Raw genomic sequence first — 111,210 nt, 5'->3', positions numbered from 1 at the left:
CACCCAGCGTTGTTCGGACGGCCTCCGCACCACCCCATGTTGCGCTCATTTCCGCGCGTTGTAGCGTGTGCAGAATCGGGTGTGTCTGGGCGCGAATCGCCTTGGACACAAAATAAGGCGACATCGTCCGCGCGCCGCCCTCGACCCCCAGTTCCATCTCCGTGAGCGACGCGCCTTGAGTGAACGCCTGGACCGTCGTACCAATCGCTGAAGGCTGGAGCGCCGTGTCGGCCTTCGCCCCCTGCGCCGCCGTCGCTGCGCCAATGTCGGCAGGCGTCAAGGCGTCCGAGCCGCCCGTGGCGTGGGTGGACTTATGCGCCGTGGGCGTGCGCGCGTTCGACAAACGGCTGTCGTCGCCCTGACAGAAGGTGCCTGACGTCGTACCGAACGACCCGGCCTGCACAGTCCCACCCGTGCCCGTAATCAGCGGCTTGCCCGACACCGCGCCGACCTTGCCGTCGTTGGTCAGATTGCCGTGGATATGGGATGTCGGTGTGCGGGCATCCGACAAACGCGGGTCCGTCTGCGCGCACACCGTCGTACCGATGTCGGTGGGTTGGAGGAACGCCTCCAACGACCCCGCCGTTGCACGCAGCTCAACCCGTGTAGCCACGCCCCATGAGCGCGCCGGGGTGCCCTCCTGCGCCCGCTCGATGAGCCAGACGTTCCCCGTCATCACCTCGACGACCTTCACAATCTCCCAGGCCGTCTCGTTGCCGTTTTCATCACGCTCGATCAACGTGACCAGGAAATATTCCCCCGCTCCCAGCACTGGGAACGCCGCGCCGGACGCCACAACCAGGGACGTGCCCCCCGCGCTCAGTGCTTGGGCCAACGTCGTCGCCGCGTTATTCGAGAACCGCTGTGTCACCTCAGACCTCCTTAACGCGAACGACCAATTCATCCTCCCAGAGCTCGTTGGCTACGGTTCGAGTCTGAACGGTCACTTTGTAAACCACCCCGTCTTGCCCTTCGGAGATGAACAAGCGCACGCGATCGTCCTCGGGGAGGGTCGCCACCGCGGAAAGCCCCTCGGGTTCAACGGCCACAGAGTCCACCGCGCTGAGGCGATCCCCAGGGTCTAAGGCTTCGCTGTAGTCGATCGAGTACCACTTACGCTCGGCCGGTTGCTGCGTGATAGTGCCCACCCGCATTTAGATCACCTTTCGGAAATGCCGCACGTCCGCGGGTCGAGCAAACTCACGCTGATCGACTGGACGTGTGAATACGTGGAAATCGGCGCCCGCCAACCGTAGGAAAGCGCGCCGATCAGGCGGGCGTAGGAATGTTTGGCTGTCGACATCGGCTGATGCGATGTTGAGGAACCCTGAAGACTCCGTGTGAAGCTCCAGGACCACGTCCCCGGAAAGACCCCGTCGAACCGCCCCGTCCCCGCGCAGAATCGTGGTCGCCACGGGCAGTGGAGGAAGCGAGACCAGCCAACGAATCGCCCCCACGCTCGCATCCAGTTCAAGTACCGCCTCAGCCGCCTGAAGGAGCTGACGAATCCTGAACCCCGTGCCCTCAGCCCGCAGATCAACGACCGCGGCCCCTTCACCACGGACATGCACTTCACCAGCGCCGTCTCCCTCCAGAACGACGGCCGCCGCCCCGGAGAGCATCCGCTGAGCCTGAGCCGTGAGTGTCGTGTGCAGCCCAAGGAGGGCCGCTCCGGCGCCTTCAACGACCCCCTCGCGAATGATCGTGGTACCGAGCTCGTAGAACTCGAGGGCGAGCGTCGCAACCCCTTGCCCGGTACGACGCCGCGTCCCGACAGCCGGTAGAGCAATGACCCCGAAGACCGCGCTCCCTGAACCCCGGCGATGTCGTTGACCGACACCCTCCAGGCCAAGGGCGACCACCACGTCACCCGTTGTGCGCCGCTCCACACGCCCGCGCAGGCTCGATACCGTCTGGATCACAGCCGGTTGGGATACCCCATACCGACGTGCGGAAGCCCCAAGCTCCCCACCCAGCACCAGGGGCAAGTACCCTGCGCCAGTGCGGTGGACCTGGGGAGTCAGGTCGAAAAAGGTTTGTATGGCCCCCAAGCCGGACGCGCGGCGAATGACCCGAGACGAGAGCGGATCGAGATGGACGATCGACAGATCCAGCTCGCCTCCCGCGAGGCGAAGCCGAACCGCATCGAGCGAGGCGCCCAACGGCATCGTCGCCGTGCCCGTACCCGAGCGCGCCACCTGCGGCTGCAACTGCGCGCCCACAGCCAGGGGCGCCGTCCCCTCCAACCGGACTTCGATGTGCGCAGCGCACTCAGCCTGAAGGCTCAGCGCCGCCGCGGCATCCGCATAGATCGGCAACCGGCGCGAGCCGTTGACGACCTGGGCATTGAGCCGACCGCCGTTGAGCATCATCGGGGGCGGCTACACGATCAACGGCTGATCAGCCGCAGCGACCCTGGAATCGCGCTGAAGATGTCCGACGGATCGATGGTCTTGATGGCCACCAACGGGGCGTGCGCCCACATATTGCCGCCCGTGGCCGCGTCCCAGATCGAGAAGTGCGTCACCGAGACCGAACCGGCGCCGTCATTGGCCGGGAAGTTCAGCGTGTTGGCGTTGGTGATCTGCTTGCCGCCACCGGCCTCATCGACGCTCGCCGTCCAAGCACTCGACAGCGGTGTGCCTACAGACTGGCGTTCATAAGAGGGCCAAGCGCCCGTCGACACTTCTGAGCCTGCAAGAGCCGCATCCGTCGGGTCGGACGTGTGCAACGCGATGAAAAAGTTCGGCGGCAACGGGAGCGGCGTCCCCCGGAAGTGCTCCAGGAGCGCAGACTCAAGAAAATCGCTGGCTGCGGCCATGCGTTACCTCACTTTGGGTAGGTTGTGAAACCGGGGTTCTTCGGGTCGACGGCGAGGTCGGTCTGGGTTTTGACCCCGAGCGCCGTGGCCATCGCCTGATAGTGGTTCGCTGCCCGCTGCGCATTGGCGGCGTATTCGGCGTCCTTGGTGTAGGCGCGATAGAGGATGTAATCGAGCATCGCATTGGCGTAGGAATCGACGATATGAATCGTCGCCGTCGAGCCATCCTCAGCGTCTTCGACCGGATGAGCCAAGGGCACAGACGAGAACACCACCTCAAGCTGCGCCGTCGGCGCCGCGGGCGGGTAGACGAGAAATGAGCGCGGGAGCCGGGAATCGAACATGAAGTGCTCGATGTTGACCGACGGGGTATCCGCGTGCCATCCGCGCCGCTGGTCATCCAGAATCTGACGGTCGATGTGCCGAATCGCCCGCTTGGACGACGTTGGGGCCACATTGCGCACGATGTCTAGCAGGCGCAGCGCGTTCGGGAAGCCCCCGTCCGACTTGGCAAGCTCCTGGCGCGTGCCCTCCGAGCAAGTGAACGTGCCCGTCTCCGAGTTGGCGTCCGGGCGAGCCAAGATGATTTCGCGATAGCTGTCATTGAGCCAGCCGACCAGCTCCTCGACCGGCCAGCGCGTGCTGGTCGTGTCCTGGAGGATGGTCTGGGCGCGCGTGATGAGATCGCGGACGAGAACGCTTGCCATATTTCAAACCTCAAAGCCCGCCATAGCGCACCCGGCGAGCCAGTCCGACATGATTGCCGTCGACCGCGTGGCTGCGTGCGCCGTAGCACAGATGCTCGAACTCCGGCCAAGAACCGCCGCCCAAAGAGGCCGCAGCCCCTCGCAAGAGCAACCGCTCATAGGGCCAGGCATAGTCATCAGCCAGTCGCGGGCCTTCGCGCGTCGGGGCCAGGGCCACGCGCGGGATGACCGCCTCTGTCTGAGTGGATGCCGGCACGGGGTACACCGTGATCCGGTTCTCCCCAGTCGGCGCAAACACATCCGGCGTCCCCTGACGCGAGCGCCAGCGGGCATCCTGACGGTGAAGCTGTTGAATCGTGGTGGGAGTAAGGCGACCGAGCTCCAGAATCTGGACGATGCGCGTGTTGGCGGGAGGGAACAGCTCGTACTCTGCCATCCCCTCCTCCCAATCGAGCGGATCGAGGTCTACCCGCCACACCAGCCCGATCCGGCACAGCGTCCGCGCGGCGATGTTCAGCGCGCGGTCGAAAGCCAGCCAGGGCGTGTTTGGGAAGAGCTGCGAGAGCTCCGGGTAGAAGTGCTCGGTGTCCACCGGCTTAGCCGCCCTTTACCAGCAGCATGGCTTCAGCGATCTCTTCCGAGGTCACGGAGTCATCGAACACCCGGCGCACAGCGGCAACCCGCGGAACGCCCGTGGCAGTGAAGTCAGCCGGATCGTTGTTCTCGATCAGCTTGGTGACCGCCTCGCGAATCTGGACCAGCCGATCGGAGGGCTTCTCGACAGGCGGCTCAACGGCTGCGCTCAAAGCGCTTGGCGCCCTCGGCTCGGTGGCAGGGCCAGACTGGTTCACAAGGACACAGCCACGCGACAGCGCCTCGGGAACCAGCACATCAGGAACGAACGACCCCTCGGGTGTCACAACCACGACATGCCCCGCCCGGCTGGCAATGCGCACCGGTGCAAGGCTCTTCATTTGCGGCATGGGTAGTCCTCTTGGCACGAGGCCGGGTTACCCCGGCCCCTTGGATCAACCTTGGTTTTCCTGCGACCGATCCTCGCGGATGTAGGTCACAATCAAGTATCCCGCGCCCTGGGTCGGGGCTGCGCCTACGCCCGTCCAGGTCAGGGTGATGTCCGTGGTGCTTGGGGTCAGGTAGCCAGTGGGGACCAGCGCCGTCGCGCCTGTAGCCTGGCCATCGACGCCAGCGACATAGCGATCCGGGCCACCCGCGTCACCCACGATCAGGGTGTCGGAGGTCGCCGAGTCAAACGCCGTCTCGATGACCAGCATTCCGCCGGTGACCACAGCACCAGGCGGCAGCTCCACGATCGGCGCGGCCACACCTGAAGTCAGGTCAGCGAAAGTGAACGGGGTCATCACGCTCAGCGGGTACTGGCGATCGGAAATCTTCAGGGTCATAGTAGTCTCCGGTATGGTTCGAGAAGAGCGCCCGTCTCGGGCGCTCGCAACATCAGATCGCGGTATCGATCACCATCAGCCCGAAGTCTTCCTTGCTGCCGGAAGCCTGGCTGTGGAAGACCGGCTTCAGCAGACCCATCATCTTGCCGACCGAAATACCCTGCGCGTTGCCGTAGTCGAAATACTCCTCGTTCCAGTACGGATTACCGAGATCCGCCATACCCAGCGCCTGAGCACCGCAGAACAACGCGCGTTGACCATGCACCGCCCCCAGCGCGCCCCAACGATCGCCTGAAGGTGCCGCCGTGGTGTTGAACACATAGCGGAACTCATGGATCACCAGACCGTCCTGAGTCACCACGGAACCGCTGAAAATCGGGCTGTCAGTGCCTCGGGGACCGGCGTGACGCAAGTTCGCCAGGTAGTCCGGGTCGAGCTTCAGCTTGGCCAGCGCCAGCGGGTGCATGAAGACGTGGTAATACTCCTCGTTGCCCTTGCCGCGAATGCCTCGGATGTACTGGGTCTTGGCGTAGGCTTTGGCCTGCACCAACATGGCGTAGGATGGAGTATCAGCCTCGGTGATCGCCGCCGTGTTCCCGGCTTCCAGGCCCGTGGTCTTGCTCCAGCGCAGATGGCGATTGAGCGACGGCGCGGTCACATCGCCCGCGAACTCCAGCTCCTTGAGCTGGCTGTTGTTCGGGCGCCGGACACCGTTGTTGGTGAACTCATAGCCGACACCGGACAGGGTCAGGAACGCCATCTGGTCGATGCGGTCACCGATCCAGTAGCCCAGGGTGTCTTTGGCGGTCGAGCGGAAGTTGACGATCGAGCGCTGGTCAGCCATGCGCCCCTTGTGCCGGGTACCGTGACGGAGCTGGTCGATCTGGATCGCCAGATCGAACGCCTTCCCGGCCTCCTCGTTACCCTCCAGTTGGTTATCTCCGACGACACCGTCGCCTTCCAGATCCGCCACGAGCGTGATGACCGCCCGCGCCCCTTTTTCGCTCTTAGTCAGCTCGGTGATGCGCTGGATCATCGAGTTCGGGCCGGTCCCGGTGAAGCGGGACACGAACGAGTTGTTGCGCGCGGCCTTCCAAAGGTCGCGACTCCAGACGGTCAACTGCTCGTCGGTGAGAGCCGCAAAATTGGTCACTGCCATTGGGTGGTTCCCATCAGTTGTTCAAGAATTCAGCGGTGTAAGCCTTACGCTGCTTGAGCGACCCAATGCGCACCAGAAGACGGGGTGCGAACCGTACCGACATCTCGCTGTCGGTTCGCGTCATGATGTGTAAAACTATGAGTTTTGTGTGTGGGGCTGCAACAAAAAGGAAGGGGTCGCCAGACGCGACCCCTTCAAAGCCCACCCCACAAGGAGTTCTTACACCAGATCGCCGCGCAGCTCGGCCTTCTTGCTCTCGGGCAGCGCGTCAAATTCTTCTTCCGACATCGTGCGGATGCTGGGGCCAGAGGGAATCCCCGGCGCACCGCTTTGAGGAATCGAAGGCTGCGCCGCCGCAATCGCCGCCTTCTTCTTGGCATCCGCGACCGGCTTGGACGGAGCCGCTGGTGGTTCAGTCGTCGGTGACGGAGCTTGCGGGACGACCACCCCATACTTGAGCGCAATCAGCTCCGCCGCTGCGCGCAGACTGTCCGAGGGCGTCGGGTACTTGCCCATCTGCATGTAGGCGTTGTGCAGCTCCAGCACCTCGTTGGTGGCGTCCTCGTCGAAGGTCTCAGCACGGCTGTTGAACGCCGGATACTTCGCCTCCAGCTCGACCACCGTGTTCTTGAAATCCAACTCGATCTGAGTCTGGGTCACCGCCTCAGTCTTGACCTTTGCCGCTTCAGCCCGTAGCGCTTCCTGCTCGGCACGCCGGATCTCAGCACGAATCGCCTTGGCCTTGGCGAACTCCCCATCGACCACGGCGGCCATGTACTCCTCTTCCTTGGCATCGAAGTCGAAGCTCTCCGCCGACGCCGGGTTCTTCAGCCGCGCCAGCTCCTCCTCAAGCTGCTGAAGCCGAGCCTCAGCCGCTTTGCGCTTGAGGTTGACCTCATCGAACCGGGCCTTCGGAATCTTGTGGTCGGGCTTGAGCCCTTCCGGCACCGCCGCTTCTCCGGTCGGTGCCTCCTCCGGGGCTTGAGTCTCAGCGCTTGGCTCTGGAGCTTCAGACTCGGCGCTTGGTACCTCTTCCGGCGCTTCGGGCTCAGCGTTCGGTGCGGGGGCTTCGGGCTCAGTGCTCGGTTCGAGCGTGTCGCCCCGATCCAACGTGCTCAAGTCGTCCTCTTCGATCGGATCGCCACCAACGTACAAATTCTCAGACATGCCTCACCTTATCGGGCCTTACTCTTGGACGGGGGAGTGGACTTCTCGCGTGCCGCCTGAAGTTGCATAGCGGTCTTCTGAAGGTCCGTACGCTGACGCATTTCCTCAGTGGTCTGCTTGGCCACCGTGGTGTAGCGCGTCAGATCGGACTTGATACCGGCATGAACACCGGCCAGTTGGAGCTTGTTCTCGAGATTCGCTTGGAGCTCAGCCCAGCGCTGTTCGAGCTTGCGCAGCTCCAGCTCGATGTGGCTCTGAAGCTCCAGTGCCTGGATCTGAGCACCGCCTTCCAGCTCTTGGGCCTTGGCCTGGGCCTGTTGCGCCTGGGCCTGGAGCAGCATCGCCTTGGCCTTGTTGGTCGCGAGCTCCGCCAGCACCATCTCCATCTGGATCTGCTGCTGCATCTGGAGCATCTGCTGCTCTTCCGGCGTCGGTTCCGCGAAGCCTTGCATCTTGCGCAGCAGCTCCGAGAGCTCGTGGCGATGCAGCAGATGGCTGTTCTCCACCACCGCATAGTCCGGGATCATGACCCCCGCCTCGCGCAACTGGAGCGCCTCCTGGAACTGCGCCTCCTGGACGTTGTCGTGCGACGGGCCGACACTCACCCGAATGGCGTACTCACCGATCGTCACATCGTTCAGGATCGTCCCGTCGAACTGCTGCTTGTTGATCTCGACCGGGACGATCGGCGCCCCTGGCTGGTTGAAGTCGGCGACGTGGTACACCCGCTCCTCGGTGTAATACTCACGGATCAGCCCGTACAGCATCTCGCCGACGATCTGGCGGGTACGGTTGAGGTTGTCGAACGGCACCTGCATCTGCACCGTCCCGCGCTGGATGCGGGCTTCCAGCGCCTTGCCGCTGACCTCGCGCCCGGCATCCCCGAGCATGGCGTCATAGATCCCCGAGATCGCCTTGATAGCCCCTGACGCCTTGCTCGCGACGTTACTGATCCCGGTCGGGACATGATTAGGCAGGATCTTGGTCGGGGGCTGCGCGCCCTGTCGCACGACCATCACGAGCCCGGTCTCAGCGCCCCGCGCTTCGAGCTCGTCTTCGGTCATGTTGAGGAGCGATCCGGCCTCGATGATCCAGCCACTGTTGGCCGTGGTATTGATGATGTGCAGCTCCTGGCTCTCGGCCTTGTTGAGCTGCCGCTGCGGGCTGATGAGGTTCTGGACCACCCCGAACGGACGGCCCCGCATGAAGTACGGGAAATACCCCACGATCGTGAAGTGCGGATACGGCGACCAGATGTCCTTGATCACATGCGTCCCGCAAGTCACCGTCCACCGCACGCGCGGTCGCACCCGGCGAATGATCGACATACCGAGTTGCTGGGCCAACGCCGCCGCCCGCTCATCTGGAATATCCTCGGGGATCTCACGCATGTCTCCCGTGGCGTTGTCCACATAGAACCGAGCCGGAGCCACTTGCTTGAACTGCCGCTCGATCACCCGCACGCGCGAGATGTCCTCCGTCGAATGGCGCTCGGCCACGACAGCGTCCGGGTCTCCAAACGAGTGGTCCTTGATCGCCCACTCGATGCAATCGTGCTCGTACGCCCCCAACGAGTCGCTGGTCAGCGCGAACGCCTCGACCTTCTTGCGATGCTCCTTGCCGTACTCCGCCTCGATCTCATGCAGCGTCATCCAGCGCGTGGTGATCACTTCGCGCCAGTCACGGGTGTCATAGCTCTTGGCATAGGGGTCCGGGATCACCGTCATCGGGTCGACAACCGAGATCCGGGCCTCACCGCGCAAGTCCTCATCGAAGTTCATCCGAATATCGAGGTACCCACGCCCAGTGATGAGCCCGTCCTGGAACATCTCCCCTTCCAGGTAATGGAACTGATTGTCCTCCTGGATGTGCCGCACCAACGGCGTCAACACCGCCTCAGCCAGTTGCGCCGTGCCGCCACGCATCGGTTGAAAGCGAATCTCGGCGCGCTGATTGATGCGCTCGCCCAGCATCGCATTGACGGTGCTCAGGATCAGGTTCACCTCCAGCACGGGCTTCCCTTCCGACTCCAGACGCTGGCGATCCGCCTCATCCCACTGCTGCCCGCCCCCGGCGTAGAAGCGTTCAGCCTCGTGGGCCTTCTTGACCCATTGCTCGTGCCCAGCGTCACGCGCTCGCACATAAGCATCCCAAGCATCACGCGCCACATCGCGCTCAGTCTTTTTCATCGTCATGCACTCATGGGAGTTCTTGGAGCCCGCGCGGACGGGACGAATTGCCTGAGCTTGTCGCGCCAGGAGCGACGCGCCTTGCTCTTAGCGCTTGGGACGTGGGGCGTGGTCATCTCGCTCAGGAGCTGCCCCAGATAGGCCAGCGCGTCGACCTGGTCGTCGTGGCGCCCGTCCGGAAACGCCAGCATCTCGCTCATCAGGGGGTCGAGCCATTCAGCCTGTTGGGGGAATTTGACCTTGCCTTGGCGCATCCGCCCCTGGATCGCCCGCGCTCGCGAGAGCTTGTCGCGGCGTCCGGGCGGCAGATCCTTGATGTTGGTCTCGTAGAGCTTCTCTTCGGCGATGCGCTTGTCGAGGTACGGCCCGATGGCCATCGAGATGTGGCCCTTCTCCAGGCCGATCATGACGGGCTTCCACACCCGCTGGACCTGGAGGATCTCCTCGACGATCCGATGCGAGTCCCAGCGACCGCGCACGATGTCCAAGACCCAGATGTCATCGTTGGCGTCCACCCCGATCACTGCGCCCACGGTGAAGTCGTTGCGGTCGTTCTTGCCGATCGCCAGATCGAACGCCGCGTAGACCGCGAGCCTTGGCGGCGCGGGCGGCGTGTAGAACTTGAACATATCCCGGCTGAAGTATTGCCCGCCGTCGGCCTGGGGATCTTGCTGATACAGTGCCGCCCACACGCGCGGGCCGACCGCCTGCTTGATGCGCAGCGACTCTTGCAGATCCCGGCGCTCGGGATGCAGCGCCTCGCCCTTCCTCCGGTAGGTCTCGTCCTCGATCGCGATCATGGGGTAGCGCACGATCTCGAACGTGTCGCCCTGCCCCTGGCGCATCTCATCCTCAAGCCAGCCGCTTAGGTCGTCCGTGTGCCAGCGCGTCTGAATGATCAGCACCCCGCCACCCGGCGCCAGGCGCGTGTAGGCCGTGGACTGGTACCACGCCTTGATCGACTCGCGGATGGTTTCGCTCTCGGCTTCCTCCGAATTCTTGATCGGGTCGTCGATGATCAGGATGTGCGCGCCCTTACCGGTGATCGCGCCACCAACACCCGCTGGTAGGAATCCGCCACGTCGCGTCGTGCGCCAGCCCTCGGCGTTCTGGTTCTCCTCGTCGAGCTTGCACTCCGGGAACACCACCTTGAAGGCGTCTTCACGGAGCATCGCTCGCACCTTGCGCGAGAACTCCATCGCCAGCGAGGCCGAGTACGAACAGGTGATGACCTCGAACTCAGGGCGACGGCCCAGCGCCCAGGCCGGGAACATATGCGAGGCCAGCGTCGACTTGCCCAGTCGCGGCGGCATCTGGATCATGAGGCGCGGCGAACGCTTGTTGACCACATCCTCCAGGAACCGCTCCAGCCGCTCGGCGATGTCCTTGTGGACCCATCCGGGCTGATAGTCCGACTGCATCCGCACCACGAACGCCATGAGCTTGCGCGAGGCCAACTCGCGCGCCACCAGCTCCCGGCGCACGAGGTCGATCGGCCCTTGCGTGGCCTTGACCGAGTGCTCATCGCGCATCGTCTGGGTCTTGACCGCAATCGCTTGCTCGATGAGCCCCTGGTCTTGGCGCTCCTGGCATCGGCAGCAGCGCTTCTCCTGCGCCTTCAGCGGCACGAAGTCCTCGCCGCAATCCACGCAGGGCTTGGGCTTACGAGGCTTGGTCGGGGATGGGATCTTGGCCGCGCACAGGTCACAGACCTCTCGGTGGCGATGCTCACTGCCTCTAGGAACGAAGAACGTCCCTCCGCACTCCGGGCACGTCCGATGCTGTTTGGGATGCTTCTTGATCGCCCGCTCGACCATTGCCTTGCGCTTGGCTGGGACAGCAGGCATCCCGTCAATCAGTGGGATGCCGTCATCGGCGGCGCCACGCTTACGCTTCGACATCCCGATACTCGGCCTCCTCGATCTCAGCGCCGAGCGCTTGGAGCGGAGTGGGAGGCGCCAGCGCCTCGCGAAGTAGCGCGTAGTCTTGGCGCGCGGGATCGTCCTCGGCGTCCACGACATAGACCCCATCGACCTGGGTCATCTTCAGCAGCTCATGGGTCGACATCGATGAGAGCCGCTGCGGATCGAGATCCGCCACCGTCACGGTGACGTCGACCTTCTCCGGCTCATAGGCCCCGATCAACCGTCCGATCTCGCGCCACGCCTGGGTCAGATCCGCCGAGCTTCCGGCCGAATCCACCGCATCCAGGAGTCCGTGGATGACGTCCTCGCGCGTGAGCATGGTTCTTCGCACCGCGCGCCGGGTGGCGACCTGCATGTACCGCTTGATCAGCGGGTTGGTCGACATCTGCTTGCCCATCGACAGAGACCAGCCGAGGCGCTTGGATGCCTCATCGATCGTCATGCCCGCCAACCGGTGCGTCAGAAACTGCTGCTGCTTGACCGACAGGCGCGCCCACAGGGCGCCCAGCTCATCGGCCTCGCGCTCGGTGCTGAGCGCTTCGAGCTCGGTATCGGAAAACGTATCGACGGGGACGGGTTTCTTCGCCATCCGCGCATTGTAGGGAGTGCTTGGTACGGGGCTGCAAGGCGTGTAGGCGGCGGAAAATTTTTGAAAAATTTTTTGGGCTCCGTCCGCCTCTGCGTTTCCTACCCAGGGTGGATTTTTCGGGCGTGTCACCCAGAACTCACGCGCCAGCGCGGACTTCCGAATCCGGGAACGGCCTGACTGGACCCTAGTTTCCTGCGACCTCGCGCCTCGCCCCTCGCGCCGGGCGCCGCGCGCTCAGCGCCGGGCTCTGGCGGCTCAGCGCCTAGCGATGGCGCGTCTTCTTGTTTCTGTCTTCAAGCGTCTTCCCTGTCATGTCCTCGTCCCTAGCGCCTCGTGCTTGGTGCTTGGTGCTGGGTGCTGGGTTCGTCGCGCTTCGCTCATTGGCTCGGTTCGTGTCGCTCGGAATGGTCCGGGCGGCGTTCAACCAGTCTGGAGGCTTAGTGCCATGAACTTTGACGACATCCGCCTGTTTGCGCGCCTCAGCGGGATGACCGCCGAGCACATCACCCAGCTCCTCGATGCCGGTGCGATCGAGGTCGACGAGGCCGACGCGCTCATCGGCGACCTCAACGACGCCGTCGAGCTTCGCCCTGAGCCCGAGGACCAGGAGCTCGCCGTGGCCGCTGAGCGCTTGGTGCTCGGCTTCGGTGACCTGTTCATCGAGGAGGACGCGGCATGAACCTGCCACGCACAGAGCGGTACGCCTACAAGGCCCAGCGCTTCGAGAGCCCAGAGGCCCAGTACAAGCGCGCTTGGCTGCTGCGCAAGACCCACAGGCCGGACGCTGAACCCGCCTGGGTGCGCCTGGTGCTCGGACCTAGGGACTTGTCGCCCAGCGCTCGGTACTAGGCGCTCGGTGCCAGGTGCCTGGAGCGAGGCGCCTGGTTCGAGGGGCTTGGAGCTTGGAGCTTGGCGCGCGGGTGTAGGTGCAATGTACATACGCCCGCGCAGGCAAATAGGTATTACAAACGCGCCGAATCGTAATCATCGGCGCGATCAATCAACTGGAGTTAGAGCAATGTCGAACGAAATCAGCACCAAAGCCGCCGCGCTGGACAGCCTGATGACTCGGATGGAGGCGATGGCCGAAGGGCGCAGCATGATGGAGGCCGAGCGCCAGAGCAGCGACCTGGCCCAGAAGGCGCTTATCAGGGCGTGCGAGGCCGAGGACGACGTAAAGCAGCTCACGGGCTTTGCGCTCATGGCGAAGGTCAACGGGCGCGTCGTCCGCTTCTCCATGCGACTGGCCAGCAAGTTGCGCCAGGAGCAGGAGCTGGCGTCCAAGGGCGTCGACGGCCTCAATGACCTGATGACGTCGCTTCAGGCCGAGGCCGATGAGCTCGAAGCGCTGGAGGCGTTTGGGCTGGAGCAGGAGGAAGCGCCCGAGGTCAGTCTGGGGAAATGGCTGACCGTCCGCAACCTGCTGGCCCAGCACGGGTACAAGCCGCAACCGCTCAAGGACACCTTCACGTCCATGCTGACGTCTGAGCAGGGCAAGCAGCAGGCCGACGACACGACGCTCAAGACGATGGCGAGCGTCAGCGGTCTGCCCGAGGCGACGGTGAAGAGCCTGCTGGCCCAGAGCGCAACCCGCAACCTCCAGCGCACGGCGGAGACGATCCGGCTGGCGATGCAGGTCGTCGCCCGCCACCTGCCCAGCGCCGAGATCGGGAGCGACACCAGCCCATACGACGTCGACGCGCCGCAGGACTTCGCGGAGCTCTACCAGGGCGCGATCGACTCGGCCAAGAAGTCAGCGCTGCGGATCGCCCGCGACCCCATCAGCGCCCTCGCCCAGCTCGCCACCCTGAGAGCTGAGGAGGATTGGACCTAACCGCCCCCCAGAACCCCGCCATCGTGCGGGGTTTTGGCGTTTCAGACCCCAGGCTCCAAGCGCTCCGAGCCAGGCGCTCGGCGAATGGGGTGGCTACCAGCCGTCTTCGTCGTCGCCGAAGGGGTTCAACGGCGGCGAGTTGGCCTCCCTCCAGGCGTCTTCATTCTGACGCTGCCGCTCAAACACCTCGTCGAGATAGCGGGTGTATAAGTGCATAGCGCGGTCCCCACACGCGAAGCGTCAACGTCAACGCCGCCCTGTTTCGGTGTTACGTTTTTTCCGAGGTTTCGCTTCCGTATTTATATTTTTTGTTTTTTTGCATTTTTTTGCTACCCCGCGAACCCTTAAAAATACAAACCTTGTTTCACAGCTCAATCTAAAAAAAGTGTAACAATGAAACAAACAAAATAAGACCAATAAAAAACAACAACTTAGGCCGTTACGCTCTTCGTGACAGCTCCAGTCAAGTCCGTAACATCCGTAACGCAACTCTTACCAAAACAGTAGGATACTGAGGTGGAAAGCGTTACGCCTGTTACGCCCCAGTAACAGTCCGCGTAACGCTCCAATCGCCGTCGACACCTGCGAACTGTGGAAAACCCGCACGGTCACCATCTCAGCCTTCAGCGCTTTGCCCTAAACCCCAAGACCCCGGAGTCAAGCCAATGACCGGAAAGATCAGCCTGCCAACAGCACGCATCCTCATCCAGACTTGGTGGATGCACGAGACCCAGAACGAGACCGAAGCCATTCGGCTGACCGAAGAGTCCTTAGCCGCTGGCTACTGCGAGCTCGGCGCAAGCGCTACGCTCAAGCTCGTTGACGGGGACTGGTACCTCTCAGACCCCCAGGAGAACCGCGCATGACCCCGATCTCAGCGCTCACCGCCCGTACCTTGATCCACAACGCCTGTCTCGAAAGCTACCCCGACCGTGAGCTCGCAGCCGTCGCTACGAGCCGGGCACTCGATCTCGGCACCTTCGACCTGGAAGATGCCACCCTGACCTTCTCCCGAGATACCTGGTTCATCGATAAACCGGACACGCTCGTCGTCCAGGCGCTTGGCGCCTAGCGCACAGCACTACCCTCCCCGCCCGAGGAGTCAAACCGGGCAACACCGTCGCAACGTACCAAGTGCAACGTCACACTGTCGCAACGTCCAAAGGCCCACACCTGCTCCAGGGACGGAGCACCAAGCGCCGAGAGCTATGCACTTTGCGCTTAGGGTCAAGCGGGCAAGGCTTAACAGATTTGTTATACTCCCCCCGTGACCTACACCATCGACTACTACAGCGATGCCGTTGCGGCCGAGATCCTGGCGCTGCCGCCGACGTTGCAGGCGCGCTATATCAGCTATTCCCAGCGGATGCGGGAGAACGGCCCCAATCTGGGCGAGCCGCACACCAAAGCCTTCGGCGATGGCTTGTTTGAACTGCGGATGAAGGGCGCCGAAGGCATCGCTCGCGTGTTCTATTGCACCCTGATCGGTCGGCGCATCGTGATGCTGCACAGCTTCGTAAAGAAGTCGGAGAAGACCCCGCCGCGCGAGCGCCGGATTGCTGAAGCCCGTTTGAAGGAGGTGAAACGTGAATCCTGAGCGCACCCCACCGACCATGACGCACGATGAAATGATCGCGAAAATGTTGAGCGACCCCGAGGTTCGCGCCGAATACGAGCGCCTGGAACGCGAAGAGTTCTTCTGGCTGGACATCGTCCTCAATGCCCGCCGCGCCGCTGGCCTGACCCAGGCGCAGGTGGCTGAGCGCATGGGCACCCAGGCACCCGCCGTGGCCCGCCTGGAGCGCGCGCTTGCCACCGGCAAGCCTTCGCCATCGCTAGCCACACTGCGCAAGTACGTCAACGCCTGCGGTAAGGAGTTGGTAGTGACGTGCCGCTGAAGGCCCGGCGCCGCCACGACTCGCTCAGGTTTTACTCGCGCTTGAGCCGCTCCATCTCCGCGCCGCGCTCGACGCCAGCGGACTGGCGAGCGGAGCGTTGAGGTGAGGCGCGGAGGGTCAGCATCAAGGATGCCCCCGCCCCAAGCGCCGAGAGCTAAGCGCTATGCACGTCGCAGACAAGAAGGGGTTTGAGTATGACGAGAATGCATAATCCGCCGCATCCTGGCGAGACGTTGCGTGAGGATGTCTTACCGGCGCTTGGGTTGACCGTGACGCAGGCGGCTCAGGAGTTGGGTATCAATCGCGTGACGCTTTCGAGAGTTTTGAATGGGAAAGCGGCGATCAGTGTTGATCTGGCGTTACGGCTGGAAGCCTGGTTGGATGGACCGAGCGCTGAAAGTTGGCTCAAGGGACAGTTGGCATATGATCTCTGGCAGGCCGAGCAGCGTCCGCGTCCTAGTCCGGTGATTCGGCATGTGGCGGCGTGAAACCCGAATACTAGACTTGGACTTCTTCCGTACATCCGGTGGGCTGGCGTTTGAACAGGGGTTTGTAGGGATCAGCGATATGACCGTCTTCAGTCATGATACCAGCCTCTTTCAAGGCTTGGCGGGCGGCTTCGGGTGAGGCTGTGACCTCGCGCCGAAATCGACGCATCTCCCAGATGTTTTGGGCGGCTTCTGAGCGGTTCATGGTGAGCCTCGCGCGTGTTAGGGATGGCACGCGACAGTCGCGGCACGGTCTCCGTAGTACGTTGCTAATCGGGAATGCACTAGATGTAGTGGTTTCCGACTTGACAACGGTTGTTCTTTTTGTTTAACCCAAAGGTTAGGTTCAGAGCGGCTGTAAAGCAAGCTGAGCGCGAACCGTCATCGGCCCGCCTAAGCGCCAAGATCCAAGCACCGAGAGCTAAGCGCCATGCACGAAGACCAAGTCGAACGCCGCTGCTGGCATTGTGGCCAGGGCACCTTCCATCTCGCTCGCGGGACCGACTACCAGTGGGTCTGTGACCACTGCGGGTACTGCGGATATCTTCGAGTCACCAAGCGCCGAGAACCAAGCCCCAAGCACCATGCGCCAAGACCCACGCCTCTTCGCCCCCTGGTGGTCGCTCCAGGACATCTGGATCGACGACCCGGACCTCTATGAATGGTGGCTGGCCCTATGCACCCAGCCCTAAGCCCCGAGAACCAAGCGCCATGAACCAAGCACCGAGCGCCAAGTACCGCTGCCCCCAGTGCGGCTCGACCAACCTGCGCGTTGATTGCGAGGTCACCTGCACGCTCCATCAGACCGAGGACGGGCTGGAGACCGAACCCGTCAAAGGCGAGGAGTGGCACTGGAATGACACCTCCTGGATGCGCTGCGCCGACTGCGAGTACGACGACGAAGCCTGGGAGTTCAAGCTAAGCACACAGCGCTGAGATCGATGATCTTCGCGCTTGGGGCTTGAGTGTGCTCGAACACGCCTAGCGCTGGTGGCAAAATCTGGATGTTCGCAACGTTTGATCGTAATATGAAAATCCGCGCCCTATAGGCGTGGTCAGATAACCCCACCTTTGGGGTTAATCCACGCCCACCCGCTCTGCGGGTGGATTCTTTAATGAAGTAGGTAGAAAATGATCCCTGGTCCTTACGCGATATGCCATATTGATTTCCCTGAAAATAGCGATGCAGCTATCTTCAAAACACTTCGATTCGGATACGATTCCGCAGAAGCCGCATACCGTGAACTTGAAAAAGTAGCCGCTGAAGAGAAGTTAGATGTCAGCGAATGTGGGGTAATTCGAGAAATAGACCGAGAAGAAGCGGAAGATTTCAAAAGTTAAACATACAGGTAAATTCAGTCGATGCGCCAAAAGCGCACGACTGAAGCTGGCGTTAGAGCAAAAGGATTGCCGCTACTCCACAACCGCCAACACCGGCAACACCCAGCTCGCCGAACGCGACCCCTAGTCCAAAGCGCCGAGATCGATGATCTAAGATCCTGGCTCGTGGACGTCCCCGAACACGCCTAGCACTGCGTGCTGGGAACTAGGCGCCGCCACTGTTTGCCCTAACCACGTTGCGTAGCTGTTGTGGCAAAATCCGGATGTTCGGCTATCCTTTCCGTGGACGTGGCACGAGGTACTGCATCGACGGAAGAAGCGGGCCAGCCTGGCAAGCGTCCACGTTGGGCTGATTTCGGGCGAGGACGGCGAGTCCATCCATCAGCTACTAGCTTTTTATAGCAATGGGTTTAAACGGACTACAGTATAGACCTGAGAATTCTAATTAATTTTAAATTCATTGTTAAGCAAAAAGGAATATAGAGTGACAGATATAGCTAGAACTCTCAAATCAAAGTTTTCAGAAAAAAACAGATATAAAAACTTTGGGCACTGTTTGCGGAAACTGGACATTGAGGGCTTTCGTGGAATAGATAATTTAAGCTTCGAAATAGAATTTCCGATAACTGCAATTACCGGCTTAAACGGCGCAGGAAAAAGCACGATCGGGCAAGTTTCAATTTGTGGTTACAAAAAACCACAAACATCAGTGCAATATAAAAGACTATATATAAAAGATTTTTTTCCAATATCTCCGGCTGATCCAAAGCCAATTTCAGATAGCGCAAAAATTATCTATACATACGAAACAGACGACTATAGAAAGCCGCAGGAAGTTACTATAACGCGAGCGAGTTCTGCTTGGTCTGGTTATAAACGACAGCCAGAGCGCTACTGTTTTTACGTGGGATTTACAGTTTACATCCCAAAGGTTGAACGGCGAGATTTAAGTATTTATGGCGGAATCAATATCAAAATAACTGAAAAAAGAGAGTTAGATAATGATGTCGTAACAAAAATGGCGCGAATCATAGGCCACAAATATGATAGCGTAAATTTTCAGGGCGTCTCACACAGAGGGAAAGAGCTAGAGATTGGAATTGCATCTAGACTTGGAAATTCGTATTCTGAAAATAATATGGGATTCGGAGAAGGTAGAATACTTTACACAGTTGATTTGCTTGAAACGTCTCCGGAACAAAGCCTTTTTGTCTTAGAAGAACCTGAAACGTCACTTCACGAAAGTGCGCAACACGAATTTGCAAAATATTTATTAGATGTTTGCAACAGACGGCATCATCAAATTGTTTTATCAACCCATTCAAGCGTAATTATAGAAGCATTACCGCCAGAAGCTAGAAAACTGCTGTTGCGGGATGAAAATGGAGTTGAAATTAGAAACAGAATATCTTCATGTCAAGTCCGATCAGTCCTTTCTGACGGTTATGTTAGGCAGCTAGATGTTTGCGTCGAAGACATATTTGCTAAAGTTTTACTAACAGAAGTGATCAGAATAAAAAACAAGGCATTATTAAAAGCAATTGCTGTACACGATATCGGCGACAAAGATGCTGTGAGGGAAGCCGTCAAGGTTTTATTGAGAACGGGCAAAAAGGCAATCGCGATTAGAGATGCAGACATTGGTCAAAAAAAAGAAGAACACCTGTATTCTTTTCCGGGATGCCTGCCGCCAGAAAAGGAGGTTTTTACAAACGACAGCGTAAAAAAGCTGATCAAAGAAAAATATGGCATTGACTTCGACTGGTTGATAGAGAAAGAAGAAGTAAAGAATCATCACAAATACGCTTCATGTATTGCAAAGGAGGCGGAAACTGATGAGAGCGTCATTCGCACGGTTGCCATTGAGAAATATATTCTTGAAGTTAATTCAGAATTTGACCAACTAATTTCAGACATTGAAGTTGAAATAAATGCCTAACAAAAAATCAAAGACGACCCATAAATCTACGTCATTTTATGAACTCGAATTTTGCCATTTTTCCTGACCAGCAACTCATTTTTGATCAGTAACTTACAAGGCGCAAGAAAAATAGCGAGGGGTCAAAATCCGGCGTTCGTGCGTCCAGACCCCCTCTAATTTTCCACCCCTACGAAGTTTCAAGCACTTAGCTGGCTGTGGGAGTCCAAAAATGGCCAAAGTCGAGATAGAAGAATCTAACCTTATTCGTTAGCTTTGCAAGAATTAGGAGTTCAAAATGACTGAGCTACAAAAACATGGGAGATTGGATTGTCGTGATTGCTTCAACTCGCCTGACGCTACTATAAAACCACATCCAAAATGGAAGCTGAGAAACGATCCCGGCTCTTGGGGAAGCAGAAATCCGAGAATAATGGTTGTTGGTTTTTCGAAAGGCTCTACTCAGTCAGATATCTATCAAAGCGGCAATTTTGATGACGTCGCATTTGGCGGCCAGGAAACCCGAAGAAACCTTACTGATATTCTGCGTCGAGTTAAACTACTATCTCCATTAGAAACATCTGACCAAAAAATCAAAGAAACAGAACAAGAATTTTATTTTACATCGCTTGTTCGTTGCAGTTGCGCAAGAATAGACGAAAAGGAATCGCTAGAAAAAGGCAGAGAAGTCTACAAAACCTCTGGCGAATTAATGGTTAAATCTTTTAAAGAAATCCCATGGATCATTTCCAACTGCACACAAAAATATCTTTCCAGTATTCCTTCATCGGTCGACCTAGTGTGCTTGCTTGGTGTGACAGACCCTTACATACGGCAATGTAGGAATTTATTTCGCTTTTTATACCCTGATGGGTTTAAAGAGATTGATGCTGTTACATACAGGACAAAAAACTTTTTATGCGTTCACCTTACACACCCATCCAAGGGTAACGGAACCATTAAAGCATGGCTTAACGCTGATACCCGCAACCCATCGGAGTCTAGCAGGAAAAAGGCATCTGCCATAAAACGCGAAATGGCGATAAATTCCATCACAACTAACGGTTTGGCAAGAATCTAACAGCGGTTAGAGAGGAGTGCAAAGAGGCTAGGGTCGAATTATTGTGCAAGTTCGGTCAGCCGCAACGTCAGCTAGACGACCTCCAAAAAACCCAGCAACAGCGCTTGCGTCAGCGGCACGATGCCCGCCTGAAGCGGACGAGCACGCCGCCACTGAAGACGCGCCTCACCTCAGCCTGCCCCGTCGCCGGGTTGAACATAGCGGCGAGGTTAGCGGTGACAGGAACCGCCACGTCCGGTCCTTAACGTGTCGCCCGGCCCGAAAGGCTGCCTGCCCTATCTTCGGGGTGGCTTCTGCCCCCGCTGGTCCATTGATCCTCACAGCTTACACGCCACCCCTAGTGCCTAGCCGTGGACGTACCGTTGTTGTACTATCGCGGCACGACAAGCGAAACCGGACCGCGCACCATTATGTCAGCCCGCAAGACCGAGACCCTGACTATCCGCCTCTGTCCCGAGACCAAGGCCGCGTTGCGCCAAGCTGCCGAGCGCGAGCATCGCAGTCTGTCGAACATGCTGGAGATCATGATTCGCGATTATCCCGGTCTGGATCCGCTGCAACGGGCACCCAATCGCGTCGAGGTTCAGATCCCTCTCTGTCGCGATCAGCCGCTTTAACCACAATTCCGAAGCCCCTGACTTCAGCGGCGGCAAGATGTGCTGTGCCGCCGTAGGCCGAGAAACGCTTAGCCAAGGAGAGAACATCGGATGACCCTGAAAGAAAGCGCCATCGAACAGCGGCTGATCGACAAGCTCCAGGAACTCAAGTACACCTATCGCCCCGACATCCGCGACAAGGCCGCGCTAGAGCAGAATTTTCGCGCCAAGTTCGAGGCGCTCAACGGCGTCACGCTCAACGATTCCGAGTTCGCACGCCTCCGCGATGAGATCATCACCGCCGATGTCTTCCAGGCCGCCAAGCGACTGCGCGAATACGGCTACTTTCAGCGCGAGGACGGCACCTCACTGCATTACATGCTGGTCAACCTCAAGGACTGGTGCAAGAACGACTTCGAGGTCATTCACCAACTGCGCATCAACACCGACAACAGCCACCACCGCTATGACGTCATCCTGCTGATCAACGGTCTACCGCTGGTGCAGGCCGAACTGAAGACGTTGGGCATCAACCCGCGCCGCGCGATGGAACAGATCGTCGAGTATCGCAACGATCCCGGCAACGGCTACACCAACACGCTGCTCTGCTTCATGCAACTCTTTATCGTCAGCAACCGCGATCAGACCTTCTACTTCGCCAACAACCAAAGCCAGCATTTCGCCTTCAACGCCGACGAGCGTTTTCTACCGATCTACCAATGGGCCGATGTCGAGAATCGCAAGATCACCCATCTCGACGAGTTCGCGGAGCAGTTTCTAGCGAAGTGCACCCTCGGCCAGATGATGAGCCAGTACATGGTTCTGGTCGCCAGTGAGCAGCGGCTACTGATCATGCGCCCCTACCAGATCTATGCCGTCAAGGCCATCGTTGCCTGCATCCACGAGTGTCTGGGCAATGGTTATATCTGGCACACCACCGGCAGCGGCAAGACGCTCACCTCGTTCAAGGCCGCGACCCTGCTCAAGGACAACCCCGACATCGAGAAATGCCTGTTCGTGGTGGATCGCAAGGATCTCGACCGCCAGACCCGTATCGAATTCAACAAGTTTCAGGAAGGCTGTGTCGAGGAGAACACCAACACCGAGACTCTGGTTCGCCGCTTACTCTCGGAAGACTATGCCGACAAGGTGATCGTCACCACCATTCAGAAGCTCGGCTTGGCGCTGGATGAGAACAGCAAGAAGGCCCGGCAGCATAAGGACAAGGGCCAGTTGACCTACAAGGAACGGCTCGCCCCGCTGCGCGACAAGCGCCTGGTCATCATCTTCGACGAATGCCACCGCTCGCAGTTTGGCGACAACCATCAGGCCATCAAAGGGTTTTTCCCCAAGGCGCAACTGTTCGGTTTTACCGGCACGCCCATCTTCAATGATAACGCCAGTTACGAGAAGATCGACGGCACGGTCGGCTCCTACAAGACGACCAAGGACATCTTCGAGAAGCAACTGCACGCCTACACCATCACCCACGCCATTGATGATCGCAACGTGCTGCGGTTTCATGTCGATTACTTCAAAGCCGAGGGCAAGCCCAAAGCGCCGAGTGATGCAGACGCCCAGCCGGCTCCGGCTCCAGCCCCAACCAAGCCCAACAGCGTCAAGCCCGGCCCGGTCGTCGCGCAATCGGCTGTCGTCGAGGCCATCCTCGCTAAACACGATGCCGCGACCAACCAGCGCCGCTTCAACGCCCTGCTGGCTACCGCCTCCATCAACGAGGCCATCGCCTATTACGAGCGCTTCAAGCAGGTGCAGGCTGAACGTCAGGCGACCGCCCCGGACTTTCGCCCGCTCAACATTGCCTGCGTGTTCTCCCCGCCCGCCGAGGGCAATGCGGATGTCAAGCAGTTGCAGCAAGACCTACCGCAGGAAAAGGCCGACAACCAGCAGGAGCCTGAGAAGAAGAAAGCCGCCCTACAGCAGATCATCGCCGACTACAACGCCCGCTATGGCACCAACCACACGTTGAGTGAGTTCGATCTGTACTATCAGGATGTGCAGCAACGCATCAAAGATCAGAAGTACCCCAACAGCGACTACCCGCACAAGCACAAGATCGACATTACAATTGTGGTCGATATGTTGCTGACCGGCTTCGACTCTCAGTACCTCAACACCCTCTATGTCGATAAGCCCCTCAAGCATCACGGTCTGATTCAAGCCTTCTCGCGCACCAACCGCGTGCTCAACGACACCAAGCCTTACGGCAACATCCTCGATTTCCGCGCCCAGCAAAAGGCTGTGGATGAGGCCATCGCGCTCTTCTCCGGCGAGGACAGTCGTCGCGCCCGCAAAATCTGGCTGGTTGATCCGGCCCCGACGGTCATCGAAAAGCTCGATGCCGCTGTGCAGCAACTGGAAACCTTCATGGCCAAGCAGGGGCAGCCCTGCACGCCGGAGGCGGTCAACAATCTCAAGGGCGATGCAGCGCGGGTTGCGTTCGTCAATCACTTCAAGGAGATTCAGCGGCTCAAGACGCAGCTTGACCAGTACACCGACCTGAACGACGCGCAACGTGAGCAGATCGAACAGCACTTGCCGGAAGAGACCTTGCGCGGCTTCAAGGGGATGTATCTGGAGACCGCCCAGCGGCTCAAGGCGCAGCAGGGCACGGGCGGCAACGGCGACGACATCCAGAAGACCATCGAGCAGCTTGATTTCGAGTTCGTGCTCTTTTCCTCAGCGACGATCGACTATGACTACATCATGGATCTGGTTGCGCGCTTCAGTCAGGAGCCGCCCGGCAAGCAGACCATGAGCCGCGATCAGCTCATCAGTCTGCTGCACGCCAACAGCAACCTGATGGACGAGCGCGAAGACATCGTGGCCTACATCAACGCCCTGGAAGCCGGAAAGGGCTTGAGCGAGCAGGCCATCCGTGAGGGCTACCAGACCTTTAAAGCGCAGAAAACGGAGGACGAACTGAGCGCCCTGGCGGATCGGCACGGGTTGGCGCGGGAGGCGCTGCAAGGCTTTGTGACCGGGGTTCTGGATCGCCTGATCTTCGACGGCGAGCAACTCCGTGAGCTATTCGCGCCGCTGGGTCTCGGCTGGAAAGCGCGTGGTCAGGCGGAACGGGCATTGATGGAAGAGTTGACGCCTCTGCTCAAGAAGCAGGCGGGTGGGCGTGAGATTTCAGGATTGGCGGCGTATGAGTGAAGATAGTATGAGCGACGAAAAGACGGGGCTGGTACCGAGGTTGCGGTTTCCTGAGTTTCAGGATGCGGGGGAGTGGGAATTAAGAAAACTCGATGAAATATCTGCCTTAATAAACGAGAGAGCAGGGCACAAGAAACTTACCCCAATGAGCATAACCGCTGGCGTTGGTTTAGTTTCTCAATTAGAAAAATTCGGCAAAGTAATCGCAGGCGCACAGTATCGCAATTATATTGTTATTCAAGACCAAGATTTTGCATATAACAAAAGTGCTACTAAAAATTACCCAGAAGGCTTTATTGATATGTATTCAGGAGCTACGCCGGTAGCAGTTCCAAATAGCGTATTTACATGCTTTAGAGTAGACCGTAAAAGCGCACTTCCTCAATTTCTTTATTTTCAATTCCTGAACAATCTACATGGAAAATGGCTGAAAAATTTCATCACCATAGGTGCACGCGCTCATGGTTCATTGAACATCGATAACCGAGATTTCTTAGCTACGCCGGTCCCCTTGCCAAAAGGCAAGTCTTCTTTACTCGAACAACAAAAAATCGCCTCTTGTCTCTCTTCCCTAGATGCCCTGATCGCCGCGCAAGCTGACAAACTCGATGCCTTGAAAGCCTACAAGTTCGGGCTGATGCAACAGCTTTTCCCCCGTGAGGGCGAAACCGTGCCACGACTGCGCTTCCCCGAGTTTCAGGAGGCTGGTGAGTGGGAGGAACAAAGTCTTGAAGATATGGCTAAAAGAGGTTCAGGGCATACGCCAAACAAGAAAATAGCGAATTATTACAATGGAGGAATACGTTGGGTTTCGCTGGCTGATTCAGATAAATTAGATAATGGATACATCTTTAACACTAAAGTCGAAATATCCGAAGACGGCATCAAAAATTCATCAGCAGTTCTTCATCCTGCGGGCACTGTAATTTTGAGCCGCGACGCAGGAGTTGGGAAAAGCGCTGTTCTTCACTCTCCAATGGCAGTGAGTCAACATTTCATGGCTTGGCAGTGTCATGAATCAAAACTGTCGAATTGGTTTTTTTACTATGCCCTGCAAAAAATGAAGCCATACTTTGAGGCAATAGCGGTCGGCAATACTATAAAAACTATTGGCGCTTCATTCTTCAAAGAAATGACCCTAGTTGCCCCGGCTTTACGAGAACAACAAAAAATCGCCGCCTGTCTTTCCTTTTTCGATATCCTCATCGCAGCCCAGACGGAAAAACTCGACGCTCTCAAAACGCATAAAAAAGGGCTGATGCAACAGCTTTTTCCAAAGTCTCAATCCTAATCAAGAGCCAGCGCCATGCATCACATCGCCATCAACATCAAAGACGACCAACTCGCGGAAAAAGTGTTGTGGTTACTCGAACACTTCAAGCATGACGGTGCCGAAATCGTCTCCATCGAAGACCTTGAAGACTTAAAGGCGCTCCACGCAACACGCGATGAATCATCAATCCCATTCGAGGACTATCTCGCTCATGCGGATTGAACTGCGAAAAAGCGCGATCAAGGACTTGCAACACATCGACACACCTCAAAAACAACGCCTGCACGCGGCAATTAAAACATTAGCCGCCTTTCCAGACGTCCCCAATATAAAAAACTGACGAATTTCGAACCGGCCTATCGGCTGCGTGTCGGCGATTATCGGATTTTGTTCGATGTCGTCGGCGAGACGATCCTCATTGGCCGGGTTCTCCATCGGAGAGAAAGCTACAGATGACCAAAGAACAACTCAGCCAACTCGGTAAAACACTCTGGGGCATCGCCGACCAGCTACGCGGCGCGATGAACGCGGACGACTTCCGCGACTACATGCTCTCGTTCCTGTTCTTGCGCTACCTCTCCGACAACTACGAGACCGCCGCCCAGCGCGAACTTGGCCCCGACTACCCCAAAACGCGCCTCGATGACCGCCGCCCGCCGCTCGCCTTCTGGTACGCCGACAATGCCGCCGACGCGCCCGAATTCGAAAAGCAGATGCGCCGCACCGTGCATTATGTCATTCATCCCGATTATCTCTGGAGCAGCCTCTACGAACGCGCCCGCACCCAAGACACTGAGCTATTGCAAACGCTGGAGCGGTGCTTCGATTACATCGAAAACGAATCCTTTGAAGCGGCGTTCAAAGGACTCTTTTCCGAGATCAATCTCAACTCCGAAAAACTCGGTCGCACCCCCGCCGAGCGCAACAAAAAGCTCTGCACCATCATCACCAAGATCGCCGAAGGCATCGCGCAATTCTCCACCGCCAGCGACATCCTCGGCGACGCCTACGAATACCTGATCGGCCAATTCGCCGCTGGTTCGGGCAAAAAAGCCGGAGAGTTCTACACCCCGCAAACCCTCTCGACCATCCTCTCGCGGATCGTCACCCTCGACAGCCAAGAACCGGCCACCGGCAAAAAGAAGCAACTGAAATCCGTGCTCGACTTCGCCTGCGGCTCCGGCTCGCTCCTGCTCAACGTCCGCCACGAGATGGGCGCAAACGGCATCGGCAAAATCTACGGGCAGGAGAAGAACATCACCACCTACAACCTCGCACGCATGAACATGCTGCTGCACGGGTTGAAAGACACCGAATTTGAGATTTATCACGGCGATTCACTCACCAATGACTGGCCGCTGTTCAACGAGATGAACCCGGCCAAAAAGCTCAAGTGCGATGCTGTCGTTGCCAATCCGCCCTTCAGCTACAAATGGGAGCCGACCGAGGCGCTGGGCGAGGATTTCCGCTTCAAGAGCCACGGCCTGGCCCCGAAATCCGCCGCTGACTTTGCCTTTCTGTTGCATGGTTTCAACTTCCTCAGCGACGAAGGCACGATGGCGATCATCTTGCCTCACGGCGTGCTGTTTCGTGGTGGCGTCGAAGCCCGCATCCGCACCAAGCTCCTGAAAGACGGCCATATCGACACCGTGATCGGCCTTCCGGCCAACCTGTTCTTCTCAACCGGTATCCCCGTCTGCATCTTGGTGCTCAAGAAGTGCAAGAAGCCCGATGATGTGCTGTTCATCAACGCCGCCGAGCACTTCGAGAAAGGCAAGCGCCAGAATGTTCTCAACCCCGAGCACATCGACAAGATCGTCGAGACCTATCAGTATCGCCGGGAAGCGGATCGCTATTCCCGCCGCGTGCCGATGGACGAGATCGAGCGCAACGACTACAACCTGAACATTTCGCGCTATGTCAGCACGGCCGAAGCCGAGGAAGAGATTGATCTTGACGCGATACATCGGCAGTTGGTCGCGGTGGAAGCGACCATCAAAACCGCCCAAGCGCAGCACAACACCTTCCTCAAGGAATTGGGCTTGCCGCTGCTGCCTGATGTGGTCGATGATGCAGAAACGTGCGCTGGGTTCGCGGCTGACTGATTCGACCTGCCATGCTCGCCGCATCCGCGACCATCTGAGCCCTTTCCCTCACAATCTCCATCTTTGGCGCGCGGTTTCGGTGGGGCAATGCGCGAGCATGAACCTCTACACACTCCACTCCACCTAACCCAACTGGTTCGTCCGCCCTAAGCCCCAAGAACCCCGCCCCCGAGCGGGGTTTCTCGTTTCTGGGGCAGCCCCACTCCCCCGCCCCGCACACTCCCCCGCTCCGATCCACCTCGCAACGATAGAGGTCAACCATGCGCGAACTCTGCGTCGACCTGGAGACGCACTACGCCTCCGACTACAGCTTGAAGACGCTCTCCAGCGTCGAATACGTCCGAGATCCCCGCTTCTTGATCCACGGCATGGCCGTGCTCGACGACGGCAAAGCTCCGTTCTGGGTGCCAGGCGCTCAGCTCCAGGACTTCGTCGCCAAGATCGACTGGGCCGACACCCGGCTCATCAGCCATACCTACTTCGACTCGCTGGTTCTCTGCGACCGGTTCGGCGTGCGACCGGCTGAGTTCGTCGACACCGCGGGCCTCGCACGAGCGCTCATCGGCGGAGACGCTGACCTCGCCCGCTTGATGCCGCTCCTGGATCTTGGCGAGAAGGGCGACGACCTCAAGGAGACCAAGGGGCTGCGCCAGCTCCCCATGCATCTCTACGACCGTCTGGCCTCCTACGCCCTAAACGACGTCATGGGTTGCTGGGGCATCTACCGCCTGCTCTACCCCATGCTCCCGGACGTCGAGAAGAAGCTCTTGAGTCTGACCGGCCGAATCTCCTCGATCGGAGTGCTGAGAATCAACCACGAGGTTATCAGCGCCGGGCTCCAAGAGCTGGAAGCTGAGCAGCAGCGCGTGATCGACGCCTCTGGCGTACCGGCCTCGGTGCTGAGATCCAACCAGCAGTTCTCGGCCTATGTGCGAGACACCCTGGGCCTGGAGCCGCCCACCAAGCTCAATGAGAAAGGCCAGGAGATCGGGGCGTTCTCGAAGAACGACATCGAGTTCAACCGGTTCAGAGCCCAGCACCCGGAGCTTGAGCACGTCTGGAAGGCCAAGCTCGCGGCTATGTCGAACTCCGACATCAAGCGAGCCCAGCGCTTCAAGAACATCTCCAAGCTCGGAGATGGAACGCTCCCCATGCTTCAGAACTACTGGGGCGCTCATACCGGGCGGGCGAGTGGCGGCGGCGGCTTGAACGTCCAGAACCTGGTGCGAGGCTCGGCCACCCGGCTCTGCCTCGAAGCCCCGCCTGGGTACCAAGTCCTGGTCGCCGACAGCTCGAACATTGAGCTGCGCGTGAACGCCTGGTTCGCCGGACAGGAAGACGTGCTCCAGGTGCTCAGAGACGGCGGCGACGTCTACTCACACGTTGCCAGCGCTCACTTCGGGTACAAGGTGACGAAGAAGACGCACCCGGACGAACGTCAGTTCGGGAAACTCCTCTCCCTGGGTCTCGGGTTCTCGATGGGCTGGAAGAAGTTCCAGACCGTCTGCGCGCTGGGCTTCATGGGTGCCCCACCCGTCCGCATGACCGACGAGGAAGCCTACCAGACCGTCATGACCTGGCGGCGCAACAACCACGCCATCGTGGCCATGTGGAAGACCCTCGGCGAGCTGATTCCGACCATGCTCGACGAGAACAACCACACGGTCCTTGGCCCCGTGGTGCTCAAGCACGAGTGCGTCGAGATGCCCAACGGCACGCACCTCCTCTACACCGGGCTCAAGTGGGACCACGAGACGGAGTCCTGGCGCTACATGGGGCACCACAAGCTGACCCCTGGGCTCTTCGACGAGAACATCGTGCAGTCCCTTGCTCGGCACATCGTCTTCGAGCAGAAGCTCCAGATCGACGCCCTGGACGGCGTGACCGTCGTCGGCAGTACCCACGACGAGGTCATCGCCATCGCCCCCACGGACCGAGCGCCAAGCGCTATGGACGAGATGCTCGCCATCATGCGCCAGCCACCGAGCTGGGCACCTGACCTGCCGCTCGATGCCGAGGGCGGTTGGGCACAGAACTACTCTAAATGACCCTACTGGCCACGGACGGCCTCGGAGATCCCCATGACCCCCGATGAATGTCTCGACCACTACCGGGAGACCGGTTGTGTGGAGTTCTACGCGCCGATCCCTGAGCACTACACGCAGAGCAACCGAACCGTCAGTGCCTACATCACGATCCTGGAGCGGTTCCTCAGCGCCGAGTGCCAAGCGCTGAGAATCGACCCTGAGGAACTTGACTGGTTCCCGTATTAGGGCAGCCCCAAGCGCCGAGCACGCAGCATAAGCGCCGAGTTCCGCAACCTTTGCACGACGACCATGAATCGACATTCGCCTCATGACATGACCACGCGCCCGATCTACACCCGAAGCCCTAAAGAAGCCGCTCGCGATTACGTCCCTACCTACCCTGTCTTCTACGACCCAAGCGCCTGGCGCCCGCGCATAGAAAACGCGCCCTTGGGGATGCCCACGCGCGACCCCCGAGATCATGGCGCGTTGCCCACCAACCTGGAGATTGGCCAATGAGCTACCGCTACCTCCAAAGCGTCGACCGGATGCGCGAGGAGATCGAGGAAACCTGGGAGGTACGGGATCTCGTCAACGCGATCTCGCGCAAACCGAAGCTCCGGTACAACCTCGATCTGATCATTCACGAGCTGGCTACCCACATCTGCCACGACCGTCGACGCGACATCCAGGAGTACCACGCCGAATGCCGGACCCAATGACCAAGCCCTCGTGCCAGGAGCTGAGATCCGCGCTCCTGGAGCTGCTCGACGGGATCGTCAACGCCGATGAGCTGATGTTTGTCACCGGTCTCGATCGCCAGACGTGCGAAGGCATCCTGCAACTACGCGAGCACCTGTTATGCACCAGCCCGGAGTAATGGTCGACATCGAGACGATGGGCACCAGCCCACGCGCCGCCGTGCTCTCGATCGGCGCCTGCTTCTTCGATCTAGGCGCTGAGCCCGGAGAGGTCGTCTCGACCTTCGCCGCCAATATCAGCTTGGAGAGTAACCATCGCGCCGGTCGCGCGATCGAGCCGAGCACCGTGCTCTGGTGGCTGAGTCAGTCGAAAGACGCGCAGAACGCTTTCCTCGCGGGGCCGCACGAGGCGCTCAGAGCTGCGCTCACGCGGTTCAACGCCTGGCACCAGGCGCTCAGCCCGGTGCCGCATCGCGTCTGGGCCAAAGATCCTGACTTCGACGTCGTGATCCTGCGCGATGCCTTCCACCAGGAGAACATCGTGTTCCCCTTCAAATACTTCATGTCGCGGTCAGTGAGGACGATCCTCGATCTCGCCTTCGGCGACGAGATCCCAGCGCCTCCCAACCCAGGCGTGGCGCATAGCGCGACAGACGACGCCGTCAAGCAGGCGGCGCTGGTGCAGATGGCGTACAGACAGCTCGGCGTCGACTGAGTGTGGCTGTTACGAATTCACCCTGGCATCTGCTCCCCATAAAACAATTTTTTGAAATCACAAAAGAGGTACTTCACAACTAAACAGAAAATAAATGTAACAAGTGTTTCTCAAAGCAAACCAAGCACTTAGCCGTTACGAAGTTACGCCAAGCCCCAAGCGCGAAGTCCAAGCCCCTCGACGCTCAGCTCCAAACCCTCAATTCTCAGCGAGAGCCGTAACATGCCCAGCTTCACCAAGACCGCCTACTACTCCGACTACGAGACGACCGTCAGCCTCGACGTCGAGTTCGACGAGACCTTCGAGATCGACCCGACCGAGTATGTCGAGTCCTGCACCAAGCGCGAGTGCGGCGAGCTGCTCGACGCCATCGTCAGCGAGAACAACCTCCACGATGTCTTCCAGCACGCCGACGAGGACACGCTCAGCACCTTGGCCGAAGCGCTCAGCGTCACGCGCCAAGCGCCCCCGCCGAGCGTACCGATTCCTGACCTCAACCTGAGCAGTTCCGACATCGCCCGCATCCCAGGGCACATGCTGGCCGACAACATCACCTGGCAACAGCTCCTCGCGATCCTGCTCACGCTCCCGTACGGACGCCGAGCCGCCCTCGAAGAAGCCTGGGATAAGCTGGCCCCCTACAACAAGAACGAACTGGCGACCGCGCTCGGCCTCTCGACCGCACCCCCGCGCACTGAGCCCGTCGACGATGCCCTGGAGCTGCTCTCTGACGTCGACCGCAACCGCCTGCTCGGACTGCCGGACACCACGCTCGACCACCTGCGCACGCTTCTGACCGAAGCCTAAGCAGCCCCACTCCCCCGTTCTTCACACTCAGCGCCGAGCCCCAAGAGCTCGGCGTTCGTTTTCGTGCGCCCTGCAAAACGCACAGCACTCAGCACCAAGAGCCAAGCACCATGAAGCAACCCTGCACGATCCAGCCCTGCACCTGTAAGCACCCCCAGCAGGACGCCCTCCACGGGCCTCAGATGCGCGTTCACAACCCCACGCGCAAAGCCACCAAGCCTGAACAGCCTCCGGTCGTCCGCTGCTCGGTCTGCGGTACCGAGCGCAACGCCGTCAGCCACTGACCCTCAACGCCCCATCCATAGCCCGTCAACACAGGAGACACACCCATGTCCGCGATGTTCGTAAAGGTCGTTCGAGTCCCAGGCGCCGTGTCCGAAGTCTGCCTGCCTGAAGGCGCCACCGTCGAAGACGCCCTGACCGCCGCCTCGATCACTCCGTCCAGCTCGGAAGAGATTTCCGTGAACGGTCATCCGGTCGTCGTTGGCCACCCACTCAACGACGGCGACCGTCTGATCCTCGCCAAGCAAGCTAAGAGCGCGAGCTAAGCCCCACGCGCCAAGCCCCGAGCCCCGAGCGCTCGGGGCATCCACCACCCACCCAGCACCCACAACAAAGAGAGAAAACACCATGACCATGTTCGTCAAGATCGTTCGCGTTCCGGGTTCGGTTTCTGAGATCGCTCTGAACGACGGCGCCACCGTCGCCGACGCCCTGGCAGCGGCCGACATCACCCCGTCATCGAACGAAGAGCTGACCGTCAACGGTCACGCCTCGGCCCAGGACGCCACCCTGAGCGACGGCGCGCGGATCGTGCTCGCCAAGGCCGCGAAGAGCGCCGCCTAAGCCCACAGCGCCAAGCCCCAGGACTGAGCGCCTGGGGCGCCCACTCACCCGGAGAACCTTGATGGACTACATCGGCCACTACTTCATCGACACCTTCCTCGCCAAAAACCTCCCACCGGCTGATCGCGACTTCGCCGTGTGCAAGATCGTGGCAGTCCACTGTGACGATGGAGCCAGCCTCATCGCCGAGAACCCTGAGACGGACCAGCTCTGGCTCACCGAGCGCTCGTTCCTCGAACCCATCACTGAGGACGAGGCTGACGAAGCCTGTTTGCGACTGGCTCAAGGATCTGCGGAGACCCTGGAATGAAAGCCCAGCTCATCCTCACCGTCGAGTACGCCCCAGGCACCACGCCTGCGTCCCAGCTCCTCGACCTGCTTGAAGCCATCGCTCAGCGCGCGGCGGGCGAAGGGCTCTTCACTGGCGAGACCGACGCCGAGGTCGACCACTGGGTCGCTCATGCACGGGTGCCGCCGCCCGACTCCCGCTGGGCCGACGCCCCGGACTGGGCGCACTGGTTGGCAATGGACATGGACGGTGACTGGTTCTGGTATGCGCACCGCCCCGAGCCCATTGGCGGCGAATGGATCAGAACCCAAGGCCCAGTGCTTCGAGCCCCTAGACCCCGGCACCCGATCCATTGGACTCACACCCTCGAACCCAGACCCAAGAACCCAGCATGACCGAAGAAGAACTGCGCGAACACGTCAAGGCACTCGCCCAGAACACCGGAGGCTACGCCAAGCTCGTCGAGCAACTCAGCCTCCCCTACCACCCGACCCACATCGGCTCGATCGCTCGCGGCCAGCGCCAAGCCCCTCGCGCCTTGCTCCGAGCGCTTGGCCTCAAGCGCGTCGTCCGATACCAGCCCATCGAGGAGACCACTCCATGCTCGTATTCCTGACCATGCTCATCACCTTCCTGACGGGCGTCGGGATGTCGCTGGCGATGGCCGACAAGGACGGAGGCCACGCGCTGATCTATCTCACCGTGCTCGTCGCCTACATCGCCCAAGTCATCTACGCCGACGTTCGCTAGGAGACCCCCAATGCCCGCCGAACTCTACGTCGACATCACCGCCGAGGTGACCCTCCGCGAGCTCAGTCTCGCCTTCTGGGAGCTCTCTCGGGATGAGCAACTGGAAGTGTTCCAAGAGCTCGTCAAAAACAGCCACTACACCCTCGAAGAACTCGTGGAGGAGCTCCGTGGATGAAAACTTCTACCAAGGACTGCTCGATGAGGGCATCGCGCTGCAACAGATCCTGCGCGACTTCAACCCGAACCTCGGCCCGGCGCTCCCGCTGCTGATCCGCGCCGCCGACTACATCGACGTCCTGGAACGCCAACTCACGTTCCACATGCCCGTTCACAAGCGCCGCTTCCAGATCATCGGAGCCGCGCTCGACGATGCACACCGTCTCTGCGAACACGTCACCGAGCTCTCAGAACTATGTACCCGACTCCAAGACAAGCTGCACAGTCTCGACCCGCCTATCCGTTGATTCAAACCGCTCGGATCGCCGAGCTCAGCGACTACCCCTACCTGGCCTGGTACGCCCTCGAAGGCGTGCATGTCTCAATCCAGGACGGGCGCGTCCACCGGGTTCGGGACGGGCAGCCGGTCGGCAACAAGACCATCCACAAGCGCTTCGGGCTCGAAGCGCTGCACCAGATGGACGGCATCCTCACCGTGCGCAGCGGCAAGGACATCGACGTCCTCGACATCGAGGCCATGCTCGACCAGTACATGCACCCGCTGACACCGGTCAGCAACCTCTTCGTGCTCGACAACGAGAACTGCCTCTTTCTCGAACCGCGACTCAACAGCGTCCGCCGCGCCGTGCAGCGCGTCGGCGCCCAGCGCGTCAAGCCCGCGCACGGCTTCATCCACCACGACCCCGAATCCGTGCAACGCCACCTCGAACGCGCCCACTACAACGACTACCGGGGGCTCTACCTGCGCCCTGAAACCGATACCGACACACTGATCCTCGTTACCGAGTAACCGCCATGCTCAGCACACTGCGCCATCAGGAAATCTTCAACCCTCGCGACCACGACACCGGCATCACCATCGTCGGCGCCGGGGCGGTCGGCTCCCGCGTCTTCGCCACCCTGGTCGAGCTCGGGCTGACCCGGATCAAGGTCTTCGACCCCGATCGCGTCGAGGAGCACAACCTGGCCAATCAGCTTTTCATGCACCGTGACATCGGTATCCCCAAGACCGAAGGACTCTTCGACTGGGCCGTGCGCAAACTCGGCTGCTCGCCGACTCATGTACCCAAGGGGATGGTCTTCCGGCCCGTCGCCGTCACCCCCGAGTCTATCCACGAGCTCGACGGCACCGTCTTTCTGCTGGTCGATAGCCTCGAAACCCGGCGCCAGCTCGTCGAAGCCCTCCCCACGCCCTGCTTCGACATCCCGCGTGTCATCGACACGCGCATGGCCGCGACGCATGGCGTGATCTACACCTTCAACCCCTCGGACGAGGAGCAACGCGCTCAGTACCTCGCCACCCTGGGCGCGGACGAGGACGCCGAGGTATCGGCCTGCGGCTCACCCTTCAGTGTGGCCCCAACCGCCGCGCTGATCGCCAATCTCGCCGTGTGGCAGTTCATCAACGCCAAGACCAACCCTGAAGGCGCCAGCGCCATCATCAAGGCGTATTTCAAGCCGCTCATCGTCACCACGGCTGAGTGGTCGCGCTAAGCCCCTAGCCCCAGGCGCCGAGTCCCGGCGCCTCATTCCTGGAGCCCAACATGCCCAAGATCGCTTTCCAGAACTCCAACGTGCCCGCCGTCACGCCCTTGTACCCAGCGCCAAGCGCTGAACCCCCGATGGTGCTCTTCACGATCGAGGCCGAGCTCACCGTGCGCCATCTCGTGCGCGCGATGGACGTCGAGGTGGCCTGGTTCGGCCTCGTGCGCTACGAGGAAGACCTGGACGCCTATGTCGTCTACAAGATCCTGATCCCCGAGCAGGAAGTCACCGCCGCGACCGTCGACATCACCGCCAACGCCATCGCGCAACTCACCGGGGAGATCCTGGACGCCGGGGATGACCCGAGCCACCTGCGCTACCACGGGCACAGCCACGTCAACATGCCCGCCTCGCCCTCGCCCACCGACCAGGAGCACCTGAGCGACTACCTCGAACACACCGACTGGTTCATCCGCGAGATCCGCAACAAGAAGGGCGACTACAAGCTCGACGTCTTCGACAAGCGCCAGGGCGTCGTCTTCCAGTGTGTCCATCGGGACGTCTACGAACATCTGCGCGACATCGACTTCTTCGACGCCCTCGATGAGCTGATCGATGCGCGCGTCATTGAGCGTCGCGCCAAGCCCCCGGTCTTCAATGCCCGGAACTTCACGATCAGCTCCAAGCGCCAGGAGCCCCGGCTCGACGAGATCATCACCTACGACGACCTCGAAGATCGCTTTTACGCCCAACTCAGCGACCCGTTTTTCGTGAAAGGAAACTAACCCATGCCATTTGCCTACGAACTTGCCTGGACCGATCCGAACTACCAGCGTTTGAAGAACAGCGTCGAAGCCTACGAGCGCTCCTACGCGGAGACCCATGCGCTCGTGGCCCGGCACGAGGCCCAAATCCAAGACTTTCAGTCCTGGCATCAGCTCCTCGATAACACCCTAAACCAGCACATCCCCGACGACACCGAAAACCACCACGGACAGCAGTTCATCGCCAACGTGCGCGGCACCCTTAACAACCTGGTCGAGAACGCCATAGGGCAGCACCGTCGCACCAAGTACCACTTAGGGCAAGTCATCGTCGAACTGACGAACACTCGGGAACAACTGCGCCGCTACCCGTCCGGCTTCCAGGGCGAGCAGCGTGTCACCAAAGCGGATCTCACCAGAGCCCTCACGGGACTCCCGAACCTCAAGCCGGGGAGTATCGCCACAGGGTACGCCCCTTATGGCGTCCCCTTCGTCCGCTGGGTGTTCACGGGTCTGCTCATGCGGCCAGACCGTAACCCGTACGCCTGGCTCCGAGGACTCGGCGCGGGGAGCATCCCATCGTTCCCACTCCAGGACGTCCAAGTCAGTCTCCGCCTGACGGATGGCACCGTTCACCTGGCTCCAGTGCGCGGCCAGCGGGACCAAGCGCCGTTCTCCTGGGACAACCAGAACCGGGTCCACCCGCATATCCTCGGCAACGACGAACCCTGTCTTGGGGACTTTGCAGGCCCGTTCCGCGAGGCACTCCATGAACTCGAATGGGTGTCGGTCTACACCTACCTGCGCCTGTTCCTTGAACGGGCCATCGTGGACGACACGGCCGGGGCCAAGTGGATTCGCCCGTTTGAGAGCACGCTTTCAGCGCGCAACCTCGCCTACACCGCAGACAGCGCCTACAGCTTTGACGAGCCCTCCCACGGGTACTTCATCGTCGAGACCACCCCCGGTTGCTTCGAGCTCCATGTCCGGGACTCCCTGAACTTCTTCGCCGGAAACCTCCTCAGCACCACGCCCCTGGAGCTGAGAGGCCGTCGCTTCCAGGAAGCCGCGACGATCTAAGCCCCGCAGCCCCTGAAGCTCCATTGGTAGGCTGATCGCCCGCCTACCTTTGGAGTGCTTCATGCTGCTGTCTCACACCGAGCTGCTCGATCTCGTCGATCAGCGCGTCATCCAGAACACCACCCATGACAACGTCAACGGCGCCTCCATCGACGTGCGTCTTGGCGCCACGCTCCTGATCGAGCGCCTGTACCCAAGCGACCAGCGCCCAATCGTCAATCTTGCCGCCCGCGAGTCCCCTGTGCTCATCCCCAAGCCGCTCGACCTCTACAACGGCTGGGTACTCGAGCCCGGTGACTTCGTACTCGCCGCCACCGTCGAGACCTTCCACCTCCCTAACGACCTCTGCTGCGAGTTCAAGCTCAAGTCCAGCGTCGCGCGCTCCGGCATCGAGCACTCGCTGGCCGGTTGGGGCGACCCCGGCTGGAGCGACGCCACCCTGACCCTGGAGCTCAGAAACACGCTCCAGCACCAGGCGCTGCGCCTGGAACCCGGCATGAAGATCGGCCAGGTCATCTTCTGGCGTCTCAACACCCCGGTCCCCGACAACGCCTCGTACTCAAAGCGCGGTCAATACAATGGGCAAAAACTCCCGCAACCCAGCAAGGGCATCCGCTGACCCTGAGCGTGAACTGCGTCGACTCCGCCGCGATAACGAACAGCTACGCGCCCGTTTGAGCTGTGCGATCGACAAAGAAATCACCCTCCTTGATCGGCTGATTCAGTACAAGCAGACCCTCAAAAAACACGGATTGGAGGTTCCATGACCGCCCTCGCCACCCACGCTAAAACCCGCGCGCCCTATCGAATCATTGCCCACGCTGTCGACTGCACCAATGCCCGCGACGGGACGCCGGTCATCATCTACTGCAACTACGACGGCGAGCTCTTCGTCCGCGAAGCCCGTGAGTTCCACGAGAAATTCACGACCATCGACGAAGCGAACTCCACCCGCGACTGGCCCGACGCGCTGGAGGTTTGCTGATGTCCCTGGAATGCAACACCCCAACCGCCGAAACCGACCCGCATGGCCGCGACCCCCACGCGCCAGGCGCCAAGCTCGACGCGCACAAGCCCCGTACCGGACTCGTGCTGCTCGGGTTCAACCGTGCCCTGACCGAGGTCGCGCGCGTCGGTACCTTCGGCGCGAACAAGTACACCGACCACGGCTGGCTCTCGGTTCCCAACGGACGCGAGCGCTACACCGACGCGCTCCTGCGCCACCTGCTCACCGACGAGTCCCACGATCCCGACTCAGGACTCTTGCACGCGGCGCACGCTGCCTGGAATGCACTCGCCAGACTTGAGCTCCAGCTTCGCCAATAACGGGAGAGCCCTCGTGTTCATCGATTTTCTCTACGCCCAAGGTCCGATCACCAAGGAGTACCGCGCGGATGCCTTCGGTGTGCAGGAAATCCCTTACCCGATGATCAAGGACTTCCGCAGCGATCGGCGTCCCGTCCCCGATATCGACGCCTTCTTTGCGGAAGTCCAACGCGCCGCCGACCAGCAAGGCGTCCTCCTCAAGGGACTCCTCGATCGGCCGCTCAACAACGAGTCGCGTGCGGGTCACACCAACCCGCACTCACCGACCCAGTGGATCTGCCTGGACTTCGACTTCTCCGAAGGCTTCGAGTCGGTCGACCATGCGCTCAACGCCCTCGACCCGGCGCTGAGCCATGTGTCCTACGTCTTCCAGCACAGCGCCTCGGCGGGGATCACCCGTCCCGAGGGCTTGCGCGGGCATGTCTTCATCCTGCTCGACAAGCCCGTGCTGCCCAGCATCATCAAGGAATGGACGAAGTCCCGGAACCTCACCGTCCCAGGGCTCAAAGACCAGCTCAGCCTCACCGCCAACGGGCTCAGCCTCAAGTACCCGCTCGATGTCACCACCAACCAGAACGACAAGCTGCTCTACATCGCGCCGCCCATCGTTCACGGGCTGGAAGATCCGCTCGCCGGTCGCCGGATTCGGCTGGTCACCAAGACCCACGCCGTCGCTTCGCTCAAGTTCCACGTCGACGCCGCCGCCACCGGCGCGCGCATCACCGAACACGTCAACGCGCTACGCAAAGCGGCCGGGCTTCGCAAGCGCACGGCGCGCACCAAGTTCGTCAACGACTACGAGATCCTGACCAACCCCGAACGGGCGCTCGTCACCGGGGTTCAGGAAGCTCGCGGCTTCGTCTATCTCAACCTCAACCACGGCGACTCCTGGGCGTACTACTTCCCCAAGGACAACCCCGAGATCCTGCGCAACTTCAAGGACGAGCCCTTCGTCCGGCTCAAGGACATCGCCCCCGATGTCTATGCGCAGTACACCCGAAGCGCCTCGGCCCAAGATCCGAGCTCCGGCACCACGCTTCCGCTCGTCTTCCGCGATCGGGAGACCGACACCTACTTCACCGCGGCCTATGACACCGAGGCCAACACCATCGAGCTTTGGCCGGTCAGCAACGTCCAGAAGTGTCAGCACTACATGGCCCAGCGGGGCGCCGAAGCCCCCGAGATCATTGAGGACTGGGACGTTCGATTCGATCCGACCGACCCGCGCGTCATCGACGTCGATGAGCGCTGGGTCAACGTCTTCAAACCCACGCGCTACCTCACGGAGAACTATGACCCCGTTGACGACATCCCGCCGACCATCGACCGCGTGCTCAACTCCCTGCTCTCAGAGCCGGACGCCAAGCAGCATTTCCTGAACTGGCTGGCCTTCATCTTCCAGTACCGCGAGAAAACCCAGACCGCTTGGGTCTTCTTCGGCACCACGGGCACCGGCAAGGGTTTGCTGTTCGAGCGCATTTTGCGGCCCCTTTTCGGGGACGAGTATGTTGTGCCCGTGCTCACGCCCAATATCGAGGAGCACTACAACGGCTACCTGGAGAAGGCGCTCATCAACTGGCTGGATGAGTTCAAACTCTCCGAAAGCGCGCACTCCGACAAGATCATGGACAAGCTCAAGAACATGATCACGGAAACCCGTACCTCAATTCGCAAAATGCGAGCCAATGCGGTCACGCGCAAGCTCTACAACAACGTCATCATCGCCACCAATCACAATGACCCGCTCCCGATCGAATCCAATGACCGACGATTCAATGTCGCGCCACCTCAACGCCGGGCACTGCTGATCTCAGTCGATGAGGTCGAGCGCATTGACTCCGAGCTCGATGACTTTGCCGCGTTCCTCGCCAACTATCGTGTCGACCGGCAAGCCGTCACTCGACCCCTTGAAAACCAGCACCGCAAAGACGTCATCCGCCATGCGCAGAACAGCAGTCACGCCTTCTTCCATGCCCTCAAGATCGGCGATCTCGACTACTTCCTGCAATTCATCGATGGCGACTCCAAGACCCGCCAGGGGCTCCCGGATCTCGCCTACAAGGAATACTTCTCGATCGTCAGTGATTGGGCCAAGTCCCCGGAACCGATCGATCGCATTCCCCGTGATGACCTGAACAAACTCTACAACTACCTCCAGGGCAAGAACTTCTCACCCGCGAAGTTCACCCGGATGCTGACCATCCACGACCTCGAAGTGAAACCGGCCCGCTTCAACGGCCAGCTCATGAGAGGACTGATCCTCGAAAAACCACTCATCAGCACGCAGAGAAACTATGAACCAAGTAGCCACGCAAACATCGTCCGACTCGGAGATTCTCGACCCAGACCGGGCGTCGCTGCTGACCATAGCCTCGCTCGATGCGCTGATGACGATGCTCAAGAATCCGGGACTTGACCCCCGCTGCGATGATCTCGGGGAGCTCGCCGCCCGGCATGTGCGCCGGGTCTTCGAGCTCACCCACAGCGCTCAGCCCTACGACGACGACCCGCACGCCCCGGCCATCTACCACTGAACGATACGGCATCGCCCAGCGGGAGGTGGCGTCAATAACGCCCGCCGTCCAAGCCGTAGCACTCCAGCTTCATGCACCTCCGCACGGTGATTGGACCGAATGGCGCACGTCACGCGCCGTCCCACACTACTCCGGTACACCGCCATGACACCACGCATCTACGTCGCCTCGCTCTCCGATTACAACAACGGCGTCCTCCACGGCACCTGGATCGATGCCGATCAGGACGCTGACATGATCCAGGACGAGATCAACGACATGCTGGCCGAATCCCCCACGGCCGAGAAATACGGCGAGCCTGCCGAGGAATGGGCAATCCATGACTACGAAGGCTTCCCCAGTCTCCACGAATACGAATCCATCGCAACCGTCGCCGCCTATGGACAAGCGCTCGAAGAGCACGGCGACGCCATGCGCGCGTTCCTCGGAATCTACGAAGGTGATGCCGACGACCTCGTCGACAGCTTCCAAGACCGCTACCGGGGCCAATACAACTCGCACGAAGACTTCGTCTACGACTACCTCGAAGAGACCGGGATGTGGGCTGAAATCCCCGAATGGGCGCAGCCCTACTTCGACTGCGAGCACTATTGGAACGGCGACCTGCGCTTCTCGGTCACCGAAATCGACGGCCACTACTTCTGGGACAACTGACCATGACGCCTGCGCAATTCCCTGAGTCCGAATGCCTCAAGACCTGCTCCTTCTCCGCGCTCAAGCTCTATGAGCAGTGCCCCTATGCCGCACACCTGAAATACATCCGCCGCCTGCCCACGCCTGAGCCCCTGGAATCGAGCCCGTTGATCCGGGGACAGCGCGTTCACGAGTACGCCGAGAACTACATCCGCGGCACCACAGAGACCCTGCACAAGAGCCTGGAGCAACTCAGCCAGCGCTTTGAACTCCTGCGCGAGTTCTATGGCGAGGGCAAAGTCCTGGTCGAGGAAGAATGGGCGCTGACACGAGAACTGGAGCCGTGCGCCTGGAACGCCGACACCGTCTGGCTGCGCTGCAAGGCCGACGCCGTGATCCTGCACGACCCGCTCACCGCCACCGTCATCGACTTCAAGACCGGGCGGCGCTTCGGCAACGAGATCAAGCACAACCAGCAAGCCCAGCTCTACGCGGCGCTAGCGTTCTTCCTGTTCCCGTCGCTCACCGACATCACCACTCAGCTCTGGTACACCGACGAGAAAGGGCTTGTGGCCGAGAAGCACATCCAGCGCATCAAGGGTCAGGAGCTTTTCAACAAGTTCATCGACAAGTTCCGCGCCATGACCAGCGCCACGCGCTTCCCGCCGCGTCCTAACGTCATGAACTGCAAGTGGTGCGACTACGGAACCCAGAAAGGCACCGGAGACTGCACCTTCGCCGTGGAGCCCCTGTAATGTTCGGAATCCCCATTCCCCCGCCCTACGAACACCAGCGCGCCACCACCGACTTCATCCTGGACAAGCGCCGGGTGTTCGTGGCCTCAGACCCTGGGACCGGCAAGACCCGTGCTGTGCTCGAAGCGCTGAGCGCTTGGCGCCGGGCGCCTGGTGCTGGTACCGCGCTCATCCTGGCCCCGAAATCCATCCTGGAAGCCGCCTGGGGCGCTGACTGCAAGCGCTTCACCCCAGAACTGCGCTACTCCGTGGCCTACGCCCATAACCGCGTCAAGGCGTTCCAGCGCGAAGCCGACATCTACCTGACCAATCACGATGCCGCGTCCTGGCTGCTCAAGAACATCGATCTGCTCAAGGAGGCCGACATCAAAGCCGTGATCGTCGACGAGTCGACCGCCTTCAAACACCACACCAGCGCCCGGAGCAAAGCGCTGCGCAAGCTGATCGAGGCGCTCGACCCCGAGATCCGCCTGATGATGACGGGCACCCCGAACACCAACGACCCGCTCCACATCTGGCACCAGATCCTGCTGATCGACGACGGCGAGCGCCTGGGCCGCAGCTACTTCAAATTCCGGCAGGCGCTCTGCACCCCGGTGCCGATCGGCCGCACCAGCCACTTCAACTGGGAGCCCAAGCCGGAAGCCAACGAGGTGATCGCCGACATGATCGACGACATCACCATCCGCTACCGCTTCGAGGACTGCATCGACATCCCGCCCAACGTCGAGCACACCGTCCCCTACCAGCTCACGCCGACCGTGCGCGACGCCTACGAGGCCCTGCGCAAGGACGCGATCCTGGAGCTGGAGACCGGCACCGTGACCGCGATCAACGCCGCCGTGCTCCACAACAAGCTCATGCAGGCCAGCGCTGGAGCGGTCTATTACGAGTCCGACCAGGCGCATTACCTCGACCAGGACCGCTACGAACTCGTCCGCGAACTCATCGAGCAGCGCCAGCAATGTGTCGTGGCCTTCTGGTGGGCGCACCAGCGCAACCAGCTCAAGCACACCCTCGACACCGCCAAGATCCCCTACGCCGTGATCGACGGCTCGGTCAACGACGCCGAGCGCTTGCACGCCGCTGAACGCTTCAACGCCGGAGAGATCCGAGTGATCCTCGCGCACCCGCAATCCGCCGCCCACGGCCTGACGCTGACAGCCGGAACCACGACCATCTGGCCGAGTCCGATCGCCAACGCGGAACTCTACCTGCAATTCAACCGGCGCATTTACCGCGCGGGGCAGACGAAGAAAACGGAGACCCTCGTCGTCATTGCCGACGACACCATCGAACAGGCGACGTTCCTGCGCTGCCAGGATCGACTCGCTGCCCAACAATCCATCCTCGAAATGCTCAAGGAGTCCCTATGACCCTCGGCCAACTCATCGACGACCTCAAGATCCGTCGTGATCAAATTCGCATTCTTCAGAAAACCATCGACGCCGCCAAGGAGGAATACGAGCACCTGGAACGCGACATTATGACCAAGCTCAACGAGCAAGGGCTGACCAATTCACGTTCAAATCTGGCGATTGCCACCATCACTGAACAAACCGTGGCGAACGTGAATGATTGGGATGCCTTCATGGACTACGTCTTCACGAACGACGCCCGACATCTGCTTCAGCGCCGAATTGCCTCCCGCGCAGCCCTCGAAGAAATTGAAGACAATGGCGAAGCGATCCCCGGACTCGCCCTGACCAAGCTCACCAAACTTGGTCTTCGTTCCCTCTAACTCCCCGTCACTCCCCATGAACATACTCAACACACAGAGACCTGTTATCCATGAGCACTGCACTGGCTACTATCAAAGAACGCATCAAAGCCGAACTCGAAACCGCCAAGAAGTCTTTCGAGGTTCCGGCCCGCCCGAAAATCAGCCTCCAGAACAAGAAATTCACGCTGCCCAACGGCATCGCCAGTGCCCAGCCGATCAACGTCGTCATCGTCGACTGGCGCAACACCCGCACCCTCTACACCGGTCCGTTCAACCCCAACAACCCGCAGACACCGAAGTGCTTCGCCATCGCCAAAGCACTCACTGACCTCGCGCCTCACGAGCAGTGCCTAGACCCGCAAGCGGCCTCTTGCGCCGAGTGCCCGCACGACCAGTGGGGCTCAGACCCCGCTGGCGGCAAAGGCAAAGCCTGCAAGAATTCCGTGCGCCTGGCCGTCGTCCCAGCCTCGACGCTGGATGGGGAGAGCGCCCAGATGTACGCGCTGGATATCCCGCGCACGAGCATCCGCAACTGGGAAAGCCTCGTCTCACGCCTGAGCGACAACGGCCAGCTACCGATCGAGTACATCGTGGAGATCGCCTTCAGCGCCGATGCCGCGTACCCGACGCTGGTGTTCAACGAAAGCACCCAGCACGAGCAGCTCGAACAACTCTGGCCGCTCTATGAGCAAGCCCAGCATTTCCTCAAAGTCCACCCGTCCGAGCGCTAATAGGATCAAGGGTCTAGCGCCCTAAACAGCCCCACGCGCCTGGACAGTACCCTATTGGCCATGCGCGAATCCACGTTTACAGCTAAAATCCACGAGCTACTTCCAAAGCACGTTCACGCTTGGAAGATCAGCGACCGCTTCCACGCCGGAGTACCAGACGCCTGGTACTCCGGACCCACTGGAGATGTCTGGATCGAATACAAGTTCTACCAGACGCTCCCCAACCGGTTCACGCCCAAGCTCTCGCCCGCCCAAAAGCGATGGCTCCGTGACCGTTATCACGAAGGACGCCGTGTTCTGGTCATCGTTGGTGACCAAAAGCACGCTGTCATCCTGGAAAACCTAGACTGGGAGCACCCTGTCACACCAACCCAGCGCCTGACCCATAAAGAGACGGCGGCTTGGATTGCCACTTCCCTAACCACTTCGGTTGAGTAATGACTACCGCGATTATCATCAAGCATGGCACTAGCTATGAGCGTACCGTATTGCGCGCAATAGCCACTGCCAAACAAATCAACACCGAATTGATTGGTACTGAGGATTCAGAGCCGATTGAAATTCACGCGCGCGACATTCTGATACGCGGCTTCAATCCCTGCGTCCTCTACCTGGAGAACAAATACCCTTACCCGAACCTCCTCTTCGGAGAACCTGAAAGCCAAGCGGCCATGCTGATGCTCCTGAACGAGCTCAAAGAGCCGGCTCAGGAAAAATTCACACCGCTAATAGACCTTATCGACCAAGCCAAGGACGCCAACCCATTCATGCTGGGAACTCAGCTCAGCCTCGTTGACATTGCCGCCTCCCCATATTGGAAGGTAATGCCAGCCAATTACAAACAGACGCTAACCAAAGCCTTACATCTGCGCCCATGAACCGACCGCTTCCTGGCCTGTGGTACGAAGCCGCCCGCAAACGCTGGCGTGTGCGGCTCTATAAGAATCGACACCTCTATCATCTCTCTTACCATGCGGACTATCACGAAGCGCTCAATACCTTGCACGATGCACGCAGAAAACGGCCCAAAGCCATCATGAACACCGCCCCGTTTGCCGACAAGCCACCCACAACGCGCAACCTCATCACCGGACTTCGACAATCCCTGAACAAGCGATGAGCAGCCTGTACCAACCACTTCAGATCAAGACGCTCGAAGTCTGTGGTCTTGCGCACGCGCTTCGCGCCATGCGCAACCCGATGATGAGTCACGAACGCGCTTCCCCAGACGCGGATCTGAAGCTCGCGGCTAAGCTCGTGCGCGCCGGAGATGAGCACGCCAAAGCCATCCGTGGCGTCATCGCTTACTTCGAGCTCCAGATGCAGATCGGCTGGATGGTCGAATGGGACACCTACCGCGTCGGCGTTGAAGTGCTGTCCACCAGCAGCACCATGCACACGGATCTGAAAGGGATGAAAGGCATTGAGCTGGCCGAAGCCAAGCAAGCCAATCTCCCCAACGTGGTCTACACGCAGACAGCGATGGCTTCGTACCAGGCGCTACGCCGGATCTACTTCCAGCGGAGACACCACCGCCACCCGGATTGGCAGTGCTTCTGCCGCTGGATCGAATCGCTACCCAACTTTCACTACCTGATTGTCCCGGAGACAAGCGAATGGCCGATCAACTCCTAACGATACCCGAGTGGATCAACCGCACCTACGCCGAGAATTCGCGCCCGGCGCTTCGCACTGTGCGCCAGTGGATTCGTAACGGGCTGCTCGCCGCCGAGCGCCACGGCCGCACCTACTACCTGAAGCCGGACACCTTGCCGAGGCAGCCGTACCGGATCTGATCCCTCAATGGGTATTCCACCGACATAACCACCAATGGGGAGGCTGACAACCTCCCCATTTCTTTGCCTACCTCCACAACTACGAGGCACTCATGACCGATGACACCGAGCAGAGTGCGCACCGCAGACGTGCCGCTCCCCGCTTCTGAGCAACAAGCGCTTTCGCTACATCAAAGAACCCGTGACCTTGCAATAACCTTCCCTCGCCCACCGCGCGCGGATAGCCATGCACTAACCGCTCCTCTGCTCTCCCGGAAAACCCATGCGCCCTCGCAACCCTGCCAACCGAGCCCTACCCGTCAATCTCTACAAGAACGGACGCTACTACCAGTACCGGCACCCGCAGACAGGGCGCTACCACGGCATGGGCACGGATCGCGCCGCCGCCATCCGCGCCGCGCACCAGCTCAACGCCCAGCTCATCGAGCCTATCTCGCTGACCGAGCGCGTGCTCGGCACCAAGCGCCAGGCGCCAAGCACTGAGCCAACGCTCCTGTTCTCCGACTGGCTCGACACCTACGCCACCCTGCTCGATGAGCGCGGTTTATCCTCACTCTCCCGCTACAACCGCCAACGGCAAGTTGAGCGCATCCGCGCCGCGCTCGGAGCCCTAGACCTGAGCACCATCACCACGCGCCGCATCGCCGAGTTTCTCGACGCCCAGACTCCGCGCCAAGCCAATGCCTACCGCTCTGTCCTCAATGACTGTTTCAACGAAGCCATCGCCAAAGGGCACATCACTACCAATCCAGTCACTGTGACCAAAAACAAGCGAGTGGCTACTCAGCGCCAACGCCTGACGCTGGAAGATTTCCAGCGCATCCATGCCGCCAGCCCGATTCACTTGCAGAACGCTCTTGACCTCGGGCTCATCACCTTGCAACGGCGCGAAGACCTGGTGTCCTTATCCTGGTCTGATCTCCGCGACGGTGTGCTCGAACTGCAACAGCATAAGACCGGCACCCGCCTGCGCATCACCGTCACCAAGCCCCTGGCCCGCGTACTCGACACCTGCCGCTCGAACCTCGACTCTCCGTGGATAATCCACTACCGTCGCGGCAGCCCACACACTCGTGCAGGTGACCCGATCGCAAAGCAGCAGCTCTCCTCTATGTTCCGAGCCGTGCGCGACTCTCTCGGGCTCTACGCGGAGCTCCCGATCCGGCAGCGACCCTCCTTCCACGAGATCCGGTCGCTCGGCGCTCGGCTCTACGAAGCGCGTGGCATGGACCCGCAAACGCTCCTCGGACACAAGAGCCGACAGATGACTGAGGTTTATCTGGACAGCCGCCGCGAGGAGTGGTTGGTGGCCTCTCCTGCGGTCGACATTTTGGAAAACTTTCGGGAAAGTTTTGACAAGCCTAGCTAACCGATTGATCTACTTACCGGCTGCTCAAACGACCAGATTGAGCAGCTTGCCCGGCACCAGGATCGCCTTGCGGATCGGTTTGCCGTCGATGAACTTGGCGATCGGCTCGCTGGCCAGCGCGGCGGCCTGGACCGTCGCCTGATCGGCGTCGGCGGGTACCTTGACGCTGCCGCGTACCTTGCCGTTGACCTGGACCACGTAGTCGAGGCTGTCCTGCTTGAGTGCGTCCTCGTCGACCCGAGGCCAGTCGGCGTTCAGGATGTCCTCACCGAAACCCAGCTCGCGCCACAGATGATGGGTCACATGGGGCGCGATGGGCGCGAGCAGCCGCAGCACGATGCCGACGCCCTCGCGGATCACCGCCGCCCGCGCGGTCGAGGACTCCAGCCGGTAGAGTGTGTTGACCATGGTCATGCAACCCGAGACCACGGTGTTGAACTGCTGGCGTTCATAGTCGTAGAGCGCCTTCTTGAGCGCGCCGTGGATCTCGCGGCGGGCGGTCTGGGCCGGTTCGTCCAGATCTACCAACGTGGACGCGGCACGGATCGCCTCGGCTTCACTGACCGCCAAGGCCCACAGCCGACGGATGAAGCGGAATGCCCCCTCGACCCCTTCGTCGTTCCATTCGAGCGACTGATCCGGCGGCGAGGTGAACATGGTGTAGAGCCGCACTGTGTCGGCGCCGTAGCGCTCGGTCAACGCCTGCGGATCGACGCCGTTGTTCTTGGACTTGGACATCTTCTCGATGCCGCCGAACCGTACCGGCTGACCGTCGGACTTGAGCCGGCCGCCGATCAGCTTGCCCTTCTCGTCGCGCTCGACCTCGACGTCCGCCGGGTTGAACCACTGCTTGCGGCCCTCGGCGTCCTCGCGATACCAGGTCTCGGCGACCACCATGCCCTGAGTGAGCAGATTGGTGAAGGGCTCGTCACAGTCGACCAGCCCCTCGTCGCGCATCAGCTTGTGGAAGAAGCGCGCATAGAGCAGATGCAGGATGGCGTGCTCGATGCCGCCGATGTACTGATCGACCGGCAGCCAGTATTTGGCGCGCTCGTCGAGCATGGCCGTGTCGCAGTCGGGCGAGCAGTAGCGCGCGTAATACCAGCTCGACTCGAAGAAGGTGTCGAAGGTGTCGGTCTCGCGTGTCTCGCCGCCGGCGAGCTGGTAGAACTCGGGCATCTTCTTGAGCGGTGAGCCGGAACCGTCGACGACGACATCCTCGGGCAGCCGCACCGGCAGCTCGGTCTCGGGACGGATGCCGCTGTCAGCCGTCTGCACCATCGGGATCGGACAGCCCCAGTAGCGCTGACGCGACACGCCCCAGTCGCGCAGCCGGAAGTTGATGGTCTTCTCGCCCTTGCCGTGCTCGGCGAGCCAGTCGGCGATGGCGTCGAAGGCTTGCTCTGACGTCAGGCCATCGAAGGGACCGGAATCGAAGAGCACGCCCTTCTCGGTGTAGGCCGCCTGCTCGATGCCGCACGGGCTGCCGTCGGTCGAGCGGATGACGGCTTTCCTGGTGATGCCGTAACGCTCGGCGAACTCCCAGTCGCGCTGATCGTGCGCCGGCACGGCCATCACCGCGCCCGTGCCATAGCCCATGAGCACGAAGTTGGCGGCATAGATGGGCACGGCCTCGCCGGTGATCGGATGGATGGCGTCGAGACCGAGCGGATGGCCCTTCTTCTCCATCGTTTCCAGTTCGGCCTCAGTGGTGCCGCCTTTGCGACACTCATCGATGAAGGCCGCAAGCGACGGATTGTTCTCTGCCGCGCGGTGCGCGAGCGGATGCTCGGCGGCCACCGCGACATAGGTCACGCCCATGACGGTATCGGGTCGCGTGGTGTAGATGCCGAGCGTCTCGTCGGAGCCGGCCACGCCGAACTCCATGTGCACGCCCTCGGAGCGACCGATCCAGTTGCGCTGCATCGTGCGCACGCGCTCCGGCCAGCCGTCCAGCCCGTCGAGCGCGTCCAGCAGTTCCTGTGCGTAATCGGTGATGCGCACCGACCACTGTTCGATCTCGCGCTTCTCGACCAGCGCGCCCGAGCGCCAGCCGCGTCCGTCGATGACCTGCTCGTTGGCCAGCACCGTCTGATCGATGGGATCCCAGTTGACCGTCGCCTTGGCGCGATAGGCCAGCCCTTTCTCGACCATGCGCGTGAACAGCCACTGCTCCCAGCGGTAGTAATCCGGGTCACAGGTCGCCAGTTCGCGCTCCCAGTCGTAGCCGAAGCCCAGGCTCTTGAGCTGGCCCTTCATGTATTCGATGTTGGAGCGCGTCCACTGCGAGGGCGGGATGCCGTGCTGGATGGCCGCGTTCTCGGCCGGCAGACCGAAGGCGTCCCAGCCCATCGGCTGGAGCACGTTCTTGCCGAGCATGCGCTGATAGCGCGCGATCACGTCCCCGATGGTGTAGTTGCGCACGTGCCCCATGTGCAGCCGACCCGAGGGATAGGGGAACATGGAGAGACAGTAGAACTTCTCGCGGGACGGATCCTCGACGGCCTTGAAGGATCGATGGTCTTCCCAATAGCCTTGGGCCGCCGCCTCGATGGCGCGCGGATCATAGTCGGTCTGCATGGGTGCTGATGGTCCTGACGAAGAGGGTGAAGGTTCGAAGCCAAAGGTTGGAATCGCCGGGACGCCCAGCGCCCCGCGGATTCGATCGCGCAAGGATACCGCATGGGCTTTTGCTATCCTAATTCCGAGCACGTCAACATTCCCCAAGCCAACGAAGAGCGACGCCATGAGCGAAGAACACAAGCACGACACCACCGACAAGCTGGTCGACGCCTATGAGCGCATGCTCAAGCAGACCCACGAGGCGATCGAGAAGGCGCAGCAGGAATCGGCCCCCCTGTTTCGCGAGATCGTCGACAAGACGCGCGAGCGCATGGTCGAGCTCGGCGAGCTGACGCGCGAGGAGGCCGAGAAGGTTTCGGACTACGTCAAGCGCGACATCGAGGACGCAGCCAAGTACATCGCCGACACCGGGCAGGACATCCGCGACTGGTGGCGCTTCGATCTGGAGCTGATGGAAAAGCGCATGCTCGACATGTTCAAGCTGGTCGCCGACCAGACCAGCCTGCAACTGGCCCAGTGGGCCGAGACCGCGCGTCAGATGAGCCTCTATCAGGCCGGCGAGATCACCGGCCCAGGCACCCTGGTCTGCGACCAGTGCGGCGCCGAGACCCATTTCGTCAAGGCCGGACGCATCCCGCCCTGCGCCGACTGCGGCAATACCCGGTTTCGCCGCCGCACCGAGGACAAGAGCTGACGGCGCGCGCGGCCTTGAGTGACGCTGACCGGACCCGCTCCGCCAGGGCGAATCGCCTCGCGGGACGACTGGTAATCCGGCCGGCTCGCGCTTATAGTGCCGGCTTCGTGTCATGTCCCGTGGGAGAGACCGGCCGCCCGGCCGGCGCCGAAGGCGCAACACCGCCCGGAATCGCTCAGGCAGAAGGACCGCGGGAATAACGACCGACTCTGGAGAGCGGCGCGGATCGAAATCCGCGCCCACCGACGGGGCCGCCCGGATGTCACACATCCGCGCGCAAACTCTCAGGTCTAGGACAGAGGGGCGACGAGCGGGGATCACACATTCTCGCCGTTGTCGTGTTGCCTGTGCCGTCTGGCCAAGGCAGCCCCTGCATTCCACGAGGAGAGCCGTATGGCCCTGCGTACCCCACTCTATGCCGAGCATGCGCGTCTTGGCGCGCGGCTCGTGCCCTTCGGCGGCTGGGACATGCCGCTGCACTATGGCTCCCAGATCGAGGAACACGACGCCGTGCGCGAGCACGCCGGGATGTTCGACGTCTCGCACATGTGCCCGGTCGACATCGAGGGACCGGACGCCCAAGCCTTTCTGCGCCGCCTGCTCGCCAACGACGTCGCCAAACTCAAGACCGTCGGCAAGGCGCTCTATTCCTGCATGCTCAACGACTCGGGCGGCGTGGTCGACGATCTCATCGTCTATCTGCGCGGTCCGGCCGGGCACTATCGGCTGGTGGTCAACGCCGGCACGGCCGACAAGGATCTGAGCTGGCTGGAGAGCCATCGCACCGGCTTCGACGTCGAGATCCGCCGCCGCGACGATCTGGCCATGATCGCGGTGCAAGGCCCTCAGGCGCGTGAGCTGACCGCGACCTGTCTGCCGCGCGAAATGGCCGACTCCGCCCTGGAACTGGCGCTCTTCCACGCCACCGAATGCGGCGGCTGGTTCATCGCCCGCACCGGCTATACCGGCGAGGACGGCTTCGAAATCCTGCTGCCCGCCGATCATGCCGTCGATCTCTGGTCGGTGCTGCTGGACGCCGGTGTCCGGCCCTGCGGTCTGGGCGCGCGCGACACCCTGCGTCTGGAGGCCGGAATGAATCTCTATGGCCAGGACATGGGCGAGGACGTCGGCCCGCTCGAATCCGGCCTGGAGTGGACCATCGCCTGGGAGCCGGCCGAACGTGAGTTCATCGGCCGCGCCGCGCTGGACGAGTTGCGCGCGAGTCCCGAGCGGCGCGAATTCGTCGGTCTGCTGCTGACCGGGCGCGGCGTGATCCGCGCTCACCAGACCGTGCTCAGCAACGGGCGCGAAGTCGGCGAAATCACCTCCGGCGGCTTCTCGCCGACACTGCAACGCTCGATCGCGCTGGCGCGCGTGGCGCCCGGCCTCGGCGAAACCTGCGAGGTCGAGATCCGTGGCAAGCCCGTACCGGCGCGGATCGTCAAGCCGCCGTTCGTCCGGCATGGCCGCATTCTGATCGAACCCTGAACCTGATCCATCCTGCATTCGAGGACGTCTTCCATGAGCAACCTGCCCGCTGACCTGAAATACACCAAGACCCACGAATGGGTGCGCGACAACGGCGACGGCACCGTCACCGTCGGCATCACCGACCACGCTCAGGACGCGCTCGGCGACATCGTGTTCGTCGAGGCGCCCGAGAGCGGTCGCACCGTCGCCGCCGAGGACGCCTGCGCCGTGGTCGAGTCGGTCAAGGCCGCCTCCGACATCTACTCGCCCATCGCCGGCGAGATCGTCGAGGGCAACGCGGCGCTGGCCGACACGCCGGACGCCATCAACACCAGCCCCTACGGGGACGGCTGGATCTTCCGTCTGACCCCGGCCGACATGGGCGCGCTCGATGGTCTGCTGGATGCCGCCGCTTACGAGCAGGTCGTCGCCGACGAGTCCTGATCCCGGCCCCAACCGCCCTCAGCGTCCAACCCAAGCGGTCGAACTCGCATGCCTTTCATTCCTCACACGCCAGACGACATCGCCGCGATGCTCGCGACCATCGGGGTCGACTCCATCGAGGCCCTCTTCGACGAGATCCCGCCGGAACTGCGCGTCGGCGCGCAGGCGCTCGACGCCATTCCGGAGACGCTCTCGGAAATGGAGATCACGCGCCTGATGCAGTCGCGCGCGTGCGCCGACGGTCAGCCGCTGTGCTTCATCGGCGCCGGCGCCTATGAGCATCACATCCCGGCTGCCGTCTGGCAGATCGCCACTCGCGGCGAGTTCTACAGCGCCTATACGCCCTATCAGGCCGAGGCCAGCCAGGGCACGCTCCAGTTGCTCTATGAGTTCCAGTCGATGATGACGGCGCTCACCGGGCTGGACGTCTCCAATGCCTCGCTCTACGACGGTGCCTCGGCGCTGGCCGAAGCGGTGCTGATGGCGGTGCGCGCCAATCGTCAGACCAAGTCACAGCGCGTCCTGGTGCCGCGCGCGCTGCATCCGGCCTATCGGCGCACGCTGCGCGCGATCGTCGAGCCGCAGGGCATCGAACTGGTGGAGGTGGATTTCGACGCGCGCGGCGGACACACGCCGGTCGAGCGGCTGGAGGCGGCGGCCGGTGACGAGGAGTGCGCCGCCGTCGTCATCAATCAGCCAAACTTCTTCGGTATCCTGGAAACCGTCGATGAACTGACCGACTGGGCGCACGCTCACAAGGCGTTGGCGATCGCCGTGGTCAATCCGGTCGCACTCGCCCTGCTCTCCCCTCCCGGCGAGTGGGGTGCGAAGGGCGCCGACATCGCCTGTGGCGAGGCCCAGCCGCTGGGGATGCCGCTGTCCTCGGGCGGTCCCTATGCCGGTTTCCTGTGCTGCAAGCAGGAGCATGTGCGCCAGCTCCCCGGCCGCATCGTCGGACGCACCCTGGATCTGGACGGCAAGCCCGGCTTCACGCTCACGCTCCAGGCGCGCGAGCAGCACATCCGGCGCGGCAAGGCGACCTCTAACATCTGCACCAACCAGGGACTGCTGGTGACGGCGGCGACCATCCACATGGCTTTGCTGGGGGCCGAGGGACTGGAGCGGGTGGCGGCGAGCTGTCATGCCAACACGCGCCGGCTGGGCGAGTTGCTCGGCGCCATCTCCGGAGTCGAGCCGCTGTTCGAGCGTCCGGTCTTCCATGAGCTGGCGCTGCGTCTGCCGGCACCGACGGCCGATCTGCTGCGTTCGCTGGCCGCCGAGGATATTCTGGGCGGCTTCGATCTCGGGCCGGACTATCCGGAACTCGCCCCGGCGCTGCTGGTCTGCGCGACCGAAGTGCGTACCGAGGACGAACTGCGCCGCTATGCCGATACCCTGGCACGGCTCATCGCCACGCCGGCCAACTGAGATTTTGGCCAACCGCCACGACAGACGACCTCATCCACACACCTGGAGACCCAAGAGATGGCTCAAACCGCACTGCAAGGCAATCCCGTCACCCTCAGCGGCGAACTGCCGGCCGTCGGCAGCGTTGCGCCCGACTTCCAGCTCGTCGACAAGGATCTGGCCGATCGCTCGCTGGCCGATTTCGCCGGTAAGAAGAAACTGCTCAACATCGTCCCGAGCCTGGACACCCCGGTCTGCGCGACCTCGACCAAGACGTTCAACGCCGCCATGGCGGCCAAGTCCGATGCCGTGGCCCTGGTCGTCTCGGCCGATCTGCCCTTCGCCATGGGGCGCTTCTGCGGCGCCGAAGGCATCGACAACGTCATCGGTCTGTCCATGATGCGCTCGCGTCACTTCGCCAAGGACTATGGCGTCCTGATCGAGGACGGCCCGCTGGCCGGCATCACCGCGCGTGCGGTCGTGGTGCTCGACGCCGACAACACGGTGGTCTACACCCAGCTCGTCCCCGAGATCACCGAAGAACCCGATTACGAGGCCGCTCTGGCCGCCCTCTGAGTCCCGTCCGTCCCCCGAGCACCTCGGGGGACTCACCCCAGCCCATTCAAGATCGCCTCGCCATGCTGATCCAAGAGCAATCCAGAACCGGCCGCCGCGCCACGGCGCAAGCGCCACTCCAGGCACCCGAGGTCGCCGACATCCCCGAGGGACTGCGCCGCCGCGCCCGGCCCGCGTTGCCGGAGGTCTCCGAGATGCAGGCGGTGCGCCACTACACGCGGCTGTCGCAGCAGAACTTCTCGATCGACACCCATTTCTATCCCCTGGGTTCCTGTACCATGAAGTACAACCCCAGGGCCTGTAACAGCCTGGCGATGCTGCCCGGCTTCCTGGGGCGTCATCCGCTGGCGCCGGCCAGCCACGGTCAGGGCATCCTGGCCTGTCTGTTCGAGCTGCAAGAGATCCTCAAGGCCGTGACCGGCATGCACGCCGTCTCGCTCGCGCCCTCGGCCGGCGCGCAGGGCGAGTTCGCCGGCGTGGCCATGATCCGCGCCTATCATCAGGCGCGCGGCGATCACGCCCGCACCGAGATCCTGGTCCCGGACGCCGCGCACGGCACCAACCCGGCCTCGGCGGTGATGTGCGGCTTCAAGGTGCGCGAGATCCCGACCGGTCCCGATGGCGACGTCGACCTCGACGCCCTGCGCGCGGCGGTCGGCCCGCAGACGGCCGGCATCATGCTCACCAACCCGAGCACGGTCGGCGTCTTCGATCGCAACATCCAGGCGATCGCCCAGGCGGTGCACGAGGCCGGCGGTCTGCTCTATTACGATGGAGCCAACCTCAACGCCATCCTCGGCCAGGTGCGCCCCGGCGACATGGGCTTCGACGTCATCCACATGAACCTGCACAAGACCTTCTCGACCCCGCACGGCGGCGGCGGTCCAGGCGCGGGTCCGGTGGGCGTCTCCAAGCGTCTGGAGCCCTATCTGCCGGTGCCGCTGGTCGCATGCGAGGGCGAGGAATACCGCTGGCTGACCGAATCCGACCGCCCCGAGAGCATCGGCCGACTGACGGCCTTCGGCGGCAACATGGGCATCCTGCTGCGCGCCTATGTCTATGCGCGGCTGATCGGACGCGAGGGCATGGGTCGGGTGGCCGAGTTCGCCACGCTCAACGCCAACTATCTGCTGGCGCGGCTCCAGGAAGCCGGATTCGAGGCCGCCTATCCCGAGCGCCGCGCCAGTCATGAGTTCATCGTCACCCTCAAGCGCGAAGCGCGCGAGTTCGGCGTGAACACCATGGATTTCGCCAAGCGGTTGCTCGACTACGGCTATCACGCCCCGACCACCTATTTCCCGCTGCTGGTGCCCGAGTGTCTGCTGATCGAGCCGACCGAGACTGAGAGCAAGGAGGACTTGGACGGCTTCGTCGCGGCCATGACCGCCATTCGGAGTGAGGCGCAGGAGAACCCCGAACTGGTCAAGGGCGCGCCGCACAGTCTGCCGGTGCGCCGACTCGACGACGTGCGCGCGGCACGCCAGTTGGATCTGGCCTGGACGCCGAGTGCCAGCGAGGGTGCGCATGGCTAACCACAATGTGCGGGGGTGGCGGCGCGTGGTGCGCGCCTTCGGCTATTCGATGAAGGGATTTCGGGCCTGCTTCGAGTTGGAGGAGGCGTTTCGGCAGGAGATCTTTCTGCTGATCCCGCTCATCCCGCTCGGGATCTGGCTCGGTGAGTCGCCGGTCGAGCGCGCGATGCTGGTCGGGAGTCTGCTGATCGTGCCGATCGTCGAGCTGCTCAACTCGGCCATCGAGGCCAATGTCGACCGGGTCGGTCTGGAACGTCACGAACTCTCCGGGCGCGCCAAGGACATCGCCTCGGCGGCCGTCTTCTCCAGCATCGCGTTCTGTCTGGTCATCTGGGCGCTGATCCTGCTGCCCAAGTGGCTGTGAGGCCGATCAGGACGACTGTTCCAGCGCCGCGATGCGCTTCTCCAGCGGCGGATGGCTGCGGAAGAGCGCCATGAAGCCCCCGCCGATCCGGCCCGAGACGCCGAAGGCCGCAAACTCGCCGGACGGCAGGTCTTGCGGCTCATGCACGCGCTGGAGCGCCCGCAGCGCTCCAGCCATCTGACGCCGGCTGGTTAGGCTCGCCCCGCCGGCATCGGCCCGATACTCGCGATAGCGCGAGAACCACATCACGATCATGGTCGCCAGCACCGAGAGCATCAACTCGGCGACGATCGAGGCCACGAAGTACCCCACCCCATAGCCCTGCTCGTTCTTCAGGATCACGCGGTCGACCACATGGCCGACGATGCGCGAGAGGAAGACGACGAAGGTATTGACCACGCCCTGGATGAGCGCCAGCGTCACCATGTCGCCATTGGCCACATGGCTGATCTCATGGCCGATGACGGCCTCGACCTCGTCTTCGCGCATGTGATGCAGCAGACCCGTGCTGACGGCCACCAGGGCGTCATTGCGATTCCAGCCGGTGGCGAAGGCGTTGGGATCGGGCGACTCGAAGATCCCGACCTCGGGCATGCCGATACCGGCCTGCTCGGCCTGACGCGCGACCGTCTCCATCAGCCATTGTTCGAGCCGGTTGGACGGCTGCTCGATGACATGGACGCCCATGCCGCGCTTGGCCATGGTCTTGGACAGGAACAGCGAGATCAGCGAGCCGCTGAAACCGATGATGGCCGCCATGATCAGGAGCGCGCTCATGTCGATGCCGCCGCTCTCCAGCAGCAGGCTATCGATCCCGAGCAGGCGGAAGACGATGCTGATGACGATCAGCACCGCGACATTGGTGGTCAGGAACAATAGGATACGCATCATGTCGAGTTCAACCTCTCAAACAACCCTTTGAAAAACCAGTGTTTTGGAACGAAGAAAACTGTGGGGCACAGTCAGGCGATACACTGACACCCGAGATGGGGACAGAGTTCGAACAAAAAAATGTAAAAAAGTGCTGGACAAGCTCCGAGGGCATCTATATCATTTGCGGTCTCAGGTCACTGGGGCCATAGCTCAGCTGGGAGAGCGCAACACTGGCAGTGTTGAGGTCGGCGGTTCGATCCCGCCTGGCTCCACCAAATTCAAAAGGTTCGGCGATCCTGTCCAGTTCGTCGAATCAGCTAGAAAAAAGTCACTGTCCCCATCGTCTAGTGGCCTAGGACACCGCCCTTTCACGGCGGTAACCGGGGTTCGAACCCCCGTGGGGACGCCAACTATAAAAAGGGCTTGGATGAAAATCCAAGCCCTTTTTTGCGTGGGCATGTACTTCGCCGTCTGGCGGCTCCAGGCAAGGCATCCGTTGCATCTCGCTAAAGGCTTCGGATTCGATCGCCCTCGGGTCTGATCAGATAGGTCTCGGCCGTCCGAGTCGGCACAGGCCAAGTCTCGACCTGTTGGTACACAGCATTCGTCCGAGAGAGGATGGCCGGCGATCACCGCTGGAGGCTGGCGCCGAGCGGGTTCGGCGATTGTGCGCCGCCTGAATGGCCACGCGTTTCGCACCCGGTCCCTCCAACCACGCTCGACCGCGCTCCAAGCCGACTTGGAGTGCTAGGGTTCTGCTGGACGCTCCTTGCCAGACTGATTCGAAACCTGTTCAGGATCGGTCGATGATTGACTCGACAACTCCAAATCCAGCTCTAACTCGCCTGCCTGATCACCGTGCTCATCCGCCTCGTCGAGTCCGCTCGGCGTGACCGGCTCGACCAGCGCCTCGTCGACTTCGGGCAGCACATCGGCGAACTCGACGCCATAGATCTCCCAGATCGAGATCAGGAGCGAGGCGATCACCGGCCCGATGAACAGTCCCGGCAGACCGAACATGACCAGACCGCCGAGCGTGCTGAAGAAGATCATCAGCTCGTGCATCTGGGTGTCTTTGCCGACCAGGATCGGGCGCAGCAGGTTGTCCAGACTGCCGACGATCAGACCGCAGAAGAGCGCGAGCAGCACACCCGTCAGCACCGACCCCTGGACGATGAGGATGATCACCGCCGGAACCCAGACCAGTGCGGTGCCGACGTTGGGGATGATCGACAGGATCGCCATCAGCGTGCCCCAGAAGACGGCATTGTCGATCCCGGCGACGGCGAAGGCGATCCCCGCCAAACCGCCCTGCAGGACGCCGATGAGAAACGACCCCTTGAGGGTGGCGCGCGTCACCGAGGTGAACTTGTCGAGCATCAGGCGCTCGTCGCGCGTCTGGAGCGGCAGATAGTAGAGCAGCTTGAGGATGAACTTCGGTCCGTCCATCAGCAGGAAGAACAGGCTGTAGAGCAAGACGAAGGTCAGGAAGACGAAGTTGACGGTCTTGAGCGTCACCGACGACACCCAGTCGACCAGCAACTTGCTGACCAGGGTCGCCGCCTGCCCGGCCTGTTCCAGTATCAGGCCGCGATGCTCGATGACCTCGTCATAGAAGGGCAGATGCTGGAGTGCGGCCAGGAAGTCGGTCGGATCCTCGATCACGCCCCGGACCCAGATCGAGATCAGCTCACTGACATCCAGCGCCTGACCGATCAGAATCGTGATCAGGAACACTGACGGGATCAGCACCATGACGGCGATCAGCAGCAGCGTCAGGAGCGAGGCGATCGACTCGCTACAGCCGAGCCGGGCTTGCAGTCGCAGATAGAGCGGACGCGCCAGAGCGCTGAAGATCCCGGCGAGCAGGAGCGTCATCAGGAACGGCTGGATCATGGCGAGGAAGAGCGCCGAGATCGCGAGCGTCATCAGGATGACGGTGGCTTTGGTCAAGGTGTCCTGGGTCATTGGGAAGCGTACTCGCTAACACTTGTTCTACGGTGGATTCAAAGTGTCGAAGCACGCCACACCAACCGCTCGACGCCCAAGGCGACCACGGCAAAGGCGTGCAGCTTCCGAAGTCCATACCGTGCCTTCAAGGTGTCCCCATAGACACGCGCCTGGGCTTCGGCCTCGTCGAGCTTCTTGACCACGGGCGCCAGTTCAGCGAGCGCCTCACGCGACCGTTCGCGCACCTGCTCGCCACTCAGCGCCAGTTCCTTCAGGCTCAGATACTTGAACTCCAGCAGCAGATCCAGCACCTCGAAACGGCGCTTGTCGGGGCGCACGATCAGCGCCAGATCGACATACCCGCGCTCGGTCTCCAGTTCCGACACCGCCATGTAGAGCCGATCGTCAAACAGCAGGGTCAGAAAGGCGAACTTGACCAGCAGCTCATTGGTCCAGCGATAGTCGCGGCTCGAGAGCACCCGGAAATAACGCTGCTCGATCAGTTCAGCCAGCGGGGTCAGGTCGCCGTGCTGACCGAGCGCGCGCACGGCATCCGGTCGCTCGCGTGCACCATCGGTCAGCGGCAGCCAGCGCTCGCGCAGCCGCTCGACATAGAGCCCGCGCGCCACCAGATTGGGGATGCGCAGACGGCATTCATCGAAGGGCGTCAGACCCGCCAGCGTCAGAATGCCGAAGAAATAGAGCAAAGACGCCATGAACGGCTGATCCTTCACCGCCGCCAGCACATCGGCCACCCCGAAGCGCTGCACCAGTTCCGGCACCAGCACCCGATCCTCGCCGCTCAACGCCTCGACCAGCAGCTCCTCGCCACCCGGCAACTGCGCGATATAGACCAGCTTGTTGCGGTCCATCGCCAGATTCTCGTCCAGCATCCGGCGCGGATACTGGCCCTGTTGTTCCAGCGACTTGAGAAAATAGAGGCTCAGGGTCGGGTTGTAGAGGCTCTCCGAAGCTCCCTCGCTGAAACGATAGCCGTTGTAGAAGGTGCGCATGGTCGCCAGCGCTTCATCCGCCGACCAGTCGCTGCCCTCCCCCGCCAGTTGCCGTAGCACGTCCGTGACCTCGGACTCGGTGAAGCCGCACAGATCATTGAACTGAGGCAGGAGATAGATGTCTTCGCCGACGTTGTAGCCGCTCGTCATGTCGCTGAGCACGATGGGCGAAACGCCGGTGATGAAGACGCGGTCCAGCCCCAGACCGCCCGCCGCCGCCTTGACCGCCTTGAACACGCTCTTAAACAGCCCCTCGCCCTGCAACAGCGTCTGGTAACGGTCTTGACTGCCGGGACGATCCGCCATCAACACCTCATTGGCGAAGTTGTCATACTCGTCGATCAACAGATAGAGCTTGTGCGGGGTTTGGGAAAGGAGGCTCAGCGCCGATTCCCAGGAGGAGAGCGCGTTGTCGGGATGAATGGCGATCGGCTCAGGCAGTCGGTCGCGATAGCGCCGCTCGAAGTCGCGGAGACGATCATTGATGTGCTGATGCACGGCCGCTTCGATGTCGGCGATCTCGCCATAGGCCGGGATCAGCGAGAAATCCCATTTGAGTACAAAATACTGATTGTGCAGCGGCGTGGGATTCCGCCCGACGGCCAGCGCCCCGAACAGCGCCTCGAACCGAGCAGCGCGGTTGAGATCGTAATAGTGCTCCAGCATCGACAACAGCAGGCTTTTGCCGAAGCGGCGCGGGCGCAGGAAGATCAACTGCCGCCCGGTGGCCTCCAGGTCGGCGAGCCGATCGGTGCGATCCTGATACCAGTACCCGCCCTCGATCAGGGTGCCGAAATCGCTCAGACCATAGGGAAATCGCATACCGGAAGCCTCCACGCGCCTTGAATGTTCGACACTATAGCCGATGGCGCGCCGAGGCGAGTCGCCGGCCACGAAACATCCAGCTTCGCGACCGGCAAAGGGTCCGGCCTAATGCCCCCCGCCCTTGAGCGCCGTATTCATCCCCTCGATGGTGTCCTTGGCGTCGCCGAACACCAGATAGGTGTTGTCCTGATAGAACAGCAGATTGTCGACGCCCGAATACCCCGGACGCATCGAGCGCTTGAGGAAATAGACCTGACGCGCGCGCCCGGCCTCCAGGATCGGCATCCCGTAGATGGGACTCGACTTGTCCTCCTTGGCCGCCGGGTTGACGACATCGTTGGCTCCGACCACCAGCACCACATCGGTGCCGGGGAACTCGGGGTTGATCTCGTCCATCTCCAGCACCTGATCGTAGGGGATGTCGGCCTCGGCCAGCAGTACGTTCATGTGCCCCGGCATGCGACCGGCGACCGGATGGATGGCGAACTTGACCTCGACCCCGCGCGCCCCGAGCAGCTCGGCCAGCTCTTTCAACGCATGTTGCGCCTGTGAGACCGCCATGCCGTAACCGGGCACGATGATGACCTTGCCCGCGTCCTCCATCCAGTAGACCGCATCCTCGACCGCCGCCGACTTGATCCCCTGCTCCGCCGCCTGTGCACCGGCGCTCTCACCCGCGCTGCTGTCGGAGCCGAAGCCGCCGAAGACGACATTGATGATCGAGCGGTTCATCGCCTTGCACATGATGAAGGACAGGATCGCGCCCGAGCAGCCGACGATGGCGCCGACGATGATCAGCAGATTGTTGTGCAGCGTGAAGCCGGTCGCCGCCGCCGCCCAGCCCGAGTAGCTGTTGAGCATCGAGATGATGACCGGCATGTCCGCCCCGCCGATCGGGATGATCAGGGTCACACCGATGACGAGCGCCAGCACCGTCATCAAGGCCAGCGACAGCAGACTCCCGGTCATGGCGAAATGCACCGCCAGCGCAATGGTCAGCGCACCGATGACGGCATTGAGCAGATGCTGGCCGGTGAACTTGACCGGCGCACCCGACAGCAACCCCTGGAGCTTGCCGAAGGCGATGATCGAGCCGGTGAAGGTGATGGCGCCGATCACCACGCCCGCCGAGATCTCGCCCATCAGCACCGCGTTGAGCAGCCCCAGGTGCTGATGATGCAGAAAGGTGCCGATGCCGACCAGCACCGCCGCCAGACCCACGAAGCTGTGCAGCGCCGCGACCAGTTGCGGCATGGCCGTCATCTGGATGCGCAGGGCGACGATGGCCCCGATGATCGCGCCGCCCGCGATCCCGGCGATGATGAAGCCGTAGGACTGCACCTCGCGCGCCAGCAGCGTAGCGACGATGGCGATGACCATGCCGAGCATGGCGTACAGATTGCCGCGCCGCGCGCTCGACGGATGGGTCAGCCCCTTGAGGCCGAGAATGAACAGGATCGCTGCGACCAGATAGGCCAGCGCCTGATGGTTGACCGTGAATTCCATCGCTGTCCGCCCTTACTTCTTTTTCTTCTTGAACATCGACAGCATCCGGTGCGTGACCAGAAAGCCGCCGAAGACGTTGATCGAGGCCAGCAGCACGGCGACGAAGCCGATGAACTGGACCAGCAGACCGGCCTGCGGATCGCCCGCGACCAGCAGCGCGCCGACCAGCACGATGCCGGAGATGGCGTTGGTGAGCGCCACCAGGGGCGTGTGCAGCGAGGGCGTGACGCCCCAGATCACCCAGTAGCCGATGAAGCAGGCCAGGACGAAGACATAGAGGGCGATCAACGAGGGATCGAGTGCCTCGGGCATGTGTGTGACTCCTGTATGAGATAGATCGCGCCTTGAGTAGAGAACGCGACCGACCGGGATGCTGTTAGCCCCTCTCCCCTCGCGGGAGAGGGGTTGGGGAGAGGGGGTTCAGGATACGCAACGCGTTCAGGACGCCGCCTGGACCAGCATGGCGGCCGTGATGTCGTCGGCGCTCAGATCCTTGAGCTGGGGGCCGGACTCGCCGCGCTCGAACATGATCTCGATCAGATTGAGCAGGTTGCGCGCATAGAAGGCGCTCGCATCCGCCGGGACCAGAGCCGGGAAGTTGGTCAGACCGACCAGGGTGACGCCGTGGCGCTCGACGATCTCATCGGCGACGGTGAGCGGGCAGTTGCCGCCGCTGGCCGCCGCCAGATCGACGATGACCGAGCCGTGACGCATGCGCTGGACGACATCCTCCGTCACCAGCACGGGCGCGCGGCGGCAGGGGATGAGCGCCGTGGTGACGATGACATGCGCCTTGGCCAGCTCGTCGGCGAGCGCGGCCTGCTGGCGCGCCTTGGCCTCGTCGGAGAGTTCCTTGGCATAGCCGCCCTCCCCCGCGCCGCTCTCGCCGAGATCCAGATCGATCGGCTTGGCGCCGAGCGAGAGGATCTGCTCGCGCGTCTCGGGGCGCACGTCATAGGCGTAGACATCCGCGCCCAGGCGACGCGCGGTGGCGATGGCCTGGAGTCCGGCCACGCCCGCGCCCAGCACCACCACCCGCGCCGGCTTGGCCGAACCGGCCGAGGTCATCATCATCGGCAGGAAGCGCCCATAGCGCGCGGCGGCCTCGATCACGGCGCGATAGCCGGCGATGTTGCTCTGCGAGGACAGCACGTCCATCGACTGGGCGCGCGAGGTGCGCGGCATCCGCTCCAGCGCCAGGACGCGCATCCCCTTTGCCAGCAGGCTCGGGAGGATCGCATCTTCGCCGCAGGATTCGAGCAGACCGATGTAGAGTCCGCCCGCACGCATGGCCTCGACGTCGGCTTCGTCCGGACGGCGGACCTTGAGCAGCAGGTCGACGTCATAGGCGCCGGCACGGTCGCTCAGGCGGGCGCCGGCCGCCTCGTAGTCGGCGTCCGGATAGCCGGCACGCACCCCGGCGCCGGTCTCGATCACGACCTCGAAGCCCTGACCGACGAGCTTCTTCACGACATCCGGGGTCGACGCTACGCGCGTCTCACCAGGGCGTGTCTCCAACGGGATTCCAATCTTCATCAATCGATTCGCCCCTGTTGTGGTGTGCCACCCCCTGGGCGGCAAAATTCGCGCATTATCCCGAGCGCCTTGGTCGATCGCAACTTGTTAATATACCGAAGTCTTCGCGGTGTTTCGGCAACGGTTGCGATGCCTGCCGATGGCATGGCATCGGCCGGGCGATCGACGCGGCACTGAACACCGATAGCCGAACAGGCTACAATCCAGCCTCTTCACCGCTGCCCCTCAACCCCGGTCCGACTCCATGCCCTGGCTACAACTTGCCTTCGATGTTCCGCGCGATCAGGCGGACGACTTTGAACACTATCTGGAACTGGCCGGAGCCCTCTCGGTCACGCTCGGCGACGCGGGCGACGAGCCGCAGCTCGAACCCGGTCCGGGCGAGACGCCGCTGTGGTCGGTGGTGACGCTCACGACGCTGTTCGAGAGCGATCCCGAGAGCGCGGCCCTGGTCGAGCGACTGGCACTGGATCTGACCGCGCGTCTCGGTGAGCGCCCGCGCATCCATCGCATCGAGGATCAGGTCTGGGAACGTGTCTGGCTCGATACGTTCAAGCCGACCCGCTTCGGTCAACGTCTGTGGGTCTGTCCGCATGGCCAGCCGCCCGGCGACCCCGAGGGCGTGGTCGTGGCGCTCGATCCGGGGCTGGCCTTCGGCACTGGGCATCATGCGACCACGGCGCTGTGTCTGGAATGGCTCGACGGTGCGGATCTGGCCGGCAAGACGGTGCTCGACTTCGGCTGCGGCTCGGGGATCCTGGCGATCGCTGCGCTCAAGCTCGGCGCCGCGCGCGCCATCGCGGTCGATCACGATCCGCAGGCGCTCACGGCCACGCACGACAATGCGCAGGCCAATGGCGTGCTGGAGCGGCTGGAGATCTTCGCGCCCGAGTCGTTCACCGATCCGAGCGTCGATATCGTGCTGGCCAACATCCTCGCCGGCCCGCTGATCGCGCTGGCGCCGCGTCTGAGCGCGATGCTGGTTCCGGGCGGCGATCTGGTGCTCTCGGGCGTGCTCACCGAGCAGGTCGAGTCGGTCAGTGCCGCCTATGCCGAGCGCGTCAGGCTCGCGGCACCGCGTATCCGCGACGATTGGGCCTTGATCTCGGGACGGCGATGATCGCGAATCCGGCCCCAGGTTGAGGTGCACTCCGAGGATAGACGGCGATGGCTGAACAGGCGCCCAAGCCCGGCGACAAACAACGCTACATCCTCGGATTGATTCTGGCCGTGGCGGCCTTGATGCCGGCCGTTGTCTGGCTGGCTCTGCTGGCGGCCGAGCGCGACAGGCTCGGCGGCGGCTGGGGGAGTCCGGTGGAGATGGCGGCGACGCTCCTGGTCGTGTTGCTCGTCGTCGCGCTGGGTGTGGCGGCATTCAAGCTCAGCCGGGTGCTCGAATACATCGATCCGGAACAGATCGATTTTCCGGCTCTGTCCGAATCCTTCAGCGACAGCGGCGGGCGACTGGCGGCCTATCTGGAGCGGCCGCCGCCGCGCCCTTTCGAGGCGGCCTGTCTGGCCCCGATCTGGAACGGTCTGTTTCCGCCTGCGGCCCGCGTGGCGATCGCGCTCATGCTGCCGCTCATGCTGATCATGTTGGCGCTGTTGAGCTACATGGTCCTTGGCGCCGCCGAGGCCGATCGGATCATCGATCAGGGGCCGGTGAACACGACCCTGGCCACGGTCACGTCCGTCGAGGAGAAGCGCGATCGCAACAACGGTCGCTATTTCGAGACGCGCTATCGGTTCAAGGCGGTCGCCGGCACCACCGATCTGCAATCCATGAGCTTCGCGGACCACACCGAGCTTCGGCCCGGTGATCTCGCTACGGTCGAGTACATGGCTCGCGATCCGTCCCTGAATCGGCTGGTGGGGATGCGAACGACCCCCATCGATCCCAACGCGATCCTTCTCCCCGTTGGGGCGGTCACGCTCGTGTTCCTGCCCTCGTTTGGCGTCTATGTCTGGTGGCGGCGGCGGTTTGCCCGCGTGTTGCTCACTGAGGGCGTGTTGGTCGATGCGGCGATCGAGTCGCTGCGTCGCGGCGGGCGAGGCGCGGTGTTCTGCAAGGTCGAGTATCGTCTCCAGGGTCTCGTCGAACGCAAACGGCTCGCGGTACCTGCCGACCCGAGCCTCTATGCCACGCTGCACAATCGTCGACAGCGGCATCAGACGATCAAGGTCTTGGCGCATCCTGAGCGTTTTGGGTCGGTCTACTTGATCGAACCGATACTCGCCGCTGCGCGGTGAATCCGCAGATCCTGGTTGGTTGCTAAATGTTGCGTTTCATGTGATATGGTTAGCCGGAAACCATCCAATCACTGGTTAGGTTCAAAAAAGCCCACGCATGGTGGGCTTCTGCAAGGTTAGCTTATGTTTGCTGAGCAAAGGCTAAATGGGGCAAAAGTCCCCTTCTATCGTCATATCGTCAATTAGAGCGCGTGTTTGCTTGGCTGTGACAACAACTCTAGTTTTTGAATCCGTGTACAATTTGCCGTATGACTCAATATCTTGAGTGGTGTATTTTTGGCTGTTAGGGCTATTCTCAGTCATCTGCAAAGCGATAACATTTGGCGAAACATTTGCTTCAAGAAGCTTTCCAACTCGTTCAACGCTAGAGCCAGATCGAGATGCTGGGCTAGCAACCTTTTCTAGAGTATCAGTGGCAGAATCGATGATTTTCTTCATGGCCGTTCTTTCTGGTTAAGGGGTTGAAATTACAAGGCGTTTCCATCACTGCAGCAACCTTGGGGCTGTAATGCTTAGTTTCAAGTATCGCGAAATATGCTCCTACGCTTGTCGCGTGGTCCACTTTACCAGGCCGACAATTTTACCAGCTAACATGAGAGGAAATCTATGCCAATGATTACATGTAGCAATGAAGAGTGTGGCGCAGAGATTAAATTTGATCTCTCCCAACTCGAAATTGAAGATTCACAACCATCTGGAAATCATACGACTCAGTACTCCGCTTCCGGCGAAGTATTATGTAATAAATGCAATACCGAAACCGAAGTCAACTGTGTCTGGGATGAATTAAATGACACCGGTGAAATTCTAAGCTTGGATTTCACTTGAACGCCGATCAGGGTGCGTATTCCGCGTCACGCACCTGTTCCGTGAATATAATCACCTAACGAGCGCATTAAGCCGAGCCTGTACTGCGCCGTCGAGCTTGGCGTGTTGTTTCGGCCACATCATGGGCGCAGTACAGCCCGGCTTATGCGTAACGTTAGGGCTCAAAAGAGTCGTAATGGCCGCCGATGGCAAAGATATAGATATGAGTATCGTCAAACTTATACACAACCCGGTCCTTTTGGCTAAGTCGCCTCGACCAAAAGCCCGAAAGGTTATGTCGAAGTGCTTCCGGTTTCCCCAAACCGGAACTGGGATCATCGCGCAACATTTCTTTCAAAATGGCGCAAAGATTCTTGTGCATCCGTTTGTCACAGTGCCGTAGATCTTCGTACACCTCCCACGTTCTACCCTCAAATACTAACGATCTCATCTAACTGCTCTTTAGTCGGGATATATCCGGTCCCCGCTTTATGGGTAGCACTGGATTCGGCGATCTGGCGTATCAGGCTAGTATTTTGGAGCACGTACAAGGTTTCCTGGTCGCGTTCCCAGTCCTCCGCACTCATCACCACAAAGTCCGAACCCGTGCGGCGAGTTACGCGAAGTGGCGCGTGCTGACTAACTACATGTTCGACAAAGTTTTTTAGACTGTCTCTGAATTTGTTTACGGTTGTGGTATCCATTATCGGGCACCTCATGCTGTACGGTAACTCCGTACAGTTTAAGAGAAAAGCCCTAACAATGCCATACAGCCGCGGCCCGACGGCTGAAGAATGGGTTAAATCCGTGTAACCTTGAGGCTCACCGCCATCGGCCAGACGACTTCCGACGATTCGACACGTGATTCCATCCCAACGAGCAACGTCTTCGCCCACGTTGATCCGCCCCTTCCAGATCGGCCCCCATCGGCTCGCCAACAACCTGATCCTGGCCCCCATGGCCGGAATCACCGACCGCCCGTTCCGCACCCTGTGCCGGCGACTCGGCGCCGGACTGGCCGTGGCCGAAATGGTCGCCGCCAACACCGCGCTCTGGGGCAGCCGCAAGTCGCTGCGCCGGCTCGACTACCGCGACGAACCGGGACCGATCTCGGCGCAGATCGTCGGCTCCGATCCCGCCGAGATGGCCGAGGCCGCACGGCTCAACGTCGAGCTGGGCGCGCACATCGTCGACATCAACATGGGCTGTCCGGCCAAGAAGGTGTGCAAGGTCGCCGCCGGCTCGGCCCTGCTGCGCGACGAGACGCGCGTGGCGCGCATCCTGGAAGCCGTGGTCGCCGCCGTCGAGGCGCCGGTGACGCTCAAGATCCGCACCGGCTGGTCGCCCGAGGAACGCAACGCCGTGCGCATCGCCCGGATCGCGCGCGAGTCGGGCATCGCCGCCCTGACCGTGCACGGACGCACGCGCGCCTGCACCTACGGCGCCCCGGCCGAGTACGACACCATCCGCGCCATCCGCGCCTCAGTGGACATCCCGCTCATCGCCAACGGCGACATCGCCTCGGCGCAAGACGCCCGCCGCGTTCTGGACTACACGGGCGCGGATGCTATCATGATCGGTCGCGCGGCCCAGGGACGCCCCTGGATCTTCGGCGACATCGCCGCTGGGCTGGCCTCCGAGCCTGCGCATCCGTCTGAATCGCCGAACGCGCCACGCCACTGGATCAAAGACATCCTGAGAGAACATCTCGAATCGCTCTATGCCTTCCATGGCGATTACGCCGGGGTGCGGATCGCGCGCAAGCACATCGCCTGGTACTGCCGGCATCTGCCCGGCGCGGCGAGCTTCCGGGACACCATCAACACAACCGAGTCAGCGAGCGAGCAACTCCGGCTTGCACTCGCTTTCCTCGATCGAGATCACGACGACTACGCCCGACCATGACGAGTGAGGCCGCGCCCACCACATCCGAACCGCCAGCGACTGGACTCGCCCCCGACGATCACCGGCACGCCGCGCCACTGAGCCAGTGCGTGCGCGCCGCCGTCGAGGCCTATCTCACCAACATGGCCGGACACGAGATCGAGGATCTCTACGATCTGGTCATGCAGGAGGTCGAACGCCCGCTGTTCGAGCTGGTGCTGCACCACACACAGGGCAACCTCAGTCAGGCGGCACGCCTCCTCGGCCTGACGCGCAATACGCTGCGCAAACGGCTCAAGGCCCACGGCATCGACCGCTGAGGTCTGTCCTAAAATCCGTGGGATCGAAGACGCGGATGTTGCACAATCGCGCCCAAGCCGTCGACACCTCGATCCCGAACACTGTACGAATCCATACGCCCATCCAGACTTTGGACCATCCAATGCAACCCATTCAACGCGCCCTGATCAGTGTCTCCGACAAGACCGGTCTGCTCGACTTCGCCCGCGTGCTCGCCGCGCGCGGCGTCGAGATCCTCTCCACCGGCGGCACCGCCCGCCTGCTGGCCGACAACGGCCTGACCGTCGTCGAGGTCTCAGACCACACCGGCTTCCCCGAGATGATGGACGGGCGCGTCAAGACCCTGCATCCGCGCATCCACGGCGGCATCCTCGGCCGTCGCGGCCTCGACGACGCGGTCATGACCGAACACGGCATCCCGCCGATCGATCTGGTGGTGGTCAACCTCTATCCCTTCGAGCAGACGGTCGCCAATCCCGACTGTGATCTGGAGACCGCGATCGAGAACATCGACATCGGCGGCCCGACCCTGCTGCGCGCGGCGGCCAAGAACCACGCCAGCGTCACCGTGGTGGTGGACGCCGCCGACTACGAGCGCGTGGCCGAGGAGATCCAGGCCAGCGGCGGGGTCAGCGAGGCGACCCGCTTCGATCTGGCGGCCAAGGTGTTCGAGCACACCGCGCGCTATGACGGCGCCATCGCCAACTATCTGTCGGCGCGCGCCGAGTCCGAGGCCGGCGCCAGCTTCCCGCGCACCCTGACGCTGCAATTCAAGCGCCAGCAGTCGATGCGCTATGGCGAGAATCCGCATCAGAACGCGGCCTTCTATGTCGAGCATCAGGTCGCAGAGGCCGGCATCTCGACCGCGACCCAGATCCAGGGCAAGGAACTGTCCTACAACAACATCGCCGACACCGATGCCGCGCTCGAATGCGTCAAGCAGTTCGACGAGGCGCCGGCCTGCGTCATCGTCAAGCACGCCAACCCCTGCGGCGTGGCGTTCGGCGCGACCCTGCTGGAAGCCTATGATCGCGCCTATCAGACCGATCCCGAATCGGCCTTCGGCGGCATCATCGCCTTCAACCGCGAACTCGACGCCGAGACCGCGCACGCCATCGTCGAGCGTCAGTTCGTCGAGGTCATCATCGCCCCGCGCGTCTCCGACGCCGCCCGCGCCGCCGTCGCCGCCAAGCCGAACGTGCGTCTGCTCGAATGCGGCGACTGGTCCCGCGAACCGGGCGACCGGCTCGACTTCAAGCGCGTCAACGGCGGTCTCCTGGTCCAGGACGCCGATCTGCGTCTGACCGACCAGATCCGCACCGTCACCGAGCGCGCCCCGACCGAAGCCGAACTGGCCGACCTGCTCTTCACCTGGCGCGTGGCCAAGTTCGTCAAGTCCAACGCCATCGTCTATGGCCGCGAGCGCATGACCATCGGCGTCGGCGCCGGGCAGATGAGCCGGGTGAATTCCGCGCGCATCGCCGCCATCAAGGCCGAGCACGCCGGCTTGACCGTCGCCGGATCGGTGATGGCCTCGGATGCCTTCTTCCCCTTCCGCGACGGCATCGATCAAGCGGCCGCCGCCGGCATCAAGGCCGTCATCCAGCCCGGCGGCTCGATGCGCGACGCCGAAGTCATCGCGGCGGCCAACGAGCATGGCATGGCCATGGTGTTCACCGGCATGCGTCACTTCAGGCACTGAAAACCCATGCGCATCCATCCGACCGCCATCGTCGAGGACGGCGCCCAACTGCACGACAGCGTGACGGTCGGTCCCTATTCGATCATCGAATCCGGGGCCGTCATCGGCGAGGGCTGCCGCATCGAGAGCAACGTGCGCATCTTCGGCGTCACCCGGATGGGTGCGCACAACCGTGTCTGTCATGGCGCGACCCTGGGTTCCGAACCGCAGGATCTGAGCTTCACGCCCGAGAAGGCCCGGCCGCTGATCATCGGCGATCACAACCACTTCAAGGAGTGCGTCAACATCAGCGGCGGGATCAAGACCGAGGGCGGCACCCGGATCGGCAGCCACAATTATTGGATGGCCTTCAGCCACGCCGGACACGACTGCGTCGTCGGGGATCACAATGTCTTCGCCAACACCGCGACCCTGGCCGGGCATGTCGAGATCGACGACCACTGCTTTCTCTCCGGTCAGGTGGCGGTGCATCAGTTCTGCCGCATCGGCTCCTATGTCATGATCGCGGGCGTGACGGGCGTGCCCCAGGACGTACCGCCCTATATGCTCGCCGACGGCCATCGCGCGCGCCTGATCGGACTCAACGTGGTGGGGCTGAGACGCAACGGCTTCGGTCAGGAACAGCGCACGCGCATCAAACAGGTCTATCGTTTGATCCTGCGCTCCGGTCTGCGCCTGGACGATGCACTCCAGCGCGCCGAGGACGAGTATCCCGGACCCGAGACCACGCGAATCGTCGCCTTCATTCGTGCCAGCCGGCGCGGTATCGCTTCATTCGACTGAACCCGAGAGGCGATATGTCCGCTATGGCCTATGACCCTAGAACACCGCTCACGCACGAGGCGTATTTCCAACTGGAGCGGCGCGACGACTGGCGTTACGAATATCTGGCCGGTGAGGTCTTCGCCATGGCCGGCGGCAGCGAGAGCCATGCCCTGATCGCGGCCAACACGATCGGCGCGCTCATCGGCGCCTTGCGTGGGCAACCGTGCCGGGTCTATGGCTCCGACATGAAACTGCGCATCGACCATCTCGATAAATTCTGCTACCCGGACCTCATGGTGCTCTGCGAACAAGGACGCCGCACGCCACGCTATGTCGAGGCCCCGCGGCTCATCGTCGAGGTGCTGTCCGAGTCCACCGAATCCTATGATCGAGGACTCAAGTTCGAGCATTATCGAACCATTCCCGAGCTGAGCGACTATCTGTTGCTCGATCAGACGCGCCCTCATGCCGAACTCTTCACCCGGCAAGGAGCGACTTCGATCTGGACGCTGGTCGAGGCCACTGGAATCGAGGGTAGCGTCGAACTGAGCCAGTGGGGCATCGCACTCGCGCTGGCCGAGCTCTACCGGGATGTCGATCTGAACCCCAAACCAGAGACTTGAAAATACCGATGAAGATCTTGATCGTGGGCAGTGGCGGGCGCGAGCACGCCCTGGCCTGGAAAGCGGCCCAATCCCCCCAGGTCGAACAGGTGTTCGTGGCCCCCGGCAATGGCGGCACGGCCGGCGAACCCGGCGTGGAGAACGTGGCCATCGCCGCCGATGACATCGCCGGATTGGTCGAGTTCGCGCGCCGCGAGTCGATTGGGCTGACCATCGTCGGCCCCGAGGCGCCGCTGGTGCTGGGTCTGGTCGATGCCTTCGCCGAGGCGGGGCTGCCCTGCTTCGGGCCGCGTCAGGCGTCGGCCCAGCTGGAAGGCTCCAAGGCGTTCGCCAAGGACTTCCTGCACCGTCACGGCATCCCGACCGCCGCTTATGGCGTCTTCACCGAGCTGGAGCCGGCGCTCGCCTATCTGCGTCAGGTCGGCGCGCCCGTGGTGGTCAAGGCCGATGGTCTGGCCGCCGGCAAGGGCGTGATCCTCGCGCACGACCTGGCCACGGCCGAGGCCGCCGTGCACGACATGCTCGGCGGCGGACGCTTCGGCCGCGCGGGTGCGCGCGTCGTGATCGAAGAATTCCTCACCGGCGAGGAAGCCAGCTTCATCGCCATGGTCGATGGCCGGCACATCCTGCCGCTGGCGTCCTCGCAGGACCACAAAGCGCGCGACGACGGCGATCGCGGCCCGAACACCGGCGGCATGGGCGCTTACTCGCCCGCCCCCATCGTCACACCTGAGATCCACGACCGCATCATGCGCGAGGTGATGGAGCCGACGGTCGCGGGTCTGGCCGCCGAGGGACTGCCCTATCTGGGCTTCCTCTATGCCGGACTCATGATCGGCGCCGACGGCACGCCCAAGGTGTTGGAGTTCAACTGCCGCCTCGGCGACCCCGAGACCCAGCCGCTGCTGATGCGCCTCCAGTCCGATCTGGTCGAACTCTGTCTGGCCGCGCTCGACGAACGGCTCGACCAGATCACCGCCGACTGGGACGCGCGCCCGGCACTCGGCGTGGTCATGGCCGCCGGCGGCTATCCGGACGACTATGAAACGGGGCATGTCATCAGCGGCCTGGATGCGGTACCCTCCAGCGAAGCCAAGGTCTTCCAGGCCGGCACCCGGTGCGAGGGCGGCGCCATCCTGACCAACGGCGGGCGCGTCCTGTGCGTCACTGCACTCGGCGCCAACGTAGCCGAAGCGCAGCGGCTGGCCTATCAGGCGGTCGACCGTATCCAATGGACGGGCTCTTTCTGCCGCCGCGACATCGGACATCGCGCCATCAAGCGCGAACAATCCTGAGTGCAGTAGTCGGAGCACAGTGCGATGGCGGATGCCTTTACAGCCAAAACCTTTCTGGTGATCGATGATTTCGCCGACATGCGTGCGGCGATCAAGGGCATTCTGGTCTCGCTCGGGGTCACGCGCATCGATCAGGCCCGCAACGGCAGTGAAGCCATCGCGAAGATGCAGAACAGGCATTTCGACGTCATCCTCTGCGACTACAACCTCGGCCCCGGAAAGGACGGCCAGCAGGTGCTCGAAGAGGCCCGCCATCGTCAACTCATCGGCGTCGACTGCATCTTCATCATGATCACGGCCGAGAACACCCGTGAAATGGTGATGGGCGCGGTCGAATACGCCCCCGACAGCTATCTCTCCAAGCCGTTCACCAAGGATCTGCTTCAGACCCGTCTGGCCAAGCTCTTCGAGCGCAAGGCGCATCTGACGGCCGTCAATCAGGCGCTGATGGCCAAGGACGTCTCGGCGGCGATCCGCGCGCTCGATACCCTGATCACCAACAAACCGCGCAACCTCGGCGAACTGCTCAAGCTCAAGAGCGAGATCTGCATCGACGCCAACCGGCTCGACGAGGCCATGACGACCCTGGAACAGGTACTGGCCATCCGCGAGATGCCCTGGGCGCGGCTCGGGATCGGCAAGATCCAGTTCATGCGCAAGCAGTTCGATCAGGCGCTGGAAACCTTCCGGCAACTGATCGAGCAGGACTCCAACTTCATCGGCGCCTACGACTGGCTGGCCAAGACGCAGACGGCGCAGCGCCACTTCACCGAGGCCGAGGAGACACTGCGCACCGCCGTGCGACTCTCGCCGCGCGGCATCCGGCGCCAGCACGCACTCGGCGATCTCGCCCTGAGCAATGGTCATCCCGAGATCGCCGAGGCCGCCTACGAACATGCCGTCGGCCTGTCCAAGCATTCCGTGCTCAATCATCCATCGATCTTCGCCGGACTGGCCAAGAGCAAGTCGGCCAACGCCAAGCACGACGAGGCGCTCAAGGTCGCCAGCCAGATCCACAAAGTCTTTCCCGATCAGCAGGAGGCGGCCTTCTATGCCGCCAGTACCAGCGCACTCATCAAAACCCGCCAGGGCGACTCGGCCGGCGCCGCCGCCGCGCTCGCCGAGGCCGAAGAGGTGCTCGCCCGGCTCAATGAGACCGTGCACTCCTCCGAACACTCCCTGGAGATGGCCAAGACCTATGCCGGACTCGGACGCGAGGACAAGGCGGCCGCGATGCTGCGCCAGACCATCGCCAACAATCACGACGACGACGAAATCCTGACTCAGGTCGTGCATCTATGTCAGGAATCCGGACTACAATACGATGCCGAGACGGCGATCCGCGAAGTCCAGCGCGATCTGGTCAAGACCAACAACGAAGGCGTGCGACTGATCAAACAGGGTGAATTCGAGGCCGCCATCCGTCTCTTGAGTCAGGCGGCCGACGAGATGCCGGGCAACAAGACCATCAGTCTCAACGCGGCCAAGGCCATCATCATGTATATGGAACGCCAGGGCGTCACCAACGACGATCTACAGCGCGTGCGCCGCTATATCGACCGCGTCCAGACACTGGCGCCCGATGACTGGCGACTGGGCGATGTCATCGCTCGACTGCGTAAACTCACCACCAAGGGTTGAGCCGATGGACAGCATGGATTTCTCCGACATCCTCGCCTCGTCGATCCACGACATCAAGAACTCGCTCGGCCTGATCCTGACCAACCTCGAAGATCTGATCGCCAACCCCGACAACCACATCGCCAATCCCCGCCAGGCCAGTCTGCTGCAACACGAGGCGCGTCGCGCCAACAGCAATCTCATCCAGTTGCTGACGCTCTACAAGATCGGTCACGAGCAGCTCTCGATGCGCGTGACCGCCAATAATCTCGCTGATTTCCTGGAAGAAGTCGTCGCCGAGAATCACTCGGTGTGTCGGGCGCTCGAATTGGAATTGGGCTATCACTGCGAACCGGATCTGGAGGGGTATTTCGATCTGGAACTGGTGCGCAGCGTGCTCGACAGCACCATCGGCAATGCCCGACGCTACGCCCGCTCGCGCATCGAACTCAGTGCCGCTCAGGAAGACGGCTTCCTGGTCATCCGCGTCGAGGACGACGGCGGCGGCTTTCCGCCGGCCCTGATCGGCCTGCTGGAGTACCAGCCCGGCGAATTCGCCGAGGCGACCAATCCGGGTCGCACTCAGCTCGGACTCTATTTCGCCACACGCATCGCGCAACTGCACCGCAATGGCGACACCCAGGGCCGGATCCATCTGGTCAATGCCCATCAGCTGACCGGAGGCTGTTTCGAGTTGTGGCTTCCCTGAGACGCGCGCGGCTTCTCGCATCGATCGTCCTGCTGTGGCTGATCGCGGTCCAGGCGCCACTGGCCGCTCCGGCCGATGTCCGGCTGCTCATCGACGTCTCCGGCAGCATGCGTCAGAACGATCCGCGGAATCTGCGTGCCCCGGCGCTGCAACTGGTCAACGAACTCATACCGGCCGGCGCCGTCGCCGGCGTCTGGCTGTTCGCCGAACAGACCGAGGCCTTGATCGCGCCGGCGCCGGTCGACGACGCCTGGAAGAAGCGTCTCGGCGGACGTCTCGCGCGCATCCACTCGCGCGGACTCTTCACCGACATCGAGCGCGCCATCCGCACCGCGACCGAGGACTGGAGCAAGACGCCGCCCGAGGGCGAGCGCCATCTGATCCTCTTCACCGACGGACTGGTCGATGTCTCCAAGGACGCCTCCGAGAGCGCGGCCTCGCGTGAGCGCATCCTCTCCGAGCAGCTCGAAGCGCTCAAGTCGCAGGGCGTCAAGGTCCATGCCATCGGTCTCTCGGACCAGATCGACGAGCCGCTCATGCGCCTGCTCGCGACCCAGACCGGCGGCTGGCTGGAGGTCGCGCAGGACGCCGAGACGCTCCAGCGGCTCTTTCTGCGCGTGCTCGAACAGAGCGCCCCGCCGACGACGGTGCCGATCCAGGGCAATCGTTTCGAGATCGACGATCAGGTCAGCGAGTTCACGGTGCTGGCCTTCCGGCCCGAGGGCGGACAGAGCCAGCTGACGGACCCCGACGGCACGCGCATTCGGGCCGATCAGCTCGCGCCCGGCGTGAAGTGGCGCGCCGAGGTCGGCTATGACCTGGTCACGCTGTCCAATCCCAAGCCCGGTCAATGGCGCATTCGCGGGGTCGAGGATCCGGACAACCGGGTCGTCATCGTCACCGATATGGGCATCGAGGTCGCGCCGGTGCCCAACACGGTCGGACTCGGGGAATTGCCCAAGCTCGAGAGCTGGCTCACCGATCACGGCCAGCCGGTCGAGCGGGCCGAACTGTTGCAGGTGTCCGCATCCAAGGTCGTGGTCACGCCCGAATCCGTAGAACCGGCTCCGGTTCCGGCTCCGGGACAGGTTTCAGGCGCCGCGCCGCCGGCCGTCGAGGAAGGCATGACCCCGCCCGCCGTCGAGGAAGGCATGGCGCCTCCCAGCGTTCCACGCGGCGAACAGGTCATGGCCGTCGATCCGGCGACGAAGCGGTTCACGACCAGTCTGCAAACCCGTACCCTCACGCCGGGCGTCTATCGCCTGGACTTCGTCATCGACGGCGGCACCTTCCAGCGCCAGCTCACCCGGCGCCTCAAGATCAAGGGCGCGCCGCTGACGGTCGACTATGAAGGGCAGCGTCCGAGCGAGACCGAACCCTTCGCCGCGCTCATGATCCGGCTCACCGCCGAACCGGATCTGGTCGAGCAGACGAGCCTGTCCGGCTATCTGCTCGCCCGTGGCCCGGAGAACTGGACCGAGGTCGTCGAGATCCCCAAGGGCAAACGCTTCCCGCTGACCGTCAAAATCCCCATCCAGCGCCCTGGCGAGTACCGGATCAGCAGTCATTTCATGGGGCGGACCCTGACCGGGGATCTCGCCGAGATCCAGCCCGAACCCGGTGTCCTGACGCTCGATTTCGAGGCGCCGCCGGATGAGACGGCCGCCGAGACGGCGGCGGAACCCGTCTCCTGGCTCTGGCTGGCGGTCTATGTGCTCGGGGGCAATGTGCTGCTCGGGGGATTGCTGGCGCTGACCTGGTGGCTCATGACACGCTCCAGGTCCAGCCGGAACACCGCCGGGAAAACGGCCTCGGGCAAGACGGGATCGGCCAAGAGGACGCGCGCATGAGCACACTCCAACTGGCCGCCCTGATCCTGGCCGGCGAGTTCGCCCTAGTCGCCTGGGTCATCCTCTTTCTGATGCTCAGACGCCGGCGTCATCAGGAACAGGACGATGAGGTCCATGCCGGGGCCGTCATGGAGCATCTGGAAGCCCACGAGACCACGCACCGCGACGCCCTGGCGAGTCTGTTCGAGACGACCTACAACCTGGAAGGCGAGGCCCTGGCCGCCAAGGTCGATGAGTACATGGAACGTGAGCGGGCCTTCTACAACATGATGCTGAATCTCTATCTCAACCGCGACGGGGCCAAGCTCAAGGAGATCCCGGCGGAACTGGCCAAGGTGATCAAGCCCTGGGCCGAGATGACGCCGGTCGGGATGATCAACGCCAGCGACGTCACCAGCCTGGAGAACGAGAGGGCGCAACTCTCGACCGAACTGGAGAACACCAAGGAGACGCTCGAACAGCTCATGGAGGAGTACATGGCCGCCTTCAAGAAGGCCGAGCAGCAGCAGGCCGAAGCGCCGCCGCCCCCGCCCGCATTGGAGCCGGCGCCGGGGCTACCTGCCAGGGAACCGGAAGCCGTAGCGCAAGCGCCCGAACCGGACGAAGAGGCCGACCTCGAAGAGCTCGACATGGACGCCGGCGATTTCGACATCCAGCCGGCCGAGAGTCCGCCCGAGGACGAGCCCGCCGAACCGACGCCGGAACCGCCGGCCGAGTCCGAATCGTCGTTCGATGAGGCACTCGACCCGAGTGACATCGACGCCATGCTGGAGGCGCTGGCGAAAGAGGCCGTCGGCGAACAGGAGCCGGCGCCCGCCAAGCCCGACGAGGAGTCCGAGCGCCCATTGAGTCCGGAGGAGATCGAGGAAGCGCGCGCCCGTGACGAGCTGGAGGGACTCGCCGACCTCTTCGATCTGCCGTCCGAGGCTGAGGAACCGACAAAGAAACCCTGAGGCTCACCGCCGCGTTCGAGGGCGCTCCATCAGGCCGCCACCGCCAGACGTGCCTTCAGCGCGGTCGAGACCGGGCCGCCGAGCCAGTCGCCGAACTCGCGCAATTCGGGATAGCGACCGGCCACGTCGAGCACATAGCCCAGGGTCCGTGGGATGTCGGCCAGATAGCCATGCTTGCCGTCGCGCAGACTCAGACGGGCGAAGATGCCGCAGGCCTTGAGGTGACGCTGCATCCCCATGAGGTCGAACCAGCGTTCGAAACGTTCGGGTTCGACCGCGTCGATCAGACCCGAGGCTTCGGCGCGCTGGAAGTAACCGAACGCCCAGTCCCGGACCCGCGCTTCGGGCCAGGCGATGTAGCAGTCGCGCAGCAGCGAGACCAGGTCATAGGTGATGGGACCGACCACGGCGTCCTGGAAGTCGAGCACGCCCGGATTGCCCGCCTCGGTCAGCATCAGGTTGCGCGAGTGATAATCACGATGGACGCAGACGCGCGGCTGTTCCAGGGCATTGTCGATCAGGATGGACTCGACGCGATCGAGCCGCTCGCAGTCGCGCGCGTCGAGCGACCGTTCCAGGAGTCCCTGCAACAGCCATTCGCGAAACAGGCCCAGCTCGCGCGTCAGAAGCGCCGTGTCGTACTGGGGCAGCCCATCGACCGGAGCGCGCGTCTGGAGCGTCTCCAGGGCGTCGAGCGCATCGCCATAGAGGCGGTCCGCGCTCTGCTCGTTCAGTTCGCCGAGATAGACACGGTCGCCGAGATCCGAGATCAGCAGGAACCCCTGTTCGCGGAACTCGGCATGGATCTCAGGGGTATTGAGTCCGCAGGCGCGAAAGCGCCGTGCCAGATCGGCATAGCGCCCGCAGTCCTCGAACTCGGGCGGGGCGTCCATGGCGATCCAGGTCTCGCCGGCACGCCGGACACGCCAGTAACGACGAAAACTCGCATCCGAGGACGCCGGGGTCAACTCCAGCGACTCCGGGCCCAGGACATCGCTCAACCAGGAACGCAAGACAGCAGTTCGATCCGACACACCCATTCACTCCAATACGGTCAAAAAAGTCTTCGAACCAGGGTCTGCGACCCTCGATGCCGTCATCGGCGATTGATGACGCGCCCTGGATGTGACATGGTTACAGGTCCAACCCCTAGCGTCCACTCAGTTACACTCACACGCCCCGACCCATGCCGACCCTGGCCGATCTCAAACAGAGCGCATGCGCGGTCGCGCTACTCGTGCTCGCGGCCGCCTCGGCTCCAGGCGGGGCGAGCGAATCCAGCCCTGATCCGAGCACGCCCCAGAGCGGGTTCATACCCACCGCGCCTGAGCGCCCACCCGTGGCCGACTCGCCCCTGATCCCCAGCCGGCCGACCGAACGCGATGCCGCGCTCGCGACCCTGGAGCAGCAGAGCGCCCAGGGCGTCACCCTCGCCCCGCCGGACGAGACGCCGCTCGCGCCCGTGATCGTCGTCCCCGTCGAGCAGCGCGCCGATGCCCCCCGTCTGCATCAGGATCTCGGCTGGGAGTACTGCGGACCCGCGCCCGGCGTCACGGAGATCGCGCCGGCGTCCCCGCCGCCAGAGGCACAACGCCTGCCGATCGAGATCACGGCCGATCTGGTCGACTACGATCGCGAGCGCGACCTGATCCAGTTGCAGGGCGAGGTCGATATCGTCCAGGAATCGCGCCGCTTGCGCGCCGAGCGTTCGCGCTACGACCGGCGTAGCGGAGACGTCAGCGCCGCCGGCGGCGTCGAGCTGGACTATCCGGAACTGCGCGTGATCGGCGAGCGCGCCGACTACAACCTGGAGACCAAGCGCGGACACCTGGAGCAGACCGGCTACCGGATGCACGGCCGAGCCAATCTGCGCGGCGCCGCCGCCGAGGCCTGGCTGCTCGACGACGAGCGCAGCCGCTATCGCGACGTCCTCTATACCACCTGTGCACCTGGAAACTCGGCCTGGTCGCTGCGTGCGCGTGATCTGGAGCTGGATCAGGGCACGGGTCAGGGCGTGGCACGCCACGCGCGCCTGCGCCTCTGGGACGTGCCCGTGCTCTACACCCCCTATCTGACCTTTCCGATCGACGGGCGCCGGCGCAGCGGTTTTCTGATCCCGACCGTCGGCACCTCCGAGGAGACCGGATTCGATCTCACGATTCCCTACTACTGGAACATCGCGCCCAACATGGACGCGACCCTGACGCCGCGTCTGATGAGCTCGCGCGGGCTGATGCTCGGGGCCGAGTTTCGCCATCTCTCGCCCTGGCAGCGCATCGAACTCGATGGCGAACTCCTGCCGAGCGATTGGAAGAACGAGGATGAGGGCGTGCGTGGCGCACTGCGCGTCAACCAGTCCGCCTGGTTCGGCACGCGCTGGTCGACCGCGATCGACTATGCCTCGGTCTCCGACGACCGCTATCTGGTCGATTTCGGCAACCGGCTCGATGTGACGAGCCTGCGCAACCTCAGTCAGCGCGCGGACGTCCTGTACAGCGGCGATGGCTGGTGGGCACTGGGGCGCGTGCAGCAGTTCCAGACGGTCGACACCAGCATCGCACCGGCCAACCGGCCCTACGGACAGCTCCCGCACATCGAGCTGAACCTCTCGCCCGATACCCTGATCGGCGGACTGGAATACGACTTCAAGGCGCAGTACGACTATTTCGACCACAATGCGGCCGTCCATGGCAGCCGGCTGGTCGCCATCCCCGCGCTGCGCTGGCCGCTGCGGCGTGGCTTCGGTCATCTCATCCCGCGCGCGCGGCTCTATTACACCCAGTACGATCTCGCCGATCAGGTGGAGGGCGCCGACAGTCAGCCGAGCCATCTGATCCCGAGTGTCGATCTCGACGGAAAGCTGATCTTCGAGCGCGAGGCCGACTGGTTCGGCCACGAGACCTTGCAGACGCTCGAACCCCGGCTCTATTACGTCCTCACCGCCCACGAGGACCAGTCCGACAATCCGCGTTTCGACACCACCGCGCTCGATTTCAGTTTCGCGAGTCTGTTTCGCTCCAACCGCTTCACCGGCTACGACCGCATCAGCGACGAGAACCGTCTCACCCTGGGTCTGACCTCGCGCACCATCGCCAACCGCGATGGCGACGAACTCCTGCGCGCCAGTCTCGGCCAGATCTACTACTTCGACGAGCGCCGCGTCCAGCTCGATGCCTCGGCGCCGCGCGACGACACCAGTTCGTCGCTGGCCGGCGAACTGGCGGCGCGTCTGCATCGCGACTGGACGGCGCAGGTCGGGCTGCAATGGAATCCGCATGACGACGACGGGCACGCCTGGGAGAAGCAGATCTTGCAGCTCCGCTACGCCCCCGACCGCGAACGTCTGATCAATCTCGCCTACCGCTACAATCTGGGCAGCCAGGCGTCGGAGGAATACGAGGACACGGACCTCGCGTTCCAGATGCCCATCGGCCCACGGGTGCGGGTGGTCGGACGCTGGCTCTACTCGCTGCTCAACGACGAGACGGTGGAGGCCTTCGCCGGCCTGGAGTTCGGCCAGTGCTGCTGGCGTCTGCGCGTACTGGGTCAGCATCTCAAGCGCGACGCCGACCAGCCGGCGAGCACCAGTGTCATGCTGCAACTGGAGCTGGCCGGTCTCGGCTCCTTCGGCAATTCGATCGATAAGGTTCTGCAACGAGGAATCTATGGCTATCAGTCCGAATAGAGGCGCGCCGGCGTGGATGGCGCCGCGCCGGTCCCTGCGTGGGACGCTGCCGGGACTCGCGCTGGGACTTGCGCTGGCGCTCGGAATGGGGCCGGCGCCGGTCTCGGCCCAGGCATTGGACGCCATCGTCGCGGTGGTCAACGACGACGTGGTGGTGCAGAGCGAGCTGGAGCGCGAGATCGCGCTGGTGATCCCGCAGCTCAACCAGCGCGGGACGGCGGTGCCGCCCCCGGAGCAGTTGCGCAAGCAGGTGCTCGACCGGCTCATCCTCAAGCACTTGCAGCAACAGCGCGCCAAGGAACTCGGCCTCAAGGTGGATGAAGCCACGCTGGAAGAGGCGCTCCAGGGCATCGCCGGCCGCAACGGGCTGTCGCTCGACGAACTCAAGGCGACGCTGGAGGCCGGCGGCATCCGCTTCGAGGACTTCCGCGAGGACACGCGCTCGCAGATCCTGAGCAGTCGTTTGCAGAATCAGGAGGTGGTGCGCAAGATCCAGGTCAGCGAACCCGAGGTCGATCGTTTCCTCGCGCGCGAAGCCAGCCGGCTGATCGAGCGCGAGCAGGTGCGCTTGCAGCACATCCTGGTCGCACTGCCCGAAAATCCGACCCCGGAGCAGGTCAAGCGCGCCGAGGACAAGGCCAGGGGACTGGTGGGCCGTCTGCGCGGCGGGGCCGACTTCGCCGAGGTGGCGGCGCGCGAGTCGGATGGACGCAACGCCCTGGAGGGCGGCGATCTGGGCTGGTTCGAGATGGGCGCGGTGCCGAGTCTGGTGTCGGATCTGGCCTATACCCTGGCCGAAGGCGAGGTCAGCGAGCCGTTGCGCAGCCCGAGCGGTTTCCACATCATCCGGATGCGCGAGATCAAGGCCGCCGCCCCCGAGGACGTCACCCAGACGCGGGCGCGTCACATCCTGATCCGCACCAACGAGATCGTCTCGGATGCCGACGCGCGTCAACGGTTGCTGCAACTGCGCGAGCGCATCCTGAACGGCGAGGACTTCGCGACCCTGGCGCGGGCGAACTCGGACGATACCGGCTCGGCGCTCAAGGGCGGTGAGTTGGGCTGGGTCGATCCGGGCAACACGGTGCCCGAGTTCGAGGAGCAAATGAACGCCCTGGCCGTCGGAGCGACCAGCGAACCCTTCAAGAGCCCCTTCGGCTGGCACATCCTCCAGGTCGAGGAACGGCGCCAGCAGAGTGCCAACGAGGACATCCTGCGTCTGAAGGCACGCGAGGCGCTGCAACGGCGCAAGGCCGAGGAAGCGACGGAGGAATGGTTGCGCCAGTTGCGCGACGAAGCCTATGTCGAGATCCGGCTCGACCAGGAATCATGATCTCAGAGTCCATGACACACCCAAGCGAATCTCACGTGCCGCGTTTGGCGCTGACGCCCGGCGAGCCGGCCGGCATCGGTCCCGATCTGATCGTGCGTCTGGCGGCGGCCGGGCACTCGGCCGCCGAGCTGGTGGCCATCGCCGATCCGGACCTGTTGGCCGAGCGTGCCGCACGGCTCGGTCTGTCGCTGACGATCGCGCCCTTCGATCCGGCTCAGGCGCCCTGTCCGAGCCAACCCGGTCGGCTCAAAGTCCGGCCGGTGGCGCTCGAACGGGCGGCAACACCCGGCCGGCTCGATCCGGCCAACGCCGGCTATGTGCTGGAGACGCTCAGACGCGCCTGTGACGGCTGTCTCGACCGCACCTTCGATGCCCTGGTCACGGGGCCGGTGCACAAGGGCGTCATCAACGAGGCCGGCATCCCCTTCACCGGGCACACCGAGTTCCTGGCCGAGCGCTGCGGGGCCGAGCCGGTGATGATGCTGGCCACGCCCGGTCTGCGCGTGGCGCTGGCGACCACGCATCTGCCGCTGTCTGCCGTCAGCGCGGCCATCACGCGCGACTCGCTCGGGCGCGTGGTCGACATCCTGCATCAGGATCTGGTCGCGCGCTTCGGTCTGGAGCAGCCGCGCATCCTGGTGTGCGGACTCAATCCGCACGCCGGCGAGGGCGGACACATGGGACGCGAGGAGATCGAGGTCATCACGCCCGTGCTCGCCGAGCGGCGCGCGCGCGGCTGGGATCTGGTCGGACCGCTGCCCGCCGATACGCTGTTCGTGCCGACGCGCCTGAAGGACGCCGATGCGGTGCTGGCCATGTATCACGATCAGGGGCTGCCGGTGCTCAAGCATCTGGGCTTCGGTCAGGCGGTCAACGTCACCCTGGGCCTGCCGATCATCCGCACCTCGGTCGATCATGGCACGGCGCTGGAACTGGCCGGAACCGACCGCGCCGATTTCGGCAGTCTGCGTCTGGCGCTCCAGACGGCACTGACGATGACGGCGGCTGTCGCCGCTCGACACTGAACTTCGACCACCTTGATGATCCGGCTCGCTCCGAGCCGGTCAGGAATCTCATTCGATGCACTTCGATCTGCTTGAACGCGATGGTCTCGCCCGTCGCGGCCGTCTGACCTTTGCACGCGGGACCGTCGAGACCCCCGCCTTCATGCCCGTGGGCACCTATGGCACGGTCAAGGCCATGACCCCGGAGGAGCTACTGGAGGTCGGCGCCGAGATCGTGCTCGGCAACACCTTCCATCTGATGCTGCGCCCCGGCACCGAGGTCATCCGCCGGCTCGGGGATCTGCACGGCTTCATGCACTGGGACAAACCCATCCTCACCGACTCGGGCGGTTTCCAGGTCTTCAGTCTGGGCGAGCTGCGCAAGATCACGGAAGACGGCGTCAAGTTCCAATCGCCGGTCGACGGCAGTCCGGTGTTCCTCAGCCCCGAGATCTCGATGCAGGTGCAGCGCGAACTCGGTTCCGACATCGTGATGATCTTCGATGAATGCACGCCCTACCCGGCCAGCGAAGAACAGGCGCGCGTCTCGATGGAGCTGTCGCTGCGCTGGGCGGCTCGCTCGCGCGAGGCGCATGGCGACAATCCGGCGGCGCTGTTCGGCATCGTCCAGGGCGGGATGCACGAGCGCCCGCGCGCCGAGTCGCTGGAAGGTCTGATGCGCATCGGTTTCGATGGCTATGCGGTCGGCGGACTCTCGGTCGGTGAGCCGGAAGACGACCGGCTACGGGTGCTCGATTTCCTCTCCGACAAGCTGCCGACCGATCGGCCGCGCTATCTGATGGGCGTCGGCACGCCCGAGGACATCGTCGCCGCCGTCCAGCGCGGCATCGACATGTTCGACTGCGTGATGCCGACCCGCAATGCACGCAACGGCCATCTGTTCACCCATCAGGGCGTGGTGCGCATCCGCAACGCCGTCCACCGCACAGACGAGGGACCGCTCGACCCGCTGTGCGACTGCTACACCTGCCGTCACTACAGCCGCGCCTATCTGCATCATCTCGACCGCTGCAAGGAGATCCTGGGCGCACGGCTGGCAACCATCCACAATCTGCATTATTACCAGACCCTGATGCGCGGACTGCGCGAGGCCATTGCTACCGGACGCTTGGCCGCTTTCGTCGCGGAGTTCGAACAGCAGCGGGCGTAGGTGTTCCAAGTCGATCAGGATCGCGGATTTCCGTGTACGAAAAACCATGAATTCAGTGCTTGATTGCGTTTTTATCGAAACAACAACGGCCTGCACGAGAAGGTGTCGCTTTTGCACGCATTATTACCATGACATAATTCCGCATTTCATGCATGAGGATCTGTTTCTCAAGATCATGGACGATCTCAGGAGCATCGATTATTCAGGACGCCTTTCCTTCTATATGAATGGCGAACCGCTACTGGATCGGCGGCTTGAGAAATGGGTCGGAATTGCCAAGTCTTCCTGCCCCAAAGCGCTGAACTTCATCAACACCAATGGCGATCTGCTGACCGAAGCGCGCGCGCTCGATCTATTCGACTCCGGTCTCGATGCCATGAAGGTCAATTCTTATACGGAGAAGGTGGCAGAAAAAATAGAAGGACTCATGCGCACGCTGCCTGATCGCTTTCGCAGCAAGATCATTCATAATGCGGTGAGCGGTTTCGACGGGTGGTCGAGTCGTGGCGGGGTTGTAAAAACTGCGGCCCAGTCACAGCCGCGCTATCCGGGGCCGATATGTCCTCGGCCCTTCAGACAGCTCTATATCAAGGTGACCGGAGAAGTCGCCCTATGCTGTACCGATGACCAATGTCAGCATGTCATGGGGGATGTGAGACTGAAGACTGTCGAAGAGATCTGGCACGGGGAATCCTTTGAGTCGGTCCGCCATGGGTTTATTGGCGAATCCAAGTTGCCGGCGCTTTGTTACAGGTGCGATCTGGAGCCTTCCTATCAAGAGGTTTGCGAAATAAGGGCGCTGTTTTCATAGTGCCTCAGGGGATTGTTCAATTTTTGCAGGAGATCGGAGATGCCATTTAGCAATTGCGAGCAGATAACGCCTATTGTCAGCGAAATACGGAGTTTGCGCCCGGACTCGGTTTTGGATGTCGGCTGTGGCCTTGGGCTGTATGGCATGCTTTGCCGTATATTTCTGGATCTCTATGATGACGAGGCGTTCATTTCGAAGCTTGAGACTGAGTGCAAGATCGACTGGCGCGTTCGTATCGACGCGATCGAGGGAACCTCTGTATATCTTCCGTACATACCCGGCTGGGTTTACGATGACGTGCAGTGCGGGAATGCGCTGGATATTTTGCGCGACTTGAAAGATGGGGCATATGATTTGGTGCTGGCTCTAGCCATCCTGGAACACTTCGATCGCGATGATGGACTGGAATTCCTTTCTCATCTGAAGCGGATCGGGCGAAAGGTGATAATTTCGGTGCCCAAGAACGTCATGCCGCAGGAGGTTTCCGGCTATCCATATGAGACTCATCGTTCTCATTGGAGCGACACCGATCTTGCCGCATGCGGATTCAACAGATTCATTCCTCATTTTGGAGCATGGATTGCGATCCATGATCCTGAGATCGGCCCTGTGGCTCAGGCTGCTCGGCAGGCATCGCTGGCAAGGCAGGCGCTCACCTTCAGCGGTGAATCGTCGCTCAAAAATGGCTCCGCGACTCCTGCTTTGGCAGAGGTCAAGGCTTCCTTGAGCACAATCACGGATTTGCTTTCTGAGATCCGCGAGCAGCAAGAAGTCACGAACAGCGAACGGCTGAGTCTCAGGTTTCGATGGCACTCTCTGGTGAGCCGGGGAGCCTCGAAACTGCGGCAACGGCAATGACTTGACACAGGGATGGAGTTGGGTCGGCGGCCTTCCGACGAAGGGGGCAGGCGGGCACTTTATGTACCCTTGCGGCTATTTCAATACAAAAGATTGACTTAAAGCGTTAGCCCTAGTTTTGCTAGGGACATTAACCTTATTGCAATCTTCTGATTCTCTGATAGCGGGAATGGCGTCATCCAGACGCCTTGGCCGCCTTTCCCCACGCCAACCGGATCGGCTTGGAGCATCGAATCAGGTTGGCGTCAGCTTCGCCCGTGCGCTCATAGCCTCCGCGCGCGCGGGCCTCGATACAGAGGTTTCCCGGTTTGAGAATACTCCCCAAGCACCTGCTCCAGGCCTGGGTCGAGCGTCTGCGTGTCGATCACCGCGTGGTCGCCCCGAGGGAATCGCACGGCCAGTACATCTTCGACGAGATCACCAGCGCCGACGAGCTCGTCCTCGACTACCACAGCAGCGTCCTGCCCCCCAAGAAGTACTTCCTGCCCCCGCGCGAGGATCTCTTCACCTTCAATGCCAAGACGATGGAGATGTCGCCGGTCATCGAGGAGATCCAGCCCACGGTCATCATGGCGCTGCATACCTGCGATCTGCACGCCATCCAACTGCTCGACCGCATCCAGGGCACGGGCCATGTCGATCAGCACTATCAGGCGCGCCGCCGCAAGACGACCCTGGTCAGCATCGAATGCATGGAACCCTGCATGGCTCAGGCGTTCTGCAAGAGCCTGGGCACCCTGTCGGTCCCGGAACAGTTCGATGTCCATCTGACCGATCTCGGGGATCGCTATGCCGTCGACGTCGGCTCCGATGCGGGCGAGGCGCTGATTCGCGGCATGGGCTTCTTCTGGAAGCCGTCGGACGCCGACTACGATCGCTTCAACGAAGTGATGGCCGGCAAGTGGCCCAACTTCGACTACCGGCTCGACTGCGACGTCACCGACCTGCCCAATCTGCTCGGCGCCAGCCATGACAGCGCACTCTGGGACGAGATCGGCGAACGCTGCCTCTCCTGCGGCCAGTGCACCAAGGTCTGCCCGACCTGCTATTGCTTCGATGTCGTCGACGAGATCGATCTGAAGCTGGAAAAAGGCAAGCGGGTACGGGTGTGGGATTCCTGCCTGCTGGAAAAGTTCGCCGTGGTCGCCGGCGGACACGACTTCCGCAACTCGCGCGCCAACCGGCTGCGTCATCGCTTCATGCGCAAGGGCAAGTACCAGCTGGAAGCCTACGGCCTGCTCGGCTGTGTCGGCTGCGGACGCTGCGCCCTCTCCTGTCCCGCGCACATCACGCCCATCGCCACGCTCAACACCCTCAACGAACGTCGCCAGGCGTCCCCAGGGGAATCGGCCTAGACCATGACCACACTGCTACGCGAAACCCTGGACCATTCGTCCATCTACATGCCGACCCCGGCGCGCATCGTCGCGGTCGAACAGTTCACCGAACTCGAAAAGTGGTTCCATCTCGAACTGCCGAGCGGCTTCACCATCGCCCACCAGCCGGGACAATTCGTCGAGGTCTCGGTGCTCGGCATCGGTGAGGCGCCGATCAGCATCTGTTCCTCACCGGCGCGCAGCAACGGAGCCTTCGAGCTGTGCGTGCGCCGCGTCGGCAAGCTGACCGAGGCGCTCCATCGTCTGGAGCCGGGCAGCATGATCGGCGTGCGCGGTCCCTTCGGTCACGGCTTCCCGATCGACCGCTTCCAGGGCAAGGACATCGTCTTTGTCGCCGGCGGTCTGGGTCTGGCGCCGCTGCGCTCGCTCATCACCGAAGTGCTGGACGAGCGCGGCAAGTACGGACGCGTCGCGCTGCTCTATGGCGCGCGCACGCCCAAGGACTTCCTGTTCCCGGACGATCTCAAGAGCTGGGCCGAGCGCGGCGACATCGAGTGTCATGTCACCGTCGACCGCCCGACCGACGGCTGGGACGGTAACGTCGGCGTCATCACCACCCTGCTGCCCAAGATCGACTTCCCGGCGCGCAACACCATCGCCACCGTGGTCGGTCCGCCGGTCATGTACAAGTTCGTCCTCCAGGATCTGCTCGCCAAGGGCGTCGCCGAGGGCAACATCTGGCTCTCGTTCGAGCGTCAGATGAAGTGCGGCGTCGGCAAGTGCGGCCACTGCCAGATGCACCACATCTACACCTGTCAGACAGGACCGGTCCTGTCCTACGCCGAGGTCAAGGATCTTGAGGAGGCGCTGTCATGAAACCCAAGGTCGCCTTCTTCGAGTTCACCAGTTGCGAGGGCTGTCAGCTGACGGTCCTGGATACGCTCCAGCGCCATCCCGAGCTGCTGGAGGTGATCGAGATCGTCCAGTTCCGCGAGGCCATGAGCGAGCGCGGCGAGGACTATCAGATCGCCTTCATCGAGGGTTCCTGCACGCGCCCGTCCGATGAAGCCAAGATCCGCGAGATCCGCGAACAGGCTCAGATCGTCGTCGCCCTGGGCGCCTGCGCGCATCTGGGCGGCATCAATGCCATCCGCAACCGGATGCCGCTGGAGCAGACCCGCGAATATGTCTACGGCGACAAGAAGGACTGGTTCGAGACCTATCCGGCGCGGCCGCTGAGCGCCGTGATCGAGGTCGATGCCGTCATCCCCGGCTGTCCGATCGACCGCAAGGAGTTCGCCACGGCGGTGACGCATCTGCTGCAGGGGCGCAAGCCGGCGATCCCGGACTATCCGCTGTGCATCGACTGCAAGCTCACCGAGAACGTCTGCATGTTCCTGCGCGGTCAGACCTGTCTCGGTCCCGTCACCCGTGCCGGCTGCGAGGCCATCTGCCCGGCCCAGGGTCAGGGCTGCGAGGGCTGTCGCGGTCTCATTCCGTCCCCCAACATGCACTCGATCAAGCAGGCGCTGCGCGAGCACGGCATGACCGAAGACCAGATCGCGGCCAAGCTGTCGCTCTTTCTCACCTACCAAACGATGCAACTGGAAGGGGTGACGCCCGCATGACCACGCTGAAAGTCGATGTCCATCATGTGACGCGCGTCGAGGGCCACGGCAACATCGTCGTGGATGTCCAGAACGGCGTGCTCAAGCAGTGCGATCTGCAGATCGTCGAGACGCCGCGCTTCTTCGAGGCCATGCTGCGCGGGCGTCCCTACCTGGACGCCTCGCACCTGACCTCGCGCATCTGCGGCATCTGCGCTGTCGGGCACGCGACCGCTTCGCTGCGCGCCACCGAGCAGGCGCTCGGGGTGACGCCCAGCCCGCAGACGACGCTGCTGCGCAAGCTCAACTTCCACGGCGAGATCCTCGACAGCCACATCCTGCACATCTACATGCTGGTGGCGCCGGATTATTTGGGCGTCGGCAGCGTCATCCCGCTGGCGCAGAGCGCGCCGGACGTGGTGCTGCGTGCGCTGCGCATGAAGCAGCTCGCCGGGGATCTGTGCGCGGCCATCTGCGGGCGTCACACCCATCCGATCTCGATGACGGTCGGCGGCTTCACGCACTTCCCGAGCCTGGAGACGCTGCGCGAGCTGCGGGCGCGGCTGGTGGCCTCGCGCGCCGACTGCGACGCCACCATCGAGCTGCTGGCTGGGCTGGAATTCCCCCGCTTCGAGCGCGACACCGAGTACGTCGCGCTGCACAAGGGCGAGGAATACTGCTTCATCGACGGCGTCATCGACAGCAGTGACGGCGGACGCTGGGATCTGGAGGACTACCGCCTCGTCACCAACGAGACCATCGTCCCGCATTCCTCGGCCAAGCACACCCGCCACCAGCGCGACTCCTACATGGTCGGGGCGCTGGCGCGCTTCAACATCAACCACGACAAGCTGCATCCGCGCGCGCGGGCGGCGGCCGAGGCGCTCGGTCTGGCGCCCAAGGTCATCAACCCCTATCTGATCGCGGCGGCACAGGCCGTCGAGGTGGTGCACTGCACCGAGGACGCGATCCAGCTCATCGACCAGTTGCTTGAGATGGGCATCCGGCACGAGGAGCCGGCCGCGCCGACCCGGCTGACCGGCGAGGGCGTGGGGGCCGCCGAGGTGCCGCGCGGCACCCTCTTCCACCACTACCAGATCGAGGACGGGGCGATCGTCGGCGCCAACTGCATCATCCCGACCGGCCAGAATCTGGCCAACATCGAGCTGGACATGCGGGCGCTGGTGCCGACCATCCTGGATCGCAGTCAGGAAGACATCACGCTCGCTCTGGAAATGCTGGTGCGTGCCTATGATCCCTGCATCTCCTGCTCGACCCACATGCTGAACGTCCGCTTCGTTTGACCTGATCGGCTTTGCGTTCCCCGGTTCGTCCGGGGGGCGCGACCGAGATCCCCTACATGAACACCCTCATCCTGGCGCTGGGCAATCCGTTGCGCGGCGACGACGGCATCGGGGCCGCTGTCCTCGAAGCCCTGCCAAACCTGCCGCCCGACGTGACCCTGCTGGACGGCGGCACACCCGGTCTTGATCTCGTCCTCAGACTCCAGAGGCACGACCGGGTCATCATCCTGGATGCCGCCGACATGGGCGAGTCGCCCGGCGTCTGGCGCTGTCTGACACCGGAGTCCGTGCGCGGACTCGACCCCCAGCTTCGCGGCAATCTGCATGCGGCCGGTCTGGCCGAGGCGCTGACGCTGGGCGAGGCGCTGGGCATCCTGCCGCCCGAGATCCTCATCCTGGGCATCCAGCCGGCAGCGATCGACTGGTCGCCTGGGCTGAGTCCGGCGGTCGCCCGAGTCATCCCCGAGGTGTGCGAGGCGGTTCTGAGGCTCCTGCGTCCAACGGGCTGAGTCGCGGCCGATTCGGTGGGCCGTGGATGCCGGTCATGCCACTCGTGCATTGCGCAATCGAATCCTGAGTATTTAATAAATTGTCGATCCAGGTATACTCGCGACCTTGTCCAACCGACATCGTCCCTAACGTCTCCCTGGAAGCGACATGACCCATAAGCCCGATATCGATCCGCAAGAGACTCAGGAATGGCTCGACTCGCTCGAGGCCGTGCTGGAGAACGAGGGCGTCGAGCGCGCCCATTTCCTGCTCGAACGCCTGATCGACAAGGCCCGGCGCTCGGGCGCCTATCTGCCCTACAGCGCCAACACCGCCTATCTGAACACCATCCCGGTCCAGGCCGAGCAGCCCTTTCCGGGCGATCTGGCCCTGGAGCGGCGCATCCGCTCGCTGGTGCGCTGGAATGCGATGGCGATGGTGGTCCAGGCCAATCGGCTCTCGACCGAGCTGGGCGGGCACATCTCCAGCTTCGCCTCCTCGGCGACCCTGATCGATGTCGCCTACAACCACTTCCTGCACGCGCGCACCAAGGATCATGGCGGGGATCTGGTGTTCTTCCAGGGTCACAGCGCGCCCGGTATCTATGCCCGCGCTTTCCTCGAAGGGCGGATCAGCGAGGAGCAGCTCCATCACTTCCGCCAGGAGGTCGACGGCAACGGCCTGTCGTCCTATCCGCATCCCTGGCTGATGCCCGGTTTCTGGCAGTTCCCGACGGTCTCGATGGGACTCGGACCGCTGATGGCCATCTACCAGGCGCGCTTCATGCACTATCTGCGCGATCGCGGACTGGTCAACACCGCCGGGCGCAAGGTCTGGGCCTTCCTCGGCGACGGCGAGATGGACGAGCCGGAATCCCTGGGCGCGATCTCGCTGGCCGCGCGTGAGCGGCTCGACAATCTGGTGTTCGTGGTCAACTGCAACCTGCAACGGCTCGACGGGCCGGTGCGCGGCAACGGCAAGATCATCCAGGAGCTGGAAGCCGTGTTCCGGGGCGCGGGCTGGAACGTCATCAAGGTCGTCTGGGGCCGCTACTGGGATCCGCTGTTCGCGCGCGACAAGCTCGGCCTGATGCTCAAGCGCATGGAGGAATGTCTCGACGGCGACTATCAGGCGTACAAGGCCAAGGGCGGCGCCTACACCCGTGAGCACTTCTTCGGCAAGTACGATGAACTCAAGGCCATGGTCGCCAACATGTCGGACGAGGACATCTGGCGGCTCAATCGCGGCGGTCATGACCCGATCAAGGTCTTCAACGCCTATGCCGCCGCCATGAGCTGCACCGGCCAGCCGACCGTGATCCTGGCCAAGACAGTCAAGGGCTATGGCATGGGTGTGGCCGGCGAGGGCATGAACATCACCCACTCGCAGAAGAAGATGGGCGAGACGGCGCTGCGGGCCTTCCGCGACCGCTTCAACATCCCGATCTCGGACGATCAGATCGACGCCACGCCCTTCTACAAGCCGGCGCCGGACAGCGCCGAGAGTCAGTATCTGCACGCACGGCGCGAACGGCTCGGCGGTTTCCTGCCGGCGCGGCGCGACGAGGCCCCGGCGCTCCAGGTACCGGCGCTCGATGTCTTCAAGTCGTTGCTGGAGGGTAGCGGCGACAAGGAGATGTCGACCACCATGGCCTTCGTGCGGCTGCTCACGCTCCTGGTGCGCGACAAGCAGATCGGCCAGTACGTGGTGCCCATCGTCCCGGACGAGGCGCGCACCTTCGGCATGGAGGGCATGTTCCGTCAGCTCGGGATCTATGCCTCGCAGGGCCAGCTCTATGAGCCGGTCGATTCCGATCAGGTGATGTACTACCGCGAGGACAAGAAGGGCCAGATCCTGCAGGAGGGCATCAACGAGGCCGGGGCCATGTCGTCCTGGATCGCGGCGGCCACGGCCTATGCCAATCATGGCCAGAGCATGATCCCCTTCTATATCTATTACTCGATGTTCGGCTTTCAGCGCATCGGCGATCTGGCCTGGGCGGCGGGCGACATGCGCGCGCGCGGCTTTATGATCGGCGGCACGGCCGGGCGCACCACGCTGGCCGGTGAAGGCTTACAGCATCAGGATGGTCACAGCCTGATTCTGGCCTCGACCATTCCGAACTGTGTGGCCTACGACCCGGCCTATGCCTATGAGCTAGCGGTCATCGTGCAGGACGGACTGCGGCGGATGTATGAGGACAAGGAGAACGTCTTCTACTACATCACGGCGATGAACGAGAACTACGTCCAGCCGCCGATGCCCGAGGGTTGCGCCGAGGGCATCCTCAAGGGGATGCATCCGGTCCGGCACGGCGCCGACGGCGAGCCTCGGGTCCAGTTGCTCGGCTCGGGCACCATCCTGCGCGAAGTGCTGGCGGCGGCCGAGTTGCTGGAGCAGGATTTCGGTATCGGTTCGACCGTCTGGAGCGTCACCAGCTTCAACGAACTGCGCCGCGAGGGCATCGAGATCGAGCGCTGGAACCGGCTCCATCCCGACCAGACCGCGCGCGTCACCTGGGTCGAATCCCAACTCGGCGACACGCGCGGCCCCATCGTCGCCGCGACCGACTACATGCGGCTCCAGGCCGATCAGATCCGGCCCTATGTGCCGCGCCGCTATGTGACGCTCGGCACCGATGGCTTCGGGCGCAGCGACATGCGCCGTCAGCTCAGAAAGTTCTTCGAGGTCGATCGCCATCAGGTCGCGCTCGCCGCACTCAAGGCGCTCGCCGACGAGGGCACGGTGCCAGTATCGATGGTGACGGACGCCATCGCCAAATACCGCATCGATCCGGACAAGCCCAACCCCGTGAACGTCTGAGCCGACTGGTCAACAGGTTTTAAGGAGCATTGCGCGTGTCAAGCCTCGAAGAAATCCTCTTGCCCGACATCGGCGATTTTTCTGGTGTCGAGATCATAGAGATCCTGGTCGCTCCCGGCGACCGGATCGAAGCCGAACAATCCATTCTGACCCTCGAAAGCGACAAGGCGACCATCGAGGTTCCCGCCCCCATCGGCGGGCTGGTTCGGGAGGTCTTGGTCAAGACCGGCGATCGCGTCAGTCAGGGCGATCGGCTGATGCGGGTCGAGCCGGCCGGGTCGTCCGCCGTGGGTTCAGGTTCGGACGAAACGTCCCCGCCGGCCGCCACGCTTCAGACTCCGGAACCGGCGGCCCCAGCCCCCAGCCCAGGAGCCGAGCCGGATGTCGAGCCTGAGCCGCTCCGCCGCGCCCCCGGTGAGACCGAGCGGCGTCAGGCCCCCGTGCTTCCGCGTCCCGAGGACATGACCGCCATCGCCCGTGGTCGCAAGGCCCATGCGAGTCCTGCCGTGCGCCGCTTCGCACGCGAGTTGGGCGTGGATCTGGCGCGGGTGAAGGGCACCGGCCCCAAGGGTCGCCTCGTCAAGGACGACGTTCAGGGCTATGTCAAGCAGACCCTGGCCCAGGGCGGCAGTGCGGCGATCGAGCCGGGCACGGCGGGCGTCTTCCAGCTCCCGAGCGCGCCCGAGGTCGATTTCAGCCGCTTCGGCCCGACCGAGATCCGGGAACTGCCGCGCATCCGCAAGCTCAGCGGTCGGCATCTGCACCGCTGCTGGATCGGCATTCCGCATGTCACCCAGTTCGACGAAGCCGATATCACCGATCTGGAAGCCTTCCGCCAGACCCAGAAGGATGACTCGGCCAAGGCGGGCGTCAAGCTGACCCTCCTGCCCTTCCTGCTCAAGGCCGTGGCGACGGCACTGGCGCGGATGCCCGTGCTCAAGGCGTCACTGACCCCGGATGGCGAGAGTCTGGTCCACAAGCATTACACCCATATCGGCGTCGCGGTCGACACGCAGAACGGTCTGGTCGTCCCGGTGGTGCGCGATGTCGACCGGAAGGGTCTGCACCAGCTCGCCACCGAACTGGCGGATCTCAGCGCCAAGGCGCGCGACGGCAAGCTGCTGCCGGGCGACATGCAGGGCGGCTGCTTCTCGATCTCCAGTCTCGGCGGCGTCGGCGGGACGGCCTTCACGCCCATCGTCAACGCGCCCGAGGTCGCCATCCTCGGCGTCTCGCGTGCCGAGATGAAGCCGGTGTGGAACGGGCGCGAGTTCGTGCCGCGCCGGATGCTGCCGCTGTCGCTGTCCTACGACCATCGCGTGGTCGACGGCGCCGACGGGGCACGCTTCACCAGCCTGCTGCGCGAACTGCTCGGTGACATCCGACGCTTGCTGATCTGATAGGATGGCGGGTCTTATCCCATAACGATTGTCAGCGCCTGTGGCGCCCGTGAGAGAAGCCCCACCATGAGCACCATCATCGAGGTCAAGGTTCCGGACATCGGAGATTTCAAGGACGTGCAGATCGTCGAGATCCTGGTCGCCCCCGGTGATCGGATCGAGCCGGAGACGTCACTGGTAACAGTCGAGAGCGACAAGGCCAGCATGGAGATCCCATCGCCCCGGGCCGGAGTCGTAAAGGCCGTGAACGTTAAGATCGGCGATCTGATCTCGCAGGGCGATCCGATCCTGACGCTCGACGTCGCCTCCGCGTCGGTTGACGAGAGCGACGACAGGGCGTCCGATGACGACGCCGAACTGGCCGCCGAGACCACAGCCGTCCAGGAAATCGTGACCGAGGTCGTGGTGCTCGGTGCCGGCCCCGGCGGTTACACGGCCGCCTTCCGCGCCGCCGATCTGGGCAAGAAGGTCGTCCTGATCGAGCGCTATCCGACGCTCGGCGGGGTTTGTCTCAACGTCGGCTGCATCCCGTCGAAGGCGCTGCTGCACACGGCCGCCATCATGGAAGAGGTCAAGACGCTCGGCGTCATGGGCGTGACCTATGGCGCGCCGGAGGTCGATCTGGCCAAGATGCGCGCCGGCAAGGACAGAGTCGTCGCCAAGCTCACCGGCGGACTGAGCGCACTCGCCAAGCAGCGCAACGTCCAGGTCGTCCAGGGCGCCGGGCGCTTCGAGTCGCCCAACCGGATCGGTGTGGAGACCAAGGAAGGGCGTGTGCGGGTGCGCTTCGATCAGGCCATCATCGCCTGCGGCTCCTCGCCGATGAAGATCCCCGGCTTCCCGCACGAGGACTCGCGCGTCATGGACTCGACCGATGCGCTGGCCCTGGCCGACGTGCCCGATCGGCTCTTGATCGTCGGCGGCGGCATCATCGGTCTGGAGATGGCGAGCGTCTACAGCGCGCTCGGTTCGCGGATCGACGTGGTCGAGCTGAAGAATCAGCTCATGCCCGGCTGCGACCCGGATCTGGTCAAGGCGGTCGAGAAGATCATCAAGAAGCGCTACGAGAACATCTTGCTCGAAACCAAGGTCGCCAGCATGAGCGCCGGACCCGAAGGCATCAAGGTGGTGTTCGAGGGCAAGCATCCGGGCACCGAACTCTACGACAAGGTGCTGGTGGCCGTCGGGCGTCTGCCAAACGGCAAGCTCATCGACGCCGAGGCAGCGGGCGTGACGGTCGACCAGCACGGCTTTATCAAGGTCGACCAGCATCAGCGCACCAACGTCCCGCACATCTTCGCCATCGGCGACGTGGTCGGCGGCCCGATGCTGGCGCACAAGGCCACGCACGAGGCCAAGGTCGCCGCCGAGGTCATCGCCGGACAGCCGTCGCTGTTCGACCCGCTGACCATTCCCTCGGTCGCCTATACCGACCCCGAGGTCGCCTGGATGGGCCTGACCGAGACCCAGGCCAAGGCCGACGGCATCCCCTACGAGAAGGGCGTCTTCCCCTGGGCGGCGAGCGGACGCGCGCTCGGCATCCATCGCGACGAGGGCCTGACCAAGCTGCTGTTCGATCCGGAGACCAAGCGCATCCTGGGCGCCGGCATCGTCGGCCCCAACGCCGGCGAGCTGATCGGCGAGGCGGTGCTGGCGCTGGAGATGGGCGCCGACATGGAGGACATCGGCCTGACCATCCACCCGCATCCAACGCTGTGCGAGACCATCGGACTCGCCGCCGAGATGGCGCATGGCTCCATCACGGACCTGATGCCGCCGAAGAAACGCTGAGAAGCGACCGAACGCCCCTCTCCCCTCGCGGGAGAGGGGGGGAATTACCGCCCCGCCAGCCAGAGACGCAGCCGTAACCCCAGCCCAGTGCTGACCCCAACGATCGACGAGCGAATACGTCCATCGCCATCGATCACAAAGCTGGTCGGCACACCCGCCACGCCCCAGGTCCGAGCCAAACGACCATCAGGGTCCAAGACGACCCGGAAATCCTGCCCGGCCTCGCGCATGTAGGCGCGGATCTCATCCTCCGTCCCCGATTGCAGCGCAACCGTGACGACGGCGTGATCGTTGGCGATGGCGTCGATGGTGCCGTCGGTGATCCGGCACACCGGACACCAGGTCGCCCAGAAATGCACCAGCACCGGTCGCCCGCGCCAGTCGGCGAGATCGATCGATGTGCCATCCACCGTGCGGCCAACCAGCGGCGGGGCCTCGCCCGTGACCAGGGTCCGTCCCTTCCACCACTGAACACCGACGACGATCGCCACGATCAGGACGAGGTTGACCAGCCAGCCGCCCAGACGTCGACGCCAGCGTTGCCGAGTCGTCGGCGCCGGGGGAGCGCACGCTGAATCGGGTGTCGGCTCTCTGTCGTCAGCCAAAACGCAACACCATCCCGGCTGCCGCCAACCGCTCGGCCTCCTGCTCCAGCTCCAACTGGGTCAGCGGATGGCCGGCGAGCCAGTCGTCCGGAAAACTCAGCGTCAGGTTCTCGCCCTCGACCTGAAGGATCGGATTCGGCTTGCTGTCGACCGAGCGGCCACGATGCAGCAGCACCGCCAGACGCAGGATGACGCACAGCCGCCGCACCGCGAGCTGGACGGCCTGGGGCAGCGCGGCGAATTCCTGCACCGGGAACTTGCGCCGATGTCCGAACACCAGCGCCGCGAGCATAGTCTGCTCCTGGCGCGTGAAGCCGGGCAGATCGGCGTTGCGCAGCAGATAGGCGCCATGCTTCTGATATTGGCTGTGGGCGACCATGACGCCGATCTCATGCACGCGCGCGGCCCAGGCGAGCATACGCGGATAGTCGAGATCGTCGAGCGACCAGGGCTTGACCAATTGACGATAGAGACTCAGCGCCGTTGCCTCGACACGCCGGCCATGTTCCTGATCGACATGAAACTGCCGGCAGAGCGTGGCGACGGTCCGATCACGCACGTCGCCCTGCTGATGGCGGCCCATCATCTCGTAGAGCACGCCCTCGCGCAGGGCATAGTCCGAGACCTGCATGTGCGCGATACCGAGCGAGTCGAACACCGAGCGCAGCACGGCCACACCACCGGCGAACACCGGACGGCGCTCCTCGCTCAAGCCCTTGAGATCGAGCGCCGAGACCTTGCCGGCGTCGATCAAGGCTTCGCGCAGTCGCATCAGCGATTCGGCCGAGATGCCGTCCTCGCACCAGCCCTCGGCCTGGACCACGGTGGCGATGGCGCGGATGGTCCCGGAACTCCCGACCGCCCGCTCCCAGCAGGTGCGGCGGAAGAGTTCGCGCACCGGACGGACCTCCAGGGCGCCCGTCAGCTCGGCGCGCTGCATGGCCTTGGCCGTGATCCGTCCATCGGCGAAGTGACGGCGCGTCATGCTCACACAGCCCATGTGCAGACTCTCGCGCAGACGCGGCGAGAAGGCGCGCCCGACGATCATCTCGGTACTGCCGCCGCCGATGTCGACCACCAGCCGCCGCTCCCCACTGGAAGCCAACCCATAGGCCACACCCAGATAGATCAGACGCGCCTCCTCGCGTCCGGCGATGACGTCGATACTGTGTCCGAGCGCGGACTCGGCGCGCTGAATGAAATCGGCGCCCGGATCGAGCTGGCGCAGCGTGTTGGTGCCGACGGCGCGCACGTCCTCGGGCGCAAAGCCGCGCAGACGCTGCCCGAAGCGTTCCAGACAGGCGAGTGCGCGCTCGGCGACCTCTGGCGTGATGCTGTGATCCTCGGTCAGTCCCTCACCGAGTCGCACCATCTCCTTGAGACGGTCGGTGATCTGGACATGACCGTCGTCGATGCGGGCGACGACCATGTGAAAACTGTTGGAACCGAGATCGACGGCCGCGACGGTGCGTGTCGAGGCTGTATCGGCAGCCTGTACGACGTCTTCGGGCATGGGCTAAATCCGGCGGATGGACAGGGCGCGAATGATAGCAAAGGGCGTCAGCGGACGTTCAGTGCATCGGCGGCTGAGCTGGAACACGAGCGGCGAAATAGTCGTTCAGGAAGGTATCGAAATCCACCTGGTCGGATGCCTCGATCGCCTGCTGGCGCGCGATCGACTCGGCGGCCAGCCGCTCGAAGAGTGCCTGCTGTTCAGGGGCGAGTTCGGCCATCTGGAATGCCTGCCGATGTGTCTCCGACCAGCGCCAGGCCAGGGCGAAGAAGCCCTCGCCCCGGTCTCGCATCTCGGCGAGCATCCGCGCCGATGGGGTCAGGTCCGGATGATCGATCTTCTCGCGCTGGCGTCTCAGGTTCGCCACATGTGGCCCATCCGAACCGCCATCGAGCAATTCGGCGATCCCGATCATGCCGTCGAGGATCTCGTGCGCCCAGACGCGCAACTCGACGGCCTCGCGATCGCGCGCCAGACGCAACCCAGGTTCGCGCCCGCGATGGGCGACCAGTACCTGATTCTCGTCGATGTTGCGCCGCTCACGTGTCGCGATCCGGGGGCTGTCCTGGAGCAGGCAATAGAGCATCAGGATCTCCAGAAACTCCAGTTGCTCCAGACCGACGCCGAGCGGTTCGAACAGATTGACGTCGAGCGAGCGCAGCTCGACATAGCGGACGCCGCGCCGGCGCAGGGCGTGGGTCGGTTTCTCCAGCCACTCGGTGATCTGTTTGGGCCGCACCGTGCTGTAGTACTCGTTCTCGATCTGGAGCACGTTGGCGTTGAGCTGCTCGTAGCGATCGCCGACCTTGATCCCAATGGTCTCGTACTGCGGACAGGGCGTCTCGATGGCCCAGGTCAGACTGCGCACATAGGCATCGAGGCTGTCATAGCAGGCCTTCATGCCCGTACCCTCTTCCTGCTTGTTCTGATAGCCGATGTCGCCCATGCGCAGGGACGTGGCATAGGGATAGTAGAGCGTGTGCGGGTCGAAACGCTCCAGGTCGGTTTCCTGTCCCTGAACGAAGCTGCCGCAAACCGCCGGCGAGGCGCCGAACAGATAGGGAACCAGCCAACCGATCCGTTGCAGGTTGCGGATCATGCTCATTTGGGCCTCGGAGCGGAAGAACCCCGGCTCGGCCCGGTCGTCGCGCTCGGCCTGATACAGCGTCCAGAAGGCGTCGGCGAAGGAGAAGTTGAAATGCACCCCCGCGATCACCTGCATCACCCGCCCATAGCGGTTGCCGAGTCCGCGCCGATAGACCGTCTTCATGGTCGCGGCATTGGAGGCGCCGTAGCGGGCGAGCGGGATGGCGGAGCCGCCCTTGATGACACAGGGCATACTGGTGGCCCAGAGCCGTTCGTCGTCCAGATGGCGGTTGACGAGGACATGGATGTCGCGCAAAAAGTCGAGCACCGCGCGCGGGTCGGTCAGCGCCGGCGTGACCAGTTCGATCAGGGCCTCGGAGAAGTCGGTCGTGATGTGCGGGTGAGTGAGCGCCGAGCCGAGCGCCGGCGGATGCGGTGTTTGTGCCAGGCGTCCGTCCGGCGCGACGCGCAGACTCTCTTTTTCCAAGCCGATCCGGTTCTCGCGCAGTGCCGCGCTCGCGCCGGCCCGATGGAGCCGGTCGAGCACCGGCTCCAGATCCATCGCGGTCTCGCTCAAGCTCAATTCCTCATCACCGCGCGCGGCCCGTTGTCGGTCCGCTGCATCAGGATGCCGTCGGCCAGGATGCGCGCAGCCTCCTCGGCCTCGATACGCGCGATGACCTCGCGTTGCTTCTCCAACGCCTCCTCGTCGACCTGATCGGCCTCTTCATCGACCGGGGTCAGACCGCGCGCACGCAGGAAGCGCTCCTGATCGTCCTTGAAGCGCTGATTGCGCCGCTCGTCCTCAGCACGCCGTTCGGATTCACGCAGCGAAACCCGCTTCTGCTCCTCGACCTCGCGTACCAGACGACTGCGCTCGGTGAGCATCTTGAAGCCTTCGTCCTTACTCACACGCTCGGCAGAGCGGCGCGCCAGGGCGTCGAAACGCAGCTCGCCGACCTTCTTGAAGCCGGCCGGATCGATCTGGGTCCAGGGCAGGGCGTTGTCGAGCGAACGCTCGCCATGTTCGCTCATGTACTCGGCGCTCGGGAAACGGATGTCCGGCTCCACGCCGCGCAACTGGGTACTGCCGCCGCTGATGCGGAAGAACTCGGCCATGGTCAGACGCAGACGCCCCAGATCACTCTTTTCACCCGGCACATAGCGGTTGAGATCGATGAGCGTCTGCACCGTGCCCTTGCCGAAGGTCGGCTCGCCGATGACCAGTCCGCGCCCGTAGTCCTGGATGGCGGCGGCGAAGATCTCGGAGGCCGAGGCGCTCTCGCGGTCGACCAGGACGGCGAGCGGACCGTTGTAGGCCACGCCCGGATCGCGGTCGGCTTCCAGTTCGACCTTGCCGAAGGCGTCCTTGACCTGGACCACGGGGCCGACGTCGATGAACAGTCCGGTCAGCGAGGTGGCCTCAGCCAGCGAACCACCGCCGTTGGACCTCAGGTCGATGAGCAGACCGTCGATACCGCGCATCACCAGATCATTGATGAGCCGGCGCACGTCGCGCGTGGTGCTGCGGAAATCGGCCGTGCCGTTCCCCTCGGCCTCGAAGTCGCGATAGAAGGCCGGGATCTCGATCACGCCGACCTTGAGTCCGGGGGCGTTGGCGAGATCATCGACCACATAGCTCTTGGCGGCCTGATCCTCGAGCTTGATCTCGTTGCGCACCAGGGCGACCTCGCGCACGGGCTTGGACGAACCGCTGGTCTTGGGCTGGATCTGCAGGCGCACCACCGAGCCTTTGGGACCGCGGATCTTGTCGACCACGTCCTCCAGACGCCAGCCGACGACGTCCTCCATGGGACCGTCGAGTCCCTGAGCCACGCCGAGGATCTGGTCGCCGGTGTGGATCTGGCCCGACTCGCGCGCCGGACCGCCGGGGACCGTGCTCTGGACGATGGTGTATTCATTGTCCGAGCGCAGCACCGCGCCGATGCCCTCCAGCGACAGCTTCATGCTGATGTCGAAGTTCTCCGAGGTGCTCGGCGACATATAGCTGGTATGCGGCTCGATGGTCTCGGTATAGGCATTCATGAAGGATTGGAAGACGTCCTCACCCTTGAACTGATGGATGCGCCGCGCCAGCCCCTCGTAGCGCTTGCGCAGCCGGTCGCGCACCTCATCGTCGGACTTGTCGGCCAGACGCAGCGAGAGGTAATCGTGCTTGACGCGCTTGCGCCAGCGCTCGTCGAGTTCAGCCGCGCTACGCGCCCAGGGCGTCTCGTCGGACTCGAAGGTGAAGGTCTCGGCGGTATCGAACTCGAAGCGCCCGTCGAGCAGCTTGAGTGCGTAGGCGACCCGCTCGTCGACCCGCATCCGGTAGACGCGGAAGATGTCGAAGGCGATGTCCAACTCGCCCCGGCGCAGGCTCTCGTCGAGCTGGCGCGCGCCATTCTGGAACCGCTCCACGTCACGCGCCAGGAAGAAGGTGCGGCTCGGATCGAGCGCCTTGAGGTAGCGCTCCAGCACCGAGGCGGCGAAGTCGCGGTCGAGCGCGACCTTGCGGTAGTGATAGCGCTCCAGCACCTTGTTGATGACGATGGCGGCCTTGGTCTGGGTCGGGGTCGGGAAGAGCTCCGACAGCGGAACCGAAGACGGCGCCGCCAGGGTCGTCGTCGCGATCAGCAGGGCGACGAGCAAGAGTGGAAACCGAAAGAGGCGCTGTTTCATTGGGGTTGTACTCTGTGAGGAAATCGCCGGTTCGGGCTATTTGTAGACCTTGCGCCGATAGAGATCGGTGCGACGGCTGACCACACGGTCGACGAACAGCAGTCCGTCGAGATGATCGAGTTCATGTTGGACCGCGCGCGCTTCGAATCCTTCCATCTCGTACTGGTGTTCGACGCCGTCGGCGTCCTGGGCCTTGAGCCGGATCTGGGTGGCGCGGATCACGTTGCCGGTGTAGTCCGGGACCGAGAGACAGCCCTCGCGGCCCATGGCGAAGCCTTCCCAATGCGTGATCTCGGGGTTGATCAGCACCAGATGGCCATGATTGGGCGTCTTGGGTCGCCCTGAAAGGTCGAGGATGACGATGCGCCGGAAGTGGGCGACCTGGGGCGCGGCGATGCCGACGGCGCCCGGGCCGGCCAGACGGGTCTCTTCCAGATCGGCGATGAAATCGCGCAACGCCTGATCGAAGGTCTCGACGGGTTCCGAGACCTGCTTGAGACGCGGATCGGGCAGCTTGAGGATATCGAGGATCGCCATGACTCAACCGATCATCAGGTCGACCGGGGAGACGTCCACCGACACGCCGCGCGCGGCCATCGGCACCAGCGCGTCGGCCAGGGCCTCGATGGTGCGGTCGCTGTAGCCCTGGATGTTCATGATGTAGACCGGGCGCTCGCGCTCGCCGGCGACGTCCGAGTCCAGTTCCAGGATGTTGAAGCCCTGCTCGGCCAGGATCTCGGTCACATCGGCGACGATCCCGGCGCGGTCGGCGCCCGTCACCCGCACCTGGACGTTGGGCATCAGATGCTGGTGCAGTCCGCCGCTCAACGGATCGAGGTGGATACGCAGACCGAGCTCCTCAGCCACGGGCGCCAGAGCGTCAAGGATCTCGGCATCCGGGCGCGCGCTGCTGACCATCAGCATGATGGTGAAGTTGCCGCCGAGCCGGATCATCGAGGCTTCGCCCAGATTGCAGCCGCATTCATACAGCGCGCGCGTGACGCGCGAGACGATCCCCGGCCGGTCGGCGCCGACCAGGGTCAAGAGGTTCCAGTCAGACAGAGTGTCCGTCACGGTCTTCAGCTCCCATGGCTGTCGTTCGGCGCGAGCCAGATCAGGCTGGCCAGACGGCCGGTGGTGCCGTCGCGCCGGTAGGAAAAGAAACGCCCCGGCTGGGAGAGGGTGCAGTCCCCTCCCCCATAGACATGCTCGACACCGAGTCGCGCGAGTCTGAACCGGGCGAGTTCGAACAGATCGGCCAGCCAGCGCTCACCCTGAGCCGTGCTCGGGCTGGGGCGAAAGGCGGCGGCGGTCTCGGGATGCTCGGCGACGAAGGCCGCGCGCACCTCGGGACCGACCTCGAAGGCGTCCGGTCCGATCGCCGGTCCCATCCAGACCAGCAACCGTTCGGGCGCGACCGCCATCGCCGCCACCGCGCTCTCCAGCACCCCGCCGGCCAGTCCGCGCCATCCGGCATGGACCGCCGAGACGCGCGTCCCCTGGTCGTCACAGAGCAATAACGGCAGACAGTCGGCAGTCATGACCGCGCACACAACTCCGGGCGTGGTCGCGATCGCGGCATCGGCTTCAGGGATGGGCGTGACCGGACATTCGGCCCGCGCCACATCTCGACCATGCACCTGACGCAACCACAGTGGTTCGGCGGGCAGACCCAGATGTGAACACAGGATTTCGCGATTGCGGGCGACATGCTCGGGATCGTCGCCGACATGATCGCCGAGGTTGAGACTGGCGAACGGCCCCTGGCTGACTCCGCCCAGACGGGTGGTCGTACAGGCACGAACGGACGCCGGTGCCGGCCAGTCAGGCTCGATCAGCTCCATCGGCCACCTCCCGGCGAAACAACTCCAACAGTGCGTCGAGGTCTGGGGCCATCGGCACTTCCCACTGCATCTCGGCTCCGGTCGCCGGATGGATGAGTCCCAGACGGATGGCGTGCAGCGCCTGACGCGGAAAGCTCTGGAGCGCGGCAGCCAGCTCGGGATGACAGCCGCGCGGCGGACGCGGTCGGGCGCCATAGGTCGTGTCGCCGACCAGCGGATGATGGATGTGCGTCATGTGCACGCGAATCTGATGGGTGCGTCCGGTCTCCAGCTCGACGGCCAGCAGCGTATGCCCTGGATAGGATTCCAGGACGCGATAATGGGTGATGGCCTCGCGCCCGTTGCCGACCACCGCCATCTTGACGCGCTGGGTCGGATGACGACCGATGGGCGCCTCGACCCGCCCGCCCGCGACCAGCGTGCCCAGCACCAGCGCCCGATATTCGCGATGCACAATCCGCCGCTGGAGCTGTTCGACCAGCGCGCAGTGCGCCTGGAGCGTGCGCGCGACCACCATCAGGCCCGTGGTGTCCTTGTCGAGCCGATGCACGATCCCAGCGCGCGGCAGGGTCGCCAGCTCGGGCGCATGGTGCAGCAGTGCATTCAGGAGCGTGCCGTCGGGATTGCCGGCGGCCGGATGCACGACCAGACCGGCGGGCTTGTCGATGACCAGCAGATGCTCGTCTTCATAGACCAGATCGAGCGCAATCGCCTGCGGCCGATGCTCGTCGACCACGGCCAACTCGGCCTCGATCCGGATCGACTCGCCGCCCCAGACCTTGTCGCGCACCCGGCACGGCCGATCGTCGACCAGCACCTGACCGGCCTCGATCCATTGCTGGAGCCGACCGCGCGAGAACTCCGGCAGCAACTGCGCCAGCACACGGTCGAGCCGGCCGCCGGCGAGATCGGATTCGACCCGGAGCGAACGCCGGATGGTTTCGGTGGAAAAGGGCTTCATTCAGGCAGCGTCCGGCCGGTCGAGTGCGCGCGGCGAAGATCCAAGGTGAGACCTTCGCCAAGACCGGGCTTCGGGTATACTGGGAGCGTTTCGAAACAGATACTCATGCGACATGTCACGAACGTTAACACGATTGACCGCGCTCCTGCTCGCCGTGACGCTCACCGGATGCGGGATCTTCGGCAAGGAGATCGATGAGACCGAGGGTTGGAGCGCCTCCAAGCTCTATTCCGAGGCGGCCTCCGAACTCGACTCGGGTTCCTACGAGCGCGCCATCGAACTCTATCAGAAGCTCGAGGCCCGCTATCCCTTCGGGCGCTATGCCATGCAGGCGCAACTCGATGTCGCCTATGCCCATTATCGGGCCGAGGAACCGGAGGATGCGCTTGCGGCGGCCGACCGCTTCATCAAGCTCTATCCCCAGAATCCCTATGTCGACTATGCCTACTATCTGAAGGGCATCGTCAACTACAACCGCAGTATCGGCTTCCTCGACCGCTTCATCCCGACCGACGCCTCACAGCGCGATCCGGGCTCGGCGCTCGATGCCTTCAAGGACTTCGCGATCCTGGTCGAGCGCTTCCCGAACAGCAAGTACGCCGAGGACGCGCGCCAGCGCATGGTCTATCTGCGCAGCAATCTGGCCATGAACGAGGTCCATGTCGCGCGCTACTACATGAAGCGCGGCGCCTATATGGCAGCGGCCAATCGCGCCAACCACGTCATCCAGCACTATCAGCGCACCAGCGCCGTGGACGATGCGCTCGAAGTGCTGATCGACGCCTATCGCGCACTCGGCAAGGACGATCTGGCGGCCGACGCCAAGCGGGTGCTCGACCTCAACCGCCAGGAAGGGCGCTTCATCGCCGACGAGGTCCGACCCGAAAAGGTGGATCTGGCGCGCCGGCTCTGGGACTATCTCCAGCTCGACGAGAACTGAGGCCGAAGACCAAAAGACCGAGGCTCAGATCGCGGCCTCGTTCTCCTCGCCGGTGCGGATACGCACCACGCGCGTCACATCCGAGACGAAGATCTTGCCATCACCGATCTTGCCGGTGCGCGCGGCCGTGGTGATGGCATTGATGCATTCCTCGACCTGATCGTCGGCCAGCACCAGCTCGATCTTGACCTTGGGCAGGAAGTCGACCACATACTCCGCACCGCGATAGAGTTCTGTATGGCCCTTTTGACGGCCGAAGCCCTTGACCTCGATCGCCGTCATGCCCGTGATACCCGCCGCCGACAGCGCCTCGCGCACGTCGTCCAGCTTGAAGGGTTTGATGATCGCTTCGACCTTTTTCATGCAGCTCTCCCGTTAAGCCGTATCCGCTGAATCAATCACGGATCAGTATAAGTGGACCTTGAAGGGATGAACAGCGCCAGGGACGTGCAACGCTGCCCACCCTAGAAACCGCTGGTGATCGGATAGCGTCGGTCGCGTCCGAAGGCCCGTCGCGAGATGCGCACGCCGGGCGGGGCCTGACGGCGTTTGTACTCGTTACGATCGACCAAGCGAGCCACACGCTTGACCACATCGGCCGGATAGTCCTGAGCCACGATGTCCTCCACGCTCTCGTCGTCCTCGATATAGCGCTTGAGGATGGCATCGAGCAGGTCATAGGGCGGCAGGCTATCCTGATCGGTCTGATCTGGGCGCAACTCGGCCGAGGGCGCGCGCTCGATCACCCGCTCCGGGATCACCGGCGAGCGGCCGTTGCGATAGCGCGCCAGCCGGTAGACCAGCATCTTGGGCACGTCCTTGATCGGCGCGAAACCACCGGCCATGTCGCCATAGAGCGTGGCATAGCCGACGGCCATCTCGCTCTTGTTGCCCGTGGTCAGCAGGATGCGTCCGGACTTGTTGCTGATGGCCATGAGGATGATGCCGCGACAGCGTGCCTGGATGTTCTCCTCGGTGACATCTACCGGTTGACCGGCGAAGACGGGTTCGAGCATGTCGAGAAAGGCGCGGAAGGCCGGCTCGATCGGGATGACGCGACTCGACACCCCCATGCGCCGGGCCTGTTCGAGCGCATCCTCGTTGCTCATGTCGGCGGTATAGCGCGAGGGCATGAGCACGGCCTCGACCCGCTCGGGGCCGAGTGCGTCAGCGGCGATCGCCAGTACCAGGGCTGAATCGATACCGCCGGACAGACCCAGAACCGCGCCCTCGAAGCCGTTCTTGCGCACATAGTCACGCACGCCCAGCACCAGGGCTTCGTAGATCGTTTCCTCTTCACCGGGCCAGTCGGGGAGCGGTTCGGCGCTCCCCGTGACGGGTACCCCATCGGCATCGAGCTTGAGGGCGAGCGTCGTTTCGGTGAATACGCTCGCGCGGTGCGTGATCCGGCCATCGGGATCAACGACGAAGGAGGCCCCATCGAACACCAGTTCGTCCTGACCGCCGACCAGATTGGCATAGAGGATGGTCAGTCCATGGGCGCGCGCGCGCCGCGCCACCAGCGCCTCGCGCTCGGCGATCTTGCCGCCGTGGAAGGGCGAGGCGTTGAGATTGAGCAGCACCTGAGCGCCGGCCTCGGCGGCCTCGCGGGTCGGCTCCTCCCACCAGATGTCCTCGCAGACGCTCAGACCGAAACGCAGTCCGCAGTGCTCGAAGACGGTGGCGCCCGTGCCGGGCTGGAAGTAGCGTTTTTCGTCGAAGACGCTGTAGTTGGGTAGATGCTGCTTGGCGTACTCGGCGATCAGAGCGCCGTCGCGGATCACGCCGGCGACGTTGAACAGCCCGCCGACCGAGGCGCGCGGGTAACCGAACACCAGGGTGATTCCCTGGACCTCCGACTGGAGACGCGCCAGCGCCGTCTCGACCCGTGCGATGAACTCGGGACGTAGCAGCAGATCCTCCGGCGGATAGCCGGTCAGGGCCAGCTCGGGGCAGACCAGCAGATCGATGCCCTGCCCGCTCGCGCGCCGGGCCGCCGCGATCAGACGCTCGGCGTTACCGGCCACGTCGCCGACCAGGGGGTTCATTTGCAGGATTTCGATGCGACAGGACACGTTGGTAGCTCCAGGAATACTAGTGCCGATTTCAGCCTCAGCCGTCGGCATTGATCCGCGCGATCAGCTCGCCCAAGACCTGCTCGGCACGGTCGTTGTCGACCTGGCAGGTGCCGGCGGCCTGATGTCCGCCGCCGCCGTACTCCAGCATCAGCTCGCCGAC

Annotated in this window: 125 protein-coding genes, 2 tRNA genes and 1 riboswitch (2 of these 128 cut by a window edge); of the genes, 90 read left to right on the top strand and 37 right to left on the bottom strand. The window is 62.8% G+C overall.

Features of this window, described 5'->3' with window-relative positions; translation table 11 throughout:
• From HW932_RS01950 to HW932_RS01890, 13 genes are all read right to left on the bottom strand, one after another.
• Positions 1–871 carry the beginning of a hypothetical protein gene (locus tag HW932_RS01950; protein WP_176974814.1) on the bottom strand. It extends 992 nt beyond the left edge of the window, so 871 of the gene's 1,863 nt are visible here — the first part of the coding sequence; the start codon lies at positions 869–871; the stop codon falls past the left edge of the window.
• 1 nt (position 872) lies between these two features.
• A complete protein-coding gene (locus tag HW932_RS01945; RefSeq protein WP_176974813.1) occupies positions 873–1,154 on the bottom strand; it encodes a phage fiber-tail adaptor protein in 282 nt (93 codons plus the stop codon).
• Positions 1,155–2,372: a hypothetical protein gene (locus HW932_RS01940; RefSeq protein ID WP_176974812.1), complete on the bottom strand. Its 1,218-nt coding sequence runs from the start codon at positions 2,370–2,372 to the stop codon at positions 1,155–1,157.
• Positions 2,373–2,389: 17 nt separating this feature from the next.
• Positions 2,390–2,821 (bottom strand): phage tail fiber protein, encoded by a 432-nt coding sequence (locus HW932_RS01935; RefSeq protein ID WP_176974811.1) that lies wholly within the window; start codon positions 2,819–2,821, stop codon positions 2,390–2,392.
• 8 nt (positions 2,822–2,829) lie between these two features.
• On the bottom strand, positions 2,830–3,528 hold the full coding sequence (locus HW932_RS01930; RefSeq protein ID WP_176974810.1) for a phage adaptor protein: 699 nt from the start codon (positions 3,526–3,528) through the stop codon (positions 2,830–2,832).
• 10 nt (positions 3,529–3,538) lie between these two features.
• Positions 3,539–4,120, bottom strand: coding sequence for a phage adaptor protein (locus HW932_RS01925; RefSeq protein WP_176974809.1), 582 nt, complete (start codon positions 4,118–4,120; stop codon positions 3,539–3,541).
• A gap of 4 nt (positions 4,121–4,124) precedes the next feature.
• Positions 4,125–4,511, bottom strand: coding sequence for a hypothetical protein (locus HW932_RS01920; RefSeq protein WP_176974808.1), 387 nt, complete (start codon positions 4,509–4,511; stop codon positions 4,125–4,127).
• A gap of 45 nt (positions 4,512–4,556) precedes the next feature.
• Complete coding sequence (locus HW932_RS01915; RefSeq protein ID WP_176974807.1) at positions 4,557–4,949, bottom strand: hypothetical protein; 393 nt, start codon at positions 4,947–4,949, stop codon at positions 4,557–4,559.
• 52 nt (positions 4,950–5,001) lie between these two features.
• Positions 5,002–6,108: a N4-gp56 family major capsid protein gene (locus tag HW932_RS01910; protein ID WP_176974806.1), complete on the bottom strand. Its 1,107-nt coding sequence runs from the start codon at positions 6,106–6,108 to the stop codon at positions 5,002–5,004.
• Positions 6,109–6,327: 219 nt separating this feature from the next.
• Positions 6,328–7,275, bottom strand: a complete 948-nt coding sequence (locus HW932_RS01905; protein WP_176974805.1) for a hypothetical protein — start codon at positions 7,273–7,275, stop codon at positions 6,328–6,330.
• Between the two features lie 8 nt (positions 7,276–7,283).
• The gene (locus HW932_RS01900; RefSeq protein WP_176974804.1) at positions 7,284–9,464 is read right to left on the bottom strand and encodes a portal protein; all 2,181 of its coding nucleotides are present in this window, start codon (positions 9,462–9,464) and stop codon (positions 7,284–7,286) included.
• A 2-nt stretch (positions 9,465–9,466) separates the two neighbouring features.
• Positions 9,467–11,365 (bottom strand): phage terminase large subunit, encoded by a 1,899-nt coding sequence (terL, locus tag HW932_RS01895; protein ID WP_176974803.1) that lies wholly within the window; start codon positions 11,363–11,365, stop codon positions 9,467–9,469.
• Complete coding sequence (locus tag HW932_RS01890; protein ID WP_176974802.1) at positions 11,352–11,978, bottom strand: hypothetical protein; 627 nt, start codon at positions 11,976–11,978, stop codon at positions 11,352–11,354. The genes terL and HW932_RS01890 overlap by 14 nt, the downstream gene beginning before the upstream one ends.
• Before the next feature lie 445 nt (positions 11,979–12,423).
• On the opposite strand from HW932_RS01890, the gene HW932_RS01885 reads away from it, so the two are divergent.
• From HW932_RS01885 to HW932_RS01875, 3 genes are all read left to right on the top strand, one after another.
• The gene (locus tag HW932_RS01885) at positions 12,424–12,657 is read left to right on the top strand and encodes a hypothetical protein (RefSeq protein ID WP_176974801.1); all 234 of its coding nucleotides are present in this window, start codon (positions 12,424–12,426) and stop codon (positions 12,655–12,657) included.
• Positions 12,654–12,827, top strand: coding sequence for a hypothetical protein (locus HW932_RS01880; RefSeq protein WP_176974800.1), 174 nt, complete (start codon positions 12,654–12,656; stop codon positions 12,825–12,827). The genes HW932_RS01885 and HW932_RS01880 overlap by 4 nt, the downstream gene beginning before the upstream one ends.
• 169 nt (positions 12,828–12,996) lie before the next feature.
• Entirely contained in the window at positions 12,997–13,812 is an 816-nt protein-coding gene (locus HW932_RS01875) for a hypothetical protein (protein ID WP_176974799.1), read from the top strand.
• A gap of 93 nt (positions 13,813–13,905) precedes the next feature.
• Here HW932_RS01875 and HW932_RS21975 read toward each other — a convergent pair whose 3' ends face one another.
• Positions 13,906–14,028 (bottom strand): hypothetical protein, encoded by a 123-nt coding sequence (locus HW932_RS21975; RefSeq protein WP_281358169.1) that lies wholly within the window; start codon positions 14,026–14,028, stop codon positions 13,906–13,908.
• A 449-nt stretch (positions 14,029–14,477) separates the two neighbouring features.
• Here HW932_RS21975 and HW932_RS01870 point away from each other — a divergent pair, with 449 nt between their 5' ends.
• The 5 genes from HW932_RS01870 (at position 14,478) to HW932_RS01850 (ending at position 16,198) form a co-directional block, all read left to right on the top strand.
• Entirely contained in the window at positions 14,478–14,678 is a 201-nt protein-coding gene (locus HW932_RS01870; protein WP_176974798.1) for a hypothetical protein, read from the top strand.
• Positions 14,675–14,884 carry a hypothetical protein gene (locus tag HW932_RS01865; RefSeq protein ID WP_176974797.1) on the top strand — a complete coding sequence of 70 codons (210 nt, stop codon included), beginning with the start codon at positions 14,675–14,677 and terminating at the stop codon, positions 14,882–14,884. Before HW932_RS01870 ends, HW932_RS01865 begins: the two co-directional genes overlap by 4 nt.
• A 195-nt stretch (positions 14,885–15,079) precedes the next feature.
• Positions 15,080–15,409, top strand: a complete 330-nt coding sequence (locus HW932_RS01860) for a type II toxin-antitoxin system RelE/ParE family toxin (RefSeq protein WP_176974796.1) — start codon at positions 15,080–15,082, stop codon at positions 15,407–15,409.
• Complete coding sequence (locus HW932_RS01855) at positions 15,399–15,710, top strand: helix-turn-helix domain-containing protein (protein ID WP_343046941.1); 312 nt, start codon at positions 15,399–15,401, stop codon at positions 15,708–15,710. The genes HW932_RS01860 and HW932_RS01855 overlap by 11 nt, the downstream gene beginning before the upstream one ends.
• 194 nt (positions 15,711–15,904) lie before the next feature.
• Positions 15,905–16,198 carry a HigA family addiction module antitoxin gene (locus HW932_RS01850; RefSeq protein ID WP_176974795.1) on the top strand — a complete coding sequence of 98 codons (294 nt, stop codon included), beginning with the start codon at positions 15,905–15,907 and terminating at the stop codon, positions 16,196–16,198.
• Between the two features lie 10 nt (positions 16,199–16,208).
• Here the strand turns inward: HW932_RS01850 and HW932_RS01845 are convergent, their stop codons facing one another.
• Positions 16,209–16,403: a hypothetical protein gene (locus HW932_RS01845; protein WP_176974794.1), complete on the bottom strand. Its 195-nt coding sequence runs from the start codon at positions 16,401–16,403 to the stop codon at positions 16,209–16,211.
• A 506-nt stretch (positions 16,404–16,909) separates the two neighbouring features.
• Between HW932_RS01845 and HW932_RS01840 the strand changes: the two genes are divergently transcribed.
• The 45 genes from HW932_RS01840 (at position 16,910) to HW932_RS01620 (ending at position 48,197) form a co-directional block, all read left to right on the top strand.
• Entirely contained in the window at positions 16,910–17,134 is a 225-nt protein-coding gene (locus HW932_RS01840; RefSeq protein ID WP_176974793.1) for a hypothetical protein, read from the top strand.
• A 195-nt stretch (positions 17,135–17,329) separates the two neighbouring features.
• Positions 17,330–17,539 carry a hypothetical protein gene (locus HW932_RS01835; protein WP_176974792.1) on the top strand — a complete coding sequence of 70 codons (210 nt, stop codon included), beginning with the start codon at positions 17,330–17,332 and terminating at the stop codon, positions 17,537–17,539.
• 484 nt (positions 17,540–18,023) lie between these two features.
• Positions 18,024–19,478, top strand: coding sequence for an AAA family ATPase (locus HW932_RS01830; RefSeq protein ID WP_176974791.1), 1,455 nt, complete (start codon positions 18,024–18,026; stop codon positions 19,476–19,478).
• Between the two features lie 277 nt (positions 19,479–19,755).
• Complete coding sequence (locus tag HW932_RS01825) at positions 19,756–20,538, top strand: hypothetical protein (RefSeq protein WP_176974790.1); 783 nt, start codon at positions 19,756–19,758, stop codon at positions 20,536–20,538.
• A gap of 410 nt (positions 20,539–20,948) precedes the next feature.
• Positions 20,949–21,155, top strand: coding sequence for a ribbon-helix-helix protein, CopG family (locus tag HW932_RS01820; RefSeq protein ID WP_176974789.1), 207 nt, complete (start codon positions 20,949–20,951; stop codon positions 21,153–21,155).
• 90 nt (positions 21,156–21,245) lie between these two features.
• Positions 21,246–24,311 (top strand): type I restriction endonuclease subunit R, encoded by a 3,066-nt coding sequence (locus HW932_RS01815; protein WP_176974788.1) that lies wholly within the window; start codon positions 21,246–21,248, stop codon positions 24,309–24,311.
• On the top strand, positions 24,304–25,602 hold the full coding sequence (locus tag HW932_RS01810) for a restriction endonuclease subunit S (RefSeq protein ID WP_176974787.1): 1,299 nt from the start codon (positions 24,304–24,306) through the stop codon (positions 25,600–25,602). The genes HW932_RS01815 and HW932_RS01810 overlap by 8 nt, the downstream gene beginning before the upstream one ends.
• A gap of 15 nt (positions 25,603–25,617) precedes the next feature.
• Positions 25,618–25,806 carry a hypothetical protein gene (locus HW932_RS01805; protein WP_176974786.1) on the top strand — a complete coding sequence of 63 codons (189 nt, stop codon included), beginning with the start codon at positions 25,618–25,620 and terminating at the stop codon, positions 25,804–25,806.
• A complete protein-coding gene (locus HW932_RS21970) occupies positions 25,796–25,924 on the top strand; it encodes a hypothetical protein (protein WP_281358168.1) in 129 nt (42 codons plus the stop codon). The genes HW932_RS01805 and HW932_RS21970 overlap by 11 nt, the downstream gene beginning before the upstream one ends.
• Positions 25,885–26,040 (top strand): type II toxin-antitoxin system RelE family toxin, encoded by a 156-nt coding sequence (locus HW932_RS22065; protein ID WP_343046946.1) that lies wholly within the window; start codon positions 25,885–25,887, stop codon positions 26,038–26,040. The genes HW932_RS21970 and HW932_RS22065 overlap by 40 nt, the downstream gene beginning before the upstream one ends.
• Entirely contained in the window at positions 26,037–27,689 is a 1,653-nt protein-coding gene (locus tag HW932_RS01795) for a type I restriction-modification system subunit M (RefSeq protein WP_176974785.1), read from the top strand. The genes HW932_RS22065 and HW932_RS01795 overlap by 4 nt, the downstream gene beginning before the upstream one ends.
• 260 nt (positions 27,690–27,949) lie before the next feature.
• Complete coding sequence (locus tag HW932_RS01790) at positions 27,950–29,737, top strand: DNA polymerase (protein ID WP_176974784.1); 1,788 nt, start codon at positions 27,950–27,952, stop codon at positions 29,735–29,737.
• A 33-nt stretch (positions 29,738–29,770) separates the two neighbouring features.
• Positions 29,771–29,962, top strand: a complete 192-nt coding sequence (locus tag HW932_RS01785) for a hypothetical protein (protein WP_176974783.1) — start codon at positions 29,771–29,773, stop codon at positions 29,960–29,962.
• Positions 29,963–30,231: 269 nt separating this feature from the next.
• Positions 30,232–30,438, top strand: coding sequence for a hypothetical protein (locus HW932_RS01780; protein ID WP_176974782.1), 207 nt, complete (start codon positions 30,232–30,234; stop codon positions 30,436–30,438).
• Positions 30,423–30,596 (top strand): hypothetical protein, encoded by a 174-nt coding sequence (locus HW932_RS01775; RefSeq protein ID WP_222932181.1) that lies wholly within the window; start codon positions 30,423–30,425, stop codon positions 30,594–30,596. Before HW932_RS01780 ends, HW932_RS01775 begins: the two co-directional genes overlap by 16 nt.
• The gene (locus HW932_RS01770; protein WP_222932180.1) at positions 30,578–31,132 is read left to right on the top strand and encodes a 3'-5' exonuclease; all 555 of its coding nucleotides are present in this window, start codon (positions 30,578–30,580) and stop codon (positions 31,130–31,132) included. Before HW932_RS01775 ends, HW932_RS01770 begins: the two co-directional genes overlap by 19 nt.
• A gap of 222 nt (positions 31,133–31,354) precedes the next feature.
• The gene (locus HW932_RS01765; RefSeq protein WP_176974779.1) at positions 31,355–31,939 is read left to right on the top strand and encodes a hypothetical protein; all 585 of its coding nucleotides are present in this window, start codon (positions 31,355–31,357) and stop codon (positions 31,937–31,939) included.
• 110 nt (positions 31,940–32,049) lie between these two features.
• The gene (locus HW932_RS01760; RefSeq protein ID WP_176974778.1) at positions 32,050–32,223 is read left to right on the top strand and encodes a hypothetical protein; all 174 of its coding nucleotides are present in this window, start codon (positions 32,050–32,052) and stop codon (positions 32,221–32,223) included.
• A gap of 45 nt (positions 32,224–32,268) precedes the next feature.
• Positions 32,269–32,487, top strand: a complete 219-nt coding sequence (locus tag HW932_RS01755) for a ubiquitin family protein (RefSeq protein WP_176974777.1) — start codon at positions 32,269–32,271, stop codon at positions 32,485–32,487.
• Positions 32,488–32,569: 82 nt separating this feature from the next.
• Positions 32,570–32,785 (top strand): hypothetical protein, encoded by a 216-nt coding sequence (locus HW932_RS01750; protein WP_176974776.1) that lies wholly within the window; start codon positions 32,570–32,572, stop codon positions 32,783–32,785.
• Positions 32,786–32,846: 61 nt separating this feature from the next.
• Positions 32,847–33,095 carry a hypothetical protein gene (locus HW932_RS01745; protein WP_176974775.1) on the top strand — a complete coding sequence of 83 codons (249 nt, stop codon included), beginning with the start codon at positions 32,847–32,849 and terminating at the stop codon, positions 33,093–33,095.
• Positions 33,092–33,469: a hypothetical protein gene (locus tag HW932_RS01740; protein WP_176974774.1), complete on the top strand. Its 378-nt coding sequence runs from the start codon at positions 33,092–33,094 to the stop codon at positions 33,467–33,469. The genes HW932_RS01745 and HW932_RS01740 overlap by 4 nt, the downstream gene beginning before the upstream one ends.
• Complete coding sequence (locus tag HW932_RS01735; RefSeq protein ID WP_176974773.1) at positions 33,466–33,690, top strand: hypothetical protein; 225 nt, start codon at positions 33,466–33,468, stop codon at positions 33,688–33,690. The genes HW932_RS01740 and HW932_RS01735 overlap by 4 nt, the downstream gene beginning before the upstream one ends.
• Positions 33,675–33,824: a hypothetical protein gene (locus HW932_RS01730; protein WP_176974772.1), complete on the top strand. Its 150-nt coding sequence runs from the start codon at positions 33,675–33,677 to the stop codon at positions 33,822–33,824. Before HW932_RS01735 ends, HW932_RS01730 begins: the two co-directional genes overlap by 16 nt.
• Positions 33,825–33,834: 10 nt before the next feature.
• Complete coding sequence (locus tag HW932_RS01725; protein WP_176974771.1) at positions 33,835–33,999, top strand: hypothetical protein; 165 nt, start codon at positions 33,835–33,837, stop codon at positions 33,997–33,999.
• Positions 33,992–34,288 (top strand): hypothetical protein, encoded by a 297-nt coding sequence (locus HW932_RS01720; RefSeq protein WP_176974770.1) that lies wholly within the window; start codon positions 33,992–33,994, stop codon positions 34,286–34,288. The genes HW932_RS01725 and HW932_RS01720 overlap by 8 nt, the downstream gene beginning before the upstream one ends.
• Positions 34,285–34,791, top strand: a complete 507-nt coding sequence (locus tag HW932_RS01715) for a hypothetical protein (RefSeq protein WP_176974769.1) — start codon at positions 34,285–34,287, stop codon at positions 34,789–34,791. The genes HW932_RS01720 and HW932_RS01715 overlap by 4 nt, the downstream gene beginning before the upstream one ends.
• A 5-nt stretch (positions 34,792–34,796) precedes the next feature.
• Positions 34,797–35,495, top strand: a complete 699-nt coding sequence (locus HW932_RS01710; protein ID WP_176974768.1) for a ThiF family adenylyltransferase — start codon at positions 34,797–34,799, stop codon at positions 35,493–35,495.
• Between the two features lie 50 nt (positions 35,496–35,545).
• Positions 35,546–36,271 (top strand): hypothetical protein, encoded by a 726-nt coding sequence (locus HW932_RS01705; RefSeq protein ID WP_176974767.1) that lies wholly within the window; start codon positions 35,546–35,548, stop codon positions 36,269–36,271.
• A gap of 3 nt (positions 36,272–36,274) precedes the next feature.
• On the top strand, positions 36,275–37,330 hold the full coding sequence (locus tag HW932_RS01700) for a hypothetical protein (protein ID WP_176974766.1): 1,056 nt from the start codon (positions 36,275–36,277) through the stop codon (positions 37,328–37,330).
• 61 nt (positions 37,331–37,391) lie between these two features.
• Positions 37,392–37,949, top strand: a complete 558-nt coding sequence (dcd, locus tag HW932_RS01695; protein WP_176974765.1) for a dCTP deaminase — start codon at positions 37,392–37,394, stop codon at positions 37,947–37,949.
• A gap of 144 nt (positions 37,950–38,093) precedes the next feature.
• A complete protein-coding gene (locus HW932_RS01690; RefSeq protein WP_176974764.1) occupies positions 38,094–38,315 on the top strand; it encodes a hypothetical protein in 222 nt (73 codons plus the stop codon).
• Positions 38,315–38,656, top strand: a complete 342-nt coding sequence (locus tag HW932_RS01685; RefSeq protein WP_176974763.1) for a dATP/dGTP diphosphohydrolase domain-containing protein — start codon at positions 38,315–38,317, stop codon at positions 38,654–38,656. The genes HW932_RS01690 and HW932_RS01685 overlap by 1 nt, the downstream gene beginning before the upstream one ends.
• 13 nt (positions 38,657–38,669) lie before the next feature.
• Complete coding sequence (locus HW932_RS22060; RefSeq protein WP_176974762.1) at positions 38,670–41,072, top strand: DUF5906 domain-containing protein; 2,403 nt, start codon at positions 38,670–38,672, stop codon at positions 41,070–41,072.
• The gene (locus tag HW932_RS01675) at positions 41,044–41,190 is read left to right on the top strand and encodes a hypothetical protein (RefSeq protein ID WP_176974761.1); all 147 of its coding nucleotides are present in this window, start codon (positions 41,044–41,046) and stop codon (positions 41,188–41,190) included. Before HW932_RS22060 ends, HW932_RS01675 begins: the two co-directional genes overlap by 29 nt.
• Positions 41,191–41,334: 144 nt before the next feature.
• A complete protein-coding gene (locus HW932_RS01670; RefSeq protein ID WP_176974760.1) occupies positions 41,335–41,844 on the top strand; it encodes an antirestriction protein ArdA in 510 nt (169 codons plus the stop codon).
• Between the two features lie 2 nt (positions 41,845–41,846).
• Entirely contained in the window at positions 41,847–42,578 is a 732-nt protein-coding gene (locus HW932_RS01665) for a RecB family exonuclease (protein WP_176974759.1), read from the top strand.
• Positions 42,578–43,954, top strand: coding sequence for an SNF2-related protein (locus tag HW932_RS01660; protein WP_176974758.1), 1,377 nt, complete (start codon positions 42,578–42,580; stop codon positions 43,952–43,954). The genes HW932_RS01665 and HW932_RS01660 overlap by 1 nt, the downstream gene beginning before the upstream one ends.
• Positions 43,951–44,319: a gp33 family protein gene (locus tag HW932_RS01655; RefSeq protein WP_176974757.1), complete on the top strand. Its 369-nt coding sequence runs from the start codon at positions 43,951–43,953 to the stop codon at positions 44,317–44,319. Before HW932_RS01660 ends, HW932_RS01655 begins: the two co-directional genes overlap by 4 nt.
• A 50-nt stretch (positions 44,320–44,369) precedes the next feature.
• Positions 44,370–45,032 (top strand): hypothetical protein, encoded by a 663-nt coding sequence (locus HW932_RS01650; RefSeq protein WP_176974756.1) that lies wholly within the window; start codon positions 44,370–44,372, stop codon positions 45,030–45,032.
• Positions 45,033–45,092: 60 nt separating this feature from the next.
• Positions 45,093–45,470, top strand: coding sequence for a hypothetical protein (locus HW932_RS01645; protein WP_176974755.1), 378 nt, complete (start codon positions 45,093–45,095; stop codon positions 45,468–45,470).
• A complete protein-coding gene (locus HW932_RS01640) occupies positions 45,470–45,910 on the top strand; it encodes a glutathione S-transferase family protein (RefSeq protein ID WP_176974754.1) in 441 nt (146 codons plus the stop codon). Before HW932_RS01645 ends, HW932_RS01640 begins: the two co-directional genes overlap by 1 nt.
• 238 nt (positions 45,911–46,148) lie before the next feature.
• On the top strand, positions 46,149–46,667 hold the full coding sequence (locus HW932_RS01630) for a hypothetical protein (RefSeq protein WP_176974752.1): 519 nt from the start codon (positions 46,149–46,151) through the stop codon (positions 46,665–46,667).
• Complete coding sequence (locus tag HW932_RS01625) at positions 46,649–46,828, top strand: excisionase (RefSeq protein ID WP_176974751.1); 180 nt, start codon at positions 46,649–46,651, stop codon at positions 46,826–46,828. Before HW932_RS01630 ends, HW932_RS01625 begins: the two co-directional genes overlap by 19 nt.
• Before the next feature lie 262 nt (positions 46,829–47,090).
• The gene (locus HW932_RS01620; protein WP_176974750.1) at positions 47,091–48,197 is read left to right on the top strand and encodes a tyrosine-type recombinase/integrase; all 1,107 of its coding nucleotides are present in this window, start codon (positions 47,091–47,093) and stop codon (positions 48,195–48,197) included.
• A 24-nt stretch (positions 48,198–48,221) separates the two neighbouring features.
• On the opposite strand, the gene leuS is transcribed toward HW932_RS01620, so the two are convergent.
• The gene (gene leuS, locus HW932_RS01615) at positions 48,222–50,777 is read right to left on the bottom strand and encodes a leucine--tRNA ligase (RefSeq protein ID WP_176974749.1); all 2,556 of its coding nucleotides are present in this window, start codon (positions 50,775–50,777) and stop codon (positions 48,222–48,224) included.
• Positions 50,778–50,943: 166 nt separating this feature from the next.
• On the opposite strand from leuS, the gene HW932_RS01610 reads away from it, so the two are divergent.
• The 7 genes from HW932_RS01610 (at position 50,944) to HW932_RS01580 (ending at position 57,267) form a co-directional block, all read left to right on the top strand.
• Positions 50,944–51,474, top strand: a complete 531-nt coding sequence (locus tag HW932_RS01610) for a zinc ribbon-containing protein (RefSeq protein ID WP_176974748.1) — start codon at positions 50,944–50,946, stop codon at positions 51,472–51,474.
• A 110-nt stretch (positions 51,475–51,584) separates the two neighbouring features.
• A riboswitch (glycine riboswitch) is annotated at positions 51,585–51,675 on the top strand.
• 192 nt (positions 51,676–51,867) lie between these two features.
• The gene (gene gcvT, locus HW932_RS01605) at positions 51,868–52,962 is read left to right on the top strand and encodes a glycine cleavage system aminomethyltransferase GcvT (RefSeq protein WP_176974747.1); all 1,095 of its coding nucleotides are present in this window, start codon (positions 51,868–51,870) and stop codon (positions 52,960–52,962) included.
• Between the two features lie 33 nt (positions 52,963–52,995).
• Entirely contained in the window at positions 52,996–53,388 is a 393-nt protein-coding gene (gene gcvH, locus HW932_RS01600) for a glycine cleavage system protein GcvH (RefSeq protein ID WP_176974746.1), read from the top strand.
• Between the two features lie 48 nt (positions 53,389–53,436).
• Positions 53,437–54,816 carry an aminomethyl-transferring glycine dehydrogenase subunit GcvPA gene (gene gcvPA, locus HW932_RS01595; RefSeq protein ID WP_176974745.1) on the top strand — a complete coding sequence of 460 codons (1,380 nt, stop codon included), beginning with the start codon at positions 53,437–53,439 and terminating at the stop codon, positions 54,814–54,816.
• A 57-nt stretch (positions 54,817–54,873) separates the two neighbouring features.
• Complete coding sequence (gene tpx, locus HW932_RS01590) at positions 54,874–55,371, top strand: thiol peroxidase (protein WP_176974744.1); 498 nt, start codon at positions 54,874–54,876, stop codon at positions 55,369–55,371.
• Positions 55,372–55,433: 62 nt separating this feature from the next.
• Entirely contained in the window at positions 55,434–56,903 is a 1,470-nt protein-coding gene (gcvPB, locus tag HW932_RS01585) for an aminomethyl-transferring glycine dehydrogenase subunit GcvPB (protein WP_176974743.1), read from the top strand.
• Complete coding sequence (locus tag HW932_RS01580; RefSeq protein WP_176974742.1) at positions 56,896–57,267, top strand: diacylglycerol kinase; 372 nt, start codon at positions 56,896–56,898, stop codon at positions 57,265–57,267. Before gcvPB ends, HW932_RS01580 begins: the two co-directional genes overlap by 8 nt.
• A 6-nt stretch (positions 57,268–57,273) precedes the next feature.
• Here HW932_RS01580 and htpX read toward each other — a convergent pair whose 3' ends face one another.
• The gene (gene htpX / locus HW932_RS01575) at positions 57,274–58,158 is read right to left on the bottom strand and encodes a protease HtpX (RefSeq protein ID WP_176974741.1); all 885 of its coding nucleotides are present in this window, start codon (positions 58,156–58,158) and stop codon (positions 57,274–57,276) included.
• Between the two features lie 181 nt (positions 58,159–58,339).
• On the opposite strand from htpX, the gene HW932_RS01570 reads away from it, so the two are divergent.
• Both HW932_RS01570 and HW932_RS01565 read left to right on the top strand, forming a co-directional pair.
• A tRNA-Ala gene (locus HW932_RS01570) sits at positions 58,340–58,415 on the top strand.
• Positions 58,416–58,473: 58 nt separating this feature from the next.
• Positions 58,474–58,549: transfer RNA gene (locus HW932_RS01565), tRNA-Glu, on the top strand.
• A 338-nt stretch (positions 58,550–58,887) separates the two neighbouring features.
• Here the strand turns inward: HW932_RS01565 and HW932_RS01560 are convergent.
• From HW932_RS01560 to HW932_RS01540, 5 genes are all read right to left on the bottom strand, one after another.
• Positions 58,888–60,108: an AI-2E family transporter gene (locus HW932_RS01560; protein ID WP_246296598.1), complete on the bottom strand. Its 1,221-nt coding sequence runs from the start codon at positions 60,106–60,108 to the stop codon at positions 58,888–58,890.
• A 38-nt stretch (positions 60,109–60,146) separates the two neighbouring features.
• Entirely contained in the window at positions 60,147–61,925 is a 1,779-nt protein-coding gene (locus HW932_RS01555; protein ID WP_176974740.1) for an AAA family ATPase, read from the bottom strand.
• A 108-nt stretch (positions 61,926–62,033) separates the two neighbouring features.
• The gene (locus HW932_RS01550; protein WP_176974739.1) at positions 62,034–63,434 is read right to left on the bottom strand and encodes an NAD(P)(+) transhydrogenase (Re/Si-specific) subunit beta; all 1,401 of its coding nucleotides are present in this window, start codon (positions 63,432–63,434) and stop codon (positions 62,034–62,036) included.
• A gap of 12 nt (positions 63,435–63,446) precedes the next feature.
• Positions 63,447–63,746, bottom strand: a complete 300-nt coding sequence (locus tag HW932_RS01545) for a proton-translocating transhydrogenase family protein (protein ID WP_012970057.1) — start codon at positions 63,744–63,746, stop codon at positions 63,447–63,449.
• A gap of 126 nt (positions 63,747–63,872) precedes the next feature.
• A complete protein-coding gene (locus HW932_RS01540; RefSeq protein ID WP_176974738.1) occupies positions 63,873–64,970 on the bottom strand; it encodes a Re/Si-specific NAD(P)(+) transhydrogenase subunit alpha in 1,098 nt (365 codons plus the stop codon).
• A 244-nt stretch (positions 64,971–65,214) separates the two neighbouring features.
• Between HW932_RS01540 and prmA the strand changes: the two genes are divergently transcribed.
• Positions 65,215–66,090 carry a 50S ribosomal protein L11 methyltransferase gene (prmA, locus tag HW932_RS01535; RefSeq protein WP_176974737.1) on the top strand — a complete coding sequence of 292 codons (876 nt, stop codon included), beginning with the start codon at positions 65,215–65,217 and terminating at the stop codon, positions 66,088–66,090.
• A gap of 47 nt (positions 66,091–66,137) precedes the next feature.
• Complete coding sequence (locus HW932_RS01530) at positions 66,138–67,220, top strand: DUF3592 domain-containing protein (RefSeq protein WP_176974736.1); 1,083 nt, start codon at positions 66,138–66,140, stop codon at positions 67,218–67,220.
• 141 nt (positions 67,221–67,361) lie between these two features.
• Here HW932_RS01530 and HW932_RS01525 read toward each other — a convergent pair whose 3' ends face one another.
• A complete protein-coding gene (locus HW932_RS01525) occupies positions 67,362–67,658 on the bottom strand; it encodes a hypothetical protein (protein WP_176974735.1) in 297 nt (98 codons plus the stop codon).
• A 168-nt stretch (positions 67,659–67,826) separates the two neighbouring features.
• Here HW932_RS01525 and HW932_RS01520 point away from each other — a divergent pair, with 168 nt between their 5' ends.
• Positions 67,827–68,048, top strand: coding sequence for a hypothetical protein (locus HW932_RS01520; RefSeq protein WP_176974734.1), 222 nt, complete (start codon positions 67,827–67,829; stop codon positions 68,046–68,048).
• Between the two features lie 154 nt (positions 68,049–68,202).
• Here the strand turns inward: HW932_RS01520 and HW932_RS01515 are convergent, their stop codons facing one another.
• Both HW932_RS01515 and HW932_RS01510 read right to left on the bottom strand, forming a co-directional pair.
• The gene (locus HW932_RS01515; protein ID WP_176974733.1) at positions 68,203–68,478 is read right to left on the bottom strand and encodes a Txe/YoeB family addiction module toxin; all 276 of its coding nucleotides are present in this window, start codon (positions 68,476–68,478) and stop codon (positions 68,203–68,205) included.
• Entirely contained in the window at positions 68,459–68,731 is a 273-nt protein-coding gene (locus tag HW932_RS01510; RefSeq protein WP_176974732.1) for a type II toxin-antitoxin system Phd/YefM family antitoxin, read from the bottom strand. Before HW932_RS01510 ends, HW932_RS01515 begins: the two co-directional genes overlap by 20 nt.
• A 157-nt stretch (positions 68,732–68,888) precedes the next feature.
• Between HW932_RS01510 and dusB the strand changes: the two genes are divergently transcribed.
• The 10 genes from dusB to HW932_RS01460 all read left to right on the top strand — a co-directional run bounded on the left by dusB (position 68,889) and on the right by HW932_RS01460 (position 79,728).
• A complete protein-coding gene (gene dusB, locus HW932_RS01505) occupies positions 68,889–69,932 on the top strand; it encodes a tRNA dihydrouridine synthase DusB (RefSeq protein WP_343046940.1) in 1,044 nt (347 codons plus the stop codon).
• On the top strand, positions 69,929–70,231 hold the full coding sequence (locus HW932_RS01500; protein WP_176974731.1) for a helix-turn-helix domain-containing protein: 303 nt from the start codon (positions 69,929–69,931) through the stop codon (positions 70,229–70,231). Before dusB ends, HW932_RS01500 begins: the two co-directional genes overlap by 4 nt.
• Positions 70,232–70,353: 122 nt before the next feature.
• Positions 70,354–71,913, top strand: coding sequence for a bifunctional phosphoribosylaminoimidazolecarboxamide formyltransferase/IMP cyclohydrolase (gene purH, locus HW932_RS01495; protein WP_176974730.1), 1,560 nt, complete (start codon positions 70,354–70,356; stop codon positions 71,911–71,913).
• Between the two features lie 6 nt (positions 71,914–71,919).
• Positions 71,920–72,696 (top strand): acyl-ACP--UDP-N-acetylglucosamine O-acyltransferase, encoded by a 777-nt coding sequence (gene lpxA, locus HW932_RS01490; RefSeq protein ID WP_176974729.1) that lies wholly within the window; start codon positions 71,920–71,922, stop codon positions 72,694–72,696.
• A gap of 14 nt (positions 72,697–72,710) precedes the next feature.
• A complete protein-coding gene (locus tag HW932_RS01485; RefSeq protein WP_176974728.1) occupies positions 72,711–73,301 on the top strand; it encodes a Uma2 family endonuclease in 591 nt (196 codons plus the stop codon).
• Between the two features lie 8 nt (positions 73,302–73,309).
• Entirely contained in the window at positions 73,310–74,596 is a 1,287-nt protein-coding gene (purD, locus tag HW932_RS01480) for a phosphoribosylamine--glycine ligase (RefSeq protein ID WP_176974727.1), read from the top strand.
• A 24-nt stretch (positions 74,597–74,620) separates the two neighbouring features.
• Entirely contained in the window at positions 74,621–76,237 is a 1,617-nt protein-coding gene (locus tag HW932_RS01475; protein ID WP_176974726.1) for a tetratricopeptide repeat-containing response regulator, read from the top strand.
• Positions 76,238–76,250: 13 nt separating this feature from the next.
• Positions 76,251–76,925, top strand: coding sequence for a sensor histidine kinase (locus HW932_RS01470; protein WP_246296597.1), 675 nt, complete (start codon positions 76,251–76,253; stop codon positions 76,923–76,925).
• Positions 76,913–78,775, top strand: coding sequence for a VWA domain-containing protein (locus HW932_RS01465; protein ID WP_176974724.1), 1,863 nt, complete (start codon positions 76,913–76,915; stop codon positions 78,773–78,775). Before HW932_RS01470 ends, HW932_RS01465 begins: the two co-directional genes overlap by 13 nt.
• Complete coding sequence (locus tag HW932_RS01460) at positions 78,772–79,728, top strand: hypothetical protein (RefSeq protein ID WP_176974723.1); 957 nt, start codon at positions 78,772–78,774, stop codon at positions 79,726–79,728. Before HW932_RS01465 ends, HW932_RS01460 begins: the two co-directional genes overlap by 4 nt.
• 29 nt (positions 79,729–79,757) lie before the next feature.
• On the opposite strand, the gene HW932_RS01455 is transcribed toward HW932_RS01460, so the two are convergent.
• Positions 79,758–80,762: a phosphotransferase gene (locus HW932_RS01455; RefSeq protein WP_176974722.1), complete on the bottom strand. Its 1,005-nt coding sequence runs from the start codon at positions 80,760–80,762 to the stop codon at positions 79,758–79,760.
• 152 nt (positions 80,763–80,914) lie between these two features.
• On the opposite strand from HW932_RS01455, the gene HW932_RS01450 reads away from it, so the two are divergent.
• The 14 genes from HW932_RS01450 (at position 80,915) to lpdA (ending at position 99,341) form a co-directional block, all read left to right on the top strand.
• Positions 80,915–83,413, top strand: coding sequence for an LPS-assembly protein LptD (locus HW932_RS01450; RefSeq protein WP_176974721.1), 2,499 nt, complete (start codon positions 80,915–80,917; stop codon positions 83,411–83,413).
• Positions 83,394–84,746, top strand: coding sequence for a peptidylprolyl isomerase (locus HW932_RS01445; protein WP_176974720.1), 1,353 nt, complete (start codon positions 83,394–83,396; stop codon positions 84,744–84,746). The genes HW932_RS01450 and HW932_RS01445 overlap by 20 nt, the downstream gene beginning before the upstream one ends.
• An 11-nt stretch (positions 84,747–84,757) precedes the next feature.
• On the top strand, positions 84,758–85,771 hold the full coding sequence (pdxA, locus tag HW932_RS01440) for a 4-hydroxythreonine-4-phosphate dehydrogenase PdxA (protein ID WP_176974719.1): 1,014 nt from the start codon (positions 84,758–84,760) through the stop codon (positions 85,769–85,771).
• 55 nt (positions 85,772–85,826) lie between these two features.
• A complete protein-coding gene (tgt, locus tag HW932_RS01435) occupies positions 85,827–86,921 on the top strand; it encodes a tRNA guanosine(34) transglycosylase Tgt (protein ID WP_176974718.1) in 1,095 nt (364 codons plus the stop codon).
• 46 nt (positions 86,922–86,967) lie between these two features.
• Positions 86,968–87,732, top strand: a complete 765-nt coding sequence (locus HW932_RS01430) for a radical SAM/SPASM domain-containing protein (protein WP_176974717.1) — start codon at positions 86,968–86,970, stop codon at positions 87,730–87,732.
• 39 nt (positions 87,733–87,771) lie between these two features.
• The gene (locus tag HW932_RS01425; RefSeq protein ID WP_176974716.1) at positions 87,772–88,590 is read left to right on the top strand and encodes a class I SAM-dependent methyltransferase; all 819 of its coding nucleotides are present in this window, start codon (positions 87,772–87,774) and stop codon (positions 88,588–88,590) included.
• A 308-nt stretch (positions 88,591–88,898) separates the two neighbouring features.
• Complete coding sequence (locus HW932_RS01420) at positions 88,899–89,945, top strand: 4Fe-4S dicluster domain-containing protein (protein WP_176974715.1); 1,047 nt, start codon at positions 88,899–88,901, stop codon at positions 89,943–89,945.
• 3 nt (positions 89,946–89,948) lie between these two features.
• Complete coding sequence (locus HW932_RS01415; RefSeq protein WP_176974714.1) at positions 89,949–90,803, top strand: FAD/NAD(P)-binding protein; 855 nt, start codon at positions 89,949–89,951, stop codon at positions 90,801–90,803.
• On the top strand, positions 90,800–91,555 hold the full coding sequence (locus HW932_RS01410; protein WP_012970031.1) for an NADH-quinone oxidoreductase subunit B family protein: 756 nt from the start codon (positions 90,800–90,802) through the stop codon (positions 91,553–91,555). Before HW932_RS01415 ends, HW932_RS01410 begins: the two co-directional genes overlap by 4 nt.
• Positions 91,552–92,838 carry a Ni/Fe hydrogenase subunit alpha gene (locus tag HW932_RS01405; RefSeq protein WP_176974713.1) on the top strand — a complete coding sequence of 429 codons (1,287 nt, stop codon included), beginning with the start codon at positions 91,552–91,554 and terminating at the stop codon, positions 92,836–92,838. Before HW932_RS01410 ends, HW932_RS01405 begins: the two co-directional genes overlap by 4 nt.
• Before the next feature lie 56 nt (positions 92,839–92,894).
• Positions 92,895–93,347, top strand: coding sequence for a hydrogenase maturation protease (locus tag HW932_RS01400; RefSeq protein ID WP_176974712.1), 453 nt, complete (start codon positions 92,895–92,897; stop codon positions 93,345–93,347).
• Positions 93,348–93,495: 148 nt separating this feature from the next.
• Complete coding sequence (gene aceE, locus HW932_RS01395) at positions 93,496–96,150, top strand: pyruvate dehydrogenase (acetyl-transferring), homodimeric type (protein WP_176974711.1); 2,655 nt, start codon at positions 93,496–93,498, stop codon at positions 96,148–96,150.
• 35 nt (positions 96,151–96,185) lie between these two features.
• On the top strand, positions 96,186–97,550 hold the full coding sequence (gene aceF / locus HW932_RS01390) for a dihydrolipoyllysine-residue acetyltransferase (RefSeq protein ID WP_176974710.1): 1,365 nt from the start codon (positions 96,186–96,188) through the stop codon (positions 97,548–97,550).
• A 66-nt stretch (positions 97,551–97,616) separates the two neighbouring features.
• The gene (lpdA, locus tag HW932_RS01385; RefSeq protein ID WP_176974709.1) at positions 97,617–99,341 is read left to right on the top strand and encodes a dihydrolipoyl dehydrogenase; all 1,725 of its coding nucleotides are present in this window, start codon (positions 97,617–97,619) and stop codon (positions 99,339–99,341) included.
• Positions 99,342–99,385: 44 nt separating this feature from the next.
• On the opposite strand, the gene HW932_RS01380 is transcribed toward lpdA, so the two are convergent.
• Genes HW932_RS01380 through rluD form a run of 8 tightly spaced genes read right to left on the bottom strand, consistent with a single transcriptional unit; the run spans position 99,386 to position 108,032 of the window.
• Positions 99,386–99,946 (bottom strand): protein disulfide oxidoreductase, encoded by a 561-nt coding sequence (locus tag HW932_RS01380; protein WP_176974708.1) that lies wholly within the window; start codon positions 99,944–99,946, stop codon positions 99,386–99,388.
• Positions 99,939–101,459, bottom strand: a complete 1,521-nt coding sequence (gene ppx, locus HW932_RS01375; RefSeq protein WP_176974707.1) for an exopolyphosphatase — start codon at positions 101,457–101,459, stop codon at positions 99,939–99,941. Before ppx ends, HW932_RS01380 begins: the two co-directional genes overlap by 8 nt.
• A 58-nt stretch (positions 101,460–101,517) precedes the next feature.
• Entirely contained in the window at positions 101,518–103,107 is a 1,590-nt protein-coding gene (gene gshA / locus HW932_RS01370) for a glutamate--cysteine ligase (RefSeq protein WP_176974916.1), read from the bottom strand.
• A 17-nt stretch (positions 103,108–103,124) separates the two neighbouring features.
• Entirely contained in the window at positions 103,125–105,227 is a 2,103-nt protein-coding gene (locus HW932_RS01365; protein ID WP_176974706.1) for a carboxy terminal-processing peptidase, read from the bottom strand.
• Positions 105,228–105,263: 36 nt separating this feature from the next.
• Complete coding sequence (def, locus tag HW932_RS01360) at positions 105,264–105,764, bottom strand: peptide deformylase (RefSeq protein ID WP_176974705.1); 501 nt, start codon at positions 105,762–105,764, stop codon at positions 105,264–105,266.
• Positions 105,765–105,767: 3 nt separating this feature from the next.
• The gene (locus HW932_RS01355) at positions 105,768–106,301 is read right to left on the bottom strand and encodes a glycine cleavage system transcriptional repressor (RefSeq protein ID WP_343046939.1); all 534 of its coding nucleotides are present in this window, start codon (positions 106,299–106,301) and stop codon (positions 105,768–105,770) included.
• A 5-nt stretch (positions 106,302–106,306) separates the two neighbouring features.
• The gene (gene pgeF / locus HW932_RS01350; protein ID WP_176974704.1) at positions 106,307–107,071 is read right to left on the bottom strand and encodes a peptidoglycan editing factor PgeF; all 765 of its coding nucleotides are present in this window, start codon (positions 107,069–107,071) and stop codon (positions 106,307–106,309) included.
• Complete coding sequence (rluD, locus tag HW932_RS01345; protein WP_176974703.1) at positions 107,052–108,032, bottom strand: 23S rRNA pseudouridine(1911/1915/1917) synthase RluD; 981 nt, start codon at positions 108,030–108,032, stop codon at positions 107,052–107,054. Before rluD ends, pgeF begins: the two co-directional genes overlap by 20 nt.
• Positions 108,033–108,144: 112 nt before the next feature.
• Between rluD and HW932_RS01340 the strand changes: the two genes are divergently transcribed.
• Positions 108,145–108,972, top strand: coding sequence for an outer membrane protein assembly factor BamD (locus HW932_RS01340; protein WP_176974702.1), 828 nt, complete (start codon positions 108,145–108,147; stop codon positions 108,970–108,972).
• A 24-nt stretch (positions 108,973–108,996) separates the two neighbouring features.
• Here HW932_RS01340 and HW932_RS01335 read toward each other — a convergent pair whose 3' ends face one another.
• From HW932_RS01335 to HW932_RS01325, 3 genes are all read right to left on the bottom strand, one after another.
• Positions 108,997–109,335 (bottom strand): P-II family nitrogen regulator, encoded by a 339-nt coding sequence (locus tag HW932_RS01335; protein ID WP_012970016.1) that lies wholly within the window; start codon positions 109,333–109,335, stop codon positions 108,997–108,999.
• Positions 109,336–109,436: 101 nt separating this feature from the next.
• Positions 109,437–111,047, bottom strand: coding sequence for an NAD+ synthase (locus HW932_RS01330; protein ID WP_176974701.1), 1,611 nt, complete (start codon positions 111,045–111,047; stop codon positions 109,437–109,439).
• Between the two features lie 37 nt (positions 111,048–111,084).
• Positions 111,085–111,210, bottom strand: partial view of an exopolyphosphatase gene (locus HW932_RS01325; protein WP_176974700.1) — the 3' end only. It continues 804 nt past the right edge of the window; the window shows 126 of its 930 coding nt (coding positions 805–930); its start codon lies off the right edge, out of view — the gene reads right to left on this strand; its stop codon occupies positions 111,085–111,087.

The organism is Allochromatium humboldtianum, assembly GCF_013385175.1.
Taxonomy (GTDB): Bacteria; Pseudomonadota; Gammaproteobacteria; order Chromatiales; family Chromatiaceae; genus Thermochromatium; species Thermochromatium humboldtianum.
Note: the sequence above shows the minus strand (reverse complement) of the source record. Positions and strands in the feature narration are given on the sequence as shown.

Excerpts from the sequence above, each read along its gene's own strand:
- HW932_RS01610 (WP_176974748.1), top strand. The coding sequence starts at position 50,944 with ATGAGCGAAGAACACAAGCACGACACCACCGACAAGCTGGTCGACGCC.
- HW932_RS01540 (WP_176974738.1), bottom strand. The coding sequence starts at position 64,970 with ATGAAGATTGGAATCCCGTTGGAGACACGCCCTGGTGAGACGCGCGTA.
- HW932_RS01555 (WP_176974740.1), bottom strand. The coding sequence starts at position 61,925 with ATGCGATTTCCCTATGGTCTGAGCGATTTCGGCACCCTGATCGAGGGC.
- HW932_RS01725 (WP_176974771.1), top strand. The coding sequence starts at position 33,835 with ATGCCCGCCGAACTCTACGTCGACATCACCGCCGAGGTGACCCTCCGC.
- HW932_RS01770 (WP_222932180.1), top strand. The coding sequence starts at position 30,578 with ATGCACCAGCCCGGAGTAATGGTCGACATCGAGACGATGGGCACCAGC.
- HW932_RS01840 (WP_176974793.1), top strand. The coding sequence starts at position 16,910 with ATGAACCAAGCACCGAGCGCCAAGTACCGCTGCCCCCAGTGCGGCTCG.
- HW932_RS01900 (WP_176974804.1), bottom strand. The coding sequence starts at position 9,464 with ATGAAAAAGACTGAGCGCGATGTGGCGCGTGATGCTTGGGATGCTTAT.
- HW932_RS01415 (WP_176974714.1), top strand. The coding sequence starts at position 89,949 with ATGACCACACTGCTACGCGAAACCCTGGACCATTCGTCCATCTACATG.
- HW932_RS01765 (WP_176974779.1), top strand. The coding sequence starts at position 31,355 with ATGCCCAGCTTCACCAAGACCGCCTACTACTCCGACTACGAGACGACC.
- HW932_RS01665 (WP_176974759.1), top strand. The coding sequence starts at position 41,847 with ATGACGCCTGCGCAATTCCCTGAGTCCGAATGCCTCAAGACCTGCTCC.
- gcvT (WP_176974747.1), top strand. The coding sequence starts at position 51,868 with ATGGCCCTGCGTACCCCACTCTATGCCGAGCATGCGCGTCTTGGCGCG.
- HW932_RS01500 (WP_176974731.1), top strand. The coding sequence starts at position 69,929 with ATGACGAGTGAGGCCGCGCCCACCACATCCGAACCGCCAGCGACTGGA.
- gcvPB (WP_176974743.1), top strand. The coding sequence starts at position 55,434 with ATGCTGATCCAAGAGCAATCCAGAACCGGCCGCCGCGCCACGGCGCAA.
- HW932_RS01810 (WP_176974787.1), top strand. The coding sequence starts at position 24,304 with ATGAGTGAAGATAGTATGAGCGACGAAAAGACGGGGCTGGTACCGAGG.
- HW932_RS01450 (WP_176974721.1), top strand. The coding sequence starts at position 80,915 with ATGCCGACCCTGGCCGATCTCAAACAGAGCGCATGCGCGGTCGCGCTA.
- tpx (WP_176974744.1), top strand. The coding sequence starts at position 54,874 with ATGGCTCAAACCGCACTGCAAGGCAATCCCGTCACCCTCAGCGGCGAA.
- HW932_RS21970 (WP_281358168.1), top strand. The coding sequence starts at position 25,796 with ATGCGGATTGAACTGCGAAAAAGCGCGATCAAGGACTTGCAACACATC.
- HW932_RS01545 (WP_012970057.1), bottom strand. The coding sequence starts at position 63,746 with ATGCCCGAGGCACTCGATCCCTCGTTGATCGCCCTCTATGTCTTCGTC.
- HW932_RS01865 (WP_176974797.1), top strand. The coding sequence starts at position 14,675 with ATGACCCCGATCTCAGCGCTCACCGCCCGTACCTTGATCCACAACGCC.
- HW932_RS01730 (WP_176974772.1), top strand. The coding sequence starts at position 33,675 with ATGCTCGTATTCCTGACCATGCTCATCACCTTCCTGACGGGCGTCGGG.
- HW932_RS01630 (WP_176974752.1), top strand. The coding sequence starts at position 46,149 with ATGAGCAGCCTGTACCAACCACTTCAGATCAAGACGCTCGAAGTCTGT.
- HW932_RS01470 (WP_246296597.1), top strand. The coding sequence starts at position 76,251 with ATGGATTTCTCCGACATCCTCGCCTCGTCGATCCACGACATCAAGAAC.
- HW932_RS01625 (WP_176974751.1), top strand. The coding sequence starts at position 46,649 with ATGGCCGATCAACTCCTAACGATACCCGAGTGGATCAACCGCACCTAC.
- HW932_RS01705 (WP_176974767.1), top strand. The coding sequence starts at position 35,546 with ATGCCCAAGATCGCTTTCCAGAACTCCAACGTGCCCGCCGTCACGCCC.
- prmA (WP_176974737.1), top strand. The coding sequence starts at position 65,215 with ATGCCCTGGCTACAACTTGCCTTCGATGTTCCGCGCGATCAGGCGGAC.
- HW932_RS01580 (WP_176974742.1), top strand. The coding sequence starts at position 56,896 with ATGGCTAACCACAATGTGCGGGGGTGGCGGCGCGTGGTGCGCGCCTTC.
- lpdA (WP_176974709.1), top strand. The coding sequence starts at position 97,617 with ATGAGCACCATCATCGAGGTCAAGGTTCCGGACATCGGAGATTTCAAG.
- gcvH (WP_176974746.1), top strand. The coding sequence starts at position 52,996 with ATGAGCAACCTGCCCGCTGACCTGAAATACACCAAGACCCACGAATGG.
- HW932_RS01940 (WP_176974812.1), bottom strand. The coding sequence starts at position 2,372 with ATGATGCTCAACGGCGGTCGGCTCAATGCCCAGGTCGTCAACGGCTCG.
- HW932_RS01795 (WP_176974785.1), top strand. The coding sequence starts at position 26,037 with ATGACCAAAGAACAACTCAGCCAACTCGGTAAAACACTCTGGGGCATC.
- HW932_RS01785 (WP_176974783.1), top strand. The coding sequence starts at position 29,771 with ATGACCCCCGATGAATGTCTCGACCACTACCGGGAGACCGGTTGTGTG.
- HW932_RS01520 (WP_176974734.1), top strand. The coding sequence starts at position 67,827 with ATGCCAATGATTACATGTAGCAATGAAGAGTGTGGCGCAGAGATTAAA.
- HW932_RS01410 (WP_012970031.1), top strand. The coding sequence starts at position 90,800 with ATGAAACCCAAGGTCGCCTTCTTCGAGTTCACCAGTTGCGAGGGCTGT.
- ppx (WP_176974707.1), bottom strand. The coding sequence starts at position 101,459 with ATGCCCGAAGACGTCGTACAGGCTGCCGATACAGCCTCGACACGCACC.
- HW932_RS01835 (WP_176974792.1), top strand. The coding sequence starts at position 17,330 with ATGATCCCTGGTCCTTACGCGATATGCCATATTGATTTCCCTGAAAAT.
- terL (WP_176974803.1), bottom strand. The coding sequence starts at position 11,365 with ATGTCGAAGCGTAAGCGTGGCGCCGCCGATGACGGCATCCCACTGATT.
- purD (WP_176974727.1), top strand. The coding sequence starts at position 73,310 with ATGAAGATCTTGATCGTGGGCAGTGGCGGGCGCGAGCACGCCCTGGCC.
- HW932_RS01560 (WP_246296598.1), bottom strand. The coding sequence starts at position 60,108 with ATGACCCAGGACACCTTGACCAAAGCCACCGTCATCCTGATGACGCTC.
- pgeF (WP_176974704.1), bottom strand. The coding sequence starts at position 107,071 with ATGGAGCTGATCGAGCCTGACTGGCCGGCACCGGCGTCCGTTCGTGCC.
- HW932_RS01870 (WP_176974798.1), top strand. The coding sequence starts at position 14,478 with ATGACCGGAAAGATCAGCCTGCCAACAGCACGCATCCTCATCCAGACT.
- HW932_RS01690 (WP_176974764.1), top strand. The coding sequence starts at position 38,094 with ATGACCGCCCTCGCCACCCACGCTAAAACCCGCGCGCCCTATCGAATC.
- HW932_RS01790 (WP_176974784.1), top strand. The coding sequence starts at position 27,950 with ATGCGCGAACTCTGCGTCGACCTGGAGACGCACTACGCCTCCGACTAC.
- HW932_RS01510 (WP_176974732.1), bottom strand. The coding sequence starts at position 68,731 with ATGGATACCACAACCGTAAACAAATTCAGAGACAGTCTAAAAAACTTT.
- gshA (WP_176974916.1), bottom strand. The coding sequence starts at position 103,107 with ATGGATCTGGAGCCGGTGCTCGACCGGCTCCATCGGGCCGGCGCGAGC.
- HW932_RS01525 (WP_176974735.1), bottom strand. The coding sequence starts at position 67,658 with ATGAAGAAAATCATCGATTCTGCCACTGATACTCTAGAAAAGGTTGCT.
- HW932_RS01915 (WP_176974807.1), bottom strand. The coding sequence starts at position 4,949 with ATGACCCTGAAGATTTCCGATCGCCAGTACCCGCTGAGCGTGATGACC.
- HW932_RS21975 (WP_281358169.1), bottom strand. The coding sequence starts at position 14,028 with ATGCACTTATACACCCGCTATCTCGACGAGGTGTTTGAGCGGCAGCGT.
- HW932_RS01890 (WP_176974802.1), bottom strand. The coding sequence starts at position 11,978 with ATGGCGAAGAAACCCGTCCCCGTCGATACGTTTTCCGATACCGAGCTC.
- HW932_RS01910 (WP_176974806.1), bottom strand. The coding sequence starts at position 6,108 with ATGGCAGTGACCAATTTTGCGGCTCTCACCGACGAGCAGTTGACCGTC.
- HW932_RS01365 (WP_176974706.1), bottom strand. The coding sequence starts at position 105,227 with ATGAAACAGCGCCTCTTTCGGTTTCCACTCTTGCTCGTCGCCCTGCTG.
- HW932_RS01760 (WP_176974778.1), top strand. The coding sequence starts at position 32,050 with ATGAAGCAACCCTGCACGATCCAGCCCTGCACCTGTAAGCACCCCCAG.
- HW932_RS01405 (WP_176974713.1), top strand. The coding sequence starts at position 91,552 with ATGACCACGCTGAAAGTCGATGTCCATCATGTGACGCGCGTCGAGGGC.
- HW932_RS01400 (WP_176974712.1), top strand. The coding sequence starts at position 92,895 with ATGAACACCCTCATCCTGGCGCTGGGCAATCCGTTGCGCGGCGACGAC.
- purH (WP_176974730.1), top strand. The coding sequence starts at position 70,354 with ATGCAACCCATTCAACGCGCCCTGATCAGTGTCTCCGACAAGACCGGT.
- HW932_RS01710 (WP_176974768.1), top strand. The coding sequence starts at position 34,797 with ATGCTCAGCACACTGCGCCATCAGGAAATCTTCAACCCTCGCGACCAC.
- dcd (WP_176974765.1), top strand. The coding sequence starts at position 37,392 with ATGCTGCTGTCTCACACCGAGCTGCTCGATCTCGTCGATCAGCGCGTC.
- HW932_RS01845 (WP_176974794.1), bottom strand. The coding sequence starts at position 16,403 with ATGAACCGCTCAGAAGCCGCCCAAAACATCTGGGAGATGCGTCGATTT.
- HW932_RS01780 (WP_176974782.1), top strand. The coding sequence starts at position 30,232 with ATGAGCTACCGCTACCTCCAAAGCGTCGACCGGATGCGCGAGGAGATC.
- HW932_RS01640 (WP_176974754.1), top strand. The coding sequence starts at position 45,470 with ATGACTACCGCGATTATCATCAAGCATGGCACTAGCTATGAGCGTACC.
- HW932_RS01685 (WP_176974763.1), top strand. The coding sequence starts at position 38,315 with ATGTCCCTGGAATGCAACACCCCAACCGCCGAAACCGACCCGCATGGC.
- HW932_RS01620 (WP_176974750.1), top strand. The coding sequence starts at position 47,091 with ATGCGCCCTCGCAACCCTGCCAACCGAGCCCTACCCGTCAATCTCTAC.
- HW932_RS01550 (WP_176974739.1), bottom strand. The coding sequence starts at position 63,434 with ATGGAATTCACGGTCAACCATCAGGCGCTGGCCTATCTGGTCGCAGCG.
- HW932_RS01675 (WP_176974761.1), top strand. The coding sequence starts at position 41,044 with ATGACGATGCTCAAGAATCCGGGACTTGACCCCCGCTGCGATGATCTC.
- HW932_RS01885 (WP_176974801.1), top strand. The coding sequence starts at position 12,424 with ATGAACTTTGACGACATCCGCCTGTTTGCGCGCCTCAGCGGGATGACC.
- HW932_RS01700 (WP_176974766.1), top strand. The coding sequence starts at position 36,275 with ATGCCATTTGCCTACGAACTTGCCTGGACCGATCCGAACTACCAGCGT.
- rluD (WP_176974703.1), bottom strand. The coding sequence starts at position 108,032 with ATGAAGCCCTTTTCCACCGAAACCATCCGGCGTTCGCTCCGGGTCGAA.
- HW932_RS01645 (WP_176974755.1), top strand. The coding sequence starts at position 45,093 with ATGCGCGAATCCACGTTTACAGCTAAAATCCACGAGCTACTTCCAAAG.
- HW932_RS01515 (WP_176974733.1), bottom strand. The coding sequence starts at position 68,478 with ATGAGATCGTTAGTATTTGAGGGTAGAACGTGGGAGGTGTACGAAGAT.
- def (WP_176974705.1), bottom strand. The coding sequence starts at position 105,764 with ATGGCGATCCTCGATATCCTCAAGCTGCCCGATCCGCGTCTCAAGCAG.
- HW932_RS01460 (WP_176974723.1), top strand. The coding sequence starts at position 78,772 with ATGAGCACACTCCAACTGGCCGCCCTGATCCTGGCCGGCGAGTTCGCC.
- HW932_RS01815 (WP_176974788.1), top strand. The coding sequence starts at position 21,246 with ATGACCCTGAAAGAAAGCGCCATCGAACAGCGGCTGATCGACAAGCTC.
- HW932_RS01930 (WP_176974810.1), bottom strand. The coding sequence starts at position 3,528 with ATGGCAAGCGTTCTCGTCCGCGATCTCATCACGCGCGCCCAGACCATC.
- HW932_RS01805 (WP_176974786.1), top strand. The coding sequence starts at position 25,618 with ATGCATCACATCGCCATCAACATCAAAGACGACCAACTCGCGGAAAAA.
- HW932_RS01650 (WP_176974756.1), top strand. The coding sequence starts at position 44,370 with ATGAGCACTGCACTGGCTACTATCAAAGAACGCATCAAAGCCGAACTC.
- HW932_RS01825 (WP_176974790.1), top strand. The coding sequence starts at position 19,756 with ATGACTGAGCTACAAAAACATGGGAGATTGGATTGTCGTGATTGCTTC.
- HW932_RS01935 (WP_176974811.1), bottom strand. The coding sequence starts at position 2,821 with ATGGCCGCAGCCAGCGATTTTCTTGAGTCTGCGCTCCTGGAGCACTTC.
- HW932_RS01775 (WP_222932181.1), top strand. The coding sequence starts at position 30,423 with ATGCCGGACCCAATGACCAAGCCCTCGTGCCAGGAGCTGAGATCCGCG.
- HW932_RS01755 (WP_176974777.1), top strand. The coding sequence starts at position 32,269 with ATGTCCGCGATGTTCGTAAAGGTCGTTCGAGTCCCAGGCGCCGTGTCC.
- HW932_RS01430 (WP_176974717.1), top strand. The coding sequence starts at position 86,968 with ATGAATTCAGTGCTTGATTGCGTTTTTATCGAAACAACAACGGCCTGC.
- leuS (WP_176974749.1), bottom strand. The coding sequence starts at position 50,777 with ATGCAGACCGACTATGATCCGCGCGCCATCGAGGCGGCGGCCCAAGGC.
- HW932_RS01530 (WP_176974736.1), top strand. The coding sequence starts at position 66,138 with ATGGCTGAACAGGCGCCCAAGCCCGGCGACAAACAACGCTACATCCTC.
- HW932_RS01340 (WP_176974702.1), top strand. The coding sequence starts at position 108,145 with ATGTCACGAACGTTAACACGATTGACCGCGCTCCTGCTCGCCGTGACG.
- HW932_RS01735 (WP_176974773.1), top strand. The coding sequence starts at position 33,466 with ATGACCGAAGAAGAACTGCGCGAACACGTCAAGGCACTCGCCCAGAAC.
- HW932_RS01875 (WP_176974799.1), top strand. The coding sequence starts at position 12,997 with ATGTCGAACGAAATCAGCACCAAAGCCGCCGCGCTGGACAGCCTGATG.
- HW932_RS01335 (WP_012970016.1), bottom strand. The coding sequence starts at position 109,335 with ATGAAAAAGGTCGAAGCGATCATCAAACCCTTCAAGCTGGACGACGTG.
- HW932_RS01655 (WP_176974757.1), top strand. The coding sequence starts at position 43,951 with ATGACCCTCGGCCAACTCATCGACGACCTCAAGATCCGTCGTGATCAA.
- pdxA (WP_176974719.1), top strand. The coding sequence starts at position 84,758 with ATGACACACCCAAGCGAATCTCACGTGCCGCGTTTGGCGCTGACGCCC.
- HW932_RS01740 (WP_176974774.1), top strand. The coding sequence starts at position 33,092 with ATGAAAGCCCAGCTCATCCTCACCGTCGAGTACGCCCCAGGCACCACG.
- HW932_RS01945 (WP_176974813.1), bottom strand. The coding sequence starts at position 1,154 with ATGCGGGTGGGCACTATCACGCAGCAACCGGCCGAGCGTAAGTGGTAC.
- HW932_RS01750 (WP_176974776.1), top strand. The coding sequence starts at position 32,570 with ATGACCATGTTCGTCAAGATCGTTCGCGTTCCGGGTTCGGTTTCTGAG.
- HW932_RS01820 (WP_176974789.1), top strand. The coding sequence starts at position 20,949 with ATGTCAGCCCGCAAGACCGAGACCCTGACTATCCGCCTCTGTCCCGAG.
- HW932_RS01880 (WP_176974800.1), top strand. The coding sequence starts at position 12,654 with ATGAACCTGCCACGCACAGAGCGGTACGCCTACAAGGCCCAGCGCTTC.
- aceE (WP_176974711.1), top strand. The coding sequence starts at position 93,496 with ATGACCCATAAGCCCGATATCGATCCGCAAGAGACTCAGGAATGGCTC.
- HW932_RS01660 (WP_176974758.1), top strand. The coding sequence starts at position 42,578 with ATGTTCGGAATCCCCATTCCCCCGCCCTACGAACACCAGCGCGCCACC.
- tgt (WP_176974718.1), top strand. The coding sequence starts at position 85,827 with ATGCACTTCGATCTGCTTGAACGCGATGGTCTCGCCCGTCGCGGCCGT.
- htpX (WP_176974741.1), bottom strand. The coding sequence starts at position 58,158 with ATGATGCGTATCCTATTGTTCCTGACCACCAATGTCGCGGTGCTGATC.
- gcvPA (WP_176974745.1), top strand. The coding sequence starts at position 53,437 with ATGCCTTTCATTCCTCACACGCCAGACGACATCGCCGCGATGCTCGCG.
- HW932_RS01475 (WP_176974726.1), top strand. The coding sequence starts at position 74,621 with ATGGCGGATGCCTTTACAGCCAAAACCTTTCTGGTGATCGATGATTTC.
- HW932_RS01445 (WP_176974720.1), top strand. The coding sequence starts at position 83,394 with ATGGCTATCAGTCCGAATAGAGGCGCGCCGGCGTGGATGGCGCCGCGC.
- lpxA (WP_176974729.1), top strand. The coding sequence starts at position 71,920 with ATGCGCATCCATCCGACCGCCATCGTCGAGGACGGCGCCCAACTGCAC.
- HW932_RS01670 (WP_176974760.1), top strand. The coding sequence starts at position 41,335 with ATGACACCACGCATCTACGTCGCCTCGCTCTCCGATTACAACAACGGC.
- HW932_RS01425 (WP_176974716.1), top strand. The coding sequence starts at position 87,772 with ATGCCATTTAGCAATTGCGAGCAGATAACGCCTATTGTCAGCGAAATA.
- HW932_RS01850 (WP_176974795.1), top strand. The coding sequence starts at position 15,905 with ATGACGAGAATGCATAATCCGCCGCATCCTGGCGAGACGTTGCGTGAG.
- HW932_RS01745 (WP_176974775.1), top strand. The coding sequence starts at position 32,847 with ATGGACTACATCGGCCACTACTTCATCGACACCTTCCTCGCCAAAAAC.
- HW932_RS01920 (WP_176974808.1), bottom strand. The coding sequence starts at position 4,511 with ATGCCGCAAATGAAGAGCCTTGCACCGGTGCGCATTGCCAGCCGGGCG.
- HW932_RS01905 (WP_176974805.1), bottom strand. The coding sequence starts at position 7,275 with ATGTCTGAGAATTTGTACGTTGGTGGCGATCCGATCGAAGAGGACGAC.
- HW932_RS01485 (WP_176974728.1), top strand. The coding sequence starts at position 72,711 with ATGTCCGCTATGGCCTATGACCCTAGAACACCGCTCACGCACGAGGCG.